The following is a 115,343-nucleotide window of genomic DNA, read 5'->3' as shown; positions in this document are numbered from 1 at the left end:
GCCTAGATGAATGACTGTCCAAGACAGGACCCGGCTTATCGGCCAACTCACCTCATTCAACAAAAAGCCCGTTTGTCGTAATGACAAACGGGCTTTTTGTTTTTTAATTTATACGGTAATGATAAATTTTATTTGATTAACTCATTAAAAAATAAGAGTTATCTCGTTCTCCCGGCCCTTCAGTCTATCGCTTATTTAGCTTTCAGTTTAGCCGCCATTACAGCCATTTCTCGCCTTTCTTCGTCGCAGGTAAAAATTACTCAATGCAGGTAACATCTACCGTTAACTGGGAGGGTTAATAGAAATAAAGTAGTTATAACTTATTGTTTTTATGCGTTTATATTGTTTGGTATAGCCATTGCATTGGTTTGTACGCAAAGTGCAGCATCTTGTTGCATTGCACAGTGTTCACCAAGGAGGCTTTCTATGGCCAGTTCAAAAAGCGTAGCAGAACAAACTAACAGTAAAGATAGCGGTGCTTTAAATTCACCCACAACAGCGAAAGCAACTGAAGTGACGCACCATGCCGTTGATGCAGTGGCAGAGAAAGCCGCAGTTGCAGAAGACACTTTGCGTAAAACGGCAGCTAGCTCACAGGAAACTCTGGCGCTCAAGCAGGAGGAAATCAAATTACAACTGCAAAGTTCTTATAGCAAAACCCGTGAGTTGGCAGCGCAAAATCCATTGGCCACAGCTGGGATTGCCTTTGCCGCTGGTGTGGTATTAACGGCTTTATTGCGCCGTCGCTAAGGTGGATTTATGCAAAACCGTGCAAGGTCAGAGGCGCCAGAACAAAGGCCCGTCCAGCATAGTGCGCAAACCGCCAAAACTGGGCAGACAGCATCAGCTGCTGCCCAGCATAAAGTTATTGACCAGGCAATGGAGCAACTGGCTGAAATAGCTGTTCTTAGCAGTTCAGTGAAGCAAGCCTATCTCGAGCAGTTGAAGTTGGCTGGGGAAATAGCAACGGCAGAATGGCGGTTAACAGGGCGTAGCCTGATTATTGCTGCGGCTTTAGTCGTCTGTTTTGGTACTGGCATTACGTTATTCTGGGGCAGTATTTTATTGCTGTTGGGCTATATGCTGTTTCAATTGAGCGGTTCGTTATTGGCCACTGTGATCGCTTTGGTGGTGCTACAGTTTGTTTTATTGCTTTGGTGTTGGCGTAGTCTTGGCTATGTGCTGTCACAAACTGGCTTTTCGAAGACTTGGCAGCAATTACAGCTTTTGCTCTCGACTCGAGAGTCGGAATATCAAAAATAGGAGGTGCGAGTATGCTAATTCAACAGTTACTTAAAAAACAGCAGTTGAAGCTGACTGTACTGACGGAACAAGGCCAGTTGCAGCATGATTTATTACTGATGAGGAAACGACAATTAGCGCAAAGCGGTCGTGATTTTATAGGATCGACGCCAGGTTTAATCGTCAGTTTTAGCCTTGGCTGCCTGTTTCAAATGCGCCACAACAGCACTGTAAAACTACTGCGTAGCACCTTTGGTTTGCGTTGGATTACCAAACTCATCGCTTGAGAATGATGTAAATGCTGTGGTTTTTACCTTAATGATTTCCATTGGTGCGGGTATGGGGTTCGCTGCTATTAGTTGTCGTCAATGCCGCTACAATCATGCCTCGAGTCAGTAAGTGTAAGTATTTTGCTTGTTGTATAGGGCAAGGCGTGGGACTGGCGATAAGTTGTTGAATTTGAATTAAATAAAGAGCTGCTATGCTATGGGCTAATGTGTAGCTTGGAATAATAAATTCGTCAGTGTTGAAGGTGTTGACCAATTTATTTTCAATATGTTGCACAAGTTTAGTTTGTAATTGTTTAGTTGCAGCATCGAGGTCGCTACCTAGTCTAAATGACATGGAACGGCGAAACATGCTGTTTCGGCTAAAAGTAATAAGCAGTTTTTCCAATGAGGGTGGTGTGTTAGTTGAAAGCCAGTCTTCGGTTGACCGTAGATCTTCAAAGATATGTTCAAAAATATTTTGATGTAGTGCAATAAGAATATCCAACTTGCGTTTGAAGTAGCGATAAAACGTCGTGCGCCCGACATCGGCTTTGTGCGCAATATCTGCCACTGCAATATCACGATAATCTTGTTGTTTAAGCATTTCCTTGAAAACGTGGAGAACCTTGAGCATCGCTCGCGGGCTTTGTTTTATGCGCATGTGGGGCTTGGTGTGCATACTGGATTTTGCTCCAAATTCAATTCAGGCGTTTGATTATACATTAGCCTCAATGGCTCTTGTGTTGTGATTTTTGCTTAAGTGGAACAGATAGGCTCAGGTGTACCATTTGAAACATTCGGGCGAGTTTGTGCCTGATGGTTGGGAATAATGGGCTTTATAGTGACGGTCATAGGGTTAACTGCAACGACAGTGTTACCTGAAATATGAAATTGTCACTACCGATGGAGAATCTGTGATGAGTGAAAATATTGAAGCGGCTCAAAGTGATAAAACAAATCATCCAATCAAGCACAAATTAAGAGTAGGTATTTTCCTTTATCCCGGCATGACGATGCTCGATGCCTATGGGCCACTACAGTTTTTAGCCTTTGTGCCATCATTTGAAACCTTCACTTTTGCGAAAACCAGTATGCTATTACCCTGTGATGCGGGCGTTAACTTACAACCTAATTACGATTTCGATAATTGTCCGCCGATAGATATCCTTTTAGTGCCTGGGAGCGCAAATCCTTTGGCGCAAATACAGGATGAGCAAGTCATTTCTTTCTTAAAATGCAAGGGGGAGCAAGCACAATACATTACATCTGTATGCACTGGTGCCTTGATTCTTGCGGCAACAGGTTTACTTAATGGTTATCGTACGACCACTCACTGGGCTTATGCTTCAGTGTTGGCACAATATCCTCAAATTACCTTTGAAAATAAACGTATTGTGATTGACCGTAATCGGATCAGTGGCGGCGGTATTACTGCAGGGCTCGATTTTGCTTTGGCACTCATTGCCAATATAGAGGGTGAACAACAGGCTAAAACTCTGCAGTTATTGTTTGAATATGATCCTAAACCTCCCTTTAATTGTGGCTCACCTATATTGGCTGATGCTCTTTTGGTACAGAGGGTTGAGCAGGAGGTTAGGCAGATAGCGTCAGGATTATTTTAGGCTACAAGGCGTCAAGAATTGTCTTAAAAAGTACATAGTTGATACGATTATTATGTACCTTAGGTTTAAAAACTGCTTTTCACTAGGAATCGCCATTCCCAGCTGTTTACTGACTCGCCGCCCGTATAAGGGAGTGAAAAATCAATATGGGCTACGTTGCCATAGCTGGATCGAGAGGAATAAATCCGTGCGCCTATACCTATGCTACCCAGTGGACCGCTGACTTCGTTATTCTCGGCGAGTTGGCCGCCGGAAGCTTGACCCAGATCGGCAAAGACTGCCCAGCCTAATTCAGCCAGTTGGTATAAGTTGATATTGGGGTAGTTGCGTATCTCGGCGGTCAGTAACCACTGATTATCCCCTTGTTGGTATTCGTTTGGATAACCGCGCACGCCAGTTTCATCCCCTAATCCTTTTGTTAGATCCAGATAAGTGTTCTGTGAAAGGCTAGCCCAAGCTTTGCCATAAGCCGTCCACTTAGGATGAATTTGATAGAAGTATTCGGCTTGAATATCAACCTTATATGTATCTTTTTGAGTGGTGCCGATAGTGCTTGTTCCACCCATTTCTAACAGCCACAGTTGATCGTTAAACTTATACCCGCCAGTGCTTTGCCAGTTAATGTGGTAGCCTAAGGGATTATTATCACCTATATCATTGGTTTCTATGCCGAATTTTACATAGTGATGCCAACCTAAGTTAAAGTCTTCATTGTTGGTGATCAGGTGAACATTATTCAGTACGTGGAAATCATCTTCGATAAACTCGTAGGCGACCCAAGGGTACATAAAGTCCCTGTCTTGAGGGAGCATGGAAGTAGGATAGCGCTCAGAATGGACAAACTCATGCTTGTCTTGGGTGACACCAGTAATCAAGCGAGAAAGGTGCTGACTGTTTTTATTAATTAACCAGCCGTATTGCAGATTGAGATAGTCGACTGTGTGTGTGAACTCATTCACCTCTTGCCCATTTTGTCTGAGGGTATCTGTACGGTTATCGTCTAAAAACTCCGCCGAATACATGGTACTCGTATTGAGGGAATAGAAGGGCTTACTCACATAAACGTGTTTAGCTTGGCCGTCGCTATTGTCGTAGAACTCAGCGGCAACTGTGCCGTGTTCAATAATGCTGAGCGGCGCTTCAAAAGCAAATTTATAGCCATTCCGGGATTCATTGGATTGATATTTAAGTCGAGTGCGGATCCCCGTTCCAAGCAAGTTGTCTTCTTTGAGCCCGAAGGAGTAACGGGTGTCGCCACCTGAACTACTCAAACTCGCTGTCGGTAATAATGACCAATTATCCCAGGTCTCCACCACCACGGACTCAACGGATGGATCGACATCGGCTTGGGGATCTTTTTCTGCGACATAAATTTTGGCGTCGCGAATGTAGGGTACTGCGCGTAACAGGCGTTGGGACTCGTCGAGATCTTTCTGGGTGACAGTATCATTTTCGCTGAAAGTTAAATTATCGAGAACCACATATTCTTTGGTATTGATATGCAGGGCGTTAGCCCAGCGATGGATAAAAAATGCATCGGGATCGGATTCATCGAAAATGGGGTTGTTGACCACTATGATCTTACTGATTTTTTTCGTTGCTTGATCCTGAGGGGTTGGCTTAGCCTCTTCTGCTTGGGCAACCCTGATTAGGTTGCCAACACAACAAGATAGGATGCATGCATACTGAAAAAATTTCTGCATAAAAGGCCACTCCCATGAAATCGACGACTGCAGCGAAAACAATTTCACGTTGCAATTCACAATTTAATAACACATGGAAAACGAGTGTTAGTCAAGGAAACATTTTAATAAGTTTCTTATTTTACTTAAGGTTAGCTTAAGATTATCTTGAGGTGGCGGCTGGGCGCGGGCTCCAGCCGGATTAGCGATTGTTACAGTGTACGCCTAGGTGGGACAGCGACGTTAGCAAAGATGAGCCCCGCAATCAGCGACATAAAAATCAAAAAGATTTGCGAGCCTATGTGCGACTGATTGAGCATGGTCTCACCTGAGATCAGTGCATTGAGTCCGATATAGGTTTTACTGCCGGGGACTAAGATCACTATTCCCTGCAACAGGGCGATGGAGGCTGGCGCCTTCATCCAGCGGGCGAAGAGATTAGAATAAATTCCTACTGCCAAGGCACCAAAGAAGATCCCCACCGAATCACCAAAATAATGTCCGCCGAGCATGGCTGAGAAAAACGCCACTATCCCAGCCAATACGCCCCAAGGCGAATCTTGCATCCTTGCTTTGAAGATAAAAACCAGCGCCATAGATAGAATCGGAACCGCCGACCATATCGCCCAGCGAGGTAAACCCTCAGGTTCTATGTGAATCGCTTCGCCGAACATAGCTTTACCGATTGCCATGCCGAGCACTGCGCCAAAGTACAGCTTAAATAATTGCATGCTCGCATCCATGATGCGCGCCGTGCCAGAAATTAAATCCCGTGCGGCGAGTTCGGCTAAACCTAAGGTTAAGGCTAAGCCGGGAATAAAAATAATAATGGAGGAGAGGATCACTACTGGGATATTAATATTTGGATCGATACGCGCTATGCCACAGGCTGCGATAGCGCAAAGGATAGTGGCGAAGGGTTCGAGCACTTCTGCCATGCGGGCAGAGCGTTCGGCACGATATACCAAGCCATAGACGAATAAGCCTAATAATCCTGACCAAAATACATCGTTCCAACCCGTGCCCATCAGCATAGCGAAAGCGGCGGCAGAAGTTCCAAAAGAAAAGCAAGTTAATACAGGGCCATAGGGGTTGGGTTTATTGGCGATTTCTTCTAAGCGATCTAAGGCCTCGGCCAAAGTGCGTTTACCTGAGGTTAACTCATCGACCAATTCATCGGTGCGGGCGAGTGAGCCTAAATCGAGTTCACCGGGCTTAACTCGAGCGGCATGGTTATATTCTTGATCGGTATCATGTTGCAAAACGAAGGTCATCGACGTCGGAGAAATAAGGAAATAGCCTTCGATACCTAAGGTGCGAGCAACGGTTTGTAAGTGGGTTTCTAGACGATAAGCGGGTGTGCCAAACTTATGCAAGGCTTTACCTAGCTTTATGATAAATCTGCGTTTTTCGATAAACTCGTCGTTATCCAATCGGGGTATTCACTGTATAAAAAGTTGTAGGGAATGACGCGCGCATATTAACCTATCTTGTCTATAAAAGGTTAATGGCTTTTAACCTTAATACAAATAAATTGCTGATTTTTTGCAGCTCGGGCTATAGTCAGCTTTTTGATAAGGAGAAATAGGCATGTCTTTGATGGTAACGGGTCTTTACGCTAGCCTCACAGGGCTATTAATTGTCGCTTTAGCTTATCGAGTAGTTAAATTAAGGCGAGGTCAGAAAATCGGCCTAGGCGATGGTGGTAACAGCACCTTAGCTTTGGCTAATCGAGTACATGTTAACCTGATCGAAAATGCGCCTATCGTATTGATTTTAATGCTGGTGGCCGAAGCGGGTAGCTTGCCTGCATTTTATTTACACTGTTTTGGGACTGTGTGGATAGTGGCGCGCTTACTCCATGCTATTGGCTTAACTCAAGGCCAAGGTGGTTACCATTTTGGTCGTTTTTGGGGCGTATTGCTCACTTGGCTAGTGATTATCAGTTTGGCGTTGGTGAATTTGCTGCATTTTGCTCAAGGTTTAGGAAAGGGTCTCTAGGCTCGCAGGTTTGGGGCGGTTAATTCCGCCCTAAGCCATATCCATAGCGGATTTAGGGGTATTAGGCTTCCGGCTCAAATACCCCTGAAAATGCCTCGAGTGGTGTTTTTTTAATCGCATCTATCCTCCATTCCCTGCTATACTCCGCGTCCCTAAATTGGCGTAACTTATTTTCGTAGCGCCTTTATTCGACATTACGTTTTCGGGTCACAATCCATGCAAGTTGAATCCACACTCTTTAGTCATCCCAAGTATTGGGCCACGGGCGACAGCACTGCGCCTTTCTTACCTATGTCTCGCAAGGAGATGGATAAGCTTGGTTGGGATAGCTGTGACATCATCATAGTCACAGGTGACGCTTATGTGGATCACCCAAGCTTTGGCATGGCAGTGATCGGCCGTATGTTAGAGGCCCAAGGTTACCGAGTTGGGATTATTTCCCAGCCAGATTGGTCGAGCAAAGACGCCTTTATGCAATTGGGTCGTCCAAACCTGTTTTTTGGCGTCACCGCCGGTAACATGGATTCGATGATTAACCGTTACACCGCCGACCGTCGTTTACGCTCCGACGATGCGTATACCGCGGGTGATATTGGTGGCAAGCGCCCAGATCGCGCCGTGACTGTGTACACCCAGCGTTGTAAAGAAGCCTTTAAAGATGTGCCTGTGATTATTGGTGGTATCGAAGCCAGTTTGCGCCGCATCGCCCATTACGATTATTGGTCGGATAAAGTACGCCGTAGTGTGATTTTCGATGCTAAGGCCGACATTCTGATGTACGGCAACGCCGAGCGTCCTTTAGTTGAAGTGGCACGCCGCTTAGCTGCGGGTGAACCGATAAGCTCGTTGCACGATGTGCGCGGCACAGCTGTTATCCGTAAAGAGCCACTGCCAGAATGGCGCGGTATGGACTCGCGCAAGATTGACCAATTGCACAAGATAGAGCCGCTGCCGAATCCTTACGGCGCCGATGATGTGGGTTGTGCTAACTTGTCCGGCCCGTCGGATGTGAAGATATTCGATAACGAAGCACCTAAGCCTATTAGCGTTCAACCGCCTAAACCTAAGCCATGGGATAAAACCTATGTGCTGCTGCCAGCGTTTGAAAAAGTCTCTGAAGACAAATATTTATATGCCCATGCTTCACGAATTTTGCACCAAGAGCAAAACCCAGGTTGTGCCCGTGCGTTATTTCAACCCCATGGCGACCGCGCCGTTTGGGTGAATCCGCCCGCATGGCCGCTCAATACCGATGAGATGGATGCCGTATTCGATTTACCTTACCAGCGCATTCCTCATCCTATCTATGGCAAGGAAAAAATCCCTGCCTACGACATGATCAAGACGTCTATCAACATCATGCGTGGTTGCTTTGGTGGCTGTTCTTTCTGCTCGATTACCGAGCATGAGGGCAGAATCATTCAGAGTCGTTCACAAGAGTCGATTGTTAAAGAAATCAAAGATATTCAGGATAAAGTGCCAGGCTTTACTGGGGTGATTTCCGATTTAGGCGGCCCAACCGCCAACATGTATCGTTTAGGTTGTACCAGCGAAAAGGCTGAAAAAACCTGTCGTCGTCTTTCTTGTGTGTTTCCATCGATTTGCGGCCACTTAGGCACAGATCATAAACACACTATCGACCTATATCGTGCGGCACGTGCCGTACCTGGCATCAAGAAAGTATTGATTGCCTCTGGCGTGCGTTACGACTTGGCGATCGAAGATCCGGCCTACGTTAAAGAGTTAGTGCAGCACCATGTGGGCGGCTACTTAAAAATCGCCCCTGAGCATACCGAAGAAGGTCCGCTCAGCAAGATGATGAAGCCCGGCATGGGCGCCTACGATAAGTTTAAAGAATTGTTCGACAAGTTTTCTAAGGAAGCGGGTAAAGAGCAGTTCCTGATCCCTTACTTTATTTCGGCGCATCCAGGCACGACCGACGAAGACATGGTGAACTTAGCGTTGTGGTTGAAGGAGCGTAAGTTCAAGCTCGACCAAGTACAGAACTTTTATCCGTCACCGATGGCGAATGCGACCACGATTTATCATACCGAGTTAAACTCGCTGAAAAACGTTAAGCACACCAGCGAAGTGGTATCGGTGCCGAAGAAAGGGCGCCAACGTCGCTTGCACAAAGCATTGCTCCGTTATCACGATCCTGCGGGTTGGCCATTAATCCGTGAAGGCTTAACCGCCATGGGGCGTGAAGACTTGATCGGTAATAGTCCGCATCAGTTAGTGCCGCCAGAAGGTCGAAATGAGCGCGGACCTAAGTGGATGAAAGATGCCAACCAAGGCCAAAAAGCCTTTACTCGCTTCTCGGGCAATCAGTTTGATGACCGCAAGGGCGACGGTAAATCTAAAAGTGCGGCGAAAGGCGGCGCGCAAGCTCAGGCTGGTGCTGAGTCAAAACCCGCTGCTAAAGGCGGAAAACCAGCAGCGAATGGCGCTAAGCCAACGGGATCTAAACCCGCGGGAGCTAAACCTAGCGGAGCCCATTCGAGCCGTCCGAGAGCGAAGGCGCCCTTCGGCCAGTCTGGTTTTAAGGCGGGCAGCTCTCAAGCTAAAAGCGGTGCTAAAGGCGGAAGCCCATCAAAAATGGGTGGTAAACCTGCAGGAAAGCCCTCTCAGGGGCGCCAACAGGCTAAGTAACACTTTTCGCCATCACAAATAATGTTCAAAGGCCGCTCCAGATATGAGTTTGGAGTGGCCTAGCTAGCATGGTCATTCCGCTAAAATAGTCCTCAACTGGTATCGCTGGGCGAACTATTATAAGATCCCTGTCTGATGTTTATGTCTACTATTTGTTTATATTCGATATTTTAGCTATACATCTCACCCATATCCGCGGTTCGTTAACTAACATTAGATATTATGAATAAAAAGCGTAGACCCAGTCTTCAAGACGTTGCCGATCAAGTTGGGGTCACCAAAATGACGGTGAGTCGCTATTTAAAAAATCCAACAAGGGTGGCGCAAAGCACTCAAGAGAAGATAGCTATCGCGCTAGAAACCTTAGGTTATATTCCTAATCGCGCGCCGGAAATTTTAGCGCAAGCGACCAGCCGCGCCATTGGCGTGTTAGTGCCTTCGTTAACCAACCAAGTATTTGCTGAAGTGCTGCGCGGTATCGAGAATGTGACCGGCAAACGCGGTTATCAAACCATGCTGGCTCACTACGGGTATCAGGCCGAATTAGAAGAAGAGCGGGTGGCATCACTGCTCTCTTACAATATCGATGGCTTACTCTTGTCCGAAAGTTACCACACGCCGCGTACCGTGCGAATGATTGAAACGGCGGGCATTCCGGTCATCGAAATGATGGATAGCGTGTCGCCTTCGATTCAACAGTGTGTGGGTTTCGATAACACAGCGGCCGCATGCGAAATGGTTAAGGCCATGATTGCACAAGGCTATCGCCACATAGCCTACCTAGGCGCGCGCATGGATATTCGCACTCAGCTTAAGATGCGAGGCTACGAGTTAGCGATGCAGCAAGCTCGGCTTACATCTTTGGCGATGACCACAAATGAGGCATCGTCGTTTTCCTTGGGGGCGTCGTTATTGCAACAAACATTAGCGAAATATCCCTATGTGGATAGCTTTTTTTGCACCAACGATGACTTAGCGGCGGGAGTGATATTTGAGTGTCAAAGACAAGGCATCAAGATCCCTGAACAAATTGGTGTTGCAGGGTTTCATGGCCATGATATTGGCCAATCTATGACGCCAAAATTGGCGAGCATTATTACGCCGAGAAAGGAGATTGGTCGAATTGCTGCTACTGAGCTATTAGACAGGTTAAATGGCAAAGAGATAGCAGATTCGGTTATCGATCTGGGCTATCGTATTGATTTAGGGGAAACTCTGTAGACTTCCCCTCGTTCTTTCGCTTAACGACTTATGTTTGTCATCACAGGTTATCGTTAGAGAAACGCAGAGATGATGACTGCAACTATGCCGCCCGTCGTGCCGATAATGGTCTCCATTACAGTCCAAGTTTGCAGTGTTTGTTTTTCTGATAATCCAAGAAAACGGTTAGCGAGCCAGAAGCCTGAGTCATTGACGTGTGAGAGCACAATCGAACCACCGCCAATGGCAATCGTAATTGCCGCCAATTGAGCACCATCTAAGTTTAGTGGTTCAAGTATTGGGATGATAAGGCCGCAAGCCGTTAACATGGCCACGGTTGCCGACCCTTGGATCACGCGTACCGACGCCGATAAAATAAATGCCAGTATTACAATCGGTAATCCCGAACCTGCCAACATATTGCCTAATGCATCGCCAACCCCCGAATCAATCAGCACTTGCTTAAACACGCCGCCAGCACCGGTGACGAGAATAATGATCCCAGCAGGTTGGAGCGCACTGCTACAGATTTCCATGATGCGCTCATTGGGAATATTGCGTCTCACGCCCAGCACATAGAATGCGATTAAACAGGCTAGCAAAATGGCGGTGAAGGGATGACCTATCAAGGCGAGCCAATTATGCAGATCGGATTTTTCATCAATAAAGCGTGACACCACTGTCTTTAAACCGATAAGCAGCAGTGGGAACACCACAATACTGATTGATAGCGCGAATGAGGGGATCGGTCCGCCTTCTCGTTCACCTTTTTCCTGCTGCTCGTGGGCAGGCAGCTCAACATGGACTTTTTGGGAGATGAGGCTGGCAAAGAGCGGGCCGCCTAGAATCATCGCCGGAATCGATGCCAATAAACCGAAGACTATCATGTAGCCAAAGTCGGCATTGAGCTGGGAAGCGACCAAAATAGGCCCTGGTGCAGGGATGAGAAATGCCTGACAAGTGGCAATACCCGCGAGCAGTGAAATACCAATTTTAACGACACTGCCGCCCCCTTTACGAACCACGGCAAAGGCGATGCCAATCAGCAGTACCACAGCAACATCGAAGAAGAGGGGGAGTGCACAGATAAAGCCTGTAAAGGTCATGGCCCAGTGAGCTTTGTCGTTACCAAATTTATTCAGCAGTGTATGGGCTATCTGATCTAGCGCGCCAGTCTCTTCCATTACCCGGCCAAACATGGCTCCCAAAGCGACCACTACCGCCACAAAGCCCAGTGTTCCCCCCATACCTTGTTGAATCGTATTGGTGATATCGGCTGGGTTCATGCCAGAGAAAAGGCCGGCAATGATCGACACCAGTATCAGTGATACTACTGCATGTAATCTCACTTTCATCACTAAGAACAGTAGCAGGGCAATTGAACCCAGTGCTGTCAGAATCAATGACATATCAGACATAAGAGGACTTTTCCTTGTTAGTTAAGTTGTCCACATTTCTGTAGGTTACCGGTAACATGTTACCCGTAATATGGTAGAGTGGGAAGTGACTAAATTCGAGAATTGGCATGAGGTTAACAAAGTGACTGAGAGAAAAAAAGGCAATAGCTATGTGTTCATGGGCGTCTCTAGTTGTGGCAAATCTTCGATTGGTGCCGCGGTCGCAGAGGCTTTAGAGACGAAATTTATTGATGGTGATGATCTGCATCCTAGAGCCAATATTATCAAGATGAAATCTGGCTCACCGCTCAACGATAGCGATCGCGCTCCTTGGCTTGAGCGTATCAACGACGCTGTGTATAGCATTGAGCAAAAGGGGGAGCAGGGGGTTATTGTCTGCTCTGCACTGCGGCGCCAGTATCGTGACTTAATCCGTCAGAACAACAGCAAGCTGGTGTTCATTCATCTATACGGAGATTTTGAATTAGTCAAAACACGCATGTTTGCCAGAAAAGCCCACTTCATGCCGATTGAGCTACTCAAGAGTCAGTTCGACACGCTGGAAATGCCCGCGAATGATGAAGCTGACGTTATCCAAGTGAGCATAGATGGCACTTTCGAAGAAGTCGTACAACGCTGTATTAATGCGATAAATGGCGAAGGATTAAACGTTGGCCATTGAAGTCAAGCGCAAAGTCGTAATGCACATCGGCTTAAACCGCTCAATTTTTTAGAAAAAAGCCACTCCAGAAACTAACTTGGAGTGGCGTAGAGATAATGGTAAGCCTGCGGTACCATCCAATGAGTGTTACGGCGAGCGTTTGTAGACGGAACGTGCGCCGCACCTCAGTCTCAAATAAGCTCACGCATATGAGCGATGACGCGAGCTGCCTATCTTGCTAAACATGATTTAACTCAACATATGATTAGAACGGTCACTGAAGACTGTTACTCAAAATCGTCCTGCTTCATGCGATTAAGCAATGCCAAAGTAGAATGAGCGCTTTAGAAACCTTAGCTAACATCTCCTTTAGTCCTAAAAAAAGTAGTTGATCCCCACTGCGAAGCTGTTGTCTTCCTGTGCTTCGAGTGCAGGATCATCCATATCACTGAAATCTAGCTTCATCTCGGCAAACATCACAGTGTCGTTACTGTAGCGATAATGCAGCCCCAGCATGGCAAATTGGCGAGTCCATTGACCTTGAATAGGCGTAGCTGCATCTGTGTCTAAATCTAAATAACTGAGTACAACCATAGGCACAAAACCGTTGTCGAATTGATAGGCCGTCATCAACTCGGCACCAGTGGCGTTGTAGAGATCGCCGTTGACCAGTTCATTATTTTTACTTTTGTGAGCGTTAAAACCCACATAGAGACCGCTGGCCTCCCGTCCTTCGGCATAGTGATAGTAGTCACCATACATGGCACCAATGCCGATAATTTCATTGGTTTCATCGACTTGAGTATTGCCTAAGTGGCCTTCAAAATCGCCGCGGTTAAAACCTGCGAGTAGCTTAAATTTATCGGTTATCGCATAAGTGATACTGGCGCCGTAGCTGCTGTCAAAACTCAGTTCTGAGTTGGTCATCTCGCTACCGTCATCGTTTTTTAGGCTGACATCACCATTGGTTTTGGCGGCATATTGCAGGGCGATTTGTACTGGGCCTAAATTATTACGGTAAATGAAGGCGGAATCGGCACGACCTGTACCTGTGAGGCTGCCATCTCCGAAGGTGTAAGCGCCAACGCTGTAACCTGCAAATACGTTCGGTAAATCTGTAGTGCCTGCGACATCGTAATAGGCACCCCATTGTTTACCGAAACTCAGGTTGCCCCATGTATCATGGGACATGCCAACATAACCTAAGCGGTTATAGAGAAAATCATCGGTTTTTTCGGCGGCGAGTTTGCCCCCTTGCATCACTAGCCCATCGTCGCTGGAGACCATGTTGATCCCCCATTCTGTGGTAGCAAAAGCGGTCCAGCCATTTTTCTCGCTCCGTTCGAAGCTGAATCTTAGGCGTGACGAGTCGTCGATAACTGAAGTATCGTGGCTGTCATTTAATGCTGCAAACCCTAACCAACCTGTTAAATTTAATGTGTTTTTTTGATCTTTATAGAGTTCAACCGCCTGACTGCTGGTGGCCGTTAATAGCATAGGTAACACTAAAGCGAGACAAGTCTTATTCATAAATCCCCCGATAATGAGCAAGTATTCTCCAGGGGATCATAGGCTTGGCCTATGATCCCAGAGTTATCGTTAGTCTTGATGTGGATGTTGGTATTAATTGTTTCCGATCATGCGTTAGCCGTATTTAGGCTGGACGTGTGTCGGCAACAGGCGCTTGGTTTGAGATTACGCCGAAAATAGTCCAACCGAAGAAGGTGGCTATGGCGCCAAGCATCACTGCGGTTTCGCCAGAGCTGTACAGAGCATAGAAGCTATACAACGCACCGATTACGGCGATCACGTTGGCAACGCGGGCTTTATTGATAGGCACTTTTTGCTGTCTTTGCATTATGCCAAGCGCGGCCATAGATAAGATATAAGGCACAATGTTGGTGACGACGGCGAGGTTAACGAGTGCTTCGAACTGCTTACTCAGTGATGGGCTAATGGTCATCAGAGATAATACTGTTTGGATCGAGACGATAATAGTCATGCCCCAAATTGGCGCATCGGCTTTACTAACTTTAGAGAATATTTTAGGAAAAAATCCTTCATCAGCAGAGGCTTTAAACACTTGGGCAATAGTGAACTGCCAACCTAAGAGTGATCCAGTACAGGAGATAATGGCGCAGGCCATCACGATTTTACCGACTACTGGATTAAACATTTGTGCAAAGGCTAAACCGAATGGCGCATTCGACATGGCAAGCTCGGCATTTGGCACAATACCGGCAATGACGTTAGTGGAAACGATATAAATCACTGCTGCACCTAAGGTACCGCCCATAACGGCGATAGGTACGTTTTTTTCTGGGTTATCGACGGCTTCTGAGTTTGCACAGGCCGATTCTAAACCGAGGAACGCCCACAAAGTCATAGCGATAGAACCGCCTAACGCTTTGAAGAATGGCATATCATGCGGGTTCCATGCGCCTTTATAGAGGTCGATGTCAAACCAGAACCAACCAATTAAAGATACGCCAATCACAGGCAGAATAATCCCCCACACAGTCACGCTACTGACGCGACCCGTGATGCGGGCACCACCGAAGTTAGCAATGGTTGCCAACCAAAGTACGCCAATGGTCGCAAGACAAATTGCCATCGGGCTTAAGTTAACTTCGAGCAACACGGCAGCGTAACCCACGGCAGAGATAGCAATCGCGACGTTGGCGATTAACAGCGAGACGGCATAGGTGTAGTTGGCCATAAAGTTGCCAGAACGGCCGAAGGCATACTCGGCATAACCGCCCATACCACCGGATTTTTTACTAAACATACCGCACTTAGCAAAGGCGAAGGCGAGGGCCGTTGACCCTGCAGCTGTTACTAACCAAGATAAAATGGAGATAGTACCGACTTGAGCTAATTGGGTTGGCAGCATAATAATGCCCGAACCCATCATGTTGACTATGGTGATAATAGTTAATTGGACGACGCCAATTTTATTTTCTGATTTACTCATACTAATAACCTAATTTAGGTGACTTATTATAGGAGGCATGAATTTGACTGCAGAGTGGGGTTAATAAACTCTGCAGTCAGTCTTCATTATTTATTTAGTACATAGCCCATTGCTTGAATTTTGCCGTCTGCGGTATTTTCGAGATAAACACCTTGCAGTTCTGGTGAGAATCCAGGTAATAGGTTGATACCTTCTTCAAGGGCAAGGAAATAACGCTGAACAGAACCGCCCCATATTTCACCTGGCACCATACATAACACGCCTGGTGGGTAAGGGAGCGCGCCTTCTGCTGCAATTCTTCCTTCAATTTGCGAGAGTGGGACTAATTCTACTTTGCCACGAATAAACTCTAGGTTTGCTTCCTGCGGGTCCATCACTTTTGTAGGAAAATGCGCTTTACGGAACATTTCTTTCTGCAGTTGTTTTACGTCATGGCTGACATAAAGATTGTGCATTTCTTGGCAGAGTTGGCGGATAGAATAGTCTTTATAACGGGCTTTATTGGCGTTATAAACGTTAGGTAATACTTCAGATAATGGCGCATCTTCATCGACTAATTTCTCGAAACGAGATATTTGTGATACCAGATGTTGCATCTTGGCCATATCTTCCGCAGGTGTCATCAGGAATAAAATCGAATTCAAGTCGCACTTCTCTGGAATAATATTATTTTCCCGTAAGAAGTTAGCCAGAATAGTCGCTGGAATACCAAATTCGGTATATTTGCCTGTTTCAGCATCTATGCCCGGTGTTGTTAATAAGAACTTACAAGGGTCAACAAAGTATTGGCCTTTTTCATAACCTTCGAAGGAGTGCCATTTCTGACCAGGTTCGAATTCGAAGAAGCGTAAGTCATCGGCCATTTGTTCGGTTTCATAGTCTTGCCATAGGCGGCCATCGATCATTGTTGGCACGAATGGTTTGATATATTTACACTTTTTGAGCAATAGCTTACGTGCTTCGATACCCGCCTTTACCGCTTCGCGCCACAGATAACGACCGCTTGCGCCTTCATGCATTTTCGCATTTACATCTAGCGCCGCAAATAAAGGATAGAAGGGACTGGTAGAGGCATGCATCATAAAGGCGTTGTTGAAGCGTTTATGGTTGCAATATCTATCTTGGCCTTTGATATGTTTATCTTTTTTATGGATTTGCGAGGTTTGTGAGAAACCTGCCTGCTGTTTATGCACCGACTGAGTCACGATAATGCCTGGATCTTCAGCAGTCAGTTCGAGCAAGAGTGGTGAGCAGTCATTCATCATAGGGATGAACTGTTCATAACCCACCCAAGCCGAGTCGAATAAGACGTAGTCACAAAGATGGCCAATTTTATCAATCACTTGTCGAGCATTGTAGATAGTGCCGTCATAGGTGCCGAGTTGGATTATCGCCAAGCGGAACGGGCGTTTTTCATCGGCTCTTTCTGGCGCGACTTCACGAATTTGCTCTCTTAAATAGGACTCTTGGAAACAGTGGGCATCAATGCCACCAATAAATCCGAAGGGATTACGTGCCGTTTCTAAATAAACAGGTGTAGCACCTGCTTGAATTAATGCGCCATGGTGGTTTGATTTGTGGTTATTGCGGTCGAATAACACGAGGTCGCCTTTCGCTAACAGTGCATTAGTCGCGACTTTATTTGATGACGAAGTGCCGTTAAGTACGAAATAGGTTTTATCGGCATTAAAAACTTTGGCAGCGTATTTCTGTGCTTCCAGTGGAGCGCCTTCATGGATCAGTAAATCACCCAGTTTCACGTCGGCATTACACATATCCGCGCGGAAAATTGTTTCGCCAAAAAAGTCGAAGAATTGGCGACCCACAGGGTGTTTACGGAAGAATTGTCCGCCTTGGTGACCAGGACAAGCAAAGGTAGAGTTACCCATTTCGACGTATTTTTTTAACGTACCGAAGAAAGGTGGCAATAGCGCTTGTTCATATTTACTTATTGCAGTCTCAACCTGTTTTCCGTAGAAGTCAGTGTTATCACCGCAGAGTTCAAATACCCCTGTAATCGATGAGCAAACATCATCAGGGAAGGTTTCTTCACAGCAAACTGAAACGAAAATGGGCAGTTTCAATCCGGTGTTTTTAATCTTTTCAACAATACCATTTCTAACATCATCAACAGAGACGACAGCCGCGCCCACATCGCAAAAATCTGTGGTTAATACATTGACAACTTCTCTGTCGATATCGAAACAAGATCTAACAGATAAGCTAGCGGCTACTTTTAATGATTTCATAGTTAATTTCCCTTTTACTTTATAAAAAATAGATACAAGTGTGCCTATACCTAATTAAAAACATTAATGGTATGAAAATTAGATATAGCTATTCCGTGCGCAGATTAAATGTGGTTATGCCAAAGTTACGAAATAAATATAAGTAGAAATATATTTATTGAGCGTATGAATAGCTTAGCCGCAGTAAAACTGCACTGATAAAAGAATGCTTTGATTAAGGTGTTAGATAATAAACCAAATAAAAACGGTACGATAAGTGTTTGCACCTATTAGGGCAATAGCACTTTAGACCTGTTAATTGGCCTACTACCTACGCTAAGGTTAGCGGAGGAAGATAAAGGAGTGATCGAAATAGTCTCGTTGACTAGGCATCATGATATGCCGTGTGCGCCTGATATGCGCCATAATTTTAGATTTCCTCTTCATATACGACTCCATTATGACTTAGAGAAAATGGTTAGGTTTTTATTACGTAATGAAGTTTATATGCGAGTTATAAATAAAATCATGACCTATGTCTTATTTTTAAATAATTAGCACGTCAATTTAACTTAAATTATCAATATTAAATGGAGTCAATCATGCTTAAGTATCTTTATCTAAATTATGAAAGTAAATATTGTCAGCATTATTTAAATAATATTATTTGCATAAAATATCTTATTTCAAATATCTAATCTTAATTTAAAGGCTGCTGTAATCATCATTCTGATTTATACCGCATTCCATATTTGCATTGTTATGCAGATATTTTCGTTACAAAATCATCTTTCTGCTTGAAAAATGCAAAAGTGATAACTTTTTTCTCACATTTGAGCATTTGGGGCAGAAAGTTGTCGTTTTAGGGCAGATGTTATTTTTTTGATTGACGTAAAGTGAGTCAGGTCGAACATGAATAGGAGATAGACATGAATAAAGGGTGGTTAGGGGCGAGTTTAGTGCTTGGGTTATTCGTTGGACAGGCAAGTGCTATGACATTAACGAGCAAAGATATGAGCGAGGGCAATAAACTGACATCGCAATTAGTGTTTAATGGCTTTGGTTGCCAAGGGGAAAATATTTCGCCGCAACTGACTTGGACTGACGTGCCCACAGGAACTAAAGCATTTGCAGTGACAGCTTATGATCCTGATGCACCAACGGGCAGCGGTTGGTGGCACTGGGCCGTATATAACTTACCCTTAGCGCAAACTTCGCTCGCACAAGGTGCGGGCTCGCATGTTGATGCACTGCCCAAAGGCGCCATTGCCTTGAAGAACGATTTTGGTACTACAAATTTTGGTGGCGCATGCCCGCCCCAAGGTCATGGTGTTCACAGGTACGAATTTACTGTGTGGGCATTACCCAGTGCTTTAGAATTGCCAAAGGATGCTAGCCCTGCCTTATTGGGCTTTATGCTCAGGGCACAAGCGCTCGGCAACGCCAAGTTGACTGCGGTATATAATCGATAATCCATTGATAATTAGGCTGGTGTCATGATCCGTATGTTTGAATATGATTCGAAGCAGGCACAATCTTTATCTCAAGTCCCTGTACATCAGCCGTCGATTATTCGGGTTATCTATGGTGAAAAGTCTCTGCTCTGGCAAGATGAATCTGTTTTAGTAGGCCAAGGGCAGTTACTGTTAATTCCTGCTGGTTCGCATATTAGCTTTGTTAATCGACCTTTTCTTGGGCGTTATCGGGCGGTGCAGTTATTACTCCCCCACGATTTACCCCAAGGCATTTTATCAAGCGCTACCGATTGGCGTGACCCTATGCCAGTCCAAAACATATCACGCGCTGTGGACTTAGCTTGGAATGCGCTATTACAGAGTTTGACCTTGTCTCTGGCCGATCCTGTTCAACTACATTATTTGGCCGCGTTACTGTTAAGTTTGCCGGATAAACGCAGTGTGAACTGGTTGTATGGACACACCCAACGCAGCGTGACTCAAGCGGCCTTGGCCTTGATGAGTATGAGTCCTTCGGCGTCATGGCAGCAGGAGGATATTGCCGACAAGTTACACATGAGCACGGCAAGCCTTAGGCGTAAATTGGCCTTAGAAGACACCAGTTTTAGGCAGTTACTGGCAGAAGTGCGGCTTTGTCATGGTTTAGCCATGTTGCAGAATTCGAGCGAGCCAGTATTGCAAGTGGCTTTGGCCTGTGGTTATCAATCTGCGGAAAAGTTTTCCTTACGTTTTAAGCAACAATTTGGCCTGACCCCTGCGGCTTATCGTCGTACACTGTGAAGTGGCATGGGTGTATACCCAAACAACTTTAGGGTACTGGAGAGATATGATGGCGGATGAGCAATTTACTGACAGCGGATTTTGGAACAAGATCAAACTCTTTAGCCGTCAAGCAGGTAGAGAGGTCATCGAGCGGGCACTATGGCTTTATTATGCAGCGCAACAACCCAATACGCCTAAGTGGGCTAAGTCAGTCATCTACGGCGCTTTAGCGTATTTTGTTTTGCCTTTAGATGCGATTCCCGATCTGACTCCTTTAGTTGGCTTTACCGATGATTTAGGTGCCCTTGCCGCTGCCCTGACTATGGTGACCTTATATATCGATGATGAAGTGAAATCCCTTGCGGCGGATAAACTCGCACTGTGGTTTGGAGATAAGCCGAGCGAACCTAAGACTTAAACCTATTGCGAACGCAATTGCCTAAGTGATGCAAAATTGTGCTAAAAATATGATTTCATTAAGAGTCGTTGATTTGGTTTTGACTGAGATTTTCTGGGGTAAAAATATTTTTTTGCAAATGTTTCACTATTGCTTGATTGCGCTATATGCTAGCGCTGTTTTGTAAACCCCTTGTGTTTGTTTAGGCAGATAAATGAAAAATATTATGGTAGTGATCCTATGGCTTTTAGGTGTCTCTGCCGCTACCCCCGCGTTTGCCGATGAGGCCTCTCCGGAACAACTCGCCCGTCTTTACCTCGATTTTATGGCACAGAATAGTCGCCAGAGCGAAGCTTTGTGGCCCGGTTTTCGCCTTGAAGATAAAGTACACCTCTTTAGTTATGGTGGTAATGTCTGGCTTCGACAGCCTGGTGGCGAAATAATCCAAGATAACAGTGTGTTAGAGTCGGTCAATCTGCACTCGGGTCTATCGGTGAGTTTCGGCTTTCCGCAATATAATGGCCAGCCAGGCGTATTGATCCAGCTCGAAGTGCCGAACATCCAATTTACTCGCGACACTAAGCCAACGGATTTAGCTTTTTTAATCTGGGCGAGCAATGGCTTGCATGAAGCCTTCCATTTTTATGCCCAATCCGAATGGCGAGTATTAGAAGACGGTAAGCGTTATGAGGGTGAGGTCTTTCCGCTCAACTTCGATGCTCGCTATTATCGTTTACAGTTATTTGATGCCTTAATGGCGGCGCTGGCACAACCTGAACAACAGTCATTACATCTTAGCTATGCAGCCTATTGGTTGCAGCAATGGCGCCAAATTGCGCCGAATGAAGATCGAGTCGGTTACATCAATGATCTTGTTGAAGGCAGCGCTAAGTACGTGGAATTGGCCGCTGGTGCGCGTGTGTTGAGTCAAAATCAAACTTTACTTGGTTATCAGCAAATACTGACAAAATATGTGTATGACTATTATCAACAGCAGAAGATGTGGGTTGGTTGGACGGCTGAGGCGGCAAATATTGGCGCTCTGGCGGGCATATTGTTGGATAGCACTCAAGACCCTTATGTATGGAAAGAGTCGGTCATGTCGGGTATGTTGCCTGTGGATTTACTACTGAACCGCGTAAAGCCAGTATCCCCGTTAGACAAGAAAGACACTAAACAAAAGAAACAGCTGCAGGAGATGCTAGCGTATTACCCTGCCACTCAAGCAAAACTGTCTCAATTGTTGTTGAATGTGCAGGATCCAAAAGTGCCGTTATTGGTTATGCCGAGCGTGAGCGATAGTAGCAGTTTTATTGATGTGGGTGACGTACGTTCTGGCTTTTATGTAGTGCCCTATCAAGAGGAAATGACTCAAGCTTATTTAGGGATGAGCGCGCAATTTAGTAACTTGTCAGTGAGTGGCAGTCCATTACTCGATGTTCCAGTACAAAATTTTTGTGAGGGCATTGAGGCGGCAACTCTGTTACCTTTAGCATTCCCCTTTCAGCGTGAGGGTCAGTATCTGGTATTCAACGAAACGGAAGTCCATGGAACTATTAGGGTTTCTGCGAGTGTTGTTGATGGAAGAACCCTCTACTGTGCGATGAATTAATAATGAGAAAAAATCAGCTCGAATTTACCTACATGCGTGGCATTGCGATTATCTTTATCGTGCTTGGCCACAGTATTTACAACTCTGGTGAAGGTTTCCCGCTGTTGCTGGAAAATCTATTGCGTGGTGGCACGGCGTTATTTGTGTTTATCTCGGGATACTTTTTCCATCGCATTTTTTATAAGGATTTCGACTACAGCAAGTTTATGAAGAACAAAGTACAAAACGTACTTTATCCTTTTTTAGTTGTGTCATTGATTGGTCTATTTTGTTTGTGTTTGCGCTGGATATTTATGGAGCATCAGCCGCTCGATAATGTCTTGCTGAGTATTTTTTATACTGTGCGTAACGGTTATATTCTGTATCCGCACTGGTACATTCCCTTCATCATGGCGGTGTTTTTATTCTCGCCGATTTTTTTATGGTTTATCCGTTGCTCGCAGCAGATGCGTTGGACACTATTTGTACTGAGCTGTGTGGTAGCGATTCTATTGCATAGACCTATAGGTAACGTCAATTTCATCCACTCAGTCGTGTATTTTGTACCTTTCTACTTGATTGGTATTTTATATTCGCAAGATGAACATATTGTGACGCGCTTTGGCTCTATTTTCACCGCACTAGCGATGATTTTTTTAGTGGTGAGCTTAGTCGAACAAACTTACATAGTGCAGCATATTGGTAACTATCATAAGGCACCGTTTGATTACAACGGTATCGATTGGCAGTTTATTCAGAAACTTTGTTTATGTGTATTAGTACTGAATTTCTGTGAATGGTTGTCGGGACGAAGTCGTTTGCCTTGGTTAGTCGAAGTCGCTGAGATGAGTTTTGCAATTTTCTTTATTCATCCACTCTTCGATATGCTATTTAACACAGCTGCAACCGTAATGCGTTTCCGCTTTCCACCAGGTTCTGCTGTGACTAGCGTGCTCTTTTCCGCTGGGATTTTCATTTTCATGATGGTAGGCAGTATTATGACGGCTCGCTTTATCAAAAAGCGTCTGGGTAATCGATCGCGTACTTATATCGGCTGGTAATCACTTGGCTTATCATCACTAACACTAGGTGAAATTCAGTTTGAATTTATTTCCTAGTGTTAGGGTGTTTTTCATCTAAAAAAGTGGAGAACATAATGAATCCCAACATTACCATACCGAGCCTCGGGCTCATCAGTTTGTCTTTTATCGCGTTGCCATCCATCGCCGCTCAAGTTGAGTCGCTATCCACCAAGACGCAGAATACTTTTTTCGCACAAATTGCGGCCCATTGTGGCCAAGCCTTTGCGGGAAAAGTGGTATCGGGTGACAGTGCCGATTCGGCCTTTAGCGGCAAGTCGTTAATTATGCACGTGCGTGAATGTAGCGACACTGAGCTTAAGATCCCGTTCCATGTGGGTGATGACCACTCGCGTACTTGGGTGCTGACTAAAACGCAGCAAGGGCTTAAGTTGAAGCACGACCATCGCCATCAGGATGGAAGTGAAGATGCTGTGACCATGTATGGCGGCGACACTATGAATGATGGGACAGTACAGAAACAGTCATTTCCCATTGATAGGGAATCTATCGATAACTTCGTCAAGAATGGACTCACTCAGTCGATTACCAATGTGTGGCACATGGAAATTACGCCAACGATTTTTAGTTACCAACTCACGCGAGAACAACGCAATTTTAAAGTCGATTTTGATCTTACCCAGCCAGTAGCATTACCACCCAAACCTTGGGGACACGACTAGTGTTGTTATTAAGCTAGCTCAAAATGGTGTTCATCACCTGCTTATGTTGCCCGTTTATGTGGATAACGACACTACACGGGCTCAGCCTCGCATCAAATCCAGTCAAATCGTTGTGACATCCTCGCCAGCAAACCCTAGTGCGGTAAGTTCTTCATCTAGTATCACTGCTATGTAATGACGCCATTAACTGGCAATAAGCCAATAAGCCAATAAGCCAATAAGTCCATTATGTCTAAAAGGATTAATAATAGTTTTTTTCAGTTTTAAGTGTTCTTTTTATTCATTTTATTGTGTTGCGGAATACTAGAATTGCGGTTCATTTAATACTTAATTTTTATGGATAAACAAGATGGTTATACCTAAAAATAGGTATTTATGTCTTGAGGATAATTTTTTAAATATTCACCTAAATTAAACATAAATCTGAGATTTAAACCGGATTTAATCACTACTTCTGCTAATTTATAGTCTAGGCTAGAAAAGTGCAGTTGAAAGATGGTGCACCTAGGTCTAGACTGAAAAATTAAAGGACTGATTCACTAATGATTATAAAGTTAAGTGACCCAAAGGGAAGAGGTGAACTATGCGCTTTTATATGGCAAGACAGCCTATACTGAATAGAAATAAAAACGTTGTTGCTTATGAGTTGCTCTTTAGAAATAGCCGGGATAACTATTTCCCACAGGGTGTTACAGACAATGTTGCTACAGCTAAAGTGTTTGTAAATAGTTATTTAAGTATGGATCTAGAGGATTTAACCGAAGGGAAGCCAGCATTAATTAATTTTCCATCTCATTTCTTGCGAGACCATTTATTATACATGTTCCCATACAAAAATATTATTGTTGAGGTATTGGAAACTGTTAGCCCAAGCGAGGATAACTTTATTTTAATTAAAGAGTTATTTAACTTGGGTTATTATCTTGCTTTAGATGACTTTGTTTATTCTCCTGAGTGGGAACGTTTTTTTCCTTTTTTTAAACTTATAAAAATTGATATAATTTCAACGCCTTTGGATAGTGTTTCTCATCTGATCCCTAAATTTAGACAGTATAATTTAAAACTACTTGCAGAGAAAGTTGAAACATTGGAAGAGTATAGGCTAGCTAAGTCACTCGGTTTTGATTATTTTCAAGGTTATTATTTTTATAAGCCAGAACTCATAGAGGGGAGTGAAATAGGTGCTACACAACATTTTGTTATGTCTATTTATAATGAGGTTTTTAAGTCTGATTTTAGTTATAAAAAACTTGAAAATTATTTTTCTCAAGATTTAGATCTTACTTATAAATTACTAAGATATGTCAATTCAAGTCAGTTTGAGCATGTGAATGAATTTACCTCTATTAAGCAGACTATGGTTTTTTTAGGTGAAAATAAACTTCGTAAGTTTGTAAGTCTCATTATTTTGGCTGAACTTAACCCCAATAAACCAGTTGTGTTAATTAATAATACTATAATCAGGGCTCGGTTATGTGAAGAGTTAATATCATTAATGGGATTTCCTTTGTTGAAAGAGTCAGCATTTTTGACTGGATTATTATCTACTTTAGATGCCATTTTAGATAAACCGATGAACAGAGCGATAGAGCCGCTTCCTCTTGAACAGCAAATAAAGCGTGCTTTACTTAATAATCATGGATACCTAGCTCATTGTTTACAACTTACTCTGGCGTATATGGAAGGTGATTGGGTTACTGTCGATTATTTCATTGATAATTATAATATTGATCCTGAGAGGCTCATCTCAGCGTGTGATAAAGTGTATAGCTGGTTTAATCAGTATAAAAATTCAGTTCAGTAGTAATGAATGCTAGTTTGCAATAAGGATATGCGATGATGAATGGTATTGATTTAGACTTGTTTGATTCTTGTGCATTTATGTTATCACCTGAGGTGGAGTGGTTCGGCGAGAATCAAATTTTCTCAAATAATAATTTTTTAAAAAATGCCAAGAAAAAAATAATTCAGCATTTTGAAAAGATTAAACAGAATATCACGCCTAATGAATGCTTAATGATAGGAAGTAACTGTTTAAAGTTTAGCCTATTAAAGATGGCAAATAAAAATTTTATTGTGCTCTGTGTTGTAGAGCATGATGCGTCAATAACAAAAAATTTCGAGTATAGCCAATTTAGGTGTGAGAATCCTGCGGGTGATGACTCTAGATATCAGGAAATTACTTCAGATGGTGTTCTTGTCGTAAATAGTCTTGGTAATATTGATTTTATTGGTGGCGGGGTTAAATACCTTTTCCCATATTTACATTTTTATAATTATATTGGCAAGTCATTTTTTAGTTTAATTCAAGATATTGTTAGCTATGAGGTTGTTGGTAGAGATAATTATAGAATTATGAAGTGGTTTAGATATAAATGTGCAACTAATAAAAAAATATGTCTATCTTTTAAAACTAAATCAGGGTTGTATTTTGAGTATAGAGATTTCTTCCTTGATGATGGAACTCGATTTGGGTTAATTATAGATGAATCTAAACGATATGAGAAAGAAAAAGTATTAATAGAGAAATGTTCAGAGCTGGAACAATTTAATAGCTTTCAAAGTGATTTTATTGCCACTCTAGGTCACGAGATTAGAACACCATTAAATGCAGTGCTAGGCTTAATTGAGCTCAGTTTAGGTAATGTAAGGGCACAGGATAAGAAGTTATTATCTGTCGCATTCAGTACTTCAAAACAAGTTTTATTACTCATTAATAGTATGTTGGATTTTAAAAAGACAAATGAGAGTAGTGCAGATGCTAAAAATGACTCGGTAGATGTTAGGTTGTTAGGCGAATCTGTTGTTGATGCGTTTAGCCTTCAAGCAGATAAAAAAGACATTAATTTAGACTTTTTTATGCCATTAAATTTTAATTGTAGAGTTATTTGTGATGAAGTTAAACTAAATCAAGTTATCTATAATTTAATTTCTAATTCAATTAAGTTTTCCAATAAAATTGACTCGTCGATTCTATTAGACGTAGAAGTTCTGGAACAGTCATTCGAAAATGTAAAACTAAAGTTTTCTGTTATTGATAATGGTATCGGTTTGACTGAAGAGGAACAATCAAAAGTGTTCGGTAAGTATGAGCAGGCATCATCAAATTCTTACCGTCAGTATGGTGGTGTTGGCTTAGGGCTATACATAAGTAAAAGTATATGTCGTTCAATGGGAAGTGACCTTCAGGTTATTAGTCGTATCGGTGATGGTAGCGTTTTCTATTTTGTTATTGATTTTTCTTTAGATAGTCACTTTACGGCACCTGATGTAAGCGACTCCTATCGTTCTGATATTGATGCTTCAGTAACAGCATATACTAACAGTCCCATTTTTCACGAATCAGTTTCAAGATATTCCAAAGAGCTTGATTTCGAGTTGCTATATTTACCAAGTAATGAATTACTGGAATTTGAAACTGAAAGCTCAATACTTTTTATTGACTTGAATCAAAATGATATTATCTCAAAGAATGAATTTGTAACTAGTCTTTTTACAAGAAAAGAAAGAGTTGTGGAGTTAAGGCGAGTGTCACTTTCTAAGTCTAATTCCGACTACGAAGTGATTTCATATCCACCACTCAGAATTCAATCAGTAACTGATTTTGTTAATGTTAAAAATTATTTGAATATTATTGACGAGCAGACCTCGGATAGTGCTGATTATAGTAATATTAGTGTGTTAGTTATTGATGATTGTCAAGAAAACTTATTTGTCATCGAAAAGCAGTTACTATCTGTTGGAGTCATAGTTTCCTGTGTTCAAGATCCGATGCAAGCCATTGAGCTTTTTAAGACAAATAAATTTAATGTCGTTATTTCTGATGTGATAATGCCAACTATATCGGGCTCAGACCTCATTGGCGTCATTAGAGAAGTTGAAGGATATCGGGAATTAGCGCCATCGATTATTGTGATGTTGACCGCTGATCATGGCGACATATGTAAAGATGAATGTTTGCAGGCTGGAGCAAATCGCGTACTTGTAAAGCCTCTGACGTTGAATGATTTGATTGGCCTTTTAGATGAAGTAAAAGTCACTTTGTCAAATAATGCAAGTTTAAAAAAGTCTACAGTTAAATCTGATAATACTTCTTTTGATAATAGTTTTTTCTGTTGTGATGAAACACCGCAGGAATTAGTAGACATCTTACAGATAGTCAACTTATCAGATATATATAATTTTGTAGGTGAAGATATAAGCGATGAAGAGTTATCTATTTTTTTAGAGCAATATTACAGTAATTTACTTGTTAAGCGTGAAACATTAAGGTCTGCAATTGTGGATAATGAACTTCGTATTATTACTGCAATTAGCCATACCCTTAAAAGTAATTCTCTTTACATAGGAGCAAAAAAATTAAATTTATCTTGCCAAGAACTAGAGCGTGTTTCGCGTAACAATGCTATTGATTACAAAGTTATCTTAAAATGTTGGCAAGAGGTTGATGATGATTTATTTGCGTTAATTGAGTTTTTTATGCAAAGGAGTAATGCTAGTGGATAGAGTCAATTTTGAGCATATCGTTCTCTATACGAACGACCAAGATAATGATAGATTATTGATAAGTGTTCTAATTCGTCACTTTTCTCGTATTCATGTGATTAAAACGAATGCTGAGCTTGTTGAGCAAATCAAACAATCAACCCCAAAAGTGATTCTTGTTGCTGCTGAAACTTTACAAGAAACTTTACTTATTTATTACGAAGCCATAGAGGAATTGCTGGCTGTAGAAATATGTGAGCATGCCGTTGTTTCTCTTATTCCAAAACATCAAGAAAGAGAAGCGTACGAGGCTTACCGTAGTGGTGTGATTAATGATTATTTAATCGCTAGGCCAATGTATGAAGTACATAGAGCAATTATAATATGTACACATTTATTGCGGGAAATTGGGTTGAGAGGAAAATATAAAAAAGTAGAAGAGTTTGTAAATGTACAAGATAACTACTCTTCGCATATCAAGGAGATTGTCCTTAAAGGTGTTCAGCGCAAGAAGGATTTAGAACATAGCTTTGAATTAAGTTTGATTGAAATCGAGCAATCATTAGATAAGGCAGAAGCGCACCTTGCAAGTAATAGAACCGCTGAGTTAGATCTGGCTTCATTGAAGAAGATATTATCATTTATTCGTTCTAATGAAATTAGACCAGCTTTGTTGAAACTGCAAAGTAAGGCGTTGCACTTACTTGAACTTGTTGTTACTGATGTATCAAATGTGGCGACGGTCGCAGAAGCCCCTTTGCCAGAACAGGAGCATATTGAGGTTAGCAACAAGGCAGCTCCAACCGTGCCTGATACTAAATACACGTTTAATCGATTGTATTCGGAGTCAAAAAATTCTCTTGTATCAGTTGAAGTTCCTGTAGTGCCAAAGATGTTAATTGTTGAGGATGATCACATTAGTTTGAATTTAACTATTATGCTTCTTAGAACGTATGCCATTGAACTTGATACATCATTGTCTGGACGTATGGCGTTAGATTTACTTTCTAAGAAAAAATATGACGTTATTTTAATGGACATAAATCTTCCTGATACTAATGGGTTTTATATTATTAACCACATTAATAAGTCTAATGGAATAAATGCAATTACGCCCATTGTTATGTTGACAGGGAATAAAAATAAGTCATCAGTTCAGCAGGCAATAGCTGCAGGAGCTAAAGGTTACATTATCAAACCACTATATAAGGATTCGATAATCAAGCTTTTTAGGAAGTATGATATTCCATTGCATTTGCGATAGTTCTATAGACAGGGGGTTCAATAGTGCTTGTATATTTTTAGTCTCACAGGTATGGGCCTATATCCTTACCCGTAATATCTACCTTTTTAGGTATTTAAATTGTTGGGTTTTTATGTTGTACATTGTTCTTTGGGGTTTTTATTAGATTATACTGATGTTTTTTAAGTTATAGTCTTTAGCTTAAATATGATGTTCATCTGTGGAATGACCACCTATTGTTGGCTGGCGTTAGTGCCAATCATAGATCAAGGGAGTCGTTTTGATGGCGCTAGTTGTGATGGAGTTAGGATGGTTGACAATACTGTACATAATCATAAATCTCGGACTCAATATATTATTTTAGCTGTGGCTATTTATGCGCTTGCGGCGCTTGGATGGATCTTTTTATCCGATCAATTGTTGCTTGTATTTACGGACACAGAAACTGTGTTTCGTTTATCCCTCGCTAAAGGTTTTTTCTTTGTATTTACCAGTGCCTTTATCCTACTTTTTGTTCTGAATGCCGTTCCTGACCGTCATAATGCTCCATCGGGTAATTTGCTTGAAATAACCTTTGCTCGCTCTGTAGCGATAAGTAATATCTCATGGCTTAAATACATTGCGATATTGAGTTTTACGCTGATAACGCTATGGTTTGCCAATTCACTTTCAACTGAGCAGCACCAGCGTTTACTATTGCTGATTTTTATGTTGCCCATTTCATTAAGCGCTATTGGTGGCGGATTCGCCCCCGGATTAGTCGCGACATGTCTCTCTGTTCTGTGTGTCTATTATCTTCATCCAACCGCCAATAGTCTCGACAATATTCATTCGGTAGATTGGTTACAGCTTATTAGTCTAAGTGTTTACGGCATAGTGATCAGTGCACTAAGCGGCTATTTACGTGCCTCATTACAGAAATTGGATGTGAATCATCAACTGCTCGATTCTGTGGTTTCTCAAACAACCGATGGTATTTTTGTGAAGGATTTGGCGGGGCGTTACATCTTGGTCAACCAAGGTGCCGCTACCTTTGTCGGCAAGAGTATGAGTGACATCTTGGGCAAAGATGACACTGATATTTTTGATGCTGACTCTATTGATATTATCCAAGAAAAAGATCGCACTGTATTAGTGTCCGGAATGGTCACCACACATAAAGAGTATTTACATATTCAGGGTGAAGCAGCCATTTTTCAAGTGACCAAAGGTCCTGTGTTTGACGCTCAAGGTGCAATTTGTGGCTTATTTGGAATAGCAAGGGATGTGACGACTCAAGAAAAAAATGCTGAACATTTACTCATTAGTGAGTTGGGATTAAAACAAGCACAACAATTATCAGGGATTGGCAGTTGGGAGTGGGATTTAGTTACTGATTCGCATACTTGGTCTGAACAGGTTTTTGTGATTTATGGCTTGCCATATAAAGAAGCCGCCCCTTCGATAGAACAAGTGCAGAAATTATTTACTCCTGAGAGTTGGCAAGCGTTAAGTACGCTGGTGATGCGATGTGTGCATACGGGAGAAGAGTATGAATGCGAAGCTGAGTTGCTAGATCCTAATCGTGCCCATCGTTGGATTATGGCTAGGGGTCAAGCACAGCGTGATCCGCACGGTAAGATATTTAAATTGCACGGTACAGTGCAAGATATTACCCATGCGCGACAGCTTCAACAACAACTAGCGGCTCAAACAGCACAATTGCAAAGGGTTATTCAAGGTTCTGAACAAGGATTCTGGGACTGGAATGCTGTTACTGGAGAAGTGCAAATCAGCCCAAGATTTGAAGCCATTTTGGGATATCAAGCTGGCGAGATGAAGCTGACGGTTAATAATTGGCGTCAATATGTGTATGTCGAAGATGTGCAAAATATAGAGCAACAGGTTCTACAGCATCTCATCCATAAAACAAGCAGTATAGAGTTGGAAGTGCGCTGCATTAAAAAGACTGGCGAGCTGTGCTGGATATTGTGTAAGGGGCGGGTCGTTGAAGAGGATAGTCAAGGTCGAGCGTTGATGATTTCGGGAACCCAAGCCGATATCACGTTATTAAAGACCCATGAGACTGAGTTAGATCGCGTGGCAAATTATGATGCACTTACAGGATTACCAAATCGTCGCTTACTTTTAGACCGTTTTCAGCAAATGATTGCCCATGTTCAACGTAATGGCAGTCTCTGTGCCGTGTGTTTTATGGACCTTGACGGGTTTAAGGTGATCAATGATCGTTATGGCCATGAGGTTGGTGACCAACTGTTGATCGCGATTGCAAATAATGTGTCTGTGGTGATTCGGCAGCAAGATACGTTGGCCCGGGTAGGAGGCGATGAGTTCGTTATCTTATTTGAGATGATGTCTGAGGAAGAATGTACTCAAGTACTATTACGAATACTGGCGGCGGTCGATCAGCCGATATTAATCGGTGATTTAAATCTTTGTTTAACGGCTTGTATTGGCGTGAGTTTGTATCCAGAGGATAACGTTGACCCCGACATTTTATTGCGCCATGCCGACCAAGCCATGTATATGGCAAAATCGGCAGGTAAGAATCGTTTCCAAATGTTTGATCCTGACATTGATCGTAACATTATTGCTCGGAGAACTTGGTTAGAAGAACTTAAGTCAGCTTTTGAACGTCATGAATTTGTGATGTTTTACCAACCAAAAGTGAATCTCGCTACCGGTAAAATTATTGGTGCGGAAGCCTTAATTCGTTGGCGTCATCCACTGCGAGGTATAGTCGGTCCGAGTGAGTTTTTACCGGATATTGCAGGCAGTGATCTTGAAATTGCTTTAGGTGAATGGGTTATCAATACTGCAGTAGCACAATGGCAGAATTGGCAACAGAGTGGTCGCCCGATAGCAGTAAGTATTAACGTAAGCGCTCGGCAGCTATTGGCTGAACACTTTAGCGCGTTCTTAAAATCGACGTTAATGCAATATCCCGATTTGACGGCCTCGGATCTAGAATTGGAAATTTTAGAGAGTGCCGCCATTGAAGATATGACATTGGCAATTGAGATCCTTCAGGAATGTAAGCGTTTGGGTGTCCATTTTTCCCTAGATGATTTTGGTACAGGTTATTCGTCGTTAACGTATTTACGCCAATTACCCATATCGACGATAAAAATTGATCAGAGTTTTGTGCGAGGTATGCTCGATAGCGAAGATGATTGGCGTATCGTGGAGGGTGTTATCCGCTTAGCGTCAGTATTTAATCTTAATGTGATTGCTGAAGGTGTTGAAACCATTGCCCATGGTAAAAGTTTAGCTGAATTGGGCTGCCAATTGTGCCAAGGCTACGGCATTGCTCGGCCTATGCCTGTAGAGGAGTTTGCTCTTTGGTACGATGAATGGCCATCGCAATATCAACAGATTAAACATGAATTCAAGCAAATGGACGAATTGCATCTTTAATAGCAAGTTACAGAGAGTTTTTAGCTGGCTTTAAGGATTTAGGTGCTCACTCGTGTATTTGGAATGGACTTATTTGGCGTGATGGTTCTTATCTGGAGCAAAAGTTGGCGCTGGGCTAATCTTTTGCTCCATAGTTCAGAATACTTTTAGTGTTTAATCTATATTTCTTTTTGATTTACTCGGGTTGATAGCTCTGAAGCGCTTTCTTTGCGTTCGCTATATCGGTTCGTGAGGAAATTAACATTGCCCCTCAGGAGTAAAGTGAATTTCATCAATTCCTCCATAACATCAACTACACGATCGTAGTAAGGCGAAGGTTTCATTCGGCCTGCCTCGTCAAACTCTAACCAAGCTTTTGCGATTGAAGACTGGTTGGGTATGGTGAACATGCGCATCCATCGTCCCAATATACGCATTTGGTTTAGTGTGTTGAAGGACTGTGAACCACCACTCACCTGCATTATTGCTAATGTCTTACCTTGTGAAGGCCGGACAGCACCTTCAGCCAAAGGGATCCAATCGATTTGAGCTTTCATAATACTGGTCATCGCACCGTGGCGTTCTGGTGAACACCACACCATACCTTCGCACCAACGTACCATTTCTCTTAGTTCCATGACTTTGGGATGACTGTCAGGCGCATCATCAGGAAGTGGAAGTCCAGAAGGGTTAAAAATACGCACCTCTGCGCCCATGTGTGTTAATAGTCGAGCGGCTTCTTCCGTCGTCAGTCGGCTATAGGAGCGCTCTCGTACTGAGCCATAAAGCATCAGTATTCTAGGCGGATGGGTTAAAGGAGTTAGATTAAAACAGTCCATATCCATATTATTAACCATTAATTCTTGTTTGAGCGCTGGCATATCGTGGTTTAGTGGTTTCATGTGCGAACTCTTTGTCCCTGTTCATTAATGATGATTTCGCCATCTTCTTTGGTGAAAGGGCCTTGTTGTGCTTTGGTTAAAATATCAAGCACTGTCTCAGATGGGCGACAGAGTTTTGTGCCTCGCGGCGTAACGACGATAGGACGGTTAATTAAAATGGGATAAGTCAGCATAAAGTTAACCAGTTCTTCATCAGTAAATGTGTCTTCAGAAAGTCCTAGTCGTTCAAATGGTTCAACATTGTTGCGTAACAATGAACGCACAGAGATTTTCATCTCATTAATTAAATTAAGTAATTCATTGCGGGAGGGTGGCGTTTCTAAGTAGTGGATGATTTGGGGTTCGACTCCACTATTACGGATCAATGCTAAAGTGTTGCGCGATGTACCACAGGCTGGATTGTGGTAAATCTTAATGCTGTCATCAATCATATTAGTCATAACATGTCTCTGATAAATAATCGCTTATAAATTTATCCATAGGCACTAAACAGATGCTCTAGTGCCCATGGACGAAGATTAGAAGGAGAGGCGCAGTGCCAGTGCCGCTAGGGTGACAAATAGCACAGGTAGCGTCATCACTATGCCGACGCGGAAATAATAACCCCAGGTAATATTAATATTTTTCTGCGCCAGTACATGCAGCCATAGCAGGGTTGCTAAACTGCCGATGGGGGTGATTTTAGGACCTAAATCGCTACCAATCACGTTAGCGTAAATCATGGCTTCTTTAATCACGCCGGTGGCATTGCTACCGTCTATCGACAGGGCGCCAATTAACACCGTTGGCATGTTGTTCATGATGGACGATAAAAAGGCGACCAAGAAGCCTGTGCCCATAGTGGCAGCCCAAAGCCCTTGTTCTGCCAAGCTATTTAATACGCTTGATAGGTAATCGGTTAAGCCTGCGTTGCGAAGACCATAAACCACTAGATACATGCCTAATGAAAAGATCACTATCTGCCAGGGCGCGCCGCGAAGTACCTTAGTGGTATCTATGGCATGGCCTTTTTTCGCGACAATAAACAGGATCAGGGCACCCACGGCAGCGACTAAACTCACGGGCACACCGAGGGGTTCTAAGCCAAAAAAGCCCACCAAGAGTAAGACTAATACTCCCCAACCGGTTTTAAAGGTTTGAGGGTCGCGAATGGCGGTCTTAGGTTCGCGCAGTTTTTGCAAGTCGTAGGTCGCGGGAATATCTTTGCGGAAAAACAGATGCAGCATGACTAAGGTGGCACTAATAGCTGCAATATCGACGGGCACCATCACAGAGGCGTATTCGTTAAAACCTATGTTGAAGAAGTCTGCTGAAACAATATTGACTAGGTTAGAGACAATTAACGGCAAACTTGCGGTATCGGCAATAAAACCCGCCGCCATCACAAAGGCTAAGGTTGCTCCGGCGCTAAAGCCCAGAGCCAGTAACATCGCAATTACGATCGGGGTGAGGATCAGCGCCGCGCCATCATTGGCGAACAATGCGGCAACAGTAGCGCCGAGTAACACTATGTAAGTAAAGAGTAAACGGCCACGACCTTTGCCCCAACGGGCCACATGTAGCGCGGCCCATTCGAAAAATCCCGACTCATCTAATAATAAACTGATGATGATCACGGCAATAAAGGTGGCGGTCGCATTCCAGACAATATTCCATACCACAGGAATATCCCCTAAGTGGACCACACCCAGTAGTAGGGCCAATACGGCGCCCAAGGTAGCACTCCAACCTATGCCTAACCCCTTAGGTTGCCAAATTACTAACACTATGGTGAGAACAAAAATTGCCCCTGCTAACCACATACCAGCTCCTCAAAGAGTAGAGATTGTCTACCCGTAACCATAAAATAATGCCCTCACCTAACGATATTGTCGGTGGGTTTGAATGATTTTTTATATGTGAATTTTCGTATATATCTTAGTGTTGAACACTATACTTAAATACCATTTTGGCTAATGCGTGAAACTTAAGGTGATCTTATATACGGATATTTACATATATGAAAATTCGTATATATTGTACAAGGTCTTTCCAAAAGATCCATAGCCATGAAAAACGAGTGTTGTTTCTTACCGCTCACAGCTTGCTGTTTGAATGAACCTTTAGGAAAGTTAACAAAAGGATCAAAATGTTTGTATTAGTTCAGTCTAGGGGCATCAATGATTAATCCAACCCAGTTTTTTAAATGTTTAGCCGATGAAACCCGCTTGCGTTGCATGATGTTGATACAGCAAGAGGGGGAGCTCTGTGTCTGTGAATTGACCGAGGCATTGCAAGAGACCCAGCCTAAGATTTCGCGACATTTGGCCCAATTACGTAAATGCGGTTTATTAGTTGATCGCCGTCAGGGGCAATGGATTTTCTATCGTATCAATAATGACTTACCCGAATGGAGTCAGTTAGTGTTGAGTGAAGTTACCAACCAAAACACTGTATTCCTTGAAGAAAATATGCGTAATTTGTGCAAGATGGGCGGGCGTCCTGACCGTGCTAAAGCTTGCTGCTAGAAGACTAGCAGCAAAAATTTAACCTCAAATATACGTTTTTTCATATGTTTACGTGTCTAAAGTTTTGCTTAATATTAAGGTGGCGTAACAATGCTGCAAATATTTTCAGATTTAGCGAGCTGGTTAACTTTTGATTTGATGGGCTTAGAGCCCAATACTAAGCTCGCCGACGCCATCCATTTTTTTATTGAAGATACCACTAAGATTTTTGCGCTCCTGTTGCTGATGATTTATGGCATCGCTTTGGTGCGGGCCTCGCTCAATGTCGAGCGTGTTCGGGATTACTTGGCGGGTAAAAATCGTTTTGTCGGTTACGTTATGGGATCGGGTTTTGGCGCTGTTACCCCATTCTGCTCATGTTCGAGTATTCCGGTTTTTTTAGGTTTCACTTCCGCGGGGATCCCCGTTGGGATCACTATGGCATTTCTGATCACTTCGCCGTTAATTAATGAAGTTGCCGTTCTGTTGCTTGTGAGTCTGCTGGGCTGGCAGTTCACTGTGATATACGTGCTAGTCGGCATGTCAGTGGGTATGTTGGCGGGGGCATTTTTAGACACGATTCGCGCTGAGCGTTGGCTGCAATCCTTTGCCGCCAAAGCACTCGAGCAAGGTCAGGCGCAAGCAAGTCGCGATAATAGCGAGGGTATGACATCGACATCCATGACGTTAACCGAGCGACATGAATTTGCGAAAGGCGAGACCCTAGAGATTTTTGGCCGAGTGTGGAAATGGGTCATTATTGGGGTTGGGCTTGGCGCCGCACTCCATGGATTTGTGCCTGACGGTTGGATCGAAGCCCACTTAGGCGATGGTCAATGGTGGTCGGTTCCTGCGGCGGTATTGATTGGTATTCCTCTGTATTCCAATGCCACAGGGGTTATTCCTATCATGGAGAGCCTTATCACTAATGGCTTGCCCGTAGGGACGACATTAGCATTTTGTATGTCTACGGTTGCCGCCAGTTTTCCCGAGTTCATTTTGCTCAAGCAGGTGATGCAATGGCGTTTGCTGGCCATCGTTTTTGCCATTTTATTGATTTCATTCACCTTAATCGGTTGGATCTTTAACGCTATAGGTCCCATTCTGTGAGAATTATAAAAATGTTAAACATCAAAGTATTAGGTAGCGGATGCGCTAAATGCACTAAAACCGCTGAGATCATTACGGCCATTGCCAACGAGAAGGGCATCAACGCGGCTATATCGAACAGATAACGCTTTAATCTTAAAAAATAATATAAAACACTTAATATAAAACTGAGTGTGAAGGATGCAGGTATGACAATCAAAATCGGGATAAATGGCTTTGGCCGTATGGGACGTTTAGCATTGCGCGCTGCTTGGGGCTGGGATGAGGTTGAATTTGTGCAGATTAATGATCCCGCAGGGGATGCGGCGACCTTAGCCCATTTGCTGACATTCGACTCTGTGCATGGTCGCTGGCAGTACGAAGCCAATGCCGAGGGCGATGACATTATTATCGATGACAAGCGTATTCGCTGTACACGCAATAAAACCATCGCGGAAACCGATTGGTCCGCCTGTGATGTTGTGATTGAAGCTTCGGGTAAGATGAAAACCAAAGCAGTGCTACAAGCTTATTTAGATCAAGGTGTTAAACGCGTTGTAGTCACTGCGCCTGTTAAAGAAGAGGGCGTGTTAAACGTTGTCATGGGAGTGAATCATCAACTCTATGACAAAGCTATTCATCCGATTGTGACTGCAGCCTCCTGTACTACTAACTGTTTGGCGCCAATCGTTAAAGTGATCCACGAAAACCTCGGCATAGTGCATGGTTCCATGACGACCATTCATGATATTACCAACACTCAAACTATTTTAGATGCACCGCATAAAGATCTCCGCCGTGCGCGGGCCTGTGGTTTAAGCCTTATCCCCACAACGACGGGCTCGGCGACGGCCATTACCCATATTTTCCCTGAACTCAAAGGTAAGCTCAACGGCCATGCGGTGCGGGTGCCATTAGCGAATGCCTCATTAACCGATTGCGTGTTCGAGGTGAGTCGCAAAACGACCGAAGCTGAAGTCAATCGCCTGTTAAAAGAAGCGGCAGACGGACCGCTAAAAGGCATTTTAGGTTATGAGGAACGCCCATTAGTCTCGGTCGATTATAAAACCGATCCGCGTTCGAGCATTATCGATGCGCTATCGACCATGATTATCAATGGCACTCAGGTCAAACTCTACGCTTGGTATGACAACGAGTGGGGTTATGCCAATCGCACCGTCGAACTGGCCCGCATGGTCGGTCTGATGGATAAGGCATAAGCTTTATGGGTAAGCTGACAGGGTTCTTGTCTAACATATCACCCGAGATCCGCCAGTATTTGGTGGTCACAGGCAACTATTGGGCATTCACGCTCACCGATGGCGCATTACGTATGTTAGTGGTGCTCCATTTCCATGGATTAGGTTATAGCCCGCTGCAAATTGCCATACTATTCCTCTTCTATGAAATCTTTGGGGTGGTAACGAACTTAGTTGGCGGCTGGCTCGGGGCACGTTTAGGCTTAAATAAGACCATGAATGTGGGCCTATTTATGCAGATTGTCGCCCTTAGCATGCTGCTTGTGCCTAGCGGTATGCTGACGGTTGCTTGGGTGATGGCGGCGCAGGCCTTGTCGGGTATCGCTAAAGATCTCAATAAAATGAGCGCTAAAAGCAGTATCAAGTTGTTGGTGCCCAATGATGCTCAGGGTGAGCTGTATAAGTGGGTTGCCATGCTCACTGGCTCCAAAAATGCGCTAAAGGGTGCGGGGTTCTTCTTGGGCGGCGCCTTACTGACCCTGTTTGGATTCCAGCTGGCCGTGTTAGGCATGGCGATTAGCCTATTGCTGGTGTGGATTTTTAGTCTGTTAAGTTTGCAGCGCGATTTAGGTAAAGCCAAAAACAAACCTAAGTTCACGGAAATTTTCTCTAAGAGTCCGGCGGTAAACACGCTTTCTGCCGCACGCATGTTTTTGTTTGGTGCGCGGGATGTGTGGTTTGTGGTGGCCTTACCCGTTTATCTGGCCTCAGCCTTTGGTTGGGATCATTGGTATGTCGGCGGTTTTCTCGCACTCTGGGTGATAGGCTACGGCATAGTGCAAGGCTTCGCACCTCGCTTGACGGGGACAAAGTCGGCGGGCAAAAACAAGGTTCCCGATGGACGTAGCGCCTTAGGTTGGGCGGCGATATTGAGCATAGTGCCAGCAGGCATTGCGCTGGCGATAAGTTATGACTTTCATGCCGCGAATATACTGATTTGGGGATTGATGCTGTTTGGCGCCTTATTCGCACTCAACTCTTCATTACACAGCTATCTTATCGTCAGTTATGCCGACGAAGACGGTGTATCGTTAGATGTGGGTTTTTACTACATGGCGAATGCTATGGGACGCTTGATCGGGACTGTGTTGTCTGGCTGGGTGTATCAAGTGTATGGCATGGCGGCTTGTCTGTGGATATCGGCAGCATTTATTGCGCTTGCAGCGCTTATCTCAATCAAACTGCCTCGGCATAAAGCGATATCAGATGGTGCTTAATACTTACCTAAGTTATCCCTGAGTTGTTGCGGTTGTTTTTATTCAATGCCCACCAAAGTATGGTGGGTATTTTAATCACTCTGATGTTAACTGAAGTTTTTTGATTTTGAGCAAACAACTCTCTATACTCCGGCCTGTTTTATACACGTCATTATGTCGCTATTCCCAATAGCACAACTATTTTTAATGCAGTCAAATTTGAGTTGGCTCATATAAGTGAGGTTATTTTTCGGTGATGAGCATTAAGCCGCATTAGTTTAATCCTTCCTTCTTGGATCGTTAAGATCCGTCCTTAGTAGCTACCGACTCGGTAGTTGTTTTGCTGTACCCCATAATCCCAATTGCATTTCGTCACCTTGACGCATAAGTACCTTATTGGCTATGCGCTGACATTTGAGTCAAGTGTTGATATTAGCTATTGGAAGATATGATTAAATTTCAATCAGAGTGAGTGACATGATACAAACCATGAAAAAAGAGTGGTTCTCCAACATACGCGGAGATCTGTTAGCCGGTATTGTGGTTGCACTGGCGTTAGTCCCTGAGGCGATTGCCTTTTCTATTATTGCAGGCGTCGATCCTAAAGTCGGCCTGTATGCTTCATTCTGTATCGCAGTGGTCATCGCGTTTACAGGTGGCCGTCCTGGTATGATCTCTGCCGCAACGGGCGCTATGGCGTTGTTGATGGTGACCTTAGTGAAGGAACACGGCCTCGAGTATTTACTCGCGGCGACCCTATTAACGGGTGTGCTGCAAATTGCCGCGGGTTACTTAAAGCTAGGAAGCTTGATGCGTTTCGTCTCCCGCTCTGTGGTGACAGGCTTTGTGAATGCACTGGCGATTCTGATCTTTATGGCCCAGTTGCCCGAACTGACCAATGTGACTTGGCATGTCTATGCGATGACGATTGCAGGTCTTGGTATTATCTATTTATTCCCACTTATCCCTGTGATCGGTAAATCCGTACCTTCGCCTCTCGTGTGTATTGTCGGATTAACACTTTTTGCGGTTTATATGGGGTTAGATATTCGTACTGTCGGTGACATGGGGCAACTGCCTGATACTTTGCCTATTTTCCTCTGGCCTGAAGTGCCATTGACCCTTGAAACTCTGATGATCATCTTCCCATACTCGGCCGGCCTTGCCGTGGTGGGTTTGCTAGAATCTATGATGACCGCCACCATAGTCGATGACTTAACCGATACCCAAAGCGATAAGAATCGTGAGTGTAAGGGCCAAGGTATTGCCAATATCGGCGCGGGTTTAATGGGCGGTATGGCCGGTTGCGCTATGATTGGTCAGTCGATCATCAACGTTAAATCGGGTGGTCGCGGACGGTTATCGACCTTTTCAGCGGGGGTATTTCTACTCATATTGATTGTATTCCTCGGCGAATGGTTAAAGCTCATCCCTATGGCGGCACTGGTTGCCGTGATGATCATGGTGTCTATCGGTACTTTCTCTTGGGATTCAATTCGTAATCTTAAGCATCATCCAATATCAACCAATCTTGTGATGGTGGCGACCGTTGCTGTGGTGGTCGCTACCCATAACTTAGCTATGGGAGTATTTGTGGGGGTATTACTCGCGTCTCTGTTCTTTGCTAATAAAGTGGGCCGTTTTATGGTGGTTAAGAGTGTAACGGCTGCTGCCGACGCTGGTCGCCATTATCAAGTTATTGGGCAAGTCTTTTTTGCCTCGGCAGATAAGTTCAGTAATTCATTTGATTTTAGGGAAGTGGTTGATAAGGTGACTATCGACTTATCTCAAGCGCATTTCTGGGATATTACTGCGGTATCGGCCCTAGACAAGGTAGTGATTAAATTCCGTCGCGAGGGAACTGAAGTGGAGTTAATTGGCCTTAACCAAGCAAGTGCAACCATAGTCGATAAGTTTGGGGTGCATGATAAGCCTGAAGACGTTGAAAACATGATGTCTGGTCACTAAGCCCTTAGCAACACAGGAAAAGGAAAATAACGATGACAAATGTGATTGCCTGTATCGACGGTTCAAAAGTGACACTCGCTGTATGTGACGCCAGTAGCTGGGCCGCTCAGCAACTGGATGCCCCAGTAACCCTATTACATGTATTGGATAAGTCAGCCTATCCAATAGAGTCAAATCTGTCAGGAAATATTGGCCTAGGTACACGGGAGCACTTGCTCAATGAAATGGTTGAGCTTGAAGCGCGTCGAGGCAAACTCGCACTCGAGCAGGGTAAGTATATGTTGCAAGATGCGCAAACGCGCATCGTGGAGGCACAACCCGCAGTCGTGGTTGAAACCTTGCAGCGTCACGGCGATTTAGTCGAAACTCTGTTAGAGCAAGAATCCCATGCCAGACTGGTGGTGATGGGCCGTCAAGGGGAGCAGCATCAAGATCAGACGCAGGCCATTGGCAGCCATTTAGAAAATGTCATTCGCACGCTTAAGCAGCCTATTTTAGTGGTGATGGACGAGTTTACTGCACCGAAGCGATTTATGATCGCCTATGATGGCAGTGTGACCGCAAGAAAAGCCCTCGATCGAGTCGTAAGCAGTCCGCTACTTAAAGGGCTCGAATGTCATTTAGTGATGGTGTCTGATGATCAATCGCTGGCGACAGCTGAACTGGCGTTGGTGACCGAATCTCTGATTGCGGCGGATTTCAATGTGGTTACCGCCGTTTGTCAGGGAGAAGTGCAAACGGCCCTTGAGATCTATCAACTTGAGCATCAAATCGATCTTATGGTGATGGGCGCCTATGGTCATTCGCGTATTCGGGAGTTTTTTGTGGGTAGTAATACCACAAGGATGATCAGTAAAAGCCATATCCCCTTGTTATTACTTCGCTAGGTTAAATATGCATTTCAACTTATTTTGCTCAATTCTAATGACTTGGTTTTAGTTAGAACATCTGAGTCAGAAGCTTGAGGTAATCATTTAAGAAAAAACGGCGAGCATTTAGGCTCGCCGTTTGATATCACAGTCGAATGGTTCGTGTTAGTTAGCTTTAGGCTCGAAGCTAAAGGCTTGACCCGCAAGAGCGGCTTCAAACATTAAGCCGCCTTTTGCTGCGGTAAATACCGCCATACCGTTGATATAAGAGCCGCTTGCGGAGCGATTACCACCCGATTGACCTGCGCCTGCTGAGTTGCCTGTGGTTCCTGCTTGAGCGCTTGCTCCCATGTTGATGGCAACTGCCGACGCTTGGGCATCAAACTCGAAACTGCCGCTCGTGAAGGCTTCATAGGCTTTGGCATCTTTAAAGAAGATGATCTCGCTGTAGGCTTGTCCACCTAATTGAAAACCGATGGATAATTGAGTCAGACTCGAATCACCCATATAGGCACCGCCTTGGTAGACTCGGCCTTTGCCATAGGCTGCACCGATCCCAATTCCGCCTTTACCCACAGTTGGGAATAAAGCATAGCCATAGGCTGTGTCGAAAAATTTACTGGTTTCTTTCGCTTTTTGGAAATTGACTACAGCCTGATCGTAGCTTTCATCTGCATGTACAGTTGGGGCAGCAAATAGGCTCACAATAAGGCATGTTGATGCCGCAATGGCTGTTAAAAATGATTTCATGGTAACGCCTCTTCAAGTCTTTAGTTGTTCCAGACTAGCCTTTATCGACACAAATGACAGCCAAAAGTGACATATGTGTCAGCTTAGGTTCAGTGTTCGACTTAATGGTTGGAGTGATATTGGTGGTGATGATTGGAGTGCAGTTTCGCCAATTAGTTCTTAGGTGGCGAAGAACCTTGGTTTTTTTCTGCATCGTCCTGCTGAACTTGATGCAAAAATTCATACTCCTCTGGGGTGAGAATATTTTCAATGACGAGTGGGCGTTGCTCTAGCTGTGGTTCGGCCATGCGGCCTTTTAAGTAGGCAGAGCGGGTGATTTGCTTTAGCCCATACACCGCCAGCATATACATGCTCAGTAGTAAGGTCAGCCTTGGCAATGCGTGGGAAAGTAGCGATAGATTATCACCAAGATAGAAAGGCAAGATCACCACAAATACGCGGATTAACCAATTCAACAACATGGCCAAGGTCAAGCTTATCAGCCAACGAAACCGAATGGTGCCGAGCGCCTCTTGGGTTTGAGTGACATCTCTTTGATTGCGCTTATGTCGACGAAACAACATCCACAGCGCGATAAAGTAAAAACAGGTTTGTACAGATAACAGCGCTGGGAGTAGAGCGCCCCATTGGCTGATACTCATTTCTTTAAGCATCAGAGCTATGGGTTGCCACTCGTTGATGGGATGCGCAGTTAATCTTAGGGCAATATCTAAAATGGCGAAAACTAATGTTAATGCAGATGGCCAGTAATGCTTTGAAAAACCTAGCGGTTTATTGGTTGGCGCTAAACTGCGTTTGCAATAGAGATAGAGCAAAGGCATGAGCAAAAAATAGATAGGGTTAATCAGATTGAATAGGATATGAATGGGAATTGGACTGTTATCGCGGTTCAACATACCCGTGAGGAAGTATAGAGCAATAAGACTTAAGAAAGCGGCGAGGAGTTTTTGGTTAGCGTCTGGGTGATAGAAATAGCGAATATAAATAGCTAACGCGAGGCAATGTACGCCTCCAAATAATGACAACCACCAGTAAGCTTGAGTGAAAAAACTATGAAACTCGTTCATATGCGATACCTCGAGCCCTGTTATATCAGGGAAATCGGCTCGGTAAAAGTATCGCCGTTAGTTTTTCTGCTGGCTTGCTATGCGCCGATGACGATTTGAAGCCGCCTCTGGCACAACGCTGGGAACGGGAACGCGTTCTGCGAGTAAGTGTTTGATTGCACGAACGGGATGCGGTAATAACATCCGTGGACCAGAAAAGATCATGATCTCTTTGACGATTTGTTTCTGCGCGGGTTTGTAGCAATGTACTGGGCATTTATTACAGGTGGGTTTGTTTTGTCCGTAGGGGCAGCGATCTAGGCGTGTCGCGGCATAATCCAATAGCTCGATGCAATCTACACATAGACCTGTTGAGTCTTGGCCTTGGTGTTTCGCTTTGCAATAAATCGCCACCATAGCGGCAATGGTTTGGTGTTCGTACAGGAGTTTGCCCGTAAGCAGTGTGGCTGTGCCCATTGGAATACCTTAGCTTGTCACTCGGATATCCCATCATAGGCAGTGAAATTGGCGCTGACAAAACGAAAGCGCCAATTTATGAAGGTGCGCACAAAATAGGGCTTTAAACAATCCTTCATCCTCAATGTCGCACTTACAAGTCAACCTTAGATATGCATCACTTTGTCGGCAGCTAATGTCCAGCGGGTTAAATCTTGCAGCGTACCTATGTGCGCGCCTTCGATGATCATTTCCGCGGTAACGCCTCGCGCTTGAGCACAGGTCTTGCAAAGTAGAATCGGAACTTGCTGTGCCGAGAGAATTTCAAACATCTGCTGCAGGTTGTAGCTTAAGTCAGGTGTGGTTTGATTTTTGAGTGCGCCAAACACGGCATCTGACATGAGAAAAAGTTTAAGATCGACCGCTTGCTCGTCCTGATCCTTCAGGGCTAATGCGATGCGTAAGCTATTAAATAGCTTTTCTGTTCCGTAGGGACTGGCATGGGCCACGATAAGAATACTTTGCATCAGGTTTTCCTTATGTTTGTTATAAGCAGGTGGATGGGGGGATTAGGGAACTCGATTGTGCCAGTCTAGCGCAATTGGCTATAACTATTTGAGCGCAAGATCGTATAAAAAGGCATAAATACTTGATTTGCACCGACACAATGGACTTTAATAGCGGTTAATCTCTGCTCAATTTTTAGCTAGACTCGGTTGCCATGGACGCAGTCCTGATGGACGTTGGCAAACCCATTGACACGGCTTCTGATGAGAAGCGGCCATCAAAGGTGAACAAGAATGAAGATCTTAGTCGTATTTATACTGATTGCTGTCGGGGTGTTTTTATTCCTTCGCGCGCAGCGATTGGCGAAAGAAGAACAAGAGGCGATGAAACCCAAGTCGACCTCGGTAAAACCTGTAGTTCCCACCGAAGAGGCACCTATTTTCTCCGCTGCTGAGCCCGAGCGTGTAGAACCTGAGCCAGTTAAAAGGGTTGATGATACTGGCGTGGCTGAAGTAGAGCCCGTTATCGAAGTTGAAGCCGAATTAATGCCCCGTGAGACCGAAAGCCCTGCGAGCATTTCGGTGGCGCTAGACACAGATATCATCGAAGTCGATATTCCTGCTGCCCATAATGAAGAGACGGTGATCATTTTAGGCACCACGCCTGCAGATGAACAAGATGACGTTAAGACTGAAGCAGAGCCAGCATCGAACACACGTTCTGAGGTCGGTGCGCCAGGGGCTTGGGCGAATGTGACCTTAGTTCGGGCCTTTGAGGAGTATCAAGGAGCGACGTCAGCCAGTGCTCGCTATATCGCGCTGCAAAATATGATAGCTGAATGCTACAAACAGCGTAAATCGGCGGATTACCTCAACTATGGTGCTCAGTTAGCGGAAGAGTATATTGCACTGTTCCAAGCGGCTAGCGCCGAGCAAGGCAAAGATACTGAGCTTAAATCTTCCGGTTTCCTGCATTTAGCCACCTTGCTAAATGATACTCAAGCCTTCGATGCCGCCATTGTCATCTGTCGTAAAGCACTCGAGCTTGGGCTGAGCGATGGCACTGTCACTGGCTTTGAGGGCCGAATCAACCGGATTGAGAAAGCACAGACTAAAGCAACCACGGCTTGATATGTTGTAGGGAGCGCTTAGCGGGTAAACCCTTAGTCGAAAAGCGGTTATTTCCCTCGTCTAAGCAGTGTAGAATCCCTGCTAACTGAATGCGCAAAAGGCGAACTAAGGTTCGCTTTTTTTATGGGCTTAATAGGGGAAAAATGAAACTAAGCTATGCCTTACCGAATGTCTTATTCGGGCTTGGATTATTGCTACTCAGTGGCTGTACTAAAACCCCAGAATGGACCCTATTTTATTATCCCGATGTGAGTGCCATTCCGGTGACACCTTTGCAGGCCGAAGATATTAATGGTTACTACGATTCTCTAGAGCAATGCCAGAGCAAGGCTCATGGTATGCAACGTCTAAGTCGTTCTGGCGTGAGTGGTTTTGGCCTTGGATCTTATCAATGTGGGCACCTATGCGAGTTCGACGATAAATCGGTGCTGGTTTGCAAGACCATGAGCCAATAGGTGGACAAGATGAAGTTTAAACAGGATTTTTTTACTCAGCTGCCTGAGTTTTACTCGCAAGTATATCCACAAGGGATAACTAAGCCTGAATGGCTGGCATGGAGTAATGACGCCGCGCAATTGATTTGCTTGAGCCAACCCACCGATGAGCTGTTATTGGGCTTATCTGGCAATGCTGCCGTCGATGGCGCGACTTACTATGCCCAAGTGTATAGCGGCCACCAATTTGGCGGTTACACGCCGCGCTTAGGGGATGGACGCTCGATCATTTTAGGTGAAGCGATTGGTCCAAATGGCGCATGGGATGTCGCCCTTAAAGGCGGCGGTCCGACGCCTTATTCGCGCCGTGGTGATGGCCGCGCTGTGATGCGCTCCGCGGTGCGTGAGTTTTTAGTCTCTGAGGCGCTGCATCATTTACATGTGCCGACGACTCGCGCTTTGGCCGTGATTGGCTCTGACTTGCCCGTATGGCGTGAGAGCCAAGAAACTGCAGCCATTACCGTGCGTTTAGCCCGCAGCCACATTCGTTTCGGTCATTTCGAGTTTTTCTGCCACAGTGAGCGCGGCCGTGCCGATAAGCTGATTCAATTACTCAACTTCACTATTACTCAGCATTATCCCCATTTGAGTTGTGATGCCGCAGGCTATAAAGCGTGGTTTTTACAGGTAGTGCAAGATACCGCTAAGATGATTGCCCACTGGCAGGCGGTCGGTTTTGCCCATGGCGTGATGAACACAGACAATATGTCGATTCTGGGTGACAGTTTTGACTTCGGTCCCTTTGCGTTCCTCGATACATTCCAAGAAGACTTTATCTGTAATCATTCTGATCCCGAAGGTCGCTATGCCTTTGGTCAGCAGCCGGGAGTCGGTTTGTGGAACTTGCAACGTTTAGCGCAGGCGCTCACACCAGTGATCCCATCCGATGACTTAATTGCCATTCTTAATCAATACCAAGAGGCGCTAGTGCAGCCTTATTTGTGCTTGATGCGGGCAAAACTAGGTCTATCAGCAGTTGATGTTTCGTCGGTAGAGCAGGACAAACAGGATCTCGAACTTATAGGTCGATTTACTGTGCTGATGGAGAAAAATCAACTCGATTACACTCAGACTTGGCGTCAATTAGGCAAGTTAGATCCAACCAGCAAACACAGTGCGCTACGGGATGACTTTATTGATGTCAGCCAGTTTGATGCTTGGTATCAAGCTTATCAACAGCGATTGGGCGCAGTAGCGGATATCCCAACGTGGCAAACTGAGCGCAATAGTGTGAATCCCAAATATATTTTGCGTAACTATTTAGCCCAAGAGGCGATAATTGCGGTGGAAGAGGGTAATCTTGCGCCGCTGCATTTGCTGCAAAAAATCTTAACTCAGCCCTTTGCCGAACACGCAGAGCATGAAGACTTGGCCAAGCGTCCACCGGACTGGGGCCAAGGTTTGATCATGTCATGTAGTAGTTGATGGGATAACAAGCATGAAATTACTAAGCACACATTTAAAAGCCATGAGTTTAGATACCATTAGCTTAGATAGAAGTGCCTTAAGTTTAGCGGTCAGTGCGGATATCGATTTTGATCGTTTCGCCGACTTTGCCGAACCTTTAGCTGCGGCGCTCGATTGCACTGTGCGCGAGCGTCAGTGGGGCGCCGATAGGCACCAATGGTTATTAGAATTTGAAGGCAGCCAGTTATGGCTCAATTATGAGTTTTACGGCAACATTTGCTGGCTCTCGACCGAACGAGAAGCCGATTTTGAGGTGCTGGAATACTTAGCCACTTTGCTGCAACCTCACCTAAGAGTGAACTGAATATGAGTCAGAATATGACGCCACCAACCACGAGTCCTAGCGGCGCTGAGTTCCATTTTCAAGCCCTAACACCGGATTTGATCTTAGATGCGATTGAAAGTCTGGGCGTGTACCCGGAAACGGGCTTACTCGCGCTGAACAGTTACGAGAACCGCGTGTATCAGTTCCGTAGCGATGAAGGACTGCGCTATGTGGTGAAGTTCTATCGCCCAGACCGTTGGAGCGATGCGCAGATCCAAGAGGAACATGATTATGCGCTCGCACTCGCGGCAGAAGATATCCCGATTGCCGTACCTGTAATTATCGAAGGCCATACGTTACACAAGTACCAAGGTTATCGATTTACCCTGTTTCCTTCCTTAGGTGGTCGCGCCTTCGAAGTCGATAATTTAGAGCAGCTGGAATTAGTGGGGCGGTTCATCGGTCGGATACACCAGTACGCGGCACAAACGGTATTTGCTGAACGTGAACCACTGAATCCGCAGATTTTAGGCGCCGAGCCGCTCGCGTGGTTAAAGCAATCTAATCTGGTGCCTAATAGCCTACGCTTGCCGTTCTTTACCGTAGTAGAGCAGGTGCTGGCTAAGGCGAATGCGATTTGGGATCGCCAAGATTTTGCGGCCATTCGCTTACACGGCGATTTACACCCAGGCAATATTTTGTGGACGCCAGACGGTCCCGGATTCGTCGATTTAGACGATGCTCGCATGGGACCGGCGATTCAAGATTTATGGATGATGCTAACCGGGGATAGAGCGCAGCAAATGATGCAGCTTGAGATCTTACTCGAAGCCTATGAAGAATTTTGTGAGTTTGATACAAGGCAGTTAGCCTTGATTGAACCGCTGCGGGCGCTGCGTATGGTGCATTACAACGCGTGGATTGGCCGTCGCTGGGACGATCCGGCCTTCCCGATGAACTTCCCTTGGTTTGGGGATGAAAAGTATTGGGAACAGCAGATTTTGGCGTTCAAAGAGCAATTATTTGCCCTTAGCGAACCACCACTGAGCCTAGTGCCGTATTAGCATTGAGCAAAATATGATTTCACAGACGTATCTTGTGACATTAGATTGAACTCTTAAGCTTGAGTTACACTCAAAAAATGGAATATGTTAGTCTCCAGCCAATTTATCAAAATGATTTAAGGAATTTTCATGAAAAAAGTATTACTCATGGCCGCGGCTCTGTTACTGGCGCCACTGGCAGTATCGGCTGTGGAATACCAAGAAGGTGTGCATTACACAGTGATTAACGATGGCCCAGCAACTGCGAAGCCTGAAATTACTGAGTTTTTCTCTTTCTATTGTCCGCATTGTTTTACTTTCTCTAAAACCGTAGTGCCAAAAATTCTCGCCGATAAGCCAGAAGGCGTTGCGTTTAACCAAGCACACGTTGATTTTATCGGCAAAGAGATGGGGGTTGAAATGTCACGCGCATTTGCAGTCGCACATCAGTTAAACGTCGATGAGAAAATGGATGCGGCGTTATTCTCTGCTATTCATGAGAAGAAACAGCATTTTACTAATCGCGATGATGTTCGTGCCGTGTTTATTGCTAACGGTGTCGATGGTAAAACCTTCGATGCGGCCGCAGAGTCTTTCATGGTAAAGGCGCAAATGGCAAAGATGAAGCGTGATACTGAAAACGCTAAGCTGACGGGTGTACCTGCTCTGGTTGTTAACGGTAAGTACCGTGTTGAAACAGGGGCAATCAAATCCTACGACGAGCTGTTAGAAATTGCTTTCTACCTAGCAAAAAAATAGTTCGATAGGCGTTACCCGCACTGCTGTCATATGAGCGGATGATAATGCTGTATCGATTGCATGTTAAAGAGAGCCTAAGGGCTCTTTTTTATTGGGGGGTTGGCAACAACAAGGCAAATAAAGCTTTGATAGGGAGTTTAACGTACTGAGTTAGGCCTCTGTAGGCTAGTCGTTTGAACTTACTGAATAAAGACGAGGCAAAAAATGGGCAAAAAAAACCGTACTTCTTGTAAAAGAAAGTACGGACTTGAGCCAGAGGACTCATTTTTACCCTGAGTAACGCTAATAATTTAGCAGAGTGTCAAAAAATTGGCAAGTGACATTATTATGGCGTTCTTCTTTTTTACTCACAGGGTGACATATTCATAGTTTAACTAAATCAAACGATTAAGTATTTTTGGCGATAAAAGATGAAAAATACCACTCTAACGATGAAACTCAAGTGGCAAAGCTTCTGTCAAACAACTGTAATCAATAACAACAAGAATGCTTGTAGGTGGTCATATGAGAGTTTTTCCTGTCTACGCACCTAAGCTTATCGTTAAGCACGCGCGTATTTTTCTCACTGGTGTTATTTGGGTTAAAGATTTAGGACGATTGGAATTTGAGAAGGGACGGTTTTTACTGCCAAGAAAAAGCCTGCCAAAAGTGAAGCAGGCTATTTTAGAATTGAACGAACTGATCGAAGCGCAGCATCATCAAACTAATGCAGTTTAGATTTCGCTGTTTAACAAGCCAACAAGGCCAGTCACTTTTTCGTTCCAAGAAGTGAGTTCTTCTTGTAGTTGCTGGTTTTGCGCATTCAATTGTTGATTGTGCTCACTCAGCGTAGACGCTTTTTGCTTCTCTTCTTCAAGCTCCATTTTTAGAAGCTCGATAGTTTCGAGTGCAGCCTGGATTTTGGTTTCCAGTTTGGACAGTAATTCAAGGCTCATCTGGAGAGTCCTATGGTTTCTGGATGGGACTGTGATTCTAGCAGTGCCTAGAACTTAAGGAATAGCGATTCTTGCCGTTTGGTTAAAAAACACCCTATTACTGGGTTCTAAATTAAGTTTTTTTGCATTTGTTATTAACTCGTTAGTATTCTTGGTTTTATTTTTTATCGGAATGGTCCATGTCGCCTAGTCTGCTCGCCATACTCCCGTTACTGTTGACCTTAACCTTAGCCCTGTTTTTACGCCGCACGCTGGTGGCGTTAGGCGTTGGTATCGTCTCTGGCGCCCTATTGATCGCCCAATTTGACCCGCTGCAAACGGGGTTGTATTTGCTTGATATCGGTGTAAAACAATTTTATGCCCAAGGTGCTTGGCAAGCGTGGCATCTCAATGTGCTGTTCGCCATGTTACTGCTCGGTAGCATGACGCAATTGTTAGCACGTGGCGGTGCCGTGGGTCAGTTTGGCGATTGGCTGTATAGCCGTATTCGTACTGAGCGTCAGGCGCGTCTTGGGGTCGTATTTCTTGGTTGGTTAGTGTTTATCGATGGGATTTTCAGTTGTCTTGCTGTCGGCCATGTGTGTCAGCCGCTCAGCCAGCGTTATGGTATTCGCCATGAGCAGCTCGCCTATTTAGTTGATTCCAATGCTTCGCCTTTATGCGCGCTATTGCCTTTCTCCAGTTGGGGCCCCTATGTGATGGCGCTTATCGCGGGGATCAGCTTTTTGCCCGTGTCGCCGCTGGAAGCCTTTATTGAGGTGGCCTTATTTAACTTTTACGCCATCGTGACCTTAGGCTTGTCCGTACTCGTCGCTTGGTATGGCGTAGGTTTTCACTCTTTTGTTGCTGTTACTGCTGTGGAATCCTCCAATACGGTCGAGGTTAAGGGAAATCCTTGGCTGCTCGCAATCCCTATGCTGACTCTGCTGTCTGCTTCAGTGGGATTAACTTTGTGGTCTGGGGCTCAGCAGGTCTCTTCTTGGGATGTGTCACTCTGGCTTGCTAAGGCTGATATTGGCGCTTCTATGCGCGATGCTTGTTTGTTGGCAACCTTAGTCACTCTTGCCATGTTAGGCTTGTCTGGGCGACGTTTAACGGCATTAGTGGGGGATTTGAGCCACGGAGTTCGCATGATCGCCTTCGCCATTGCGATTTTACTCTGCACTTGGATGATTGGCGCTGTGATCCAAGATCTTGGCGTCGCTAAATTGTTGGCTGCTTGGGCTAAGGCTTATCTTTCTCCGCACCTGCTGGTAGCGGGAATGTTTTTACTCTGCGCGATAATTGCTTTTGCGACGGGTTCAAGCTGGGGAACATTTGCAATTATGATCCCTATTGGCGCAGAGATTGCCCATAGCTTGGATCCTCATTTGTTGTTACCTGTACTGAGCGCTGTGATGGCTGGGTCGGTTTTTGGCGACCACTGCTCGCCCATTTCAGATACCAGCGTGCTCAGTGCGACCAGTTCTGGTTGCGCTCCCCATGACCATGTGGTGACTCAGTTGCCCTTTGCTTTGATCGCGGCATGCGCAGCCTTAGTCGGATTTCAATTAGTCAATTTAGCCGTGGTGACACCGTTAGTGTGGCTGGCCGTGGTGAGCTGTAGCCTAGGATTATTTGCCTTGATGGCACGTTTTTATTCACCTTTGCCTAGATTCGTGGCGCAGACATAAAGCCAGTTTATCGCTAAAATGGCCGATTCGGTTCTTGCTGAGCCATTTATTTAAGTGCATCTGATTTAAGAGATTATCAATATGAGTATTACCCGTTTAGATGTAGGTACCCGTATGAGCAGTATAGTGATCCACCAAGGTACTGTGTATCTGTGTGGCCAAGTGGCGAAGGACAAGTATCAAGGCATCACCGAGCAAACTGTCACTATGCTTGAGGAGGTCGATACCTTGTTAGCGCAGGCGGGAAGTTCGCGTGAGCATTTACTGTCAGCGACTATTTATCTGAAAGATATGGGGGATTATGATGCGATGAATGCGGTATGGGATGCTTGGGTGCCTAAAGGCCATGCGCCAGCCCGCGCTTGTGTGCAAGCCGCTATTGCCGAGCCAGAATATTTGGTTGAAGTTTCTGTGATTGCGGCGGTTGCGGTTTAAGCGCTAAGCTATTTTTCGTACCGTTTAGAAGCCTGTTTCGATCCCTATTTCGAATCCTGTCACCGAGTGTCATGACTCGGTGAAGCTTTTCCGCAATACACCTCGTTAACTAAACCTGTATTGTTCAGCAGGTCCACTCTCTTCTAACAAAACCCTTTAGCTTAAACCTAATAAGTATTCCATTAAATGTGCAGGGACAAGCGGCGGATGATCCCCATATTGTTCTGAGAGTGCGCTGGCGATAGTCTCAATATCTTGTTGGGCTAAGCCTTGTTCGATAATGGCAAACGCCCAAGGAGCCTCGGTTTTGAGTTTGAGGAAATAAGGCGTTTCGACAAATTGTGCGAGTGAGTAAGCGGAGCCTCCTAAACCATGCCCCCAACCTTCGCTGACCTGAAAGGGTCTATCCAGGTGTGCCATATCAAATTCAATGAGATGGGGGTATTGGCCGTTATGCCCACCGATCCAGTGACCGATTTCAACCGATAAAATCATAGTTGCCATGTTATATCCTTTGCTAGGGTTGCTTGGCCGCAATGAGTACTCGGCTAAATTCAGCATTAGGCTCGAGGGGGGGGATGGCGGCGATATGGTCGAGTCTAAGGGATTGTTTAGTTTGTTGCAGTTGGATGATAAGCCACTCAGTTTTGTCGGCTCTTGTCTGCGTGGTGATAGCTTTACCTTGGCATTGGGTGCCATCAATAAGCTCAATGTTGAGTTGATAACCACGCAGACAGGCGAGTTCGAGATAGTCGTAGTGGGCGCAGGGGATCATTTTATAATCTGACATTGGATCATCTCATTGGGAGTTCGACCCTATTGTGGCAAAAATACTTGCCATTGGCATTATGTGTGACCCAATGCGGATTGTTTTATCCTGTCTCTGAGGCCGTGTGAAATGTTGAACCAAGCGTGTTAGCGAGTTTTTTATTTGCTTAGACCTTTAGATATGCGCGCCCCTCTTGACTTTATTCCTGTCGCTCCCTAGTCTGCTTGTTCAGTAATCAAGGTGGTATGCGATGGAAATAACTTACAATTTAAAACCTGCGTCCGAGCGCCGTACTGAGCAATTCAAGCCCGAGGGGAATGTGGGCTTTGGTAGCCTCAGAACCGATCATATGTTTTTGATGGATTATCATGATGGACAATGGTGCGATCCGCGCATCGTCCCTTATGGACCATTTGAAATGGCACCGGGTGCAATGGCGTTGCATTATGGCCAGTCGATCTTCGAAGGCGCTAAAGCCTTTATGCATGAAGACGGCGAGATTTATACTTTCCGTATTAATAAGAATGCCGAGCGGATGAATCGCTCCGCCGATATCGTCTGTATTCCCAATATCGATGAACAAATGCAGTTGGATGCGATCAATGCGTTGATCGATGTCGATCGCCTGTGGTTCCCGATGCAAGAAGGCGCGTGTCTGTATATTCGTCCTTTTATTTTTGCGACCGAAGACCGCCTCTCTGTGAGCCCAAGTTCGCGTTATACCTTCTGTGTCGTTTTAAGCCCAAGTGGCGCTTATTACGCGGCAGGCGTGAACAAAGGTATACGCTTGCTGATCAGCAAAACTTTCCATCGTGCAGTATCGGGTGGCACTGGCGCCTCAAAAGCCGCGGGTAACTATGCGGCTTCGTTGCGTGCGGGTAAAGCGGCGGCAGCCTTTGGTGCATCGCAAGTGCTATATCTCGATTCGACCAATCAACAGATTGAAGAAGCGGGCGCGATGAACCATTTCCACATCTTAAAAGATGGCACTGTGATTATTCCAACCTTCACAGATACTATTTTGAAGTCGATCACCTCGCAATCCATTATGGAATTGGGTGAGCTACTCGGTTGTGAAGTGCGCCAAGAGACTGTCATGCTTGATAAATTTATCGCTGATATTGAATCTGGTGAAATTATCGAGGCGGGTGGTTTTGGGACGGCGGCTGTGGTTTCTGCTGTGGGCTCATACATTTTTGAAGATGGCCATGTTGTCACTGTCGGTAATGGTGAAGTGGGCGAGCATGTTCAGCGCATCTATAAACTGTATACCGAAATCCAAAAGGGCCATATTAAAGGTCCTGAAGGCTGGGTTAAGCGTGTTGAACGTTTAGCAAAGTAAGGAATTTGTGGTGATGTTTAAAGGCTCCTAGGAGCCTTTTTTATTGGCTGTTTTTGTCGATAATGCATTAAATCAAAGTGGCTGTGGCTTAGATTGATTTTTGAGTAAGGTTAAACAATCTTCGGCATTTAAGGGTTTACTCAGTAAAAAACCTTGTACTTGATCGCAGCCTTGCATCGCCAAGAAGTTGAGCTGTTCTTGGGTCTCTACGCCTTCGGCGACGACATTCAGTTCTAAGCTGTGAGCGAGGGCAATAATGGCGCTGGTGATGGCGGCATCGTCGGGATCGTTGGTGATGTCTCTGACAAATTCTCGATCGATTTTGAGTGTGTCTATCGGGAAGCGTTTGAGATAGCTTAGGCTCGAATAACCCGTACCAAAATCATCCACGGCTATGGTCAATCCTAGGGCCTTGAGTTTAGATAAGATGCTGACCGATTCCTGCGGATTGCCCATGATCATTGATTCAGTAAGCTCAAGCTCAAGGGATTGAGCCGGGAGACCTGATACGGCTAAAGCAACTTCGATGGTGGAGATAATGTCCGCTTTCAGTTGGCGAGCCGATAGGTTGACGGCGATAGTGATCCCGTTAAATCCTAGGCTATTCCATTCGGCTAATTGCTGGCAGGCGTGGTTGATCACCCAATGGCCAATTTGAGTGATGATACCCGTTTCTTCCGCCAGTGGAATAAATTCCACAGGTGAAATAGGACCAAGTTCAGTGTGATACCAACGCAAAAGTGCTTCCAGTCCTGTGAGTGAACCATCTCGTAAACAGAATTTAGGTTGATAAACCAAGCTTAGTTCTTTGCGTTGGATAGCTTCCTTTAAACCACTTTCGAGTTGTACATGACGGGTGGCGATTTCATTCAACTTAGAGGTATAAAACTGAAAGTTATTTCGACCTGATGATTTTGCGTGGTACATGGCGGTATCGGCAAATTTAATCAGTGAGTCGGCATTGTCCGCATCGTTAGGGTATAAGCTGATACCTATTGAGGTCGAAATGGTCAGCGTTTTATCGTCCAATAGGAAGGGCGTTTGGAATGCTCTGAGTACTTTTTCTGAGATCAGGGTTGCGGCTTTTGTTTTCGCAACACCTTCTAAAATAATAGTAAATTCATCGCCACCTAAGCGTGCGACAGTATCGCCATCACGCACTGCATTTTGCAGTCGTCTTGCCACGGCTTTCAGTAACAAATCCCCGACATGATGCCCCATAGAGTCGTTGATATGTTTAAAGCGGTCGAGGTCTAAGAACAGCAAGGCAACGATATTATTCGCTCTGTGCGCTTGAGTAATCGCGTGATTGAGCCTGTCTTGAAATAAAGTTCGGTTCGGTAAGCCTGTTAATGTGTCAAAGCTGGCGAGGAAACGCAGATCTTCTTCGGCTTTTTTCCGCTCAGTGATGTCGGTAAATACTGCAACGAAGTGACTGGTTTCGCCTTTGATATCGATCACTTGGTTGATTTCAAGCCAGACTAAAATGGCCTGACGTTGTTTATTGCGGATCCAGAGTTCTCCGACCCAATGTTTGTGACGCAGTAGCTGTTGTTCAATTGTATTGAACAACTCTCGCTGTTGGCGACTAAAGGCTAAGTGAATGAAATGCCTGTCGGTTATTTGGCGTTCTGTGTACCCTGTAATGGCACAAAATGCTGGGTTGACCGAACGAATTCGATAGTTTAATCCTCCCACTACAACGGCTTCGTTCATACTGTTGAGCACTTGTGATGACAGTACCAACTCGTTTTCAATCAGTTTGCGCGAGGTAATGTTACGATTGGTCCCTGTCATGCGGATCGGATTATCTAGGCTATCTTTTTCCACCACTTTACCGCGGTCTAAAATCCATACCCAATTACCGGGGGAGCGTTCGACTCGGTACTCTGCTTCGAAGAAAGGCGAACGACCTTGAAGGTGTTCGTTAAGCTCAAATTTGAATCTTTCCCTATCCTCTGAGTGCATGCTCTCATGGGCTATATTGCTGCTATTCCAATGGGGGACTGAAGAATCCATATTGGTACGATAGACTCGATTTTCTGGTATGTTCCAGTCCCACATGCCATCGCCAGAGGCCCAAAGTGCAAGTTTGAGTCGCTCCTCTGAGGCGCGGATACTGGTTTCAAATTCGCGCTGTTGCTGGCGTTTTCTTTTACGCCAGATAATGATCCAAGCCAACAGCCATAGAGAGAGCAAGCTATAGAGGGCGTAGGCGAACTGAGTTCGATAGAAGGGCGCTTGTACATGAAGATCGACAGAAAGGGCGTAGTCACCTTGAGAGTTGTATTGCAGCCCATGGCGAACATGCAGTTGGTAGTGACCAGGATTAATATTGGTAAAGGTAATTTCATTACCTGTGGGGAGCTCATGCCACTCGTTATCAAATCCCTCAAGAAAATAGCTGAAGCGGTTTTTACCCGTATAGCTGAAATCCAATGAGGTCACCTCAAAACTGATCAGCTGATCGCTATAGTCCATTACTATGCTAGGTGGATGGCTCAAATCGAGAATAGTGTGCCCTTTACCCGCAATACTATAGCCAGTGAGTGCGACTTTAACATCGGGTCGTTGATCTGGAATTGACTTTGGATTGAAACGATTTATGCCATTAATACCACCAAACCAGAGATCGCCATCGCTGTCTTCAAGTTTTACGCCACCGTTAAACTCCAGTGCTTGTAGCCCTTCTTGCTCGTTAAATATGATGACACGATTGGTTTTAGGATTGAGCTTTCCTATCCCCGCATTACTACTAAACCAAATGTTGTGTTCTTGATCCTCGAGTAAGGCATAGATGGTATCACTTGGTAATCCCTGATTGCGGGTATAGTGGCTAAAACCTGCATCGGCCTCTTGGGACGGTAGCTTGCTGATCCCACCATGGGTGGCAAACCATACCTCGCCCGACTTTGTGACTAAAATATCGCGGACACGGTTGTTGATCAGGCTGTTTTTGTCTGAGGATTGATGGAAGTAGGATTTGCCTAAGCCTGTTTTCATATCCAGCTTAAGCAGGCCATCGAGAGTACCTATCCATAGCGTATCTTTGTGTGTTCTGAGGATTAAAAACTGGTTTTGTGCCGGATAGAAATTATCAATATGTGCCAATGAGATAAAAGTAAATTCATCGGTATCTATCGCCTTACGGTAGAGGGCATTGGTTGTTGCCACCCAGAGGCGACCTTGCTCATCAATATCTAAACTACGGATATAATTGGTTTCTGAGCCTTGATCAGTGCGTTCTGTCACCTTGAGTAACTGGAAGTGGCCATCTAGCGCCAGTCGACCTAGCCCATAGTTAGTGGCAAACCAAAGCACGCCATTTTTGTCTTGGTCTATATCTCGTAGGATAAGATTCAAGTTGCGTTGATGCATCCCTAAGGCGTTAGCAAAGAGCTCCGTGTAGTGTTCATATTTTCCATTGGCCAACATGCGTTTAAGCCCAGCACCTTCGGTGCCTATCCATAGCGCATTATCTTGGCTGCGGAACAAGGTGCGAATGTTGTTACTTTGTTGCGACAGGTTAGGGGTGGATTCGTAAATATGCTGAAAATACTGACGACGGGTATTAATTTTATCTAGACCAGAATAACTGGCACCTAACCATAAATTGCCAAAGGGATCTTGCAGTAAGCTCAGTATGTTATTTTCACTAATACTGTTGGTACGCTTAGGATCATACCTGTGGTAGGTCGCAGTAAATGCCTTATCGTTTCTCTCGAGTTGAATAAGACCGGCTTCTGGCCCAACAACCCAAAAGTCACCCTGCTCAGTTTGGATAAAATCTTTAATGTAAGGCACATTATCGTCTGTCTGCCAGAGTATTTCGCCCTGTTGTGAGGCCAAGTTGTAATGCCATAATTGCTCTCCCAGAGCTAAAGTGATCGCATTAGCGGAATGTGCCCTAATTTGATGTGCAGTGAGATTCTGCGGGACATTTAAGCGAGTGATAGTATTGGCACTGACAGCAAAGGTGCCGCTATCTTGTGTTCCTGCCAGCAGATAAGTGTCTTCAACATTGGCTAAGCTGGTGATGTGGGGTTGAACACTATTACCTAAGTTCACTTGGGTAATGCGTTTGGTTTTGGTCGATAGGGAAAATAGTCCTGCTTTAGTACCAATCCAGAGTGTATTGCCTACAACGCTGAGTTTGGTTGTGCGTGGATCGGTAAGCCCTTGTTCTTGGCCAAAGTGTTCAAAGGTCCCTGTGCTCAAATCGAGTCGATTTACCCCTTGGCTGAAAGTCGAAACCCAGATATTACCTTCTGAGTCTTGAATAATGTCAGAGACATAGCTCTCAGAAATACTCCTCGGATCATTGGGTGAATGGGGGAAAATATTGAAGCTGTGACCGTTATAAGCATGCAAACCATCTTGAGTGCCAATCCATAACATACCTGCATTGTCCATAAACAGGCTAGTAATCGTATTTTGGGTAAGGCCATCTTCACTGCGAATATGTTCAAATTTGAGCTGTGTAGAAGCCGCGCTCAATGGTTGAGCTAATCCATTGCACGAGATCCCCCACAAACTTAGGATAAAAAGCGTACTTAGCATTAGCTTGTGGATTAGTTGACTCAAATTTTCCCCTACCAAAAACGGACCCATCCTGATTAGGTTTCTATTTAGTTTAGTTCTTAGCCTAGACCTTACATGCCATTTTGCTGTAAAAATGCGACTTAAATTGCTGACTTGGTTTAAAAATAACCAAAATCGATGGGCACGATTCTGTAATAGATCATGCAATATATTAACTGTACCGTTTTACTGCCAATATTCTTTTTATGACGAGTTTGTAATCTGGCGTTTTTGCTAAAGGATCTTAGCATTGTTTCAGGTATGTCAACATATCATGCTAAGACAAATACGGGCGAAGCAGATTAAAATGATGGGCGAGAATAGAAAAAAGACCTTGCCGGAAGGGGGAGAAGCAAGGTCTTTGGTTGAACTGTTTACTTAGATAAAATTACGCAGCGGGCACCCGCACAAAACCTTCCATTAGTACCCGGGCGCTGCGGCTCATAATGGCTTTAACAACTGTCCATTCACCGTTGACCATTGACGCCTCAGCGCCAACGCGCAAGGTGCCTGATGGATGACCGAAACGTACCGCATCTATTTTATCCTTAGTGTCTCCGCCTGCGGCTAAGTTGACTAAAGTGCCGGGAATTGCCGCCGCCGTACCAATCGCAACGGCAGCCGTACCCATCATAGCGTGGTGCAGTTTGCCCATAGACAAGGCGCGTACCAGTAGGTCAATTTCATCTGCATTGACGGTTTTACCGCTCGATGACACATAGGCTTTAGGCTTAGCGACAAAGGCGATCTTAGGCGTATGTTGGCGTGCAACAGCTTCATCAATATGTGAAATCAAGCCCATACGCACGGCGCCATAGGCGCGAATGGTTTCAAATTTGGCCAGGGCGGCATTGTCACTATTAATATCATCTTGTAGCTCTGTGCCCGTGTAGCCTAAGTCTTCTGCGTTGATAAAAATGGTGGGAATGCCCGCGTTGATCATAGTAGCGTTAAAGCTGCCAATGCCAGGCACTTCTAGCACATCGACAACATTACCCGTAGGGAACATGCTACCACCGCCGCCATCTTCGTCCGCAGCTGGGTTCATAAATTCGATTTGCACTTCGGCGGCAGGAAAGGTCACACCATCGAGCTCAAAATCACCAGTTTCTTGCACTTCACCCTGGGTGATTGGCACATGGGCGATAATAGTTTTGCCTATATTGGCTTGCCAAATTCGGACTGTGCAGACGCCATTGTGTGGAATGCGGGCCGTATCAATTAGGCCATTGCTGATGGCAAAGGCACCGACAGCGGCGGTCAAGTTGCCACAGTTACCGCTCCAATCGACAAAAGGTTTATCGATCGCCACTTGGCCGAAGAGGTAATCGACATCGTGATCGGTTTGGGTGCTAGGGGAGAGGATTACAGTTTTGCTGGTGCTCGAGGTGGCTCCGCCCATGCCATCAATTTGTTTACCGTAAGCATCTGGGCTGCCTATCACTCGCAGCAGTAGGGCATCACGGGCGGGGCCGGCAACTTGTGCAGCTTTAGGTAAATCCTGCAGACGGAAAAACACGCCCTTGCTGGTGCCGCCGCGCATATAAGTCGCGGCGACTTTGATTTGTGGCGCGTGGATTGTTGAAGCATTCATTCATTAACTCCAAAAGGACTCCCAATGGAGTCCAAATGAGCGTCAGTAACTTAATGGTGAAGTCGCTGGCGCTCGGTTTCGCTAGCTGATATTTAAGAGTCGTCTCTAACCAGACACGGGCGTCGATTCAAATCTCGACTCAAGCCTGATTTGACTCAAGAAAGTCCTGAGCAAAACGCTGCAATACGCCGCCAGCCTCGTAGATAGACACTTCTTCGGCGGTATCGAGACGACACGTCACTGGCACTTCGATGCGCTCACCGTTTTTACGGGTGATAACGACAGTTAAGTCCGCTCTTGGCGCTGGCGTGCCTAGGACATCGAACACTTCTGTGCCGTCTATACCGTAGGTGGCGCGGTTGTCACCAGCTTTAAATTCCAGCGGCAACACGCCCATACCGACTAAGTTAGTGCGATGAATACGCTCGAAACCTTCGGCAACTATGGCCTCTACACCCGCTAAACGCACGCCTTTGGCTGCCCAGTCGCGGGACGAACCTTGGCCGTAATCTGCGCCCGCTATGATGATCAGCGGCTGCTTACGTTCCATATAGGTTTCAATCGCTTCCCACATACGGGTCACTTGACCTTCTGGCTCGATACGCGTCAGTGAACCTTGTTGCACTTTACCGTCAACGATTGCCATCTCGTTTTTAAGTTTAGGGTTGGCAAAGGTCGCACGTTGGGCGGTTAAGTGATCGCCCCTGTGGGTGGCGTAGGAGTTAAAGTCTTCCTCCGGCAAGCCCATTTTGTGCAGATATTCGCCCGCGGCGCTGTCCATCATAATGGCGTTAGAGGGCGATAAATGGTCTGTGGTGATGTTGTCACCCAGCACCGCCAGTGGTCGCATACCCTTGAGTGCGCGTTCACCCGCCAATGCGCCTTCCCAGTAAGGTGGGCGACGAATATAAGTAGATTGCGGACGCCAATCGTACAGCGGGCTGATTTTTTCGCCATAATCGACGGCTAAATCGAACATGGGCTCGTACACTTTACGGAACTGCTCAGGTTTAACACTTGTCGCAATCACGGCATCGATTTCTTCATCCGATGGCCAAATGTCGATAAGTTTTACTGGCTTACCGTCTTTATCTAGTCCCAGCACATCCTTTTCGATATCGAAACGTATGGTGCCTGCAATCGCGTAGGCGACGACCAATGGCGGCGATGCTAAGAAAGCTTGTTTAGCATAGGGATGAATACGGCCATCGAAGTTACGGTTACCCGATAATACAGCGGTGGCGTACAAGTCGCGGTCGATCACTTCTTTTTGAATCACAGGATCCAGCGCGCCGCTCATACCGTTACACGTCGTACAGGCAAACCCAACAATCCCAAAACCGAGTTGTTCAAGTTCAGGCAATAGCTTGGCTTCTTCCAAATACAACTGCACCGCTTTTGAGCCGGGGGCGAGTGAGGTTTTGACCCAAGGTTTGCGGCTTAAGCCTTTAGCGTTGGCGTTGCGGGCAATGAGACCTGCGGCAATCACGTTGCGTGGGTTACTGGTATTAGTGCAGCTGGTAATCGCCGCAATAATCACAGCACCATCGGGCATTAAGCCTGGCTCGTTTTCGACTACGCCGCTAATTCCGCGCTCAGCCAATTCTGATGTTGGCACCCGCGCATGTGGGTTTGATGGCCCTGCAATGGTGCGCACCACCGAAGATAAATCAAAATGCAGTACGCGTGGATAGTGTACTTCGGTCAAGCTGTCGGCCCACAAACCTGCGGTTTTGGCATAGGTTTCAACCAGCTTAACTTGCTCGGCTTCGCGGCCAGTTAAGGTCAAATAATCTAAGGTTTGCTGGTCGATGTAGAACATGGCCGCAGTAGCGCCAAATTCAGGTGTCATGTTCGAAATCGTGGCGCGATCGCCTAATGTCAGTGCCGCTGCGCCTTCACCGAAGAACTCTAAGTAAGAGGAGACGACTTTTTGTGCGCGTAAAAATTCGGTCAAGGCCAATACGATATCGGTAGCCGTAATGCCGGGCTGTGGTCTGCCCGTGAGCTCTACACCGATAATGTCCGGTAGACGCATATAGGATGCGCGCCCTAGCATCACGCTTTCGGCTTCTAAGCCGCCGACACCTATGGCGATAACGCCGAGCGCATCAACGTGCGGCGTGTGGCTGTCGGTGCCAACTAAGGTATCTGGGAAGGCCACGCCATTGCGTGAATGCACCACAGGGGACATACGCTCTAAGTTAATTTGATGCATGATGCCGTTACCCTGAGGGATAACATCAATGTTTTTAAAGGCTTTTTGCGTCCAATCAATAAAGTGGAATCTGTCTTCGTTGCGTCTGTCTTCGATGGCGCGGTTTTTGGCAAAGGCGTCTTTATCAAAACCACCAAATTCGACAGCGAGTGAGTGATCCACAATCAGCTGGGTTGGCACAACTGGGTTCACTTTGGCGGGATCGCCACCTTTAGCGGCAATAGCGTCACGCAGACCTGCAAGGTCAACTAAAGCGGTTTGCCCCAAAATATCATGGCACACCACGCGGGCAGGAAACCAAGGGAAATCCAGTTCTTGCTTAGATTCGATAATCTGTTTTAGCGAGTCGGTCAAAACGGCCGGATCGCAGCGACGGACTAAGTTTTCAGCTAAAACGCGCGAGGTGTAAGGCAGCTTGGCATACGAGCCAGCTTGAATGGCTTCTACGGCTTCGCGGGTATCGAAGTAATCGAGTTGAGTGCCGGGTAAGGGCTTGCGATATTGGGTATTCATAGCAGTGCTCATAACATCATCCATTTCGGAAAATGAAGTTGGCGCAAGACTTACATTGAGTGAAATCTCGCGCCAAGTGTGGTCAATTTTGCTTAACGGTTGGCAATCGGTACCACTTTGCGCGGCGCAACGCCCACATAATCGGCACTCGGGCGGATGATGCGGTTGTTAGAGCGTTGCTCCATCACGTGCGCCGCCCAGCCAGTGACGCGTGAACACACGAAGATTGGCGTAAACAACTTAGTCGGAATATCCATGTAGTGGTAAGCGCTGGCGTGGAAAAAATCTGCATTACAGAAGAGTTTTTTCTGTTCCCACATCAGGGCTTCGCAGGCAACTGATACTCGATATAGGCGGTCGTCACCGTTGGCCGCCGCCAGTTTTTCTGACCATTCTTTGATGATGGCGTTACGTGGATCACTGTCGCGGTAAATCGCGTGACCGAAGCCCATGATCTTATCTTTACGCTCGAGTTTGCCCATTAAGATGTCGCGCGCATCGGCTTCATCTTTCATGTCTTGGATCAGTTCCATCGCCGCTTCGTTCGCGCCGCCATGCAGCGGACCGCGCAGTGAACCAATCGCCCCAGTGACGCATGAATGCATATCTGACAGGGTGGAAGCACAGACGCGAGCGGTAAAGGTTGATGCGTTAAATTCATGTTCTGCATAAAGAATTAACGATACGTCCATCACTTTAGCATGCAGTGCCGACGGCGCTTTGCCATGTAATAAGTGGAGGAAGTGTGCGCCAATTTGATCGTCATCGGTTTCAGTATCGATACGCACGCCATCGTGGCTAAAGCGATACCAGTAACAGATGATCGATGGGAATGCGGCGAGTAAACGGTCGGTGATTTCACTCTGTTCGCTAAAGCTGTGCTCGGCTTCTAAGTTACCTAGCATAGAGCAGCCAGTACGCATCACATCCATAGGATGAGTTTCAGCAGGAATGCGCTCTAATACTTCTTTTAATGCTTGTGGCAGACCGCGAAGGCCTTTGAGTTTGTTTTTGTAGGCATCAAGTTGGGCTTGAGTGGGCAGCTCGCCGTAAAGAATAAGGTAGGCGACTTCTTCGAAGGTGGCATTTTCACCGAGATCTTTCACATCATAACCGCGGTACGTTAGGCCCGAGCCTGACACGCCCACTGTGCTCAATGCGGTTTCGCCTGCGCTCTGGCCACGTAATCCTGCACCGCTTAGTTTTTTAGCTTCTGACATAATCCTTCCCTTCCGTTAACTCTGTATGATTATTGCTGGTGGATGAATGCACTTATTTTGAGTGTTCATTCGCCGACATTTATTGGTTAAGGCTGCACTTTTTATGTAACGTGTTTAACGTTAAATCTGCATTAACGCCAAACCCTATAGGGTTGCAGCTTTTCGGTTATTTATCTTGGCTGAACAGTTGATCTAACTTGTCTTCAAAGGCGTGGTAGCCCAAGTATTTATACAAGTCTTTACGGGTCTGCATAGTGTCTAGCACGTTGCGTTGATGACCATCATTCATCAGCGCTTGCATGACGTTCAATGCGGCTTGGTTGGCTGCACGGAAAGTACCGAGTGGGTAGAGCACCATGTCGGCACCCGCCTCGGCGAGTTCTTCTTTATTGAACAATTGGGTTTGACCAAATTCAGTCATGTTCGCCAAAATCGGTGCTTTAACTTGAGCCTTGAAGTGACGATATTGGTCTAGTTCTGTTAAGGCTTCGGCGAAGATCATGTCGGCACCGGCGGCGATATACGCTTGCGCGCGTTCAATACCCGCTTCTAAACCTTCCACGGCGACGGCATCGGTACGTGCCATGATCACAAAGTTAGGATCGGTACGGGCATCGACGGCCGCTTTAATGCGATCGACCATTTCTTCAATACTTACGACCGCTTTGTTGGGTCTATGGCCGCAACGCTTTTGCGACACTTGGTCTTCCATGTGCACAGCGGCTACGCCGATTTTTTCGAATTCTTTAATGGTACGAGCAATGTTGAATGCGCCGCCCCAGCCAGTATCGATATCGACCAATAAAGGCACCTGCGTGGCAGAGGTGATGCGGCCGGCATCAATCAGCACGTCATTCATTGAGGTCATGCCCAAGTCAGGCAAACCGTAGGAAGCATTGGCAACGCCAGCGCCCGAAAGATACAAGGCTTGGAAGCCTGTTTGTTCTGCCATTAAGGCAAAATAGGCATTGGTGGTGCCAACGATTTGTAACGGTTTGGCCTTAGCAAGAGCTTGGCGAAAACGTAATCCTGCGCTTTGGGTCATGGTTTTATCCTTTTCCATTTTATGGGAAGTGGGCATCGTGAGCCGTAAGAACTTAGCTAATGTTGGCTAAGGTTTCTTTTGCGGCTGCATTGGCTTGCAATTCAATTAAGCGTAATTCGGTATTTTTACGCCCCTGTTCGATATGGCGGCGCATCAGCAAACTGGCCAACTCACCATCGCGCTGGGCAATGGCTTCGACTATGCGTCTGTGTTCGGCAATCGCTTTCACGGGGCGATTTTTATTAGTGCACTGGTAGCGATACATACGTAGCAAGTGATACAGACCACCGACTAAGGTTTCCTGCAGATGCTTGTTACCGCTGGCTTGAATAATTTGGTAGTGGAAGTCGACATCGCCTTCCTCTTGGAAGTAAGTATCGCCCTTGGCGAGCGCCGCTTCTTGCGTTGCGAGCAGATCTTCTAGCTTGGCTAATTGTTCTGGGGTAATACGGCTGGCGGCGAGTTCGCAGGCCATGCCTTCAAGCACGCTACGTAGTTGATATAAATCGTTAAGTTCACTCACTGTTAGCTGGGCGACGCGGGCACCAACATGGGGCGCACGCACCACTAAACGTTGTCTTTCTAAGGTTTGCAGTGCTTCGCGGGTCGGGCCGCGGCTGATGCCGTATTTTTCGGCCAGTGCTTGCTCGTTAATCTTGCTGCCTGCAGGCAGTTCGCCCTTGATGATGCTGGTTTGGATCTGCACCAAAATTTGATCGGCTAATGTGGTCGACGTCTTATCTGCCGAGGTCGATTTGACCTTGTGCAGGTGGGGAACTTGAGTGTCATCAGAAATGAACGTCGTGTCTTGCTTCAACATAGAACGCATCACTATTAATAGGATTGTCGACAATGGGTAAAAAATAGCCCTCCCTTGGTGGATTGTCAACAATGTGTTTACTTAGACGTAAGTCTATATTTCAATGAATTTCTATTTTAATTATTGATTTTTATCATTTTATTTTAATTATCTCGTTATTAATATTTTATGTTATGAATATTTAAATATTAAATTGTCAACAATGGAGTGGTTTTAACCTTCCAACCTTGTTGCGGATGTTGATGGTTTTGGGGAAAATCATCCAAATGCATTTGGCATGTTTATCCTTCACGTTATGCTATGGGCGGAATGAGACATTTGGGGATGACAGTGGAAAAAGTGTTAGTGAGTAGTTGTTTACTCGGACAAGCGGTGCGCTACGACGGTGGCCATAACTTGATGGAGAGCGAGCTGGTGCAAACGTGGCTCGAGCAAGGGCGGATTGTGGCGATTTGTCCCGAATGTGCAGGCGGTTTGCCTACACCTAGACCGCCAGCGGAGCGGATTGGACAGCGCATCTTAACTGCCCAAGGTGAGGATGTGACCCACGCTTTTAGTCTGGGAGCCGATCTCGCGCTTAAGCTGGCGCAGCAACACGGGATTAAAGTGGCGATTTTAAAAGCCCGCAGTCCATCCTGTGGTAATAGGCAGATTTACGATGGTCAATTTGTAAAACAGTTAATTGCGGGACAAGGATTAACGGCTGAAAAACTTAGTGCCGCAGGAATAACCGTATTCAATGAATTGGAGTTATCCGCTGCAGCGGCATGCGTTGCTGAACTAGAGCAAAGCTAGAGACGAGCTAGCTTGCTTGAGTGTGATTGGGGCTGGTGGCCTTATTGTTCACACTTTGATGTGTTTGGAGTAAAGCATGAATTTGTTGATCTTTTTCCGCCCACACTTGGTTTAACCAGCGTTGGAATTCGACGCGGTACTCAGACTCAGAGAAATAACGTGCCGCATCTACCTGAGGCACGGGCAGGGCGTTAATTCGCACAATAATCTTACTGACCTTACCATTCATCACCCCAAACAGAATATCTTCAGGCGCATCTGGGTAGACGATTGTCATATCCAGCAGGTTAGTAAATTGTTCGCCCATGGCTGATAAGGTAAAGGCGATACCACCCGCTTTAGGACGTAACAAATGTTGATAAGGCGAGTTTTGGCGCTGATGTTTATCTTGGGTAAAACGGCTGCCTTCAACATAGTTAATGATTGAGGTGGGCATATTGCTAAACTTGGCACAGGCGCGGCGTGTGGTCGCTAAATCTTTGCCCTTAAGCTTTGGATTCTTTTTAAGTTTTGCTGGGCTGGTTCTGTTCATGAAAGGCATATCCAGCGCCCAACAACCTAGTCCCATAATCGGCACATAGGCGAGTTCTTTTTTGAGGAAGAACTTCAGCATAGGGATGTGGTTACGTAACACGTAAGTTTGCGCGGCGATATCGAATCCACTGAGGTGGTTACTGATCAGCAAATACCAGCTGTTTTTATCGAGTCCTTCGAGCCCTTTGACATCCCACTCAATTTTAGCGATCAAATACAAGATGCCACCGTTGCAGCAGGCCCAAGCCCACATAAAACGGTTCATGACCGCAGTCACCGCATTGCGCGCACCTTGTGCTGGCATCACAAGTTTCACTAATCCGCCAATGCTGATAAGCGAGCCCCAAACGGCGGTATTAATGATCAGCAAGCTTAAGCTCAGCATAAACAACACTGAACCAGGCAGGAAATTCAACATAGTGGCGTTACCTTTATTCTTTATTCGCTTGGCTAGCGAGTTGGCTTAACACTTGATCCTTAGTGAGCCAGAGTTGATTCAGTTGTTCTTGGAAGCCAATTTTAAAATCGCGGTCATTCATATAATCGCCGCGCATTGCAGGATCAATATCGGAGACCTTGATGTGTACTTTAACGCTTGGCAACTTGCCTGTCAGGTAGTCCCAATAGCTCGGTACTGCGTCTGGGTAGTAAATGGAGACATCGACTAGCTTGTGGATCTGTTCACCCATGGCTGATAGCGCGAAGGCCATACCGCCCGCTTTAGGTTTTAGCAAATGTTGGAACTGTGAGTTTTGTTTTTGATGCTTAGCCTTGCTGAAGCGCGTGCCTTCGACAAAGTTCATCACACTCACAGGCTTAGCCTTAAACTTAGCACAGGCTTTACGTGTAATTTCAATGTCTTTGCCCTTTAATTTAGGGTTCTTACGCAACTGTGCTGTGCTATAACGACGCATAAAAGGAAAATCGAGTGCCCACCAAGCTAGGCCTAATACGGGCACAAAAATCAGCTCTTGCTTGAGGAAAAACTTTAAGAAAGGGATTTTTCGGTTAAAAATCCGCTGCAGGATCAGGATATCGACCCAAGACTGGTGGTTGGCAATCACCATGTACCACTCTTTAGTGGAAAAGTCGGTGTCACCACTCAGTTCAATCTTAACGGGATGTAAGCAGCGTTCAATTACGCCATTAACACTGATCCAAGCGCTGGCACAAAAATCGAGTACATGGCTAGTCGCAGTCCTTAATGGACTGATAGGTATCAGTTTTATAAAACTGATTAACACGATTGGGATAGTCCAAAAGACGGTATTTATAACGTAACCTAAAAATGCAATACAGCCTTTTATCTGTGAAAACAGCATTCCCATCCGAGCCCCCTGACAAAAATTGGAGGCCTATGTTACTCGGTGTAGGCGTTTGGCTCAATCTTAGGCACTGCTGGTCGGTGCATTTGTTCATCTTCACTGTAAAGCGGCTGACTCAATATTGCTGGGATAGTCGTGCCAGCAACCTATCCATAGCACGATAACCCAGTGCTTGGGCAAGATGGCGGCGTTCGGTATTAGTGGCTTGTTCAAGATCGGCGATAGTGCGGGCGACTCTTTGTATACGATGAAAACTGCGAACCGAAAGGCCAAGCTTCACCACGCTTTGCTCCAAAAACACTAAATCAGCATCACTGAGCCCGCTGAAGCGTTTCAATTGTTTCCCTGTAAGTTCGCTATTGAGCACACCAGCACGGGCGAGTTGTAGCTCACGTGCTAGCTTCACTCGTTTGGCGATATCTTGGCTGGTTTCTGTCTGCGGCGCGGCTTGAGTCAAAGTGCCCGCGGGAAGTTTGGGCACTTCTATGGTCAAGTCGAAACGATCGAGAAACGGACCTGAAAGCCGCGAAAGGTAACGTTGGATTTGTTCAGGGCTGGATCTATGATGGCTATCCAAGTCGCCACTAGGGCTAGGATTCATCGCTGCGATTAATTGGAATCGACTCAAAAATGTCAGCTTAGCGGCGGCGCGGGAAATCACCACTTCGCCGGTTTCCATCGGTTCGCGCAGGCAATCTAAGACTTTACGAGGAAATTCAGCCACTTCATCCAAGAATAATACACCGCGATGGGCGAGGGAGATCTCCCCTGGTTTTGGGATACTGCCACCACCCACGAGGGAAATCGAAGAACTCGTGTGGTGCGGCGCCCTAAATGGTCGCTGTAAAAAATGCTGCGGTTTAATGTCGAGTCCAGCAACGGAATGAATTGCCGCCACTTCTAACGCTTCCTCATAATTGAGTGCAGGCAATAGTGCCATCATGCGGCTGGCAAGCATGGTCTTGCCAGTACCCGGCGGGCCTAGCATCAAGAGGTTGTGGTTACCCGCAGCGGCAATTTCGAGTGCTTGCTTGGCCTGATATTGGCCAATCACATCGCTCAGGCAAGTATGGGACTCGGGTGTCTCTTGGCTTACCCATTCTAACTGTGGCGCCAGTGTGGGCAGTTGGTTTTGCCCTTGTAAATACGCGGCTAGACTTTGCAGATGTGAACCAAATAACACATTGGGATAGCCGACTAGCTCTGCATCGTGGCGGTTATCTAGCGGTAAGACCAAGGTATGGTCTTGGCGCTTCGCCGCGATAATCGCGGGCAATAACCCTTGGCAGTAACGTATGTGCCCTGACAGTGCCAGCTCGCCGACAAACTCAAGATTTTTTAAACTATTAGCTGGGATTTGTTCCGAGGCGGCCAATATGCCTACGGCTATGGGTAAGTCGTAGCGGCCACCTTGTTTAGGTAAATCTGCTGGCGCGAGGTTAACGGTTATCCGCCGCATCGGACATTCGAATCCTGCATTGATCAGCGCGCTGCGCACCCGCTCGCGGGCTTCTTTTACCGACGCTTCGGGTAATCCCACTAGATTAAATGCTGGTAAGCCGTTACTCAGATGCACTTCAACTGTGACTTGTGGAGCTTCGACCCCACAACTGGCTCGGGTATTGACACAGGCAATCGCCATAAACAAATCCTTTTGTTGATCTTTTTCGCTGAATTTGAGTGTAGCAGTAATTAATGGGAGGGGTTTCCTATCGCCTAGGTCGTTGCCCTTCTCATTAGCAAGCCGTTGACTCTGGCTTTGCTAATCGTGTGATAGGCTTGGCAATTTGCCTTATTTGAAGATGGCAAATAGTTGATAGAAATGATAAAAAACAAACATTGGAGTCGTGAGGTAAATATGGATATATTTTTAGCAGAAAATTCCCCCATTCGTCGGCAGTTGTTAGAGCAAAAGCTGGCGCAGTTTAAAGACCCACATCTTGCCCATACGCTTTCGGCATTTATTCGCAATAGTGTCGATCTCTATCCCTGTGCAATCGAAGATTATGCTCAGTTAGGTAACAGCCGGATGGGTGGATTGCCGGATTTGCCTGTGGGAATGGATTACCCCGTCACTCTGGTCGGAAGGGAGGAGATGCTTGATGGCTATGTTGAGAGTTTTGGCCATACCCGCGAGTTTATTAATGAGCATTGGCGGGAGGACTGGCAGGACGATTGGGAGACTGATGAGGAGCATAATTGGGATTGGGACGAGGCGGCGCAAGCCTTCCGTGTGCCCATGCAATTTATCGCACAGCTCAACTGCAGCGACCTGAAGGCGTTTCAATCTTATTTGCCTCGAGAAGGGCGATTGTTGTTCTTTTTGGAGCGCTGGCGATTCTCGGAAATGCTTCGCGGCCATGTCTATTATGTCGCTGAGGATCAGCAACTGAACTCTGGAAAAGCGATTGCCGAACCTAAGTTCGACGATGCGGTATGTGCAAACTATGAGTATGAAGAGGCTTATCAACTTCAGGGAATTGCCAGCATTAAGATGATAGCCCCTGACATGATTAATAGTGACAACCCGCATTTAGTAAAGTTAGCCAAGGCACGTTTACAAGCGCTACCAGAACCGCAACAAGCTATGGTGCTGGAGGCCCTAGCGGTTGTGGATGATGAATTGGCACCAGAGTGGCAAGATCAGCTCAAGGGCTATGAGCTGATACAATTGAATGAGCACGGGTTTATCCCTGGTCAGATTCTCACTCAATCGCAATGGGCTAATACCGACTGGCAGTCATCCAACTTGCAGGCATTGCTGGTCCCCGAGCAGCCGCTGCCGTATTACAATGGTATCGCCAGCATTAATGGCCATGGCGATAGTCGCTATGAAGCACCCGAACTCCGCGCCGCGGCTGAGTTAGGCGGCAATGCCGAAGATTATCTGGTGCTGTTCAAAGTCGTCTATAGTGAGCACTCGATGCAGTTGAATTTTATTATCCATCAAGCGGATTTAGCATTAGGCAAATTCGATCGCATTTACTGCATATATGATTATTAGTTCATCGAAAGGTTGGCGATGCGGGCTACACAGCAATTGGAGTACACCGAGACGATTGAAGGTGTATGTTGCGACGGATTAGAAGAAGAGTCGCAAGCACAATTTAGTGCCTTTGAATGAATATGAGTTATAAAGGATTGATTCTGGGAGAAATGATTACGACTGAATAGATTAAGTGATTGATAGTTATATTTAATTATTTCAATCGGTTAATGTATATTGGTCAACCTATGCCATTATATGAGGGCATCGTTGAGCAGTCTCATTTGGTTTACCCTCCAATGAAAATCATGGTTCTCCTCACGATATTCATTCACCTCGGCCGTTAGGCCGCATTAACGTCTGAGTTCTAACTTGTATTCCTTTTAAGTCCCCGTCATTTTCTCCGTGGTTAGGTTGCAAGACTGACCATAAGGCCGCCACTTACATCCCCATAAACATTCTGCTACTGAGCAACTCGAACCCCCTATACCGACAGGGTGTCTGAATAAATAGTCAGCATATAAAGTATACTTTGTATCATTTTGTGGTTTAATCGAAACATCTGCTGCCGATTTTAGCAACATTTTGGGCGGCGATGCGGTAACAAGGTTGTGAATCGATAATAATAAAGTGACCTCTTGTGAAGGATGACATTTGAGGGAACATGGTCGAGGAGAACTCGCCTATGCGTTCGTGGATGTTAGCGTGTGTGTTTATCTGTACTGCGGGTTTTGGTGGGGCAGCATGGGCAAAACTCGATGTGGTTTTCTTTAATCCTGGGGCTGTCGATGACAGTTTTTGGGGAGATGTCGACCAATTGATGTTGGCGGCATCGACGACACTCGATATTAAACTCGATATCATTCATTCCGATCGCAATCACTTCAAGATGATCACCCAACTCGATGAGTTGTTAGCTTCTGCAAAGGCGTTACCTAATTACGTTATTCTGGTTAATGAAAAACAATCCGCGATAAAAATGCTGCAGGCGCTTTATCCTCACCCTGTCTATGTGCAATTGATTTTAAATGATATTTCCCCTGGCGAGCGTGATGCCTTGCTGCAAGATCCTCATTGGCAAGAATATCTGTTACCCGCCATTATTCCCGATAATTACGCTATTGGTTCGGCGACCGCTAAGGCCTTAATGGACGACTTAGAGGGAAAGGCGGCTAAAGTTCTGTTGATTTCGGGCGATAAATCGACGCCTGCGTCAGTGTTACGTACCCAAGGCGCCAGCGACTATTTCTTTATGCAGTCCAATGCCACTCTGACTCAAACGGTTTATGGCCAATGGAGTGAGGCAGTGGCTTATGGGCAAGCGTTAACCCTGCTGAATCGTTATCCTGATCTGAATGTGATTTGGACCGCCAGTGATCGTATGGCGATTGGGGTGCTTAAAGCATTGAAGGAAAAAGGTTTGGTGTCTGGTAAAGATGTATTTGTCGGTACGATCAATACTTCACCTGAGATTTTACAGCTTTGTCGCCAGCACTCTGTGAGTGTTATTGGTGGCGGGCATTTTTTGGTTGGCGCTTTAGGTTTGGTTGAATTGCAATATTATCAGCAGCATAAAAAATATCTCCCCTATGACAATGTTGCCTTGTTCGGTGTTTTGCAACCAGATTCGGCATTTTATCAAATGTTAGTTGCTCGAGATTGGCCACAGATTTTCCAGTCTCAGATTTTGAATAAGTTGCCCCTCAAGGCGTAATAACAGGTGTACATGAAGCATCGTAATCATTCTATTAGCCACAAGATGACGCTGATTATTATTGGGGTGAGCTCGTTTTTTGCTGTGTTAACTATGCTGGTACAGTTGATTTGGAACTATCAGGATAGTATCGATAATGCGACTTCGGATATCCGCGAGTATTCAGAATCTATTTTGCCAAGCGTGGCGAAGTCACTGTGGGACGTCGACCGTAGCTTGTTATCGGATTTGCTCTCTGGACTGGGGATGATGCCATTAGTGTCGAGTGTACATTTAGACAGTATCGATGGCGTCACTATGCATCTGGGTAAACCTTTGTTAACCGATGATGAGTCGCAAACTCTATTTCACTATCCTGTGACCTATCAAGAGCAGTCGATAGCGACTTTGACCGTAGGGTTAGATACCAATCGGCTTTACTACGAGCTGTGGCGGCAGTTGATTTTTATCGTGCTCGGTAATGGGTTAAAGACCCTATTGATGATTTATTTGATTTTGACCTTAGTGCGACTCATGGTGACAGATAGATTGTCGGCATTGGAAGATTTCACTAATAAAATCAATCTTAACTCGTTAAAAAAGTTATCTGTGCCCGAGACGGTAACCGCAAGACCCGATGAAATAGCCCATGTGGCATTGTCACTTAAGGATATGTATCAAAGGATACGTAATGATTTAGCCATCAATAAACGTCAGCAACGTGCACTGCAACAACAGCAGCATTTATTGTCTGACTTAGTCAAAGAACGAACTAAAGAATTAGATTGGCAGTCGCAGTCGAATCAATTGTTGGCTGAGATTTCGTTGCAATTTTTGAGCATAGATACCTGCAATGTGGATAAAACCTTAACTGAGGTATGCCACAAAATAGGTCAGTTATTTGATGTTGAAAGGGTGAGTCTTCTCGAATTCAATCAGCAGCATGCCTATTACCGCAGCTTTTGGACCAGTGACTTACACGCAAATAAGGTCCAAGTGATTTCGGTAGATAATATTGCTCAACTGGCTAAAAAATTCGAGACGGAATCGACCTTAGTGATTGAGGATCTTGAGGCGTTAAAGGCTTTTTCACCACAGGAATATGAGGTAATGAAATCCGTGGGGATATGTTCGATTGCCGCCTTTGCGATTAAAAATGCTGGGGAGTTATTGGGATTGCTCTCGCTGTCGACTGTGTCGCGGCCATTAAATTGGAACGCCCAGAAAAAGAATATGCTGACCCAATTCGCCTCCGCATTGAACGAGTTACTGCTACGCGAACAGAAAGAGCGTCAGATGATAGTGCTACAACAAGCGCTGGTTGCCGCGAATAGCCAATTAAAGGTGATGGCTGAAACCGATGAATTAACTGGCTTAGCTAATAGACGACCCTTTACTGAAAGATTAGCTACTGTGCTACAAGCTAACACTCCAGCGGGATTGTTAATGTTAGATATCGATTATTTCAAATCCTACAACGACACTTATGGTCATCTTGAAGGCGATACTGTGCTCAAGCGAGTGGCAGATGCCTTAGCACAGTGCGATATCCTGCCGCACAATGCTCTATTGGCTCGCATTGGTGGTGAAGAGTTTGCTTTGGTCGTCGAGCAGGTCACGCCAGCACAGTTAACGGCTATTGCTACGCAACTGTGTTATCTCGTTGAGCAACTCAATATTCCCCATCAAGTATCTCCCTTGGCTGTGGTGACGATCAGTATTGGCAGCGTGTTTTTGCCATTAGATAAGATCTCGGGGTTTAAGATGGCCGACGTATTACGCCGCGCCGATGTTTGCCTCTATCGCGCTAAGGATAAAGGTCGCAACAGAGTCGAGGTTGAAGTGATTTAATGGGAGCCGGTTGAAGGTAACGTTACTCTTCACCAAGATATCCCAACGCGTTGCTGGATTGGCTACTGAGCTTCAAGAGTCTAGGCGCTATGCTGCAAAATTGGAGACATATTCGGTTAGCATCACCACGCCACAGACGCCCTCAATCATGCTAACTAATTGATAACATTTATATGAAACATAGCGGTAGATAAGTCGCTAAGATAAAAATTACTCAAGGTGAGGTAATATTAGGCGGCAGATGAGATATAATCTGTCGCCTATTGTCGATTTAGCGATGCACTCTGAGTGACATCCATGCTGCCATTCTGGACGTATTTTACGTAACGCAACTAAGCAAAGCCACGACTGCATAGTCAATTCTATTGGCTTAAATGTACGTTCTAGCAGCTCAATATCAAAGCCACCGCGCTCGGATGTCTAATGCCATCGAGTCGAGTAAAACAATTAAACGCTGTATATTCAGTCGCTTAGGCATAAAGCATTACTTAAGTGATGCAAGTGCATTAGCGCTATGCGTGGGCTGCGAGAGCGGAGTCACGCATAACTCGTGAATTTGCAGATATACTGAGTACACCCTTAGGATTGTCATCTAAGCGCTCATTCATCTCAGGGGTGAAAGTGGTCAATACAATTTTGTTGTGCAGCGACCAGACAAAGCAAACTTTGCTCAAATACAATGAATTCAACTGACTCGCGAGCAATAAAGCGCGGGTTGGTCCTAGTTAGTCCAGTGTTAAATGAAAGGTGTTACATGAGTCTCTTTGATAACGTGATGATTATATTGTGTCTAATCGGCGCGAGTTGTTTTTTCTCTATGTCAGAAATTGCACTTGCCGCTTCACGTAAAATTCGTTTACGTCAGTTAGCCGATGAGGGCGATGCACGAGCAGAAAAAGTGCTGCAGTTACAAGCCGTTCCCGGTAGCTTTTTTACGGTAGTACAAATTGGTCTTAATGCCGTTGCCATCATGGGCGGTATTGTGGGTGAGTCGGCATTTCGGCCTTACTTCTATCAGTTGCTTTCCCCTTTAGTTGCCGAGCCTTGGCTGAGCCAATTGAGCTTTGTTTTATCCTTCATAACGGTAACCAGCGCCTTTATTTTAGTCGCCGATTTAATGCCAAAACGCATTGCCATGGCGATGCCTGAGCCTGTCGCTTTAGCTGTTGTCGGGCCTATGTCTTTCTGTATTGTGCTATTACGCCCATTAGTGTGGTTTTTCAACGGCATGGCGAGTGGTATCTTTAAACTGCTGCAGATCCCAACCGTGCGTAACGATGCCATCACCTCCGACGACATTTATGCCGTCATGAATGCGGGCGCCGAAGCTGGGGTGCTAGATCGCGGTGAGCAACAGATGATGGAAAATGTGTTTGAAATGCAAACCGTTTCTGTGACTTCGGCCATGACGGCCCGTGAAAGCTTAGTGTACTTTTTACTGCAAGACAGTGAAGAAGATATCAAGCGTAAAATTTCTGAAGATCCCCATACTAAGTTCCTAGTCTGCGATGGTCAGTTGGATATGATCAAAGGCTTCGTGGATGCGAAAGAATTGCTGATCCGTGTGATCAACGGTGAGAATATCATCTTAAAAGGCAGTAACTTAATCCATACTTCGCTGATCATTCCCGATACGCTGAGCCTGTCAGAAGCGATGGAATACTTTAAAAATAGTCGCGCCGATTTTGCCGTGGTAATGAACGAATACGCCTTAGTGGTGGGGATTGTGACTACCAACGATCTACAGCGCGCCGTAATGGGGGCTTGGTCATTGCACGAAAGCGAAGAGCAGATCATCGCCCGTGATAGCAACTCTTGGTTAGTCGACGGTGTGACGCCTATTACCGACGTAATGCGCGCCTTTGGTATTGAGGAGTTTCCGCATAATCAGAACTACGAAACCATTGCTGGTTTTATGATGTATATGCTGCGTAAAATCCCTAAGCGTACGGATTTCGTGAACTATGCGGGCTATAAATTTGAGGTGGTCGATATCGATTCGTACAAGGTCGATCAGCTATTGGTGACTCGTATCGATCCTATTGATAAGCTCAACTCGCCGGATGTGTAATCCTGTCATCTTGTGTTGATTGCCTTGCGATAGAAATCCTGTGGCAATAGTTCGTTAGCACCAATTTGATAGCAACTGTTCGATAGTGAAGCGGTTCTCTTTAGCTAATTTTTTAGTTTTTTGAGAGCCGTTTCGGTTTTCTATCTCGTTGAAACTCTTCACTCGCCCTTTTATTTTTTGTATTACTTTCCCCGTTTAAATTACATCCAAAAACGCATTAACGATGGGATCGTCAAGCCGTTTCACTTTGCAGCAGCAACCTAACTCGAACGGTGGAATCGCAACCGGCGACGAGAGCAACTGAATGCGATCCCGCACTGGGCTATTATTGATCACCACTTCGGGGCTCATGCTCACGCCACAACCTAACGCTACCATAGAGGCGATAGCTTCTTGGCCCGACACTTGGGCGTAAATATTAGGGCTGATGCCCATTTGTTTGAACCAGTTATCGGCGCGGCGCCGTCCTGGGCCGTGATCTGGGATGATAAAGGGTACGCTCGACCAATCGATGGGCGTTTGGCTAACTTGTTGCTGTACTGCACAGCGGATCGTCGGTGCGATAATCGACAGCGGCACATCGTCGATTTTGGCAAAGTGTAAGCTGCTGGGGAAAGGATCGGGCAGGGCAGCGATGGCGATATCGGCGCGATTCTGCTGCACTTCTGCTAGCGCGTTCGCTGCATCTCCTGTGGTTAAGGCGATTTCGACGAAGGGATGCTCTTGGCGGAATAGATCCAATAAACCCGGTAAATGACTGTAGGCGGCAGTGACCGAGCAATACAGATTTAACCGACCGCGCAGCACGTCCTGCTTGAGATCGATACTGTGCTTGAGTGTGCTCCAATGGTTCAAAGTCTGCTCGGCGAATCGCTTAAACTCGTGTCCCGCGTGGGTTAAGGTCACGCTGCGATTATCCCGCTCTAACAGTTTAGCGTTCACTTCTTCTTCTAATCTTTGCAGGGCTCGGCTTAAAGTTGATGGGCTCACATGCATCTGCTCCGCGGTCTTGGCGAAGTGCAAACTGTCACATAAGTGCAGGTACAATTTGAGGGTACGAATATCCATAACTTATCCTGTTTAGCCTGAGCTTGAGTGCTGCATATTGCCGCCGATGTTGCTGCCAGTGTTACTGAGCGTTATTGCGGCTGACGTTGCGCATAATGCAATATGAAGTTCCGAATATATCATTTTAAGCAATGATAAGCATGGGTTATAGTGATTTCAATCACAACCAAGTCGTAACATTATGTTAGTTTGGTTGCGTCCAAAATTTCTGACTTATAGGTGGTATATCAGATGGCTAACTATTTTAACTCTCTGAATTTACGTCAACAATTAGCACAGCTTGGCCAATGTCGTTTCATGGATCGTTCTGAGTTTAGCGACGGCTGTAACTACATCAAAGATTGGAATATTGTTATTTTAGGTTGTGGTGCTCAAGGTCTTAACCAAGGCTTGAACATGCGTGATTCGGGTCTGAATATCTCTTTTGCCCTGCGTCCTGAAGCGATTGAACAGAAACGTGCCTCATGGCAAAAAGCAACCGATAACGGTTTCCGTGTCGGTACCTTTGAAGAATTAATCCCCGCGGCGGATCTGGTGCTTAACCTGACGCCGGACAAACAGCATTCAAACGTGGTTAACGCGGTTATGCCACTGATGAAGCAAGGCTCTACCTTGTCTTACTCACACGGCTTCAACATTGTTGAAGAGGGAATGCAAGTTCGTTCCGACATCACTGTGGTGATGGTTGCGCCTAAGTGCCCTGGCACTGAAGTGCGTGAAGAATACAAACGTGGTTTTGGTGTGCCTACCCTTATCGCGGTTCACCCAGAAAACGATCCAAACGGTGATGGCTTAGAGATTGCTAAAGCCTACGCTAGCGCAACGGGTGGAGACAGGGCCGGTGTTTTACTGTCGTCTTTCATCGCAGAAGTGAAGTCGGATCTGATGGGCGAGCAGACTATCCTCTGCGGTATGTTGCAGACGGGTGCCATCTTAGGTTACGAGAAAATGATCGCCGATGGCGTTGAGCCAGGCTATGCGGCCAAGCTTATCCAGCAAGGTTGGGAAACGGTCACTGAAGCGCTGAAACACGGCGGAATCACTAACATGATGGACCGTTTGTCTAATCCAGCCAAGATTAAAGCATTTGAAATTGCAGAAGATTTAAAAGAAATTCTGCAACCATTATTTGAAAAGCATATGGATGACATCATCAGCGGCGAATTCTCACGCACTATGATGGAAGACTGGGCAAACGATGATGCGAACTTACTGCGTTGGAGAGCCGAAACTGGCGAAACAGGTTTCGAAAATGCGCCCGTATCGAGCGAGCATATCGACGAACAAACCTATTTCGACAAAGGTATTTTCCTTGTTGCTATGATCAAAGCGGGTGTGGAACTGGCGTTCGATACTATGGTGTCTGCGGGTATCGTGGAAGAGTCGGCCTATTACGAGTCACTGCATGAAACCCCACTGATCGCTAACACGATTGCTCGTAAGCGTTTGTACGAAATGAACGTAGTGATTTCAGACACAGCCGAATACGGTTGCTACCTGTTCAATCACGCCGCCGTACCTATGCTGCGCGACTATGTTAATGCCATGTCATCTGAGTATTTAGGTGCAGGCCTGAAAGACAGCGCAACCGGTGTCGACAACCTAACGCTCATCGCTGTTAACGAAGCGATTCGTGAAACGGCAGTGGAATATGTTGGCGCTGAGCTTCGCGGTTACATGACAGATATGAAGAGCATTGTTGAGGCTTAATTGATAGTTAGTTAAGCCCTGCATTGGGGGAGAGGGTTGAGACTCAAAGGACTTGGGTCTCAACTCAGTTCCCAAGCAAGCTCAAGATAGTGAAACGCGCATCTTGAGTTTGCTTAGTGATAAATCAGTGTAGTGAGAAACAAATTTTTTCCTGTTCAGTGGGTTGTCGAGCGGGCAAAAACGACACAGTTAGTGAGCCTATCGTTCAGTAGGTGAATCGCGCCGACTGAGGCTCAACAGTTAACGTTTTACTTTGTTGTTTTGCATTGTCTCGGCAAGGAAGCTGAATTTTTTTGACAAAAGATATTTTTTATTGTGTTTGGCCGTTGCTTTATGGTAAAGCTAATAGCTCGCGCTAGGGCAAAGCCCAAAGCGATACTAACTTTCATTCAATACCCAAATTTTAGAAGCACCGATTAGGAATCCATATTGATGTTTAACCAAGCTGCCAAGCTCATTCTCGTGATTATTACCGTCGTGATTATTAAATCACAGCGGGGGCGGCGCATGGCGAACTGATAGACCTAAAAGGTTAAAAGTTTCGAAAGAACCCCCCGCTCCGAAAGGACCGGGGGGTTCTTCGTTTCAGGGCCTAGAGTAAGGTTCTAAGCTTCGAAAGAGTAAAGATTTCGAAAGAGTAAAAAATAGCGTCGATTTTCGGCAATTCAGGACTAACGTAGCGAGAGAGAATATGGAACCAGGGCAGATGATCAGAGGCGCAGACGCGGTAATCAAAGTGTTAGCAGCACATGGAGTCACTACAGTGTTTGGTTACCCAGGTGGTGCCATTATGCCAATATACGATGCCCTCTATGGAAGCCCTGTTGAACATCTCTTAAGCCGTCACGAACAAGGCGCCGCCTTTGCTGCCGTAGGATACGCAAGAGCCAGCGGTAAAACCGGCGTGTGCTTTGCGACATCAGGCCCAGGCGCGACTAACCTTATCACCTCACTTGCCGATGCGTTGTTAGATTCAGTGCCTATCGTGGCCATCACAGGCCAAGTCTCCACCGCCGTTATCGGCACCGACGCCTTTCAAGAAATCGATGTGCTGGGCATGTCACTGAGCTGCACTAAGCACAGTTTTATGGTGACAAACATCAACGATCTTATCCCAACCTTGTATCAAGCTTTTGAGATCGCCGCATCCGGCCGCCCTGGCCCTGTGTTGGTCGATATCCCGAAGGATATTCAACTCGCTCACCTCGAATACCGTACACCTTTGCTGGCCGTCATGAACGAACCCCAAGCCGAGATGAGTGATATCGAGGCTGCCCGTGCGCTGTTGGCTGAGGCTAAACAACCTATGTTGTATGTCGGCGGCGGTGTGGGCATGGCGGGCGCGGTCGATCAACTGCGTGAGTTTATCAAAGTGACGGGCATACCTTCGGTCGCGACCTTGAAGGGGCTGGGCAGTATCGCCCGCGGCACGCCAGGTTACTTAGGCATGTTAGGCATGCATGGCGGCAAAGCGGCTAACTTAGCGGTACAGGATTGTGATTTGCTGATCGTGGTGGGTGCCCGTTTCGATGACAGAGTCACCGGCCGTTTAGCGAGCTTTGCCGACAAGGCCAAAGTGATCCATTTAGACATAGACGCCGCTGAGCTGGGCAAGTTACGTATGCCAGAGGTGGCGATAGCCGGTGACTTACGTCAAATCTTGCCTGCCTTAGCCATGTCGATGAACATTACGCCTTGGCAGGCTGAAGTGGAGCATTTATGTCGTAAGCATCAATGGGATTATCAACACCCCGGCAGTTTGATCTATGCGCCTGCGCTGCTGCGCCGTTTAGCCAATAAATTACCCGAAGACAGCGTTGTTTGTTGCGATGTAGGTCAGCACCAAATGTGGGTGGCCCAGCATATGTGGTTCCGCCGTCCAGAAGATCACCTGTCCAGTGCGGGCTTAGGCACTATGGGCTTTGGCTTACCCGCCGCGATTGGTGCGCAAGTGGCCCGTCCCGATGCGACTGTGGTGACTGTCTCTGGTGATGGTTCTTTTATGATGAATGTGCAGGAGCTGACCACCATCAAACGCCGCAAGTTGCCGGTGAAAATCGTGCTGATCGATAACCAAAAGCTTGGCATGGTGAAGCAGTGGCAACAGCTATTCTTTGAAGAACGCTACAGCGAAACGGATTTATCCGATAACCCTGATTTTGTTTTATTGGCCTCCGCCTTTGATATCCCTGGCCGCACTATTTTTTCTTCCGACGAAGTGGAAGAAGCCTTAACCGAAATGTTAGCGGCTAAGGGCCCGTATTTGTTACACGTTGCAATCGATGATGCTTTTAATGTTTGGCCACTGGTGCCCCCCGGCGCATCAAACAGCGATATGATGGACGAAATGGAGAAACAAACATGATCCACTCTCTGGAATTAACGGTTCAACAACGCCCCGAAGTGCTTGAGCGTGTTTTGCGCGTGACTCGCCATCGCGGCTTTACGATTACCCAAATGCAGATGCGTATGAATGACGACGCTAGCCTGTCGCTGGATATAGAGGTCGATAGCGAACGTGCCATCGAACTGCTAAGTAATCAGCTGAATAAACTGATTGATGTGACCCAGTGTAAGGTATTGTTACCGCTGAGCTTGCAACAAACGGCGAATGCTTAAGCATTCGCCATGTGAATTAAGAATACCATTTTCGATTTGAGATAAAGGATACAGTCAATGCCAAAGTTACGTTCAGCTACCAGTACCGAAGGCCGCAATATGGCGGGTGCCCGTGCGCTATGGCGCGCCACAGGGGTGAAAGACAATGATTTTGGTAAGCCAATTATCGCTATTGCTAACTCCTTTACTCAGTTTGTACCGGGTCATGTGCACTTAAAAGACATGGGCTCACTGGTGGCGAGCGCCATCGAAGAAGCGGGCGGTATCGCCAAAGAGTTCAACACGATCGCCGTCGATGACGGTATCGCCATGGGCCACGGTGGCATGCTCTATAGCCTGCCATCGCGTGAGCTTATCGCCGACAGTGTGGAATACATGGTTAATGCCCACTGCGCCGATGCTTTAGTGTGTATCTCCAACTGCGACAAGATCACTCCCGGCATGTTGATGGCGGCGCTGCGCCTCAATATTCCCGTCGTGTTTGTGTCTGGCGGACCGATGGAAGCGGGTAAAACTAAGCTGTCGGATAAGCTCATCAAACTCGACTTAGTCGATGCTATGGTGGCGGGCGCCGACTCGAACGTGAGCGATGAAGACAGTGCCAAAATTGAGCGTAGCGCGTGCCCAACCTGTGGCTCTTGCTCTGGCATGTTTACCGCGAACTCAATGAACTGTTTAACCGAAGCCCTAGGGTTATCGTTGCCGGGTAACGGCTCTATGCTGGCAACCCACGCGGATCGCCGCGAGCTGTTTTTAGAAGCGGGTCGCCGCGTGATGGCGCTGGCAAAACGTTATTATCATCAAGATGATGAATCGGCATTACCACGCAATATCGCCAACTTCAAAGCCTTCGAAAATGCCATGACCTTAGATATCGCCATGGGCGGTTCATCTAATACTGTATTGCATTTATTGGCCGCCGCGCAGGAAGCCGATGTTGATTTTACCATGGCGGATATCGACCGTATGTCGCGCCTTGTGCCGCACCTTTGTAAGGTTGCGCCATCAACGCCTAAATACCATATGGAAGACGTGCACCGTGCGGGCGGTGTGATGGGGATTTTAGGCGAGCTCGACAGAGCTGGATTACTTCATACCGATGTGTTCCATGTGGCGGCCGATGAAGGTGGCTATTTGAAGTCTGTATTGGCGAAATACGATGTGATGCAGACGCAAGATGAAAAAGTAAAACATTTCTTTATGGCGGGACCTGCGGGGATTCCGACCACTAAAGCCTTTAGCCAAGATTGTCGCTGGCCGTCACTGGATAATGACAGACAAGAAGGCTGTATCCGTAGCCGCGAGTTTGCCTTCAGCCAAGAGGGCGGGCTTGCCGTATTGTCGGGCAACGTGGCCGAGAACGGCTGTATCGTTAAAACGGCGGGCGTGGATGAATCGAATCTGACCTTCATCGGCTCTGCTCGCGTCTATGAAAGCCAAGATGATGCAGTGGCGGGTATTTTAGGCGGTGAAGTGGTGGCGGGCGACGTGGTTGTTATTCGTTATGAAGGCCCGAAAGGCGGCCCAGGTATGCAAGAAATGTTGTACCCAACCAGTTACTTAAAATCACGCGGGCTAGGCAAGGCCTGCGCGCTGATAACCGACGGTCGTTTCTCTGGTGGTACTTCAGGTTTATCTATCGGCCACGTCTCACCCGAAGCTGCCGCTGGCGGCACAATCGCCTTGATTGAAAATGGCGATCGCATCGAAATTGATATACCCAAGCGCAGCATCAAGCTGGCGGTAAGCGATGCTGAACTCAATGCTCGCCGTGAAAAAATGCATAGTCTTGGCCCAATGGCGTGGAAACCAATTGGTCGCCAGCGTTATGTGTCACTCGCGCTTAAAGCCTACGCCATGCTCGCCACCAGTGCCGACAAGGGCGCGGTGCGCGATCGCAGTAAACTGGAGGACTAATTATGTTTACTGCATCTATGTTGCCACTCTCATCGCAAACTCAGGCGGATTTAGCCCATTTTCAGTTGGCACAAAGCTATCTGCAAAAAATCCTGTTGTCATCCGTGTATGACATAGCGAAAGTGACGCCGCTTTCCAGCATGAACAAGTTATCGGCGCGTTTGGGTTGTCAGGTATTTTTGAAGCGCGAAGATATGCAGCCAGTGCATTCCTTCAAGTTACGCGGTGCCTATAACCGTATCGCCCAGCTGACGAAAGAAGAATGTCAGCGCGGTGTGGTGTGTGCTTCAGCAGGCAATCATGCTCAGGGTGTGGCGATGTCAGCGGCGAGTCGCGGTGTGGATGCTGTGATTGTGATGCCTGAGACGACGCCCGATATTAAAGTCGATGCGGTGCGCCGTTTAGGTGGCAACGTGGTATTGCACGGCCAAGCCTTCGATCAAGCCAATGGTTTTGCGATGGCGATGGCCAAAGAAGAGGGCCGAGTCTATATCGCGCCCTTCGATGATGAAGCGGTGATCGCAGGCCAAGGCACTATCGCCCAAGAGATGTTGCAGCAGCAGCGCGATCTTGAAGTGGTATTTGTGCCCGTGGGCGGTGGCGGTTTAATCGCGGGTATCGCAGCCTATTACAAGGCGGTGATGCCGCAGGTGAAAATTGTCGGCGTCGAGCCAGAAGATGCCGCTTGTTTAAAGGCGGCGATGGAAGCGGGCGAGCCGGTGACGCTGGCGCAAGTCGGTTTATTTGCCGATGGCGTGGCGGTTAAACGTATCGGCACTGAGCCGTTTCGAGTCGCGAAACTTTATGTCGATGAAGTAGTGACTGTCACTTCGGATGAAATCTGCGCTGCGGTGAAAGATATCTTCGAAGACACCCGTGCGATCGCCGAACCCGCAGGGGCCTTGTCCTTAGCTGGGCTTAAAAAATATATCAGCGCTAATGCCCATGGTGATTGCGGCAATGGTGAGAAGGTCGCCGCGATTTTAAGTGGCGCGAATGTGAATTTCCACAGTCTGCGTTATGTGTCGGAACGCTGCGAACTCGGTGAGCAGAAAGAAGCGGTACTGGCGGTGAAAGTCCCTGAGCGTCCTGGAAGTTTCTTAACATTCTGTGAGTTGCTCGATAAGCGGGTGATGACAGAGTTTAACTATCGTTTCAGTAGTCGTGATCTTGCCGTGGTGTTTGCCGGCATTCGCTTAAGCCGAGGCCAAGGTGAGCTAGAACAAATCATTGCCACCTTAGAGACCAATGGTTTTGAAGTGCAGGATTTATCCGGCGATGAAACCGCGAAATTGCATGTGCGTTATATGGTCGGTGGTCATCCACCAGAGCCTTTAGAGGAGCGTTTGTTTAGCTTCGAGTTTCCTGAACATCCCGGTGCGCTGCTGAAGTTTTTAACTACCTTGCAGAGTAAATGGAACATTAGTCTGTTCCATTATCGTAACCACGGCGCGGCCTTTGGCCGAGTGCTGGCGGGATTTGAAGTACCCGCGAGTGATGCCTTGCCGTTCCAACAGTTTTTAACTGAACTGGGTTTTGTCTATCAAGAGGAAACTCAAAGCCCTGCCTATCAGCTGTTTTTAAATGCGGGTAACGGCAACAAGGCGTTACAACCTTAGCTCACCATGCGCGTGATAGTTATGTTAGTCATAACTAAGGCTAAAGGAGGAGCGCACAGGCGCTCCTTTTTGTGGTAGTTTTGTAGACTTAATACTCTAGCCGCCGATTAGCGCGCCACAGTTAAGTCGCTGACTTAATCCGCTGACGATTGGCTAACGAATAATAACTAGACTTCGACCTACACCTACACGCATTAAGGAGACATGATGTTACCAGCACCGCGTTTTACCGCTTTTAATCCTCCTCGCCGTATTTTAATGGGCCCTGGCCCGTCGGATGTTTATCCCGAAGTGCTTGCGGCGCAGTCCAGACCTACGGTTGGCCACTTAGATCCGCTGTTTGTGGGCATGATGGATGAGCTTAAGAGTCTGATCCAATACGCCTTCCAAACTAAAAACGAAATGACCATGGCGGTATCAGCGCCGGGCAGTGCGGGCATGGAAACCTGTTTCGTTAACTTAGTCGAGCCGGGTGAGAAGGTGATTGTCTGCCGTAACGGTGTGTTTGGTGAGCGTATGCGCCAAAACGTCGAGCGTATGGGCGCCATTGCCGTGCTGGTGGACAATGAGTGGGGCACACCTGTTGATCCTGCTGCGGTTGAAGCGGCACTGAAAGCCAATCCCGATGCCAAATTTTTAGCCTTTGTGCACGCCGAAACCTCAACTGGCGCCTTGTCCGATGCCAAAACTCTGTGCGCATTAGCCAAAACCTATGGTTGTTTGAGCATAGTTGATGCGGTGACTTCCCTTGGCGGCGTTGAGTTAAGAGTCGATGAATGGGGCATAGATGCTATTTATTCTGGCAGCCAAAAGTGTCTCTCCTGTGTACCGGGTTTATCGCCTGTGTCTTTCTCGCCTGCTGCCGTCGAAAAACTCAAGAATCGCAAGACCCCAGTGCAAAGTTGGTTCCTCGATCAAAGCTTAGTGATGGCCTATTGGACCAGCGCGGGCGGCAAGCGCAGTTACCATCACACTGCGCCAGTGAATGCGCTTTATGCACTGCATGAATCCCTGCGTATTTTAGCGGCCGAAGGCTTAGAGAATGCGTGGCAACGCCATCATGACATGCACTTAGTGCTGCGTGCTGGGCTGGAAAAGTTAGGGCTAAATTTTGTGGTGGCCGAAGATTCGCGTCTGCCACAACTTAACGCAGTTTACATCCCCGCTGGAGTCGATGATGCCGCGGTGCGGACTCGTTTGCTCAAAGATTACAATCTCGAAATCGGCGCCGGCCTTGGCGCCCTTGCGGGCAAAGCATGGCGCATTGGCCTCATGGGTTTTGGTGCCCGTCGCGAAAATGTCGCCTTATGCCTCAAGGCATTAGAAGAGGTGTTGAACTAATATGCCAAGATTACGCCTTGCCTTTTGCGGGCTAATGATCGCTTTGCTCAGTGCCTGCTCGGTGAATAATACGAGCAATGTCTCCTGCGATTTTGTGCGCGGAACCAACAATAATCAAAGCATGCGCGACGCGAGCGGCCACGATACGGGCAGCGCCGATGAGCGGCAAAAAGATGTCGGTATCGGCTTCTTGAATGTCATCTTCGGCGGCATCAGCCGAGCACTTTCTTCCGATGATTCATCGGATGGAAAGTGTTTGTAACTTAGTTAGTTTTAGTGGTTTTGATTAAACGAAAATCCCCGAAATGCGGGGATTTTTTAATTTTGTTAATAAAGTCGCTTTTGGCAGCAGGTAATATTGATTTAGCACTGTCATTCCACTGACTCGCCGACTTTAGTTTAAAAAATAAGTTGACCCTATCGGCCCTACGGCGGTATCTGCTGTATATGGCTAGATTTATAACAAGACTAGAATGTCGCAATCATATGGATGTGAATGAGCGAGCATGTAGCCAATGGTCACTTCCACGACAGTGCTTAATCCCGTTAAACCCTTGGTATGCCTGATAGTCTGTTATTTATAATTATGCATTCCGAGAATTTAATACCGAGAATTTAACAATGGGTGGCTCGTTAAGCTTTTTTGACTTGCGGAGGAATATTATGGCTAGCAACAGAGTAAAACGATGTTTTAAATAAATTTAAGTTTGCGCTAATGCTTTCTTAGAGACATTAAACTTTTAACCTATTACATGGTAGTGATTTTGAGTACAAATCTACAGCCATTTTTTATTGTGCAATCAGATCCTGATGGTAAGGGAATACCGTATTTTATGGATAAACATTGGACTCCTGAGCTACCTGACTATGAGTTTTATGACTCACCACCATGTGAGGTTGATTTTTTAAATGCTTATTCTCTTAAAGCAAAAACATATCAACTGAATGGTGATTATTTGGTTGATGAAAATTTAGTTTCTAATGAAATGTTATACTTGTGTGAAAAATTAAAGGTTAAGTGTATTCGTATTCCTGTCGATATTAACTTGCATCAAGGATTTCGTCTGCAGAAAAAGTACTTTTTATTTTTTCCACTAAGTTATTTGTCTATCTTAGATAAGGATGAGTCCACTTATACTATCTCGATTGACTTAGATTCTGGAAAATTGAACACGCAAGAGGAACGTGGGTTAAAGAAGACATATTATGAGTCTATAGATAAATTTAAAATAAAGAATAATGTTCGTGAACATTTATTCTTTTGTAACGAGATAGCGGCTTCTGTATGTTCTATTCAGTTTAAAAACGAGTACGAGGCTCTTGGTTTGATGGGTGTGGTTTTTAAGGAAATAAATGATAATTATCAGTATTCTGCATGGGACTGAGTGCCTCATAAAATGATAATGTTGAAGCTAAGTACAAGGAGTGAATAATGGACTGGATTGAGTTAGAAGAAAAATGCTTTGAAATTACATACGATACAATCAAGATGTTATTGTTAGAAAATAAAGATGAGGCATTCTATGCGGTATCTCTTTACACTGACAGTAGTGCCATGTCAGCATCATTAAGTGCTAGCTCTGAGGGTAAGCTTAAAAGCATTCTCGCTGCTGAAGAAGATCAGAGCATAGAGTGTGAACATTACTATAGATGGGCAGTATCTGAGTGGTTTTATGACGGATATAATGCGGGAGCCTTCTGCAAAATAAGTAAGATGCTTCGAGAGGACTCATCTCGAGAAATAAACTTTGAAAATTTTAAAAATGAACTAATTAAGACATTATCAAATGTACTAATCAGAATAAAAAGAGAACTGTCTCTTGAGCTAAATTCGACAGTGTGTTTTGTTTCAATTACTGACGATGATGAGTCTGAGGGAATAGAAAACTCTTCTGCAAAATTAATAAACGATACACCACTTTTAATGGCATTTATTTCAAGATTTGACTAATTAACTGTACAGGTTTATCTATTAAAATAGAAGCTAAGTATCTTTTTGAAAAGATGACAAAGATGAAAAATATAGGACAAACGCATCTTTTCTTCATGGCGATTATTCTAAATCTTGATTCAAAAGATATGACTGCTGAGATGGTCACCTTTGTCTGGACTTCGGTTTGGGTAGTTCAGGCTATCAGAATGTACGGCAGTTTATGGGATTAAGCACTGGCATGTAAGTGACTGTTGGCGGCATGGTCGCTCATTCACATCCATGTGATCGCGACATTTGCACTTCCGTATGCAGCAGATGCCGTCGTCGAGCCCGCAGGGATGACTTATTTTTAAACCAAAGTTGGCGCGTCACTGGAATGACAGTGCTAATCGCAACTCACTAAATATGCACAGGACAATCAGCCTTCGCTTTTTGCTAATTGACATATAATGTCATCCCGCTATTATGGCAGCACCTCAGATTACACGAACAAGATCCTATAAATGAAAAAGTTATTTATTATGCTGGCGATGATTTTTGCGGTTAGCTTAGTTACTAGCCCAGTCGTTGAAGCGAAAAAATTCGGCGGTAGTAAATCTATCGGCAAAAGCCATCAAACGGCTCCGGCTCAACCAGTGGCGACCAACACACCGACTACGGCGCCAGCGGGAGCACCGGGCAAAAAAGGTATGATGGGCGGCATGTTAGGCGGTTTATTAGCAGGTGGCTTATTGGCTGCGCTGTTTATGGGCGGTGGTTTTGAAAATATTCAAATCATGGATATTTTGATTATCGGTTTGCTGGCATTCGTGCTATTCAAAATCGTCCGTACTGTGATGGCCTCAAAAGCGGGGGCGCAGCAAAGACCAGCCTATGCGGGTGCTGGCCAACCCAATCCGAATATGCAGCGTCAACAGACTGAACAAACAGGTTTTGCCACCAATGCAAACAGCGGCAGCAATGGTTTTGGCCAAGCGACAAGCGCAGTTCCCTTCGATTTGCCTGCCGGTTTTGATTTACCCGGCTTTTTGGAAGGCGCTCGCAGTCATTACAAAACCCTGCAATTGGCGTGGAATGAAAACGATCTAAGCAAAATCCAAGAGTATGTTTCTATTGATCTTTACAATGAACTCAGCAACCAACGTCGCGAGTTAGTTGGCGATCAGCACACAGAAGTGATGTTTTTGGATGCAGAACTGGTCCGCGCCACGCACAATGCCAATCTTGCGGAAGTGAGTGTTAAATTTAGCGGCCGCTACCGCGATACTGTTGAAGGCGTAGAAGAGGACATTAAGGAAATCTGGCATTTGGAGCGTAACGTAACACAAGCCAACTCACCTTGGTTAATTGTGGGTATCGAACAGTAATCAGCCCAGTGTTTAAAGCAGCCTTAATCTCTTAAGGCTGCTGTTTACATCCCCTTTCGTTTCAATCCAGCCTTCCCTCAGTAGTTCAACGTTATTGATTGAAAAAGCGCTTATCATTACTTTGACTGTTTTACTGGCTAGACAGTCGTTGCGTGACGAGTTGTAATTAAGTTACTTACTATGAGGGCTATTATTTATAGATTGTATTTTATAGCGCTAATTTTTCGTTAAGTTGAGGTGCTAATATATGGAGAAATAAGGTGGAGGCCAAAATCAGTTAAACCTTGTACTATTCCTAATTGAATTACAAATACTACTAATGTAAAAGTTAAACCTTTACCAAAGGATAGTTGAAAAATCTTGCTGTAAACTACTGATATTGCAATATATGTCACAATTAGTCCAAACAATCCTTTGATGGCAATAACTATTGTAAATGCTAGTATTGTTCCAATCGAAACGGCTAAACCACAATGTATAATAGTTTTATTTTCTGCTTCAAATAATTCAGCTCCAATTTTTACTGGAACAATCGTTATTAATATCAAGATGATCCACGCTAGCATAATAAAATCCATTTTATATGAAAATCTATTACAAAATTAATCTGCAACGTTTAAAGGCAATAAATTTCAATTGCTCTCATTGAGGGCTGATTATACTTATACAAAAATAAAGTGCTATACCTTATGTGTTTTTTAAGGTGGTTGGCATTATATATTTAAACAGAATAAAAGGGGGGGGCTTAGTTTTTTGATTGTGAGCTAACAATCCCCGAATTCAGCGTGGATTGTTAGCTTTTGGAAAGAGGTTATACAAATTGTCTGATGGCTATGGCGATAATCAGCACTGGGCAAATATACTTCACATACTTTGGCCAAATGCGCCAGAAAAGTCCTGTGCTATCGACACCTTCTTGCCCACGAATTACCTTGAGCAGCTGGGTTTGGCGCCAAATCCAACCTAAGTAAACCGCAATACCGAGGGCGACCAGCGGCTGGGCGATTTGGGTGGTCAGCATTATAGTGAAACTAAATAGCGTCTCAAAAAATACCGCCAGTAATAAGGATAATGAGGTCAACAATAGGCCGATGATCAAGGTGGCGCGTTGACGGCTGAGTCCGAACTTTTGCATCACATAACTCGTCGGCACTTCGGCGATGGATATGGCCGAGGTTAAACCTGCGATGATCAGCAGAATAAAGAAAATCACGCTGATGATGAGGTTGGCCGTATCGCCTAAGGTCGAAAATAACGCGGGTAAGACAGTAAACACCAATGCATCCGAATCGAGTAATTTGCCCTCAGCGTTAAAAATCTGCACGCCATTGTGCTGGGCGACATACATGGCTGGGATGATTAAAAAGGCGGCGAGAAAGGCGATACCGCTGTCGGTAAAGGCAACCCAGACGGTCAGCTTGGCAATATTCTCTTTTTGGCTCAGATAACTGCCGTACACCATCATGGCACCTGTGCCTATGGTAAGGGAGAAGAAGGTTTGTCCGAGCGCGCTGATCAAGGTATCTGGCGCCAGTGCCTTGGTAAAGTTAGGTGTTAGTAGCGCGCTTATCCCTTCGCTCGCACCATTTAGGGTGAAGATATACGCCACGCCCGCGATCAGCATGATCAGTAATAACGGCATTAAGCGTTTCGACCATTTTTCTATGCCTTCTTGCACGCCTTGCAGTAATACCAGAAACACCAGCGTGCTGAAGATCAGTGTAAACACCAGATTACGTGACAGCGAAAAATCCACTAGCCAAGCGGCGGTATCATTCGAGCCAAAGGCTGTGGCGATTGGCGCGATGGCAAAGCTGACAAACCAGCCAGAGAGAATACTGTAGAAGGTATAAATCAATCCCGCTGTCACTATGGAAAGCAAACCTATGGTCTTGCCTAAACCGCGGGTGAGCGAGTTGAAGCCGAGTTTGCCCATGGCATCGGCGGGGTTGGTTTGCCCGTGGCGACCTATCATGAGTTCGGCCATCAGCATGGGAATGCCTAGGATGAAAATCAGCACTAGGTACACAAGTAGAAAGGCGCCGCCACCATGGGTGGCCGCTTGGGTGGGGAATCCCCAAATATTGCCGACGCCAACGGCGCTACCTGCGGCCGCCATGATAAAACCTAAGCGTGAGCTGAAGTGGTTAGTTGAACTTGTATTGGCCGATTGCATTGTGCCTCCCGTAAAAAGAAGGCGTATCTTAGGCGGATAAATTAGGATTTCAACGCAATTTTAGTGCGTTAATTTGGTGTTAATTGGCAATAATTTATCGGTTTTTGGCTATAAGTTAATGTTGTGTGCCGCTTATCTGTTTTGTGCGAGATTTTATTGCTATCAGGTGCGACTGATGGTCGAGATTTGGCGAATCATTGCGATGATAAAAATTCATTGAATTGTGATCTTATGGTCAAAAAATACCGTATGGCAGATGTCTAATGGCTATTTTGTGCTATGACTGTTACTTGTGCCTCTGTCTTGTTTGCGGTGTTTGCCGTGACTGTTGGCTTATGCTTGAATGTTGACGTGCCCTAAGGGAATGGCCGTGTGGTCCTTAACCTTTTTGAGGACAAAGCTGGAATGCACCCCTGCGATATGCACGTTGGTCGTGAGTTTATCTAACAGGAAAGTGCGAAAGTGCGCCATATCTTGTACTAGCACTTTAAGTTGGTAGTCGGCCTCTGAGCCCGTGATCAGCGCGCATTCTTGGACTTCTTCGTAGGCGAGTGCATTGGTTTCAAATTGATTGAGAATCGCCGGCGTATGTTTCTCCATTCGAACATGGATATACGCGGTCAAATGCAGGTTGAACTTATCCGCCGACAGACGCGTTGCATAATCGGCAATATAACCCGCTTCTTCTAAGGCTTTAACACGGCGCGAGCAAGGAGATGGCGATAGTCCGACTTTATTGGCCAGTTCGAGATTCGATAATCTGCCGTGGGTTTGCAGTAAGCGCAGAATCGTTAAATCGAGTTGATCGAGTTTGTAGGGGTGAGTGTCTGTCATCGAAAGCTTAGGGTTAACTGAGTCAGCCTCTAGTTTGCCAGTCTTAGCGGACTTTGCCAAAAATCTTGATCAAATGAGACATTTTAAGGTTGTGACAGTGATAACGGATAGAGATTTTGGGAGTCGCGCTGTTTTGAACTCCCGTTATTTACCGCTATTGTTATGATACTAATAAGAGTGAGACACTGTATGCGCTTGAGTTTGTTGTTAATCTGCTTATTCATATTACCGACTTATGCATTTTCTGCATCGTTAACCATTGGTAGCGCTCTAAATCGACCGCCTTATATTATCGAAGATGCTGAATCAGGGCTTGAGATCGATATTATTAAGGCCGCGTTTAAGGAAATGGGGCAGCCAGTCAACTTCAAATTCTACTCTCGTAAACGCCAAGTTTTATATTTCAATAAAGATCGATTAGATGCTGTAATGACGATGAACCCTGCAAATGGCGTCGATGGTTATTGGTCTAATGATTATGTTGAATATACCAATGTGGCGATCAGTTTGTCCGAACAACACCTTGAAATAACACGTATTGTGGATCTTAAAAAGTACAGTGTCGCCGCTTTTGAAAATGCTCGCTTCTTACTTGGCCCTGAGTTTAATGCCGTAGCGCAACAGACTATTTATCGTGAAGTCGATAGCCAATTAAGCCAGAACCGTATGTTGTACTTAGGTCGCATTAATACTGTGATTGCCGATCGTTATATATTCGCTCAACTGAATAAGTTCGTTGAGGATGATGTTGATACCCAGCAAGCATTAAGCTACCACTTTATTTTCCCCCCAACATCCTATCGAATGGTGTTCCACAACTCAGTGGCGCGGGATACTTTCAATCAAGGGCTCGCTAGAATTAAGGCCAATGGGATTTATCAGGCTCTAGTGGCAAAATACTTAGGCAGTGCTTAGCAATGCCTAAGTATTTAACTTCATAGTGTTTGAAGCTATCGTATTTGAGTCGACAGCCAAATCGAGACGCTGAATTAACAGCGTTAGCGTTCAGATCCTTTAGCAAACGCATGGGAGAGTGGACGCAACTTACTGACAAAAAACACGCTACATCCGCTGATGATGGCGGCTAAAAAGGTTGAAAACAGCACATCCTGCGGCCAATGCATGCCAAGCAGCATACGGCTTAATCCCATCAAAAATCCCCAGCTCCATAACGCCATGACTAAGCTAGGTAATCCAGCGAGTAGCAAATAGTAGCTGGCGGTAAGCACTAGCGTCACAGCAAAAATGGTATGTCCCGAAGGAAAAGAATAGCCGATTTCATCTTCCCAATGCTGATGGATCCGTGAGTCGAGTTTCAAGGCGGGTTCTGCAGCGATCAAGCCATCGAGTGCATTGGCAATTGTCTTTGAACGTGACTGTTTATCCAATTGATAAAAGGCATCGAGTGAAAGCGGTTCATGCTTAGGCAGTGTTTGTTCTGCTAGAAAAACGAGATTAGGTCTGGGTTCTTTAAAATAAGATTTGAGGGTGTGACTTAAGCCTAAACTGATAACTTGGCTGAGGCTGATGGCAAAGAATAAACTTATAAAGAGTGGTTTAGGCATATGACGATAGGCGATCGCCAATACAAACAAGACTGTTGCGACGCCATAGGGCGCTGTGCCCGTCATGGTAATCCAATATAAGGTTTTGGCTAAGGTAGAGTGCAGATCGATCAGTGGAAACAGCTGATTCTGTGTCAGTAATAGTAAGCCCGGAATGGTTGCCAACAGTATCCAAGCTAAACCTAAACGGCGTAAAAGATAGACGCTATGGGTCAAAATATAAGCCTCTTCATAAAACGCCATAGGCTACAACGCGGCAATGGTTTTGCCAATAAAAAAATCCCGACAGCAAAAGATGGCGCTGTCGGGGGTCTTCAAGGGTGGATCGGTAGGGCGCTATTGCGCCGTGTTCTTAGGGTGATGCCTAGTCACGAACATCAAAATCAACAGTACGACTAACAGTAAACCTGAACCCATCAATAGGGCGTAATCTTCCAGTTGCAGTATCGAGTACAGCACTGCATATAAACTCACCAGCATAATGCCCACTAATGCACCGCGCTTAATACTTGCTGTGGCACTCCCTACATAAGCCGATACCGACAGCACGGGAATACAGGCGGCAATTAAATAGGCATGCAAGAAGGCTAGATGCTCAGATAGCGAGAGTAGTAGCAAATAGAACAAGGCCATGGCGCTGCCGACTAACACATATTGAATCGTGCTTAGGCTGGTTTTTTGTCCAATTTCGAAGATAAACAACATGATAAAAGTCAGCACGATAAACAATAGGCCGTATTTTACCGAGCGATCAATCTTGCCGTAGTGAGTCACTGGTTCGAATAAAATCGCATTAGCCGACACTTCAGTCAGAGTCGATTGATTACTCTTAATAAACTCTTGTGGATAGTTACGGGTTAAGTGGCTGATATTCCAACTTGCAGTAAAGCCTTGCGCGTTGATGTCCCGTTCTGCGGGTAATAATCCCTTAAAGCTTGGATGCGGCCAGTCGGCGCGAATATTGATTAGCGTTTGCTCGCCTAGTGGCAATGCGCTGATAGACTGAGAGCCGCGTAGTGTCATGGCAAAATCCACACTAAAATCACTCGCTTCGCTGACTTGGATCTTTTGATTAAAGCCTTTTTCTAAACCGCCAGTGGTTAACCCCGTGCCCGACATCAGCGAGCCAGAGAGTAAGGTCGATTCACCGGTGATTTCAATTTTTTCTACTTTATCAATTGCTTGATTCGATGACACCCCAAAGACTAACCGGGCATTTTTGTTATCGAAGGCGATAAGGTTAGGAATATCATAACGGTTAAGGCTGAATTCGGCCTGACCTTGTAGAGCTGCGTTATACACCAGCGATTGATAAATGCCACGGGTGCGAAAATCATGTTTTAGGTCTAAGTCGAGGGTGAGCTTTTTCGGTAGGATCACTAGCTCATCTTGATAGGTACGCTTCACTTCATGGCGAGTTTTACCGTCGTTACTGACTTCTTCTTGCAACACAAAATAGCTGTAAGGGATCACTAGCGCAGGACCTGAGAGGGTTTGCTGCTCACCCCATGAACGGCCGATTTCATCGACAACGCTGTGGTAAAGGGCTTGGCGATCAGAAGTCATATCCATAATGATCCCCAGCGGGATCAAAGCGAGGATTGACAGTATGCCAATGGTTAAGGCTTTTAATAAGGTGGTGTTTTTTAATGCAGTTCCTTTTGCGGTGGCTACTGCCAACGGTTCTTGTGCTGACATATCGATTCCTTGACTTCGATTAAATTTTTTTGAGGAGTGCGCGCACCACTAAATAGGCTGCGCTACCAAATAAGGCCAAACTAAGTAGGGTGAGTACCCAGAAAATAATGCTGAACATTGAATTTCATTCCCTATGAAATACGACCGAGACTTATCCGCTAAGATTGTGCAGAGTTAACTTGGTATCACGGCGGGTATTAAAACAGATTTTCTTACAAAAGTTGCGGGCAAGTTGCTGATCAATAGTGGCAACATTATGGCGATTGCCGCTAAACCTATACTCATTATTCAAGTTTATGAATCTGATAGTGGGGTGTCTTTGCTAAATTTGGGGTGTTTTTTCTCGTAGTCATTTTCTTTTTTAATATGCTTGAGCAGTGCTTCGAAGCTTTGCTTAAAGACATCAAGTTCTGCGGAATAGACTACGGCATGGTGGGAAAACCAGTGGTGTTTTTCTCGATCACGATTACTGTAATCGGGCCAAATACGCAGCTCATACTCATCACCCATGACGACAATGACATAGGCAATGGCGCCATTGCTAAAGATGATACATTGGGGCAGGTACACCAGCTCTTCGCCTTTAAATAACTCATACTCTATCGCTTCGGTGCGCCAACTCACTATCGGTAGCGGCGCCTCGATAGAGCAACCAATCGACTGATGCTGATTAAACAGTACCGCGTTAATGTCATCTATTGAAAAGGGCTGGTGATCGCCATTTTTAGCAGCAAGTGAATACAAGATATTCATTAAAAATGGCAGCTTAGTGCCATTACCTGTTTTGCGGCCGCAGAGTTGTGCTTGGCGATAGTAGATATTCATCATCAATCCTTAATGAAGAGCCTATGCCAGATAGGCTCTATTTCGAGTCGTGAAATTAACGGGTAGGTAAACCGATAGCCGTTAAGGTATAAATGGCTTATGTTATCCGAAGATACTGCCTAGTGAGTAGAGTTGTGCGCACATTTCACAAACCTACTCATTGAATCGTGTGCTAAATACTTTTATTTTCAGTTTGTTATATTTTTTGCTCTGGTTTGGTATTTGCTTGTCGTTGAATTTGGAGAATCGATGTCTAATCCCTTTTCACCCCGCGAGTGGCTGCAATTAAATATGCAGCAGCAAGGATTATTGCAACCATATACCTCTGTCACCGAGGCAATTTCACGTCTCAGTTATGTACAAATTGACTCTATCAACGTGGTTGAGCGAGCGCATCATCATGTGCTGCATAGTCGTATGCCAGAATATCAGCCAAAGATGCTCGATATGGCTTTAGCCAAAGGAGAGATCTTCGAATATTGGTCCCATGCGGCAGCTTATTTACCTATTGCCGATTACCGTTTTAGTTTGCAGCGTAAACAGCAGCTGCAAAATGGCGGTAAGCATTGGTTTGAGCCCGACGATAAAATAATGCAGGAAGTGCGGGCGCGAATCCTCGCAGAAGGGCCACTCAAGGCCAGTGATTTTGAACATAGTGAAGCTAAAAACGGTACCTGGTGGGATTGGAAACCCGCGAAAAAAGCCCTAGAGCAGCTCTTTATGCGTGGTGAGTTGATGGTGGTGCGGCGGGAGAAATTTCAAAAGGTTTACGATCTTACCGCGCGTGTGTTGCCACAAGATGTAAATGCCAAAGCACCGACAGATAGTGAATTTACCCGCTATCTAATTGATCGTTATCTTGATGCCCACGCCTTCGGTACTGCGGCGCAAATGGCTTATTTACGCAAAGGTATGAAATCAGCTGTAGCCCAAGAATTGGCAGAGTTGTTAGCTCACGGGCTATTAGCGTGTTTTAAGGCTGCGGGCCAAAGCTACTTTTATCGCCCTTCATTACAGCTAAATGCACCATTACCTAATAAAGTGTGGCTGCTTAATCCCTTCGATAATTTATTGATCCAACGGCAAAGGTTAAAGCAATGGTTTGATTTTGATTATCAAATCGAAGTCTATGTCCCAGCCGAAAAGCGTCAGTATGGTTATTATTCTTTAGCAATTCTGTGGCGCGACACTTTTGTTGGCCGCGTGGATGTTAAAGCCGATCGTCAAGCTAACCTATTGCTATTACAGCAATTGATTTTAGAAGAGGGCGTGATGGTGAATGGATTAGATGAGGATTTCTGTGCGGCCTTTGATATCGCAGTCAGTGAATATGCTCGTTTCAATGGTTGTGACCGCTGGAAGTTAGTTAAGGCTAACCATAAAGGCCTTAAGCAAAAGTATGCTCGCCAACAAAAGCTTTAATTATTTGTCTCTTTAGTTGGAGCATCCATAAAGCGAAAGCAGCCATACAGTAAGATTAGATACAGCAGTGGCAACGCAGCAATGACTAAAGATGAAGAAGTCGCAGTGCTATCGCTCGTAATGCGATAACAGGGGATATACACGGCGGGATAAATTAGGCTTCCCCATAGAAAACACTGATTCATCAATCGATAGATAAAAGCGGGTTTAATGCTTGATTGACTGGCCAGTCCCATCAAACTGGCGAGAAGCACACCAGGATAAGTGAGTAGCGGCAGGCCACCAAGCAACAATAATCCCCAAAGAAGATAGTCCTGATAGTGTGTGCTGATTGTGACATCCATTGTAGCTTCATTCCTTGATTGTTCGACGCTAAAGCATTAAGTCTGTTTATGCTCTGGTTGCAGCGGTGGCTTTACTGCCAGCCCTTGCTGCATCTTAAGCCAAAAGCTTTGCTGACATAGATTGCTAAAGGATTTTTGCTGCGGCGAAATCGCAATATGAGCTGTTACAACCCGATAGCTGAGCCAATAATCTTCACAAACCATGTCTGACTCATAAGCTTGTTTATCTTGCTCGCTTAGCTTGCTAATCACAACCCCGTTATCGAAGTGATAAAGCGTTATGGACTCACAAATCTCCACATTATCATCGTGATAGGTTTGCTGCTCGTTTGATTGGCTTACCACGTAGACAGGGCTTGGATAGCCTTCAATAGCAAGGATATAGCTGGCGAGTTGTTGCATTATTTCCCCAAGTGACTCAATGCTTGAAGTGTTAAAAACAAAAAGCACAGCTGCGCTATCGCTAACTGTGCTCTTTCAAACATGCATGATAAGTTAGCCCGCTGCGTTGAGCTTTTTTTCTAACTCATTGACTTGAGCTTGTAGGGCTTCTAATTTTTCGCGGGTTTTCAGTAGTACATGTTGCTGCACATCAAATTCTTCACGGGAAACCATATCCAACTTGAGCAATTGATTTTGCAGTACTTGCTTACTGCGCTCTTCAAATTCACCGGCAAATTGCTTTAGACCGCTGGGCAAACTTTCGCTCAATTGTTTCGCCATTTCTTCGATTTTCTTTGGATTGATCATAATCTTGTCCGCCTCTTTACTGAATAGCTCGATTGTAACTCAGTACGTTAGCTTTCAAAAGTAAAGCAGACGCGTGAACACTTTAGTTGGCTGTTGTTGGGGTTTATATCACGGAGAGGCTTATCTACAGAGTTGAGTTCTGCTCAACCTAAGCGGGGATTTGTTAGCCTTAAAACTGTCGATTCTGCTATGATCCCATCCCTTTCTGTCGACTTGTTTGGATATTGCGCAAAGATGAAACTCAATCCCGCCCAAAACGATGCTGTTCATTATGTTTCAGGCCCTTGCCTAGTATTGGCGGGTGCGGGTAGTGGTAAAACGCGCGTAATTATCAATAAAATCGCTTACTTGGTCGAAAAATGTGGCTATAAGGCGCGTAATATCGCGGCGGTGACCTTTACCAATAAGGCTGCCCGCGAGATGAAAGAGCGGGTCGCTCAGTCGATGGGCCGCAAGGAAGCCAGAGGTCTGTGGATTTCAACCTTCCATACTTTAGGGCTTGAGATCATTAAACGCGAGCATAAGGTCTTAGGTTTAAAACCGGGTTTTTCGCTGTTTGACGATCAAGATACCTTGGCACTGCTCAAAGAGTTAACCCAAGACGAGTTGGATGAAGATAAAGATTTACTCAAAGCGCTCGCCAGTACGATTTCAAACTGGAAGGGTGGCTTAATTATTCCCGATCAGGCGCGCAAAATCGCTAAAGATGAGCAACAGCACTTATTTGCTATGTTGTATCAGCGTTATGCTCAACATATGAAAGCCTATAACGCTTTAGATTTTGACGATTTGATCCTGATGCCAACCCTATTGTTGCGGCACCATGAAGAAGTGCGGACGCGCTGGCAAACCAAGATCCAATATTTGCTGGTGGACGAATATCAAGATACTAATACCAGCCAATATGAAATGGTAAAGCTGTTAGTGGGTGATCGGGCACGCTTTACTGTGGTGGGGGACGACGATCAGTCTATCTATTCATGGCGCGGTGCTAAGCCACAAAATCTCGTGTTATTGGGTAAAGATTTTCCGCAGCTTAAGCTGATTAAGCTTGAGCAGAACTACCGATCTAGTCAGCGGATCCTACGGGCTGCGAACATTCTTATCGCTAATAACCCCCATGTTTACGATAAAGCCCTGTTTAGCGAGCTTGCCTATGGTGAACCGTTGCGGGTGCTGTTTGCCGCCAATGAGGAGCAAGAGGCTGAACGTGTCGTGGCCGAGATAGTTCGACATAAGTTTGTCGGCCGTACTCAGTTTGGCGATTATGCGATTTTGTATCGGGGTAACCATCAATCACGGTTACTCGAACGCGCACTGATGACGAACCGTATTCCTTATAAATTGAGTGGTGGTACGTCATTTTTTGCTCGTGCTGAAATTAAAGACATTATGGGCTATCTAAAGCTCGTGGTGAATCCCGATGACGATAATGCTTTCCTGCGCATCGTTAATTTGCCTAAACGTGGCATAGGTCCATCAACCTTAGAGCGTTTAGGTAATTTTGCCAACGAGAAGCATATTTCTATGTTTGCGGCGATTTTTGAGCCTGAACTGAATCATCATTTACCGCCTGCGGCTATGTCATCTTTGTATCAGTTTGGTCGTTTTATCGTGGAGACAGGGGATCATGCCGAACGTGGTGAACCCGTCGAGGCGGTGAAGCATTTGATCCGTAAGATCAATTACGAAGATTACTTATACGAAACCAGCACCAGTGCCAAGGCCGCTGAAATGCGGATGAAGAATATCTCAGAGCTTTACCGTTGGGTGACTGAGATGCTCGCGGGTGATGAGTTAGATGAGCCTATGACCTTGCCAGAGGTGGTGACTCGATTGACGCTCAGGGACATGATGGAGCGTAATAGTGAGGATGAAGGGGGTGATCAGGTGCAGTTGATGACCTTGCATGCTTCTAAGGGCTTAGAGTTTCCCTTCGTGTTTATGGTTGGAGTAGAAGAGCGTATCTTGCCCCATCAAACCAGCATAGACGAAGATAACGTCGATGAGGAGCGTCGGTTGGCGTATGTGGGTATCACTCGAGCTCAACGAGAGCTTTGGTTCACCCTCTGCCGCGAAAGGCGCCAATTTGGTGAAACCATGCGTTGTGAACCAAGCCGTTTCTTACTTGAGTTACCTCAAGATGATGTGGTGTGGGAAAATCGTAAGCCACAACAAACGGAGCAGGAGCGGATGCAAACGGGGCGGGCAAATATTTCTAGCTTAAGAGATATGTTTAAAAAATAGTGAGCGGTTTCGCTTACTATTCTTTTAAATCAGCTACTTATTTTTTACTAGGCATATTCGAGCTGAGCACATATCTGTGGTTGGGTTTCACATAAGGTAAAAGTGTCGGCTAAAGTAGCCCCCTGGCCCAGCTGATAACCCAGTTCACTGAAGATACGTTTTTGTTCAGGGTTATCAATGCCATCGACAAAGGTTTGAAGCTCTAAGGTTGATGCCGTTTTTTGATAGGCTGACATTAACTTAAGCTGTTGCTCGCCTTGTATTTGTTTGGTGAGGTTGGCATCGAGTTTTAAGCCTTTTATCGGCAGAAACAATAAGCTATTTAAGGCACTATAGCCGCTACCGTATTGGCTGATGCCGAGTTTTACCCCGAGTTTCTGCAACAATTCAAAGCCATTGATATGATTTTCAGTTTCCTGCACTAGGGCTTTTTCATTGAAGAATAACCACAAATGGCTCAGGTTTAACTGGGTTTGCTTGAGAGTGTTTTTCAAACTGCGCAGTACATGCTTATGCTTGAGATGTTGGCTCGAAAGCATGACATGTAATTCAACAGATTCATCATATTGCTTGAGGAGTTGGGGATAGCTGCTATCTATGATGTTGATCGTATATTTATCGAGCTCAACGGTAAGGTGTGACTGTTCAGCAAGCGTGCTAAGTTGTTCCTGCTGTAAGAGCCCACGCTGCGGATGTTGCCAGAACAGGCGGCTTTCTAATGCATGCACTTGACCTGTTTTAAAATTGACTACTGGTAAGTAACTAAGCTGGATTTCAGCATGGTGTAATGCATGTCTAAATTCAGTTTCTAACTCGACATCCTGCATGGCCTGATGTTGGGCGTTATCATCAAAAATAACATAGCAGCCTTTACCATTGGCTTTCGCCTGATACATGGCAGTATCTGCATTACGTAACATAGATTCACTGGTATCAATTCTGTGCTTGCCACTGATGGTGATACCGATACTGGCTCCAGAACTAAATTCCATTGTGCCAAGTCGATAGGGCTGGGATATTTTTTGGATCACTCTTTCTGATATATCTTTCGCGTCGTTGATGTTGTTAATGCTATCGAGCAGTATCACAAACTCATCGCCACCGAGTCGCGCTAAGGTGTCATTATCACGAATGCAGGACTTGAGGCGGCTTGCCGTCTCAATTAAGAATTTATCGCCCTCTAGGTGTCCCATAGTGTCGTTAATCTGTTTGAAGCGGTCGAGGTCGATAAACAGTAGGGCAAACTGTTCTAAGCTATGGCGACGAACATGCTTGATCGCTTGAGATAAACGCTCCATAAACATAGCGCGATTAGGCAGGCCTGTAAGTGCATCATGTTTGGCATCGTGAACTAGCTTGGCTTCCATACTACGGCGTTGTTGAATTTCTTTCTCAAGACTTTTATTGAGTTCGGCTAACGCTTTGGTACGATCAATAACCTTTTCTTCTAGCTCTTCATAACTGCGTTGTAAGGACTCTGCGGACAGCTTTTTCTCGATAGCCGAGCCTATATGCTGTGATACAAATGTCAGTAATTCTAAGTCTTTAACTTGGTAATTCTGTGTCATGCTAAAACTGTAAATCGTTAACGCACCACGAACTTGATCATGGATAAAAAGCGGGATTCCGATCCACTGATGCATGGTTTGAGTATGATTTAACGCTGGCGCTTGGGAATACAGCTCACCAGAGGCAATTAATGCATTGATACTGCTTTGATCTAGCAGTAGTGGGCGCTTATGTTTGAGCACATATTCGGTTAAGCCGTCTTGTAGCGGCCGAGTGCCTGGGTGCTTATTGGCTAATTGCGATACATAAAAAGGAAACGTGAGATGGGTTTCTGTGTCGTCTAATAGGGCGATATAGCAGTTATTAGCCGGAATTAAATGTCGAATAACATTATGCAATTGGGTATAAAAGTCTGGGTTGTCTGCACTGGAACTTGCTAGCTCGGCGATTTCGAACAGTGATTTTTGTAAGCGTTCAGCTCTACGCCGTTCATAGACTTCTAGTTTTAACTTATCGTAGGCTTGGCTGAGTTCTTTTGTTCTTTGCTGGATAGCTTGTTCTAATTGTTCTTGATGTTTTAGCCGTTCCATGACCCCAGCAATATGGTGACAAATGAACGTCATTAACTCGAGTTCGATTTCACCATAACTGATGTTTGTGTCATAGGTTTGCACCACTAACACACCCGTTACTATGTCATCTTGTTTGATGGGCACGCCCAGCCACAGATGACAGGGAGAACCTAAATTAACAATTTCTCCAGCGGCAATCAGTTCATTGACTGTGTCATTGTTACACAACAACGCTTTCCCAGTTCTGAGTACGTAGCCTGTTAATCCTTGCTGTAATAATGTAGATAGTGATTGTTCAGGATAAAGCTCCGCTGGATGGGCATCTTTTTCATCAGCGAAAAAGGGGATGGCGAGTTCACCTGTGTGAGTATCCAGGGTTGAAATAAAAAAATTATCAGCGGGAATGAGCTGTTTTAGATGGCTATGTACGCCTACATAGAATTCTTCGAGTGAAGAAGCATGAGTCGCAATATTTGATATTTCGAGTAATGCGTTTTGAATGATCTCAGCATGCTTATATTTATGCGCTAATTGTTTTAAGCGAATAATTTTTTTGCGTAAGCGTTCAGTTTCACTCACACGCGGCTGGCCAGTTTCATCTTCATCCTTAAACATGATACTCACTAGTTAAATATATGTTTGCTTTTACCAAAGTCTATAATTAGCATGAAATACTGTAACATCCAAGTCATATTTTGGCTGCATTCCGCTTTAAAAGTCAGCTAATGTGATAAAACTTGAGCAGTCAGTAAAAAAAGTGCAAAACAGCTATAGACTCAAAGGGGATTTGACCCTAGTATATGCGGCGCTAACCAAGGCGAGCGCCCATAGCTCAGCTGGATAGAGCGCACCCCTCCGGAGGGTGAGGCCGAAGGTTCGAATCCTTTTGGGCGCACCACTTCCGAACAGAGTTGTGAGCTTTAAGGTTAGCAAAGTAAGTAAAAATCAGTGGTGATTGTAGCTCAGTTGGTAGAGTCCCGGATTGTGATTCCGGTTGTCGTGGGTTCGAGCCCCATCAGTCACCCCATTCATTTACTTTGATATAAAGATTTTTATTCTCGGTGATTAGCGCAGTCCGGTAGCGCATCTGGTTTGGGACCAGAGGGTCAGAGGTTCGAATCCTCTATCACCGACCAAATTCTTCGTGTGACTAGCGAGCTTAATGTAAGTTAAGTAAATAGTTAATGTTTTACGGTGATAAGCGCAGTCCTATAACGCATCCAGATGTTTTGGATGAAAGTGGACGAGAGGGTGAACCCTCTAAGCGTATGTAAATAATAGTGCAAAATTTACGGTGATTAGCGCAGTCCGGTAGCGCATCTGGTTTGGGACCAGAGGGTCAGAGGTTCGAATCCTCTATCACCGACCAAATAAGTAGAAAAGCCTCAGCATTCATTAATGAATACACTGAGGCTTTTTTGCATTGGCGAAATGGAACTACTCACTGACATTATCATGTTTGTTGTCGCTTGATAGCGCATCCTTAATGAGTATAGAAGTTGGCCACAGTTCTTATTTACACCTGGCAGACTTGCAGAGCAGAACTGTATCGGCATAGTCACTCAACCGTAGAAAAACAAAAAGCTCCTTACGGAGCTTTTTGTTTGCAAACATCACTTCTTAATAATACGGCTTAGTCAAGATTCACTGGCGGGGCGATAAAGCCTTGATAGGCATCTGTTCTAAGCTCGTTAAAACGTTCTAGCTGAGCTTTTTCTTGAATACCCGTCACTATGACTTGAATGTCCAATCCTTTTGCTACGTTGATTAGGGCGCGGCACAATTCGCTATTGTGGTGTGTCTCATCATAGTAGGCGAAGGATTGATCCAGCTTCACATAGCTAGGTCTTAATTCCTGTAGATAAGACATAGAGCCAAACTGACGACCAAAGTGGTCAATACCAAACTTAGCACCGTTATCGCGAATGATGTTACATAAGTGCTGGCATGACTTAAGATCACTATAAACACCAGCCTCAGGGATTTCGAAGCAGATGCGCTCAATAAATGTGGCATTTCGCAAAAATTGATTTAGCCACTCATGGAACTGAGGATCGTTAATACTTTGGTGGGTTAAGTTAATTGCGAGCGGTTCATAGCTCCGCTCGAGCAGTTTTTGCTCGTAGACAGTTTCAATTAAGCATTTATCGAGTAAGGCACCAAGTGATAATAACTCGATATACGGCATAAATTGCCCTGCATGAGCGAGTTGATCACCAAGCTCTAATTGGCAATACAATTCCCGTTGCGCTATGCCATCACCATCGCAAAATTGGATGGGTTGCCATCTAAACTTAAACTTCTTATTGCTGATAGCATGGCTGAGATTATCGCGCCATTGCTCGCGGGTGAATAATTGCTGCTCTGTGGTTTCAAACCAGTGGAAGGTTTTATTTTCTTGTAACGCTTTTTGAAGGGCATTGTCGGCTTGGGCCAAAATATCCGACACATTCATTTGCCCAATACGTTCCGCAATACCGATAGCAAAGTCTTCGTTGGGCTTACAGCCTGCTTTTGACATTTCTTGATTGATTGTACGGATAAGTGTTTGTAAATATTTACTGATCTGATCGTGTTCAACATCGGTCACTAAAAATGCAAATTCATAGGCGGCAATACGGCCTATGACCGAAGGTGTTATTTCGTTTAATTGCTGTTGAAACTTTTCTGCGAGGATCCGTATGGTTTCATCTCGAACTTGATAGCCATATTTACTGTGCACTTCTTCGAGCCAGTCGAGTTTGGCGAGGAATAAAGCACCGCTGCTAGGTTCACTTAACCAACCATTTAAACGACTTACTACATATTGGCGGTTAGGCAGGCCTGACGCCGGATCGACAAGATTCTTCTTACGTAACGCGCCAACCTCTTCGTCAAGAGAATGGAACACTTGTTTCAATTGAGCTGACATGCTGTTAAATGCAGTCACTAAGTCTTTTAATTCGGTTGTTTTAGGTAGTGCCATGTCTGGACCAAATTGGCGTGCTGCGATACTTTTCGCGTGTTCAGACAGGGTGTGGAGAGGTTTCAATATCCATGTTAAGCCTACTCTTGCTGTAAAAATAGCAACGAGAAAAAGTAGTGAGAAGGCGATGATGGTATTGGACATGATTCGCCATAGTTCATGATAACCAAAACCAGGATGAGCAGTGATTTCAAGCTGCGCTAGCTGCAGCCAACCCGAGGTGATAGTGCTTTGTTTTTTGATGGTTTTAAACAGATCTAGATTGATAAACCATTGAGGGACATCTTCAATTTTTAAAGGATTATTCCACTCTTGTTGCTTACCATCGACCATCCAAGTCAATTTTACATTTTGATAGTAACCACCTTCAAAAATAACATTCACTAAGGTTTCTGCCGCCGCGGTATCGCCGGCTTCGAGTGCTGGGGTAAGCATTAGACCGAGTGAAGTGCTGGCATTGTTTAGATCGGACTCCATTTGCTTTGTTAAAAAGCTTTGAGTCTCAGTGAATTGCACATAGCCAAGGCTTGCAACTACAAGCAAGAATAGGCTAAAAAGCAGCGAATAAATCTGTCTAAACAGTGTCATTTTTGGTGCTACTCCAGTTTTAATTTTGGTTGCCTAAGACGGTCAACACCTAATCTATGGTTAAGATCGTTCCATTTTTCTAATCGTTTTGAGGACCCTGCCAGTACGCCTCGACCTTGCTCTTTATTGAGCCATAACTGTTTACCATTAAAGCTATAAACAGGCAGTAGATCTTTTCTTTTTGTGGCGGGTTTTATTTCATGGTCAAGATTATCGAGCACTAAAGGAATTGATGATGGTGTTTCATAGTAAGCCAATACCATATGGTATTGATTAACCGTAGTGGCTTTAACCATAGTGATCCGCATCTTGTCCTCTTGAACACCAAGTTGGAGTAGGGTGAAGTATTTTGCGATCGAAAAGTCTTCGCAATCACCGCCATTCACACCAATAAACTCCATCGGCGTTGCCCAATAATTCGAGTCTCCCCATAATTTACTGTCATCCACAAAACGGAATAAATTAAAAAAGTTATTCACCTTCAATAACTTTTCTTTTTCATCTAGCGTACTCGCTTCCGATAACACTTTGAACCAAGCCCTTGCTCGCATTCCAGCACGTTCGCCGTAATGTTTTTCTAGGGTTGAAGTTATCTTCACTTCATCAAGGTTTTGTGTGGGGGCCGCATATAGGCAACATATGCCTAGGGCTGACGCTATTAGGCTAAAGCGGCAGACTCGCAATAATGAATCTTTATAATCAAGTCTGCCGTTCATAACCTAATGTGTTAGTCCTTTATTTTGAGTTGTCATCGACCGAGTAAATTGTCCATTTCATGTCTGCTGCCGTATCATCACCAGTGACTTCTGCAACAACACGACGGTTACGAATTTCTGCTTCCGGCGTCTGTTCTAAAACAATTGGGCGGCTAGAACCATATCCAATAGCAGTTAATCGACTTCTATCAATACTAAAGCGTTCAGCCAGTACAGCGGTGACAGCATTTGCACGTTCTTGAGATAATACTGTATTTCGTTCATCGGTTCCTGTGCGACTCGTGTGACCTTCGATAGTCACTTTGGTCGTTGGATACTGACGTAGAAAAATAGCCACCTCTTCAATTTGAGGATAGTACTCAGGCGCAATATAAGCAGAGTCATTCGGGAATAAAATATTTATTTCCTTTCGCTCGTTAATCGCTTTTATTTTGCCACAGCCATAGTTATCAATACCTGCCCCTTGGGCTGTGTCGTTGCAGCGTTCACGGGCTTCAATGACACCATCGCTATCTTTATCAGATAGATCATAGGTTTGAGTTGTGACCATTTCGTCAATATTAACCGTATCGCGCATCGAACAACCAGCTAAAAGAGTGACACTTAGAAAAAATGTGAGAGTTTTCATTTGTTAGCTCCTCCTTCATAATTGCGCTCTCCGCGCCACGCATCAGGTCTAGTGACTTTAAGTGAGTCTAATAATCGCCCTGTAGAATTGAGCACGCGATACTTAGCAATAACTTCATCATATTCAGCTTGTAAGTAGTCTTTACGCGCCTCGAAGAGCTCATTTTCGGTATCTAATAAGTCGAGTAGACTGCGTTGGCCTAAGTTGAACTGTTGTGCATAGGCTGTTTGAGTATCCTTTGCGGCCACGACATGATCGCGAATATATTGTTTTTGCGGCGCTAGCATTTCAAATGCGTTCCAAGCTAGGTTTACCCCTTCAACAACTTCACGTTGGGCACGTTGGCGGATTTCTTTCGCTTCACCTAACTTGTAAGCAGTTTCTTTTTCACGGGCAAGATCTTTACCACCCGCAAATAAGTTGTATCTCACCCTCACCATGGCGACGAGATCGTTACTATGACCACCCACATCACTGCGGAAAGCACCAGCACCTGATATTCCATCTTCGCCGCTAATATCGTTGTTCCAGTTACCATTCAGTTCTAAAGAAACCTGAGGATAGTAATTGGATTGTACTGAAGAGCGTTCATTTTCAGCGGCACTAATATCGTTTGCTGCAGATTTGAGTATGGGGTGATTCTCTTGCGCAACAATAATGCCAGAGCTAAGATCCTTTGGCAGCATGTCTGCATCTGGCACTGGTAATATTAAGTCTGTCGGAGCCGACGCTACAATTTTGACGTACTGTGCTTTTGCATCAAGTAAATTGTTGCGAGCAGAAATAACGTTAGCATTAGCACGCGCCAAACGTCCCGAGATTTGGGAGAGATCTGCGATTGAGCCTAAACCTGAGTCAGTACGTTGTTTAATCTGGTCATAAATTTCTTTATGGCTGTTAAGGTTTTTCTCGGCTAATTTTAACACTTCATCGGTGCGTAAATAGTTGAGATAGACTTTACTGACATCGAGTGCCATATCTTCAGCTGCAGCAAGCAGTGCCCATTGGTCTGCGCTAGCTTCAAAGCTATAACGATCAACTTCACTGCTGGTGTAGAAACCATCGAAAAGCATTTGTTTTATGCTAACACCAAACTCTCCGGGATTTAATTCAGCCACCCCTTTGCTATCGACTTCGCCGATATTGGGTCGTCTACGTGTCGATACGCTGTCGGTTTGTTCGTAACCGTAGCCACCATTGACATCAATAGTTGGCATATAGCCTGCTATCGCTTGATTAACTTGTTCTTCTCGCGCTTTAAAGCGGTTGAAGGCCACTCGTAAATCTGGGTTTGTATCTAGCGTATGTGCAACGGCTTGTTCTAACGTCTGACTTTGAGCCGATAAAGGTAACAGGATTAATGACAGCACTATGGCTATCTTTGAACATTGAAATTGTCGTATTGCTGAAGTCTTCATGACCAACCTCCCGGTTTATAAAAAAAGGCTTAGTGCTCTCTGAGCGCTGTGTCCTTAGCCCTTAAAATTGGATTTAAAATGTACTCAAGTATGGATCTTTGCCCCGTGATAACGTCAACTGAAGTTAACATTCCCGGAATAATTGGCATCTGTGTGCCATCGTTTTTGGTTAAACTAGATTCTGCAGTCCTAACTCTGATGAGATAGTAGCTATTGCCTTCTTCATCTTGAGAAGTGTCGGCACTAATATGTTCGACAGTTCCTTTAAGGCCGCCATAGCGGGTAAAATCATAGGCGGTAATTTTTACTACGGCGGGTAATCCTGGATGTAAGAAAGCGATATCTTTAGGCAAGATTTTAGTTTCTATCAGCAGTTGATCTTCCGACGGTACTATTTCGATAATATCGATCCCAGGTTGCACTACACCACCCAGTGTATTGATATGTGTGGTTTTAATGGTGCCATTAACAGGGGAGGTGATAATCGCCTTACTGACTTTATCTTGCGCGCCAACTTGTGCTTCATTCATGCGAGAGAGGCGGGTTTGAGTTTCATTGAGCTGCGCGCGCAGCTCTGCAGCGTAAACAAATACAGCTTCACGGCGTTTTAAGATAGCCTCATCTAATGCCGCTTTTACTTTAGGGCGGAGTAAACGCATTGAATTCAATTCACCTTGCAAGTCGTTTACCGTGCGTTCGAGTTTGAGTAACTCAACTTCAGGAACAATACCTTTTTTGGCTAAAGGTCGAGTGAGTTCAAGCTCGCGGGATATTAGCTGCATGCTCGTCGTTAATGTCGTTGTTTTAGAGGCGAGATCATCAATTTCTTGCTGTCTTTGTTGAATTTGACGTACGAGGATCTCAAGTTGGTTACTTAAGTTATCTAAGCGCCCGTTGTATTCCTCTTGTTGTCTTTTCACTAAGGCGGGTTCCGCAGCAATGATAGCTTCAGGGAATATCAATGCTTCTTTAGTGATTAGCACTTGCTCACGCCAATCAGAGGTCATGTCTGATATTAGAATGCTGTCGAGTTCGGCGCGCATACGGATAGCATTGGTTTTTAAGCCATAAACCTCTTGCTCTTGTTGAGCAAAGTCGGAGCGAAAGCGGGTATCATCAATACGCACTAAAGGCTGCCCTTTTGTGACTATCTCACCTTCTTGAACGTAGAGTTCTTGCATTATGCCGCCATCTAGACTTTGGATCACTTGAACTTGTGATGAAGGAATCACTTTTCCCGTTCCAGTCGTAACCTTATCTAATTGAGCAAACCCCGCCCACAGTAAAAAACACACTACCATAGCAGCAAGTGCCCATATGATTAATCTGTGTCCGCTGGGAGCGTCTGTCATCATGGCGCCATAGACATCATCAACCATGTCTAAGTCGTTTGTTGTTAGATGTTTACTCATCTCTTAGCCTCTCCGTTCACTAGGCCAAAATTGAGTTTTTCTAGCACTTCTGCTTTAGGTCCATCGGCAACCACATGGCCGCGTTCAAGTACAATAATGCGGTCGACGAGTTGCAATAAATGCATCTTGTGGGTAATAAGAATTAACGTTCTATCTTTGCTGACATTTTGCATTGAACGAATAAATTGTTGTTCAGCGCGAGCATCTAAACTCGCCGTAGGCTCATCCATCAGTAACACTGGGGGATCATTCAGTGTGGCTCGAGCAAGAGCGACGGTTTGTCTTTGTCCGCGACTGAGTGACATGCCACCTTCGCCGACCTGTTGGTCTAGGCCTTCTGCTTCTAGGTTGGTGAATTGACTCACACCAGAAAGCTGTACCGCGCGGATGAGTTGATGTTCAGTGACTTGACGTGTACCAAATAAAATATTGTCGCGAATAGAACCATGGAATAGGGTGACATCTTGGGGTAAGTAGCCAAAATTACGACGTAAATCACTTGGATGAATCTGTGCTGAGTCTAAACCGTCGTAGCGCAAGCTTCCTGCCGTGGGTTGAAATAGCCCAACCAGTAGCTTAGCGAGCGTACTTTTACCTGAACCATTTCGACCGATAATGGCAATGCGTTCGCCAGGATTAATCGTCAGCGACATCGGATGCAACACAGGCTTTTCAGAACCGGGATAACTAAAACCGACATGATCAGCATTGATCTTGCCTATGAGTCTTTGTTTGCTAACTAAATGTCCTTTATTTTCAAACTCATCTTCTTGAGTCATGATTTCATTCAGTTGGCGTAGTGCACTAGCTGTGTGGTTTGCTCTCGTCATCAGGCCTGCAAGTTGTGCCATAGGTGAAATGGCGCGGCTCGATAGCATGACCGCAGCAATAATTCCGCCCATAGATATCGCATTATCAGCCACACGATAAACGCCCAAAATCACCACGCAGACAACGGTAAATTGCACCGTAAAG

General features: G+C 45.4%; 96 protein-coding genes, 4 tRNA genes, 1 other RNA gene and 1 pseudogene (2 of these 102 running past the window's edge). 58 read left to right on the top strand and 44 right to left on the bottom strand.

The features are described 5' to 3' along the window. From rnpB to HQQ92_RS20670, 4 genes are all read left to right on the top strand, one after another. Positions 1-54: RNase P RNA component class A (gene rnpB / locus HQQ92_RS20685), an RNA gene on the top strand; it begins 298 nt to the left of the window's first position. Positions 55-426: 372 nt separating this feature from the next. After that, positions 427-750, top strand: a complete 324-nt coding sequence (locus HQQ92_RS20680) for a DUF883 C-terminal domain-containing protein (RefSeq protein ID WP_113941447.1) — start codon at positions 427-429, stop codon at positions 748-750. 9 nt (positions 751-759) lie between these two features. Continuing rightward, positions 760-1,263 carry a hypothetical protein gene (locus tag HQQ92_RS20675; protein ID WP_173248096.1) on the top strand — a complete coding sequence of 168 codons (504 nt, stop codon included), beginning with the start codon at positions 760-762 and terminating at the stop codon, positions 1,261-1,263. 11 nt (positions 1,264-1,274) lie between these two features. After that, the gene (locus tag HQQ92_RS20670) at positions 1,275-1,529 is read left to right on the top strand and encodes a hypothetical protein (protein WP_173248094.1); all 255 of its coding nucleotides are present in this window, start codon (positions 1,275-1,277) and stop codon (positions 1,527-1,529) included. A 28-nt stretch (positions 1,530-1,557) separates the two neighbouring features. Here HQQ92_RS20670 and HQQ92_RS20665 read toward each other — a convergent pair whose 3' ends face one another. After that, positions 1,558-2,190 carry a TetR/AcrR family transcriptional regulator gene (locus tag HQQ92_RS20665; RefSeq protein ID WP_173248092.1) on the bottom strand — a complete coding sequence of 211 codons (633 nt, stop codon included), beginning with the start codon at positions 2,188-2,190 and terminating at the stop codon, positions 1,558-1,560. Between the two features lie 238 nt (positions 2,191-2,428). On the opposite strand from HQQ92_RS20665, the gene HQQ92_RS20660 reads away from it, so the two are divergent. Beyond that, on the top strand, positions 2,429-3,133 hold the full coding sequence (locus tag HQQ92_RS20660; protein ID WP_173248090.1) for a DJ-1/PfpI family protein: 705 nt from the start codon (positions 2,429-2,431) through the stop codon (positions 3,131-3,133). Between the two features lie 65 nt (positions 3,134-3,198). Here HQQ92_RS20660 and HQQ92_RS20655 read toward each other — a convergent pair whose 3' ends face one another. Together HQQ92_RS20655 and HQQ92_RS20650 are read right to left on the bottom strand one after the other, a co-directional pair. Continuing rightward, positions 3,199-4,836, bottom strand: coding sequence for a hypothetical protein (locus HQQ92_RS20655; RefSeq protein ID WP_173248088.1), 1,638 nt, complete (start codon positions 4,834-4,836; stop codon positions 3,199-3,201). Between the two features lie 191 nt (positions 4,837-5,027). Then, complete coding sequence (locus HQQ92_RS20650) at positions 5,028-6,248, bottom strand: threonine/serine exporter ThrE family protein (RefSeq protein WP_105250515.1); 1,221 nt, start codon at positions 6,246-6,248, stop codon at positions 5,028-5,030. Positions 6,249-6,405: 157 nt separating this feature from the next. Here HQQ92_RS20650 and HQQ92_RS20645 point away from each other — a divergent pair, with 157 nt between their 5' ends. The 3 genes from HQQ92_RS20645 to gntR all read left to right on the top strand — a co-directional run bounded on the left by HQQ92_RS20645 (position 6,406) and on the right by gntR (position 10,689). Continuing rightward, positions 6,406-6,816: an MAPEG family protein gene (locus tag HQQ92_RS20645; protein ID WP_173248086.1), complete on the top strand. Its 411-nt coding sequence runs from the start codon at positions 6,406-6,408 to the stop codon at positions 6,814-6,816. 216 nt (positions 6,817-7,032) lie between these two features. Continuing rightward, on the top strand, positions 7,033-9,468 hold the full coding sequence (locus HQQ92_RS20640; RefSeq protein WP_173248084.1) for a YgiQ family radical SAM protein: 2,436 nt from the start codon (positions 7,033-7,035) through the stop codon (positions 9,466-9,468). A 222-nt stretch (positions 9,469-9,690) separates the two neighbouring features. After that, positions 9,691-10,689, top strand: coding sequence for a gluconate operon transcriptional repressor GntR (gene gntR / locus HQQ92_RS20635; protein ID WP_173248082.1), 999 nt, complete (start codon positions 9,691-9,693; stop codon positions 10,687-10,689). Between the two features lie 53 nt (positions 10,690-10,742). On the opposite strand, the gene gntU is transcribed toward gntR, so the two are convergent. Beyond that, positions 10,743-12,086 carry a gluconate transporter gene (gene gntU, locus HQQ92_RS20630; RefSeq protein ID WP_105250511.1) on the bottom strand — a complete coding sequence of 448 codons (1,344 nt, stop codon included), beginning with the start codon at positions 12,084-12,086 and terminating at the stop codon, positions 10,743-10,745. An 85-nt stretch (positions 12,087-12,171) separates the two neighbouring features. Here gntU and HQQ92_RS20625 point away from each other — a divergent pair, with 85 nt between their 5' ends. Next, positions 12,172-12,747 carry a gluconokinase gene (locus tag HQQ92_RS20625; protein WP_173248080.1) on the top strand — a complete coding sequence of 192 codons (576 nt, stop codon included), beginning with the start codon at positions 12,172-12,174 and terminating at the stop codon, positions 12,745-12,747. A 354-nt stretch (positions 12,748-13,101) separates the two neighbouring features. Here the strand turns inward: HQQ92_RS20625 and HQQ92_RS20620 are convergent, their stop codons facing one another. From HQQ92_RS20620 to speFL, 4 genes are all read right to left on the bottom strand, one after another. Then, entirely contained in the window at positions 13,102-14,256 is a 1,155-nt protein-coding gene (locus HQQ92_RS20620) for a porin (RefSeq protein ID WP_173248078.1), read from the bottom strand. Positions 14,257-14,380: 124 nt separating this feature from the next. Further along, positions 14,381-15,700, bottom strand: coding sequence for a putrescine-ornithine antiporter (gene potE, locus HQQ92_RS20615; RefSeq protein WP_173248076.1), 1,320 nt, complete (start codon positions 15,698-15,700; stop codon positions 14,381-14,383). An 86-nt stretch (positions 15,701-15,786) separates the two neighbouring features. After that, positions 15,787-17,949, bottom strand: a complete 2,163-nt coding sequence (speF, locus tag HQQ92_RS20610) for an ornithine decarboxylase SpeF (protein ID WP_105250508.1) — start codon at positions 17,947-17,949, stop codon at positions 15,787-15,789. A gap of 321 nt (positions 17,950-18,270) precedes the next feature. Continuing rightward, positions 18,271-18,354: a leader peptide SpeFL gene (gene speFL, locus HQQ92_RS24010; RefSeq protein WP_224022194.1), complete on the bottom strand. Its 84-nt coding sequence runs from the start codon at positions 18,352-18,354 to the stop codon at positions 18,271-18,273. 503 nt (positions 18,355-18,857) lie between these two features. Between speFL and HQQ92_RS20600 the strand changes: the two genes are divergently transcribed. From HQQ92_RS20600 to HQQ92_RS20555, 10 genes are all read left to right on the top strand, one after another. Then, positions 18,858-19,400 carry a YbhB/YbcL family Raf kinase inhibitor-like protein gene (locus HQQ92_RS20600; RefSeq protein ID WP_173248074.1) on the top strand — a complete coding sequence of 181 codons (543 nt, stop codon included), beginning with the start codon at positions 18,858-18,860 and terminating at the stop codon, positions 19,398-19,400. 24 nt (positions 19,401-19,424) lie between these two features. Next, positions 19,425-20,183, top strand: coding sequence for an AraC family transcriptional regulator (locus tag HQQ92_RS20595; RefSeq protein WP_173248072.1), 759 nt, complete (start codon positions 19,425-19,427; stop codon positions 20,181-20,183). A gap of 49 nt (positions 20,184-20,232) precedes the next feature. Continuing rightward, positions 20,233-20,583, top strand: a complete 351-nt coding sequence (locus HQQ92_RS20590) for a YkvA family protein (protein ID WP_168826089.1) — start codon at positions 20,233-20,235, stop codon at positions 20,581-20,583. Positions 20,584-20,776: 193 nt separating this feature from the next. Next, complete coding sequence (locus HQQ92_RS20585) at positions 20,777-22,174, top strand: hypothetical protein (protein ID WP_173248070.1); 1,398 nt, start codon at positions 20,777-20,779, stop codon at positions 22,172-22,174. A gap of 2 nt (positions 22,175-22,176) precedes the next feature. Next, the gene (locus HQQ92_RS20580) at positions 22,177-23,214 is read left to right on the top strand and encodes an acyltransferase (RefSeq protein ID WP_105250503.1); all 1,038 of its coding nucleotides are present in this window, start codon (positions 22,177-22,179) and stop codon (positions 23,212-23,214) included. Between the two features lie 95 nt (positions 23,215-23,309). Continuing rightward, positions 23,310-23,915, top strand: coding sequence for a hypothetical protein (locus HQQ92_RS20575; protein ID WP_105250502.1), 606 nt, complete (start codon positions 23,310-23,312; stop codon positions 23,913-23,915). A gap of 583 nt (positions 23,916-24,498) precedes the next feature. After that, complete coding sequence (locus HQQ92_RS20570; protein ID WP_105250501.1) at positions 24,499-25,719, top strand: EAL and HDOD domain-containing protein; 1,221 nt, start codon at positions 24,499-24,501, stop codon at positions 25,717-25,719. A 32-nt stretch (positions 25,720-25,751) separates the two neighbouring features. Continuing rightward, the gene (locus tag HQQ92_RS20565) at positions 25,752-28,421 is read left to right on the top strand and encodes a hybrid sensor histidine kinase/response regulator (protein WP_173248068.1); all 2,670 of its coding nucleotides are present in this window, start codon (positions 25,752-25,754) and stop codon (positions 28,419-28,421) included. Further along, entirely contained in the window at positions 28,414-29,664 is a 1,251-nt protein-coding gene (locus HQQ92_RS23955) for a response regulator (protein ID WP_173248066.1), read from the top strand. Before HQQ92_RS20565 ends, HQQ92_RS23955 begins: the two co-directional genes overlap by 8 nt. 288 nt (positions 29,665-29,952) lie before the next feature. Beyond that, positions 29,953-33,060 (top strand): EAL domain-containing protein, encoded by a 3,108-nt coding sequence (locus HQQ92_RS20555; RefSeq protein ID WP_173248064.1) that lies wholly within the window; start codon positions 29,953-29,955, stop codon positions 33,058-33,060. 158 nt (positions 33,061-33,218) lie between these two features. Here the strand turns inward: HQQ92_RS20555 and arsH are convergent, their stop codons facing one another. The 3 genes from arsH to HQQ92_RS20540 form a co-directional block, all read right to left on the bottom strand. Beyond that, a complete protein-coding gene (gene arsH / locus HQQ92_RS20550) occupies positions 33,219-33,941 on the bottom strand; it encodes an arsenical resistance protein ArsH (protein WP_317629649.1) in 723 nt (240 codons plus the stop codon). Continuing rightward, positions 33,938-34,372, bottom strand: a complete 435-nt coding sequence (arsC, locus tag HQQ92_RS20545; protein WP_217272771.1) for a glutaredoxin-dependent arsenate reductase — start codon at positions 34,370-34,372, stop codon at positions 33,938-33,940. The genes arsH and arsC overlap by 4 nt, the downstream gene beginning before the upstream one ends. Positions 34,373-34,459: 87 nt before the next feature. After that, positions 34,460-35,743: an arsenic transporter gene (locus HQQ92_RS20540; RefSeq protein ID WP_173248059.1), complete on the bottom strand. Its 1,284-nt coding sequence runs from the start codon at positions 35,741-35,743 to the stop codon at positions 34,460-34,462. Positions 35,744-36,100: 357 nt separating this feature from the next. Between HQQ92_RS20540 and HQQ92_RS20535 the strand changes: the two genes are divergently transcribed. The 7 genes from HQQ92_RS20535 (at position 36,101) to HQQ92_RS20505 (ending at position 42,826) form a co-directional block, all read left to right on the top strand. Continuing rightward, positions 36,101-36,448: a metalloregulator ArsR/SmtB family transcription factor gene (locus HQQ92_RS20535; protein ID WP_105250495.1), complete on the top strand. Its 348-nt coding sequence runs from the start codon at positions 36,101-36,103 to the stop codon at positions 36,446-36,448. A 90-nt stretch (positions 36,449-36,538) separates the two neighbouring features. Continuing rightward, positions 36,539-37,537, top strand: coding sequence for a permease (locus HQQ92_RS20530; RefSeq protein WP_173248056.1), 999 nt, complete (start codon positions 36,539-36,541; stop codon positions 37,535-37,537). Between the two features lie 11 nt (positions 37,538-37,548). Continuing rightward, entirely contained in the window at positions 37,549-37,662 is a 114-nt protein-coding gene (locus HQQ92_RS20525; protein WP_173248055.1) for a thioredoxin family protein, read from the top strand. A 63-nt stretch (positions 37,663-37,725) separates the two neighbouring features. After that, the gene (locus tag HQQ92_RS20520) at positions 37,726-38,736 is read left to right on the top strand and encodes an ArsJ-associated glyceraldehyde-3-phosphate dehydrogenase (protein ID WP_173248052.1); all 1,011 of its coding nucleotides are present in this window, start codon (positions 37,726-37,728) and stop codon (positions 38,734-38,736) included. 5 nt (positions 38,737-38,741) lie between these two features. Next, positions 38,742-39,992 (top strand): organoarsenical effux MFS transporter ArsJ, encoded by a 1,251-nt coding sequence (arsJ, locus tag HQQ92_RS20515; protein ID WP_173248051.1) that lies wholly within the window; start codon positions 38,742-38,744, stop codon positions 39,990-39,992. Positions 39,993-40,448: 456 nt separating this feature from the next. Next, positions 40,449-41,939: a SulP family inorganic anion transporter gene (locus tag HQQ92_RS20510; RefSeq protein WP_173248049.1), complete on the top strand. Its 1,491-nt coding sequence runs from the start codon at positions 40,449-40,451 to the stop codon at positions 41,937-41,939. A gap of 32 nt (positions 41,940-41,971) precedes the next feature. Next, positions 41,972-42,826: a universal stress protein gene (locus HQQ92_RS20505; RefSeq protein WP_173248047.1), complete on the top strand. Its 855-nt coding sequence runs from the start codon at positions 41,972-41,974 to the stop codon at positions 42,824-42,826. Between the two features lie 147 nt (positions 42,827-42,973). Here HQQ92_RS20505 and HQQ92_RS20500 read toward each other — a convergent pair whose 3' ends face one another. The 4 genes from HQQ92_RS20500 to HQQ92_RS20485 all read right to left on the bottom strand — a co-directional run bounded on the left by HQQ92_RS20500 (position 42,974) and on the right by HQQ92_RS20485 (position 45,587). Next, positions 42,974-43,558 (bottom strand): YSC84-related protein, encoded by a 585-nt coding sequence (locus HQQ92_RS20500; protein WP_105250489.1) that lies wholly within the window; start codon positions 43,556-43,558, stop codon positions 42,974-42,976. Between the two features lie 152 nt (positions 43,559-43,710). Next, positions 43,711-44,625, bottom strand: coding sequence for a hypothetical protein (locus HQQ92_RS20495; protein ID WP_173248045.1), 915 nt, complete (start codon positions 44,623-44,625; stop codon positions 43,711-43,713). A gap of 57 nt (positions 44,626-44,682) precedes the next feature. Continuing rightward, positions 44,683-45,081: a nitrous oxide-stimulated promoter family protein gene (locus tag HQQ92_RS20490; RefSeq protein ID WP_173248043.1), complete on the bottom strand. Its 399-nt coding sequence runs from the start codon at positions 45,079-45,081 to the stop codon at positions 44,683-44,685. Between the two features lie 146 nt (positions 45,082-45,227). Beyond that, positions 45,228-45,587: a DsrE/DsrF/TusD sulfur relay family protein gene (locus tag HQQ92_RS20485; protein ID WP_006083495.1), complete on the bottom strand. Its 360-nt coding sequence runs from the start codon at positions 45,585-45,587 to the stop codon at positions 45,228-45,230. A 273-nt stretch (positions 45,588-45,860) separates the two neighbouring features. Between HQQ92_RS20485 and HQQ92_RS20480 the strand changes: the two genes are divergently transcribed. From HQQ92_RS20480 to HQQ92_RS20450, 7 genes are all read left to right on the top strand, one after another. Next, on the top strand, positions 45,861-46,697 hold the full coding sequence (locus HQQ92_RS20480) for a hypothetical protein (protein ID WP_173248041.1): 837 nt from the start codon (positions 45,861-45,863) through the stop codon (positions 46,695-46,697). A gap of 143 nt (positions 46,698-46,840) precedes the next feature. Continuing rightward, positions 46,841-47,152, top strand: coding sequence for a hypothetical protein (locus HQQ92_RS20475; protein ID WP_105250486.1), 312 nt, complete (start codon positions 46,841-46,843; stop codon positions 47,150-47,152). A 9-nt stretch (positions 47,153-47,161) separates the two neighbouring features. Next, on the top strand, positions 47,162-48,616 hold the full coding sequence (locus HQQ92_RS20470; protein ID WP_173248039.1) for a YdiU family protein: 1,455 nt from the start codon (positions 47,162-47,164) through the stop codon (positions 48,614-48,616). 13 nt (positions 48,617-48,629) lie between these two features. Then, a complete protein-coding gene (locus HQQ92_RS20465) occupies positions 48,630-48,962 on the top strand; it encodes a DUF3630 family protein (protein WP_173248037.1) in 333 nt (110 codons plus the stop codon). A 2-nt stretch (positions 48,963-48,964) separates the two neighbouring features. After that, a complete protein-coding gene (locus tag HQQ92_RS20460; protein ID WP_173248035.1) occupies positions 48,965-49,987 on the top strand; it encodes a serine/threonine protein kinase in 1,023 nt (340 codons plus the stop codon). Between the two features lie 129 nt (positions 49,988-50,116). Beyond that, positions 50,117-50,725 carry a thiol:disulfide interchange protein DsbA/DsbL gene (locus tag HQQ92_RS20455; RefSeq protein ID WP_173248033.1) on the top strand — a complete coding sequence of 203 codons (609 nt, stop codon included), beginning with the start codon at positions 50,117-50,119 and terminating at the stop codon, positions 50,723-50,725. Between the two features lie 504 nt (positions 50,726-51,229). Further along, positions 51,230-51,442 carry a DUF1107 domain-containing protein gene (locus tag HQQ92_RS20450; protein ID WP_006083486.1) on the top strand — a complete coding sequence of 71 codons (213 nt, stop codon included), beginning with the start codon at positions 51,230-51,232 and terminating at the stop codon, positions 51,440-51,442. On the opposite strand, the gene HQQ92_RS20445 is transcribed toward HQQ92_RS20450, so the two are convergent. Further along, entirely contained in the window at positions 51,439-51,660 is a 222-nt protein-coding gene (locus HQQ92_RS20445) for a cell division protein ZapB (protein WP_006083484.1), read from the bottom strand. The two genes, HQQ92_RS20450 and HQQ92_RS20445, sit on opposite strands and share 4 nt — an antisense overlap. A gap of 179 nt (positions 51,661-51,839) precedes the next feature. On the opposite strand from HQQ92_RS20445, the gene HQQ92_RS20440 reads away from it, so the two are divergent. Both HQQ92_RS20440 and HQQ92_RS20435 read left to right on the top strand, forming a co-directional pair. Next, positions 51,840-53,333, top strand: a complete 1,494-nt coding sequence (locus HQQ92_RS20440) for a Na+/H+ antiporter NhaC family protein (protein WP_173248031.1) — start codon at positions 51,840-51,842, stop codon at positions 53,331-53,333. Positions 53,334-53,414: 81 nt separating this feature from the next. After that, on the top strand, positions 53,415-53,768 hold the full coding sequence (locus tag HQQ92_RS20435; RefSeq protein ID WP_173248029.1) for a RidA family protein: 354 nt from the start codon (positions 53,415-53,417) through the stop codon (positions 53,766-53,768). 156 nt (positions 53,769-53,924) lie between these two features. Here the strand turns inward: HQQ92_RS20435 and HQQ92_RS20430 are convergent, their stop codons facing one another. Together HQQ92_RS20430 and HQQ92_RS20425 are read right to left on the bottom strand one after the other, a co-directional pair. Next, complete coding sequence (locus HQQ92_RS20430) at positions 53,925-54,272, bottom strand: hypothetical protein (protein WP_173248027.1); 348 nt, start codon at positions 54,270-54,272, stop codon at positions 53,925-53,927. Positions 54,273-54,285: 13 nt separating this feature from the next. Further along, on the bottom strand, positions 54,286-54,558 hold the full coding sequence (locus HQQ92_RS20425) for a Rho-binding antiterminator (RefSeq protein WP_173248025.1): 273 nt from the start codon (positions 54,556-54,558) through the stop codon (positions 54,286-54,288). A 229-nt stretch (positions 54,559-54,787) separates the two neighbouring features. Here HQQ92_RS20425 and HQQ92_RS20420 point away from each other — a divergent pair, with 229 nt between their 5' ends. After that, on the top strand, positions 54,788-55,879 hold the full coding sequence (locus HQQ92_RS20420) for a branched-chain amino acid aminotransferase (protein ID WP_173248023.1): 1,092 nt from the start codon (positions 54,788-54,790) through the stop codon (positions 55,877-55,879). A 72-nt stretch (positions 55,880-55,951) separates the two neighbouring features. On the opposite strand, the gene HQQ92_RS20415 is transcribed toward HQQ92_RS20420, so the two are convergent. The 6 genes from HQQ92_RS20415 to HQQ92_RS20390 all read right to left on the bottom strand — a co-directional run bounded on the left by HQQ92_RS20415 (position 55,952) and on the right by HQQ92_RS20390 (position 67,870). Further along, on the bottom strand, positions 55,952-60,478 hold the full coding sequence (locus HQQ92_RS20415) for an EAL domain-containing protein (protein ID WP_173248743.1): 4,527 nt from the start codon (positions 60,476-60,478) through the stop codon (positions 55,952-55,954). Positions 60,479-60,848: 370 nt separating this feature from the next. Continuing rightward, positions 60,849-62,054 carry a 2-methylaconitate cis-trans isomerase PrpF gene (gene prpF / locus HQQ92_RS20410; RefSeq protein ID WP_173248021.1) on the bottom strand — a complete coding sequence of 402 codons (1,206 nt, stop codon included), beginning with the start codon at positions 62,052-62,054 and terminating at the stop codon, positions 60,849-60,851. A gap of 139 nt (positions 62,055-62,193) precedes the next feature. Next, the gene (gene acnD / locus HQQ92_RS20405) at positions 62,194-64,797 is read right to left on the bottom strand and encodes a Fe/S-dependent 2-methylisocitrate dehydratase AcnD (protein ID WP_173248019.1); all 2,604 of its coding nucleotides are present in this window, start codon (positions 64,795-64,797) and stop codon (positions 62,194-62,196) included. A gap of 80 nt (positions 64,798-64,877) precedes the next feature. Continuing rightward, on the bottom strand, positions 64,878-66,005 hold the full coding sequence (gene prpC, locus HQQ92_RS20400; RefSeq protein ID WP_173248017.1) for a 2-methylcitrate synthase: 1,128 nt from the start codon (positions 66,003-66,005) through the stop codon (positions 64,878-64,880). Positions 66,006-66,171: 166 nt separating this feature from the next. Continuing rightward, the gene (gene prpB, locus HQQ92_RS20395; protein ID WP_006084450.1) at positions 66,172-67,050 is read right to left on the bottom strand and encodes a methylisocitrate lyase; all 879 of its coding nucleotides are present in this window, start codon (positions 67,048-67,050) and stop codon (positions 66,172-66,174) included. Between the two features lie 52 nt (positions 67,051-67,102). Further along, complete coding sequence (locus HQQ92_RS20390) at positions 67,103-67,870, bottom strand: GntR family transcriptional regulator (protein WP_173248015.1); 768 nt, start codon at positions 67,868-67,870, stop codon at positions 67,103-67,105. Positions 67,871-68,170: 300 nt separating this feature from the next. Between HQQ92_RS20390 and HQQ92_RS20385 the strand changes: the two genes are divergently transcribed. Then, a complete protein-coding gene (locus HQQ92_RS20385; RefSeq protein WP_113941620.1) occupies positions 68,171-68,665 on the top strand; it encodes a DUF523 domain-containing protein in 495 nt (164 codons plus the stop codon). Between the two features lie 7 nt (positions 68,666-68,672). On the opposite strand, the gene HQQ92_RS20380 is transcribed toward HQQ92_RS20385, so the two are convergent. From HQQ92_RS20380 to HQQ92_RS20370, 3 genes are all read right to left on the bottom strand, one after another. After that, positions 68,673-69,617 carry an acyltransferase gene (locus HQQ92_RS20380; RefSeq protein ID WP_105250477.1) on the bottom strand — a complete coding sequence of 315 codons (945 nt, stop codon included), beginning with the start codon at positions 69,615-69,617 and terminating at the stop codon, positions 68,673-68,675. A 13-nt stretch (positions 69,618-69,630) separates the two neighbouring features. Further along, entirely contained in the window at positions 69,631-70,527 is an 897-nt protein-coding gene (locus HQQ92_RS20375) for an acyltransferase (RefSeq protein ID WP_105250476.1), read from the bottom strand. Positions 70,528-70,639: 112 nt separating this feature from the next. Further along, positions 70,640-72,166 (bottom strand): YifB family Mg chelatase-like AAA ATPase, encoded by a 1,527-nt coding sequence (locus HQQ92_RS20370; RefSeq protein ID WP_173248013.1) that lies wholly within the window; start codon positions 72,164-72,166, stop codon positions 70,640-70,642. A 216-nt stretch (positions 72,167-72,382) separates the two neighbouring features. Here HQQ92_RS20370 and HQQ92_RS20365 point away from each other — a divergent pair, with 216 nt between their 5' ends. From HQQ92_RS20365 to HQQ92_RS20350, 4 genes are all read left to right on the top strand, one after another. Further along, a complete protein-coding gene (locus HQQ92_RS20365) occupies positions 72,383-73,528 on the top strand; it encodes a DUF1963 domain-containing protein (protein ID WP_173248011.1) in 1,146 nt (381 codons plus the stop codon). A 667-nt stretch (positions 73,529-74,195) separates the two neighbouring features. Then, complete coding sequence (locus HQQ92_RS20360; RefSeq protein ID WP_173248009.1) at positions 74,196-75,224, top strand: ABC transporter substrate-binding protein; 1,029 nt, start codon at positions 74,196-74,198, stop codon at positions 75,222-75,224. 45 nt (positions 75,225-75,269) lie between these two features. Then, positions 75,270-77,054, top strand: coding sequence for a GGDEF domain-containing protein (locus HQQ92_RS20355; RefSeq protein WP_173248741.1), 1,785 nt, complete (start codon positions 75,270-75,272; stop codon positions 77,052-77,054). A 754-nt stretch (positions 77,055-77,808) separates the two neighbouring features. Next, entirely contained in the window at positions 77,809-79,125 is a 1,317-nt protein-coding gene (locus tag HQQ92_RS20350; RefSeq protein ID WP_105250472.1) for a hemolysin family protein, read from the top strand. Positions 79,126-79,320: 195 nt separating this feature from the next. On the opposite strand, the gene ilvY is transcribed toward HQQ92_RS20350, so the two are convergent. After that, the gene (gene ilvY / locus HQQ92_RS20345) at positions 79,321-80,193 is read right to left on the bottom strand and encodes an HTH-type transcriptional activator IlvY (RefSeq protein ID WP_105250471.1); all 873 of its coding nucleotides are present in this window, start codon (positions 80,191-80,193) and stop codon (positions 79,321-79,323) included. A gap of 231 nt (positions 80,194-80,424) precedes the next feature. On the opposite strand from ilvY, the gene ilvC reads away from it, so the two are divergent. The 10 genes from ilvC (at position 80,425) to HQQ92_RS20290 (ending at position 92,699) form a co-directional block, all read left to right on the top strand. Next, a complete protein-coding gene (gene ilvC, locus HQQ92_RS20340) occupies positions 80,425-81,903 on the top strand; it encodes a ketol-acid reductoisomerase (RefSeq protein ID WP_131524931.1) in 1,479 nt (492 codons plus the stop codon). Between the two features lie 691 nt (positions 81,904-82,594). Further along, on the top strand, positions 82,595-84,268 hold the full coding sequence (gene ilvG, locus HQQ92_RS20335; protein ID WP_173248007.1) for an acetolactate synthase 2 catalytic subunit: 1,674 nt from the start codon (positions 82,595-82,597) through the stop codon (positions 84,266-84,268). Next, a complete protein-coding gene (gene ilvM, locus HQQ92_RS20330) occupies positions 84,265-84,522 on the top strand; it encodes an acetolactate synthase 2 small subunit (protein ID WP_173248005.1) in 258 nt (85 codons plus the stop codon). The genes ilvG and ilvM overlap by 4 nt, the downstream gene beginning before the upstream one ends. 57 nt (positions 84,523-84,579) lie before the next feature. Then, the gene (gene ilvD / locus HQQ92_RS20325; protein WP_173248004.1) at positions 84,580-86,439 is read left to right on the top strand and encodes a dihydroxy-acid dehydratase; all 1,860 of its coding nucleotides are present in this window, start codon (positions 84,580-84,582) and stop codon (positions 86,437-86,439) included. 17 nt (positions 86,440-86,456) lie between these two features. Continuing rightward, positions 86,457-88,058, top strand: coding sequence for a threonine ammonia-lyase, biosynthetic (ilvA, locus tag HQQ92_RS20320; RefSeq protein WP_173248740.1), 1,602 nt, complete (start codon positions 86,457-86,459; stop codon positions 88,056-88,058). A gap of 207 nt (positions 88,059-88,265) precedes the next feature. Continuing rightward, positions 88,266-89,399, top strand: a complete 1,134-nt coding sequence (locus HQQ92_RS20315; RefSeq protein WP_173248002.1) for an alanine--glyoxylate aminotransferase family protein — start codon at positions 88,266-88,268, stop codon at positions 89,397-89,399. 1 nt (position 89,400) lies between these two features. Then, the gene (locus tag HQQ92_RS20310) at positions 89,401-89,661 is read left to right on the top strand and encodes a hypothetical protein (protein WP_105250466.1); all 261 of its coding nucleotides are present in this window, start codon (positions 89,401-89,403) and stop codon (positions 89,659-89,661) included. A gap of 502 nt (positions 89,662-90,163) precedes the next feature. Beyond that, on the top strand, positions 90,164-90,784 hold the full coding sequence (locus HQQ92_RS20305; RefSeq protein WP_173248000.1) for a hypothetical protein: 621 nt from the start codon (positions 90,164-90,166) through the stop codon (positions 90,782-90,784). Between the two features lie 47 nt (positions 90,785-90,831). Further along, positions 90,832-91,350 carry a DUF4303 domain-containing protein gene (locus HQQ92_RS20300; protein ID WP_173247998.1) on the top strand — a complete coding sequence of 173 codons (519 nt, stop codon included), beginning with the start codon at positions 90,832-90,834 and terminating at the stop codon, positions 91,348-91,350. A gap of 485 nt (positions 91,351-91,835) precedes the next feature. After that, on the top strand, positions 91,836-92,699 hold the full coding sequence (locus tag HQQ92_RS20290; RefSeq protein ID WP_173247993.1) for a Tim44 domain-containing protein: 864 nt from the start codon (positions 91,836-91,838) through the stop codon (positions 92,697-92,699). A gap of 227 nt (positions 92,700-92,926) precedes the next feature. On the opposite strand, the gene HQQ92_RS20285 is transcribed toward HQQ92_RS20290, so the two are convergent. The 3 genes from HQQ92_RS20285 to HQQ92_RS20275 all read right to left on the bottom strand — a co-directional run bounded on the left by HQQ92_RS20285 (position 92,927) and on the right by HQQ92_RS20275 (position 95,709). Beyond that, on the bottom strand, positions 92,927-93,265 hold the full coding sequence (locus HQQ92_RS20285) for a hypothetical protein (RefSeq protein WP_173247990.1): 339 nt from the start codon (positions 93,263-93,265) through the stop codon (positions 92,927-92,929). A 245-nt stretch (positions 93,266-93,510) separates the two neighbouring features. After that, positions 93,511-94,875 (bottom strand): sodium-dependent transporter, encoded by a 1,365-nt coding sequence (locus HQQ92_RS20280; protein ID WP_173247988.1) that lies wholly within the window; start codon positions 94,873-94,875, stop codon positions 93,511-93,513. Positions 94,876-95,208: 333 nt separating this feature from the next. Beyond that, on the bottom strand, positions 95,209-95,709 hold the full coding sequence (locus HQQ92_RS20275; RefSeq protein ID WP_105253008.1) for an Lrp/AsnC family transcriptional regulator: 501 nt from the start codon (positions 95,707-95,709) through the stop codon (positions 95,209-95,211). A gap of 189 nt (positions 95,710-95,898) precedes the next feature. Here HQQ92_RS20275 and HQQ92_RS20270 point away from each other — a divergent pair, with 189 nt between their 5' ends. Beyond that, on the top strand, positions 95,899-96,624 hold the full coding sequence (locus tag HQQ92_RS20270; RefSeq protein WP_173247986.1) for an ABC transporter substrate-binding protein: 726 nt from the start codon (positions 95,899-95,901) through the stop codon (positions 96,622-96,624). 83 nt (positions 96,625-96,707) lie between these two features. Here the strand turns inward: HQQ92_RS20270 and HQQ92_RS20265 are convergent, their stop codons facing one another. The 3 genes and pseudogenes from HQQ92_RS20265 to HQQ92_RS20255 form a co-directional block, all read right to left on the bottom strand. Beyond that, positions 96,708-97,517, bottom strand: coding sequence for a phosphatase PAP2 family protein (locus tag HQQ92_RS20265; protein ID WP_173247985.1), 810 nt, complete (start codon positions 97,515-97,517; stop codon positions 96,708-96,710). Between the two features lie 93 nt (positions 97,518-97,610). Beyond that, positions 97,611-99,090 (bottom strand): annotated as a pseudogene (gene creD, locus HQQ92_RS20260) (cell envelope integrity protein CreD). 176 nt (positions 99,091-99,266) lie between these two features. Continuing rightward, entirely contained in the window at positions 99,267-99,797 is a 531-nt protein-coding gene (locus HQQ92_RS20255; RefSeq protein WP_173248739.1) for a hypothetical protein, read from the bottom strand. A gap of 249 nt (positions 99,798-100,046) precedes the next feature. On the opposite strand from HQQ92_RS20255, the gene HQQ92_RS20250 reads away from it, so the two are divergent. Next, the gene (locus HQQ92_RS20250) at positions 100,047-101,219 is read left to right on the top strand and encodes a winged helix-turn-helix domain-containing protein (RefSeq protein WP_173247983.1); all 1,173 of its coding nucleotides are present in this window, start codon (positions 100,047-100,049) and stop codon (positions 101,217-101,219) included. On the opposite strand, the gene HQQ92_RS20245 is transcribed toward HQQ92_RS20250, so the two are convergent. The 3 genes from HQQ92_RS20245 to HQQ92_RS20235 form a co-directional block, all read right to left on the bottom strand. After that, positions 101,216-101,563 carry a hypothetical protein gene (locus HQQ92_RS20245; RefSeq protein ID WP_168825950.1) on the bottom strand — a complete coding sequence of 116 codons (348 nt, stop codon included), beginning with the start codon at positions 101,561-101,563 and terminating at the stop codon, positions 101,216-101,218. The genes HQQ92_RS20250 and HQQ92_RS20245 overlap by 4 nt on opposite strands. A 36-nt stretch (positions 101,564-101,599) precedes the next feature. Continuing rightward, positions 101,600-101,965 (bottom strand): hypothetical protein, encoded by a 366-nt coding sequence (locus tag HQQ92_RS20240; protein WP_173247981.1) that lies wholly within the window; start codon positions 101,963-101,965, stop codon positions 101,600-101,602. Between the two features lie 93 nt (positions 101,966-102,058). Next, a complete protein-coding gene (locus tag HQQ92_RS20235) occupies positions 102,059-102,313 on the bottom strand; it encodes an accessory factor UbiK family protein (protein ID WP_006083441.1) in 255 nt (84 codons plus the stop codon). A gap of 234 nt (positions 102,314-102,547) precedes the next feature. Between HQQ92_RS20235 and rep the strand changes: the two genes are divergently transcribed. Further along, a complete protein-coding gene (gene rep, locus HQQ92_RS20230) occupies positions 102,548-104,560 on the top strand; it encodes a DNA helicase Rep (protein WP_173247979.1) in 2,013 nt (670 codons plus the stop codon). 47 nt (positions 104,561-104,607) lie between these two features. On the opposite strand, the gene HQQ92_RS20225 is transcribed toward rep, so the two are convergent. Further along, positions 104,608-107,256, bottom strand: a complete 2,649-nt coding sequence (locus HQQ92_RS20225) for a diguanylate cyclase domain-containing protein (RefSeq protein WP_173247977.1) — start codon at positions 107,254-107,256, stop codon at positions 104,608-104,610. A gap of 206 nt (positions 107,257-107,462) precedes the next feature. On the opposite strand from HQQ92_RS20225, the gene HQQ92_RS20220 reads away from it, so the two are divergent. From HQQ92_RS20220 to HQQ92_RS20205, 4 genes are all read left to right on the top strand, one after another. Next, positions 107,463-107,539, top strand: a tRNA-Arg gene (locus HQQ92_RS20220). 53 nt (positions 107,540-107,592) lie between these two features. After that, a tRNA-His gene (locus HQQ92_RS20215) sits at positions 107,593-107,668 on the top strand. A 32-nt stretch (positions 107,669-107,700) separates the two neighbouring features. Continuing rightward, positions 107,701-107,777 (top strand) — tRNA-Pro (locus HQQ92_RS20210). 156 nt (positions 107,778-107,933) lie between these two features. Beyond that, positions 107,934-108,010, top strand: a tRNA-Pro gene (locus tag HQQ92_RS20205). Positions 108,011-108,274: 264 nt separating this feature from the next. Here HQQ92_RS20205 and HQQ92_RS20200 read toward each other — a convergent pair. The 6 genes in view from HQQ92_RS20200 to HQQ92_RS20175 are tightly spaced (at most 29 nt apart) and all read right to left on the bottom strand, a layout consistent with a single transcriptional unit that may run on beyond the window. Beyond that, positions 108,275-110,194, bottom strand: a complete 1,920-nt coding sequence (locus tag HQQ92_RS20200; protein WP_105250451.1) for an EAL domain-containing protein — start codon at positions 110,192-110,194, stop codon at positions 108,275-108,277. A gap of 8 nt (positions 110,195-110,202) precedes the next feature. Beyond that, entirely contained in the window at positions 110,203-110,910 is a 708-nt protein-coding gene (locus HQQ92_RS20195) for a transglutaminase-like cysteine peptidase (RefSeq protein WP_105250450.1), read from the bottom strand. A gap of 19 nt (positions 110,911-110,929) precedes the next feature. After that, positions 110,930-111,538, bottom strand: coding sequence for an OmpA family protein (locus HQQ92_RS20190; RefSeq protein WP_105250449.1), 609 nt, complete (start codon positions 111,536-111,538; stop codon positions 110,930-110,932). Then, positions 111,535-112,956, bottom strand: coding sequence for a TolC family outer membrane protein (locus HQQ92_RS20185; protein WP_173247975.1), 1,422 nt, complete (start codon positions 112,954-112,956; stop codon positions 111,535-111,537). Before HQQ92_RS20185 ends, HQQ92_RS20190 begins: the two co-directional genes overlap by 4 nt. A 29-nt stretch (positions 112,957-112,985) precedes the next feature. Further along, positions 112,986-114,368 carry an HlyD family type I secretion periplasmic adaptor subunit gene (locus HQQ92_RS20180; protein ID WP_168825932.1) on the bottom strand — a complete coding sequence of 461 codons (1,383 nt, stop codon included), beginning with the start codon at positions 114,366-114,368 and terminating at the stop codon, positions 112,986-112,988. Then, positions 114,365-115,343: the 3' portion of a type I secretion system permease/ATPase gene (locus HQQ92_RS20175; protein ID WP_105250446.1), read on the bottom strand. The gene runs 1,199 nt beyond the window's last position; 979 of the gene's 2,178 nt are visible here — the last part of the coding sequence; its start codon lies beyond the right edge, outside the window; the stop codon is at positions 114,365-114,367. The genes HQQ92_RS20180 and HQQ92_RS20175 overlap by 4 nt, the downstream gene beginning before the upstream one ends.

This window comes from Shewanella sp. DC2-4 (assembly GCF_013248875.1).
Lineage (GTDB): Bacteria > Pseudomonadota > Gammaproteobacteria > Enterobacterales > Shewanellaceae > Shewanella > Shewanella oncorhynchi.
The sequence above is the reverse complement of the archived record's forward strand: the minus strand, read 5'-3'. Positions and strand labels throughout refer to the sequence as shown.

What these genes read in the sequence shown, in the direction of transcription:
- potE (WP_173248076.1), bottom strand. Translation starts at nt 15,700, where the DNA reads ATGAGTAAATCAGAAAATAAAATTGGCGTCGTCCAATTAACTATTATC.
- ilvM (WP_173248005.1), top strand. Translation starts at nt 84,265, where the DNA reads ATGATCCACTCTCTGGAATTAACGGTTCAACAACGCCCCGAAGTGCTT.
- HQQ92_RS20200 (WP_105250451.1), bottom strand. Translation starts at nt 110,194, where the DNA reads ATGACACTGTTTAGACAGATTTATTCGCTGCTTTTTAGCCTATTCTTG.
- HQQ92_RS20285 (WP_173247990.1), bottom strand. Translation starts at nt 93,265, where the DNA reads ATGCTAGCGTGGATCATCTTGATATTAATAACGATTGTTCCAGTAAAA.
- HQQ92_RS20390 (WP_173248015.1), bottom strand. Translation starts at nt 67,870, where the DNA reads ATGTTGAAGCAAGACACGACGTTCATTTCTGATGACACTCAAGTTCCC.
- HQQ92_RS20430 (WP_173248027.1), bottom strand. Translation starts at nt 54,272, where the DNA reads ATGGCAACTATGATTTTATCGGTTGAAATCGGTCACTGGATCGGTGGG.
- HQQ92_RS20500 (WP_105250489.1), bottom strand. Translation starts at nt 43,558, where the DNA reads ATGAAATCATTTTTAACAGCCATTGCGGCATCAACATGCCTTATTGTG.
- ilvA (WP_173248740.1), top strand. Translation starts at nt 86,457, where the DNA reads ATGTTGCCACTCTCATCGCAAACTCAGGCGGATTTAGCCCATTTTCAG.
- prpF (WP_173248021.1), bottom strand. Translation starts at nt 62,054, where the DNA reads ATGAATGCTTCAACAATCCACGCGCCACAAATCAAAGTCGCCGCGACT.
- prpB (WP_006084450.1), bottom strand. Translation starts at nt 67,050, where the DNA reads ATGACCCAAAGCGCAGGATTACGTTTTCGCCAAGCTCTTGCTAAGGCC.
- HQQ92_RS20485 (WP_006083495.1), bottom strand. Translation starts at nt 45,587, where the DNA reads ATGCAAAGTATTCTTATCGTGGCCCATGCCAGTCCCTACGGAACAGAA.
- HQQ92_RS20350 (WP_105250472.1), top strand. Translation starts at nt 77,809, where the DNA reads ATGAGTCTCTTTGATAACGTGATGATTATATTGTGTCTAATCGGCGCG.
- HQQ92_RS20375 (WP_105250476.1), bottom strand. Translation starts at nt 70,527, where the DNA reads ATGGGAATGCTGTTTTCACAGATAAAAGGCTGTATTGCATTTTTAGGT.
- HQQ92_RS20475 (WP_105250486.1), top strand. Translation starts at nt 46,841, where the DNA reads ATGAAACTAAGCTATGCCTTACCGAATGTCTTATTCGGGCTTGGATTA.
- HQQ92_RS20675 (WP_173248096.1), top strand. Translation starts at nt 760, where the DNA reads ATGCAAAACCGTGCAAGGTCAGAGGCGCCAGAACAAAGGCCCGTCCAG.
- rep (WP_173247979.1), top strand. Translation starts at nt 102,548, where the DNA reads ATGAAACTCAATCCCGCCCAAAACGATGCTGTTCATTATGTTTCAGGC.
- HQQ92_RS20510 (WP_173248049.1), top strand. Translation starts at nt 40,449, where the DNA reads ATGATACAAACCATGAAAAAAGAGTGGTTCTCCAACATACGCGGAGAT.
- HQQ92_RS20570 (WP_105250501.1), top strand. Translation starts at nt 24,499, where the DNA reads ATGCGCTTTTATATGGCAAGACAGCCTATACTGAATAGAAATAAAAAC.
- HQQ92_RS20555 (WP_173248064.1), top strand. Translation starts at nt 29,953, where the DNA reads ATGGTTGACAATACTGTACATAATCATAAATCTCGGACTCAATATATT.
- HQQ92_RS20495 (WP_173248045.1), bottom strand. Translation starts at nt 44,625, where the DNA reads ATGAACGAGTTTCATAGTTTTTTCACTCAAGCTTACTGGTGGTTGTCA.
- HQQ92_RS20365 (WP_173248011.1), top strand. Translation starts at nt 72,383, where the DNA reads ATGGATATATTTTTAGCAGAAAATTCCCCCATTCGTCGGCAGTTGTTA.
- HQQ92_RS20505 (WP_173248047.1), top strand. Translation starts at nt 41,972, where the DNA reads ATGACAAATGTGATTGCCTGTATCGACGGTTCAAAAGTGACACTCGCT.
- HQQ92_RS20425 (WP_173248025.1), bottom strand. Translation starts at nt 54,558, where the DNA reads ATGTCAGATTATAAAATGATCCCCTGCGCCCACTACGACTATCTCGAA.
- HQQ92_RS20660 (WP_173248090.1), top strand. Translation starts at nt 2,429, where the DNA reads ATGAGTGAAAATATTGAAGCGGCTCAAAGTGATAAAACAAATCATCCA.
- HQQ92_RS20265 (WP_173247985.1), bottom strand. Translation starts at nt 97,517, where the DNA reads ATGGCGTTTTATGAAGAGGCTTATATTTTGACCCATAGCGTCTATCTT.
- HQQ92_RS20535 (WP_105250495.1), top strand. Translation starts at nt 36,101, where the DNA reads ATGATTAATCCAACCCAGTTTTTTAAATGTTTAGCCGATGAAACCCGC.
- gntU (WP_105250511.1), bottom strand. Translation starts at nt 12,086, where the DNA reads ATGTCTGATATGTCATTGATTCTGACAGCACTGGGTTCAATTGCCCTG.
- HQQ92_RS20640 (WP_173248084.1), top strand. Translation starts at nt 7,033, where the DNA reads ATGCAAGTTGAATCCACACTCTTTAGTCATCCCAAGTATTGGGCCACG.
- HQQ92_RS20450 (WP_006083486.1), top strand. Translation starts at nt 51,230, where the DNA reads ATGAGAGTTTTTCCTGTCTACGCACCTAAGCTTATCGTTAAGCACGCG.
- HQQ92_RS20670 (WP_173248094.1), top strand. Translation starts at nt 1,275, where the DNA reads ATGCTAATTCAACAGTTACTTAAAAAACAGCAGTTGAAGCTGACTGTA.
- HQQ92_RS20575 (WP_105250502.1), top strand. Translation starts at nt 23,310, where the DNA reads ATGAATCCCAACATTACCATACCGAGCCTCGGGCTCATCAGTTTGTCT.
- HQQ92_RS20620 (WP_173248078.1), bottom strand. Translation starts at nt 14,256, where the DNA reads ATGAATAAGACTTGTCTCGCTTTAGTGTTACCTATGCTATTAACGGCC.
- HQQ92_RS20565 (WP_173248068.1), top strand. Translation starts at nt 25,752, where the DNA reads ATGATGAATGGTATTGATTTAGACTTGTTTGATTCTTGTGCATTTATG.
- HQQ92_RS20665 (WP_173248092.1), bottom strand. Translation starts at nt 2,190, where the DNA reads ATGCACACCAAGCCCCACATGCGCATAAAACAAAGCCCGCGAGCGATG.
- HQQ92_RS20445 (WP_006083484.1), bottom strand. Translation starts at nt 51,660, where the DNA reads ATGAGCCTTGAATTACTGTCCAAACTGGAAACCAAAATCCAGGCTGCA.
- HQQ92_RS20380 (WP_105250477.1), bottom strand. Translation starts at nt 69,617, where the DNA reads ATGTTGAATTTCCTGCCTGGTTCAGTGTTGTTTATGCTGAGCTTAAGC.
- HQQ92_RS20440 (WP_173248031.1), top strand. Translation starts at nt 51,840, where the DNA reads ATGTCGCCTAGTCTGCTCGCCATACTCCCGTTACTGTTGACCTTAACC.
- ilvD (WP_173248004.1), top strand. Translation starts at nt 84,580, where the DNA reads ATGCCAAAGTTACGTTCAGCTACCAGTACCGAAGGCCGCAATATGGCG.
- HQQ92_RS20370 (WP_173248013.1), bottom strand. Translation starts at nt 72,166, where the DNA reads ATGGCGATTGCCTGTGTCAATACCCGAGCCAGTTGTGGGGTCGAAGCT.
- HQQ92_RS20315 (WP_173248002.1), top strand. Translation starts at nt 88,266, where the DNA reads ATGTTACCAGCACCGCGTTTTACCGCTTTTAATCCTCCTCGCCGTATT.
- HQQ92_RS20470 (WP_173248039.1), top strand. Translation starts at nt 47,162, where the DNA reads ATGAAGTTTAAACAGGATTTTTTTACTCAGCTGCCTGAGTTTTACTCG.
- HQQ92_RS20480 (WP_173248041.1), top strand. Translation starts at nt 45,861, where the DNA reads ATGAAGATCTTAGTCGTATTTATACTGATTGCTGTCGGGGTGTTTTTA.
- HQQ92_RS20530 (WP_173248056.1), top strand. Translation starts at nt 36,539, where the DNA reads ATGCTGCAAATATTTTCAGATTTAGCGAGCTGGTTAACTTTTGATTTG.
- HQQ92_RS20180 (WP_168825932.1), bottom strand. Translation starts at nt 114,368, where the DNA reads ATGAGTAAACATCTAACAACAAACGACTTAGACATGGTTGATGATGTC.
- HQQ92_RS20235 (WP_006083441.1), bottom strand. Translation starts at nt 102,313, where the DNA reads ATGATCAATCCAAAGAAAATCGAAGAAATGGCGAAACAATTGAGCGAA.
- HQQ92_RS20185 (WP_173247975.1), bottom strand. Translation starts at nt 112,956, where the DNA reads ATGAAGACTTCAGCAATACGACAATTTCAATGTTCAAAGATAGCCATA.
- HQQ92_RS20590 (WP_168826089.1), top strand. Translation starts at nt 20,233, where the DNA reads ATGGCGGATGAGCAATTTACTGACAGCGGATTTTGGAACAAGATCAAA.
- HQQ92_RS20195 (WP_105250450.1), bottom strand. Translation starts at nt 110,910, where the DNA reads ATGAACGGCAGACTTGATTATAAAGATTCATTATTGCGAGTCTGCCGC.
- HQQ92_RS20245 (WP_168825950.1), bottom strand. Translation starts at nt 101,563, where the DNA reads ATGGATGTCACAATCAGCACACACTATCAGGACTATCTTCTTTGGGGA.
- HQQ92_RS20595 (WP_173248072.1), top strand. Translation starts at nt 19,425, where the DNA reads ATGATCCGTATGTTTGAATATGATTCGAAGCAGGCACAATCTTTATCT.
- HQQ92_RS20600 (WP_173248074.1), top strand. Translation starts at nt 18,858, where the DNA reads ATGAATAAAGGGTGGTTAGGGGCGAGTTTAGTGCTTGGGTTATTCGTT.
- HQQ92_RS20310 (WP_105250466.1), top strand. Translation starts at nt 89,401, where the DNA reads ATGCCAAGATTACGCCTTGCCTTTTGCGGGCTAATGATCGCTTTGCTC.
- HQQ92_RS20520 (WP_173248052.1), top strand. Translation starts at nt 37,726, where the DNA reads ATGACAATCAAAATCGGGATAAATGGCTTTGGCCGTATGGGACGTTTA.
- arsH (WP_317629649.1), bottom strand. Translation starts at nt 33,941, where the DNA reads ATGAAACCACTAAACCACGATATGCCAGCGCTCAAACAAGAATTAATG.
- HQQ92_RS20645 (WP_173248086.1), top strand. Translation starts at nt 6,406, where the DNA reads ATGTCTTTGATGGTAACGGGTCTTTACGCTAGCCTCACAGGGCTATTA.
- HQQ92_RS20250 (WP_173247983.1), top strand. Translation starts at nt 100,047, where the DNA reads ATGTCTAATCCCTTTTCACCCCGCGAGTGGCTGCAATTAAATATGCAG.
- HQQ92_RS20655 (WP_173248088.1), bottom strand. Translation starts at nt 4,836, where the DNA reads ATGCAGAAATTTTTTCAGTATGCATGCATCCTATCTTGTTGTGTTGGC.
- HQQ92_RS20465 (WP_173248037.1), top strand. Translation starts at nt 48,630, where the DNA reads ATGAAATTACTAAGCACACATTTAAAAGCCATGAGTTTAGATACCATT.
- HQQ92_RS20275 (WP_105253008.1), bottom strand. Translation starts at nt 95,709, where the DNA reads ATGACAGACACTCACCCCTACAAACTCGATCAACTCGATTTAACGATT.
- ilvG (WP_173248007.1), top strand. Translation starts at nt 82,595, where the DNA reads ATGGAACCAGGGCAGATGATCAGAGGCGCAGACGCGGTAATCAAAGTG.
- HQQ92_RS20540 (WP_173248059.1), bottom strand. Translation starts at nt 35,743, where the DNA reads ATGTGGTTAGCAGGGGCAATTTTTGTTCTCACCATAGTGTTAGTAATT.
- arsC (WP_217272771.1), bottom strand. Translation starts at nt 34,372, where the DNA reads ATGATTGATGACAGCATTAAGATTTACCACAATCCAGCCTGTGGTACA.
- HQQ92_RS20525 (WP_173248055.1), top strand. Translation starts at nt 37,549, where the DNA reads ATGTTAAACATCAAAGTATTAGGTAGCGGATGCGCTAAATGCACTAAA.
- ilvC (WP_131524931.1), top strand. Translation starts at nt 80,425, where the DNA reads ATGGCTAACTATTTTAACTCTCTGAATTTACGTCAACAATTAGCACAG.
- HQQ92_RS20420 (WP_173248023.1), top strand. Translation starts at nt 54,788, where the DNA reads ATGGAAATAACTTACAATTTAAAACCTGCGTCCGAGCGCCGTACTGAG.
- HQQ92_RS20240 (WP_173247981.1), bottom strand. Translation starts at nt 101,965, where the DNA reads ATGCAACAACTCGCCAGCTATATCCTTGCTATTGAAGGCTATCCAAGC.
- HQQ92_RS20490 (WP_173248043.1), bottom strand. Translation starts at nt 45,081, where the DNA reads ATGGGCACAGCCACACTGCTTACGGGCAAACTCCTGTACGAACACCAA.
- acnD (WP_173248019.1), bottom strand. Translation starts at nt 64,797, where the DNA reads ATGAGCACTGCTATGAATACCCAATATCGCAAGCCCTTACCCGGCACT.
- HQQ92_RS20460 (WP_173248035.1), top strand. Translation starts at nt 48,965, where the DNA reads ATGAGTCAGAATATGACGCCACCAACCACGAGTCCTAGCGGCGCTGAG.
- arsJ (WP_173248051.1), top strand. Translation starts at nt 38,742, where the DNA reads ATGGGTAAGCTGACAGGGTTCTTGTCTAACATATCACCCGAGATCCGC.
- HQQ92_RS20300 (WP_173247998.1), top strand. Translation starts at nt 90,832, where the DNA reads ATGGACTGGATTGAGTTAGAAGAAAAATGCTTTGAAATTACATACGAT.
- HQQ92_RS20680 (WP_113941447.1), top strand. Translation starts at nt 427, where the DNA reads ATGGCCAGTTCAAAAAGCGTAGCAGAACAAACTAACAGTAAAGATAGC.
- HQQ92_RS20580 (WP_105250503.1), top strand. Translation starts at nt 22,177, where the DNA reads ATGAGAAAAAATCAGCTCGAATTTACCTACATGCGTGGCATTGCGATT.
- prpC (WP_173248017.1), bottom strand. Translation starts at nt 66,005, where the DNA reads ATGTCAGAAGCTAAAAAACTAAGCGGTGCAGGATTACGTGGCCAGAGC.
- HQQ92_RS20190 (WP_105250449.1), bottom strand. Translation starts at nt 111,538, where the DNA reads ATGAAAACTCTCACATTTTTTCTAAGTGTCACTCTTTTAGCTGGTTGT.
- HQQ92_RS20455 (WP_173248033.1), top strand. Translation starts at nt 50,117, where the DNA reads ATGAAAAAAGTATTACTCATGGCCGCGGCTCTGTTACTGGCGCCACTG.
- HQQ92_RS20360 (WP_173248009.1), top strand. Translation starts at nt 74,196, where the DNA reads ATGCGTTCGTGGATGTTAGCGTGTGTGTTTATCTGTACTGCGGGTTTT.
- HQQ92_RS20280 (WP_173247988.1), bottom strand. Translation starts at nt 94,875, where the DNA reads ATGCAATCGGCCAATACAAGTTCAACTAACCACTTCAGCTCACGCTTA.
- speF (WP_105250508.1), bottom strand. Translation starts at nt 17,949, where the DNA reads ATGAAATCATTAAAAGTAGCCGCTAGCTTATCTGTTAGATCTTGTTTC.
- HQQ92_RS20355 (WP_173248741.1), top strand. Translation starts at nt 75,270, where the DNA reads ATGACGCTGATTATTATTGGGGTGAGCTCGTTTTTTGCTGTGTTAACT.
- HQQ92_RS20290 (WP_173247993.1), top strand. Translation starts at nt 91,836, where the DNA reads ATGAAAAAGTTATTTATTATGCTGGCGATGATTTTTGCGGTTAGCTTA.
- ilvY (WP_105250471.1), bottom strand. Translation starts at nt 80,193, where the DNA reads ATGGATATTCGTACCCTCAAATTGTACCTGCACTTATGTGACAGTTTG.
- speFL (WP_224022194.1), bottom strand. Translation starts at nt 18,354, where the DNA reads ATGGCGCATATCAGGCGCACACGGCATATCATGATGCCTAGTCAACGA.
- HQQ92_RS20255 (WP_173248739.1), bottom strand. Translation starts at nt 99,797, where the DNA reads ATGAATATCTACTATCGCCAAGCACAACTCTGCGGCCGCAAAACAGGT.
- gntR (WP_173248082.1), top strand. Translation starts at nt 9,691, where the DNA reads ATGAATAAAAAGCGTAGACCCAGTCTTCAAGACGTTGCCGATCAAGTT.
- HQQ92_RS20225 (WP_173247977.1), bottom strand. Translation starts at nt 107,256, where the DNA reads ATGTTTAAGGATGAAGATGAAACTGGCCAGCCGCGTGTGAGTGAAACT.
- HQQ92_RS20585 (WP_173248070.1), top strand. Translation starts at nt 20,777, where the DNA reads ATGAAAAATATTATGGTAGTGATCCTATGGCTTTTAGGTGTCTCTGCC.
- HQQ92_RS20270 (WP_173247986.1), top strand. Translation starts at nt 95,899, where the DNA reads ATGCGCTTGAGTTTGTTGTTAATCTGCTTATTCATATTACCGACTTAT.
- HQQ92_RS20435 (WP_173248029.1), top strand. Translation starts at nt 53,415, where the DNA reads ATGAGTATTACCCGTTTAGATGTAGGTACCCGTATGAGCAGTATAGTG.
- HQQ92_RS20385 (WP_113941620.1), top strand. Translation starts at nt 68,171, where the DNA reads ATGGGCGGAATGAGACATTTGGGGATGACAGTGGAAAAAGTGTTAGTG.